Source organism: Erwinia psychrophila, assembly GCF_039023475.1.
In the GTDB taxonomy this organism is placed as follows: domain Bacteria; phylum Pseudomonadota; class Gammaproteobacteria; order Enterobacterales; family Enterobacteriaceae; genus Erwinia.
On record NZ_JBCHVB010000001.1, the window covers coordinates 400,351 to 515,693 of the forward strand.

The 115,343-nt window shown below is 55.5% G+C and carries 96 protein-coding genes (1 of these 96 running past the window's edge); 47 read left to right on the forward strand and 49 right to left on the reverse strand.

Annotation, left to right across the window (positions count from 1 at the left end; translation table 11 throughout):
• Positions 1 to 10 precede the first annotated feature (10 nt).
• Positions 11 to 1,174 carry an efflux RND transporter periplasmic adaptor subunit gene (locus AAH446_RS01860; RefSeq protein WP_342905031.1) on the reverse strand — a complete coding sequence of 388 codons (1,164 nt, stop codon included), beginning with the start codon at positions 1,172 to 1,174 and terminating at the stop codon, positions 11 to 13.
• A 349-nt stretch (positions 1,175 to 1,523) separates the two neighbouring features.
• Between AAH446_RS01860 and AAH446_RS01865 the strand changes: the two genes are divergently transcribed.
• The 5 genes from AAH446_RS01865 to AAH446_RS01885 all read left to right on the forward strand — a co-directional run bounded on the left by AAH446_RS01865 (position 1,524) and on the right by AAH446_RS01885 (position 4,821).
• Complete coding sequence (locus AAH446_RS01865; protein ID WP_024968102.1) at positions 1,524 to 1,865, forward strand: helix-turn-helix domain-containing protein; 342 nt, start codon at positions 1,524 to 1,526, stop codon at positions 1,863 to 1,865.
• 100 nt (positions 1,866 to 1,965) lie between these two features.
• A complete protein-coding gene (locus tag AAH446_RS01870) occupies positions 1,966 to 2,985 on the forward strand; it encodes an AI-2E family transporter (RefSeq protein WP_342905032.1) in 1,020 nt (339 codons plus the stop codon).
• 97 nt (positions 2,986 to 3,082) lie between these two features.
• Positions 3,083 to 4,045 (forward strand): AEC family transporter, encoded by a 963-nt coding sequence (locus tag AAH446_RS01875; protein WP_342905033.1) that lies wholly within the window; start codon positions 3,083 to 3,085, stop codon positions 4,043 to 4,045.
• 55 nt (positions 4,046 to 4,100) lie between these two features.
• Complete coding sequence (locus AAH446_RS01880; protein WP_342905034.1) at positions 4,101 to 4,550, forward strand: ribonuclease domain-containing protein; 450 nt, start codon at positions 4,101 to 4,103, stop codon at positions 4,548 to 4,550.
• Position 4,551: 1 nt separating this feature from the next.
• Positions 4,552 to 4,821, forward strand: a complete 270-nt coding sequence (locus AAH446_RS01885) for a barstar family protein (protein ID WP_342905035.1) — start codon at positions 4,552 to 4,554, stop codon at positions 4,819 to 4,821.
• Between the two features lie 54 nt (positions 4,822 to 4,875).
• Here the strand turns inward: AAH446_RS01885 and AAH446_RS01890 are convergent, their stop codons facing one another.
• From AAH446_RS01890 to AAH446_RS01900, 3 genes are read right to left on the reverse strand one after another with little or no spacing between them, the layout of a single operon-like run.
• Positions 4,876 to 7,269, reverse strand: a complete 2,394-nt coding sequence (locus AAH446_RS01890; protein ID WP_342905036.1) for a virulence factor SrfC family protein — start codon at positions 7,267 to 7,269, stop codon at positions 4,876 to 4,878.
• Positions 7,266 to 10,250: a virulence factor SrfB gene (locus AAH446_RS01895; RefSeq protein WP_342905785.1), complete on the reverse strand. Its 2,985-nt coding sequence runs from the start codon at positions 10,248 to 10,250 to the stop codon at positions 7,266 to 7,268. Before AAH446_RS01895 ends, AAH446_RS01890 begins: the two co-directional genes overlap by 4 nt.
• Before the next feature lie 2 nt (positions 10,251 to 10,252).
• Positions 10,253 to 11,707 (reverse strand): SrfA family protein, encoded by a 1,455-nt coding sequence (locus tag AAH446_RS01900; RefSeq protein WP_342905037.1) that lies wholly within the window; start codon positions 11,705 to 11,707, stop codon positions 10,253 to 10,255.
• A gap of 492 nt (positions 11,708 to 12,199) precedes the next feature.
• Here AAH446_RS01900 and AAH446_RS01905 point away from each other — a divergent pair, with 492 nt between their 5' ends.
• The 4 genes from AAH446_RS01905 to AAH446_RS01920 all read left to right on the forward strand — a co-directional run bounded on the left by AAH446_RS01905 (position 12,200) and on the right by AAH446_RS01920 (position 15,601).
• Positions 12,200 to 13,519, forward strand: a complete 1,320-nt coding sequence (locus tag AAH446_RS01905; protein ID WP_342905038.1) for a methyl-accepting chemotaxis protein — start codon at positions 12,200 to 12,202, stop codon at positions 13,517 to 13,519.
• A gap of 134 nt (positions 13,520 to 13,653) precedes the next feature.
• Positions 13,654 to 14,667: an NADPH-dependent aldehyde reductase Ahr gene (gene ahr, locus AAH446_RS01910; RefSeq protein WP_342905039.1), complete on the forward strand. Its 1,014-nt coding sequence runs from the start codon at positions 13,654 to 13,656 to the stop codon at positions 14,665 to 14,667.
• Positions 14,668 to 14,856: 189 nt separating this feature from the next.
• On the forward strand, positions 14,857 to 15,144 hold the full coding sequence (locus AAH446_RS01915; protein WP_342905040.1) for a VF530 family protein: 288 nt from the start codon (positions 14,857 to 14,859) through the stop codon (positions 15,142 to 15,144).
• 28 nt (positions 15,145 to 15,172) lie between these two features.
• Complete coding sequence (locus AAH446_RS01920; RefSeq protein WP_342905041.1) at positions 15,173 to 15,601, forward strand: ASCH domain-containing protein; 429 nt, start codon at positions 15,173 to 15,175, stop codon at positions 15,599 to 15,601.
• Between the two features lie 266 nt (positions 15,602 to 15,867).
• Here AAH446_RS01920 and bla read toward each other — a convergent pair whose 3' ends face one another.
• A complete protein-coding gene (gene bla, locus AAH446_RS01925; protein WP_342905042.1) occupies positions 15,868 to 16,722 on the reverse strand; it encodes a class A beta-lactamase in 855 nt (284 codons plus the stop codon).
• A gap of 382 nt (positions 16,723 to 17,104) precedes the next feature.
• On the opposite strand from bla, the gene AAH446_RS01930 reads away from it, so the two are divergent.
• The 6 genes from AAH446_RS01930 to AAH446_RS01955 are packed head-to-tail and all read left to right on the forward strand — an operon-like array spanning position 17,105 to position 23,425.
• A complete protein-coding gene (locus tag AAH446_RS01930; protein ID WP_342905043.1) occupies positions 17,105 to 18,085 on the forward strand; it encodes a sugar phosphate isomerase/epimerase family protein in 981 nt (326 codons plus the stop codon).
• Positions 18,086 to 18,138: 53 nt separating this feature from the next.
• Positions 18,139 to 19,179, forward strand: a complete 1,041-nt coding sequence (locus tag AAH446_RS01935; protein WP_342905044.1) for a sugar ABC transporter substrate-binding protein — start codon at positions 18,139 to 18,141, stop codon at positions 19,177 to 19,179.
• Positions 19,180 to 19,195: 16 nt separating this feature from the next.
• Positions 19,196 to 20,695: a sugar ABC transporter ATP-binding protein gene (locus tag AAH446_RS01940; protein WP_342905045.1), complete on the forward strand. Its 1,500-nt coding sequence runs from the start codon at positions 19,196 to 19,198 to the stop codon at positions 20,693 to 20,695.
• A 35-nt stretch (positions 20,696 to 20,730) separates the two neighbouring features.
• Positions 20,731 to 21,702 carry an ABC transporter permease gene (locus tag AAH446_RS01945; protein ID WP_342905046.1) on the forward strand — a complete coding sequence of 324 codons (972 nt, stop codon included), beginning with the start codon at positions 20,731 to 20,733 and terminating at the stop codon, positions 21,700 to 21,702.
• The gene (locus AAH446_RS01950) at positions 21,702 to 22,559 is read left to right on the forward strand and encodes a MurR/RpiR family transcriptional regulator (RefSeq protein ID WP_342905047.1); all 858 of its coding nucleotides are present in this window, start codon (positions 21,702 to 21,704) and stop codon (positions 22,557 to 22,559) included. The genes AAH446_RS01945 and AAH446_RS01950 overlap by 1 nt, the downstream gene beginning before the upstream one ends.
• Positions 22,560 to 22,561: 2 nt before the next feature.
• Positions 22,562 to 23,425, forward strand: coding sequence for a PfkB family carbohydrate kinase (locus AAH446_RS01955; RefSeq protein ID WP_342905048.1), 864 nt, complete (start codon positions 22,562 to 22,564; stop codon positions 23,423 to 23,425).
• 156 nt (positions 23,426 to 23,581) lie between these two features.
• Here the strand turns inward: AAH446_RS01955 and AAH446_RS01960 are convergent, their stop codons facing one another.
• From AAH446_RS01960 to AAH446_RS01970, 3 genes are all read right to left on the reverse strand, one after another.
• Positions 23,582 to 24,244: a Fe2+-dependent dioxygenase gene (locus AAH446_RS01960; RefSeq protein WP_342905049.1), complete on the reverse strand. Its 663-nt coding sequence runs from the start codon at positions 24,242 to 24,244 to the stop codon at positions 23,582 to 23,584.
• A gap of 76 nt (positions 24,245 to 24,320) precedes the next feature.
• Entirely contained in the window at positions 24,321 to 24,590 is a 270-nt protein-coding gene (locus tag AAH446_RS01965; RefSeq protein ID WP_342905050.1) for a hypothetical protein, read from the reverse strand.
• Positions 24,591 to 24,713: 123 nt separating this feature from the next.
• Entirely contained in the window at positions 24,714 to 25,577 is an 864-nt protein-coding gene (locus AAH446_RS01970) for a glucose 1-dehydrogenase (RefSeq protein WP_342905051.1), read from the reverse strand.
• Positions 25,578 to 25,824: 247 nt separating this feature from the next.
• On the opposite strand from AAH446_RS01970, the gene AAH446_RS01975 reads away from it, so the two are divergent.
• Entirely contained in the window at positions 25,825 to 26,169 is a 345-nt protein-coding gene (locus AAH446_RS01975) for a hypothetical protein (protein WP_342905052.1), read from the forward strand.
• 265 nt (positions 26,170 to 26,434) lie between these two features.
• Positions 26,435 to 26,989, forward strand: a complete 555-nt coding sequence (gene pagP, locus AAH446_RS01980) for a lipid IV(A) palmitoyltransferase PagP (RefSeq protein WP_342905053.1) — start codon at positions 26,435 to 26,437, stop codon at positions 26,987 to 26,989.
• Positions 26,990 to 27,312: 323 nt separating this feature from the next.
• Here pagP and AAH446_RS01985 read toward each other — a convergent pair whose 3' ends face one another.
• Positions 27,313 to 28,026 (reverse strand): YnfC family lipoprotein, encoded by a 714-nt coding sequence (locus AAH446_RS01985; protein WP_342905054.1) that lies wholly within the window; start codon positions 28,024 to 28,026, stop codon positions 27,313 to 27,315.
• Positions 28,027 to 28,635: 609 nt separating this feature from the next.
• On the opposite strand from AAH446_RS01985, the gene AAH446_RS01990 reads away from it, so the two are divergent.
• Positions 28,636 to 29,922, forward strand: coding sequence for a methyl-accepting chemotaxis protein (locus AAH446_RS01990; protein ID WP_342905055.1), 1,287 nt, complete (start codon positions 28,636 to 28,638; stop codon positions 29,920 to 29,922).
• A 241-nt stretch (positions 29,923 to 30,163) separates the two neighbouring features.
• On the opposite strand, the gene AAH446_RS01995 is transcribed toward AAH446_RS01990, so the two are convergent.
• Positions 30,164 to 31,423, reverse strand: a complete 1,260-nt coding sequence (locus AAH446_RS01995; RefSeq protein WP_342905056.1) for an alpha/beta fold hydrolase — start codon at positions 31,421 to 31,423, stop codon at positions 30,164 to 30,166.
• A gap of 127 nt (positions 31,424 to 31,550) precedes the next feature.
• Here AAH446_RS01995 and AAH446_RS02000 point away from each other — a divergent pair, with 127 nt between their 5' ends.
• From AAH446_RS02000 to AAH446_RS02010, 3 genes are all read left to right on the forward strand, one after another.
• Complete coding sequence (locus AAH446_RS02000; RefSeq protein WP_342905057.1) at positions 31,551 to 32,441, forward strand: LysR family transcriptional regulator; 891 nt, start codon at positions 31,551 to 31,553, stop codon at positions 32,439 to 32,441.
• Positions 32,442 to 32,805: 364 nt separating this feature from the next.
• Positions 32,806 to 34,050, forward strand: coding sequence for a DUF1214 domain-containing protein (locus tag AAH446_RS02005; RefSeq protein ID WP_342905058.1), 1,245 nt, complete (start codon positions 32,806 to 32,808; stop codon positions 34,048 to 34,050).
• A gap of 71 nt (positions 34,051 to 34,121) precedes the next feature.
• Positions 34,122 to 35,531 (forward strand): DUF1254 domain-containing protein, encoded by a 1,410-nt coding sequence (locus AAH446_RS02010; RefSeq protein ID WP_342905059.1) that lies wholly within the window; start codon positions 34,122 to 34,124, stop codon positions 35,529 to 35,531.
• A 222-nt stretch (positions 35,532 to 35,753) separates the two neighbouring features.
• Here AAH446_RS02010 and mqo read toward each other — a convergent pair whose 3' ends face one another.
• Positions 35,754 to 37,403 carry a malate dehydrogenase (quinone) gene (mqo, locus tag AAH446_RS02015; protein WP_342905060.1) on the reverse strand — a complete coding sequence of 550 codons (1,650 nt, stop codon included), beginning with the start codon at positions 37,401 to 37,403 and terminating at the stop codon, positions 35,754 to 35,756.
• Between the two features lie 266 nt (positions 37,404 to 37,669).
• Here mqo and AAH446_RS02020 point away from each other — a divergent pair, with 266 nt between their 5' ends.
• From AAH446_RS02020 to tyrP, 3 genes are all read left to right on the forward strand, one after another.
• Positions 37,670 to 39,298 (forward strand): sensor histidine kinase, encoded by a 1,629-nt coding sequence (locus AAH446_RS02020; RefSeq protein WP_463322758.1) that lies wholly within the window; start codon positions 37,670 to 37,672, stop codon positions 39,296 to 39,298.
• Positions 39,298 to 40,014, forward strand: coding sequence for a two-component system response regulator DcuR (gene dcuR / locus AAH446_RS02025; protein ID WP_342905061.1), 717 nt, complete (start codon positions 39,298 to 39,300; stop codon positions 40,012 to 40,014). Before AAH446_RS02020 ends, dcuR begins: the two co-directional genes overlap by 1 nt.
• Before the next feature lie 263 nt (positions 40,015 to 40,277).
• On the forward strand, positions 40,278 to 41,429 hold the full coding sequence (tyrP, locus tag AAH446_RS02030) for a tyrosine transporter TyrP (RefSeq protein ID WP_463322759.1): 1,152 nt from the start codon (positions 40,278 to 40,280) through the stop codon (positions 41,427 to 41,429).
• A 130-nt stretch (positions 41,430 to 41,559) separates the two neighbouring features.
• On the opposite strand, the gene AAH446_RS02035 is transcribed toward tyrP, so the two are convergent.
• The 4 genes from AAH446_RS02035 to treZ all read right to left on the reverse strand — a co-directional run bounded on the left by AAH446_RS02035 (position 41,560) and on the right by treZ (position 48,563).
• The gene (locus tag AAH446_RS02035) at positions 41,560 to 41,955 is read right to left on the reverse strand and encodes a VOC family protein (protein ID WP_342905063.1); all 396 of its coding nucleotides are present in this window, start codon (positions 41,953 to 41,955) and stop codon (positions 41,560 to 41,562) included.
• A 152-nt stretch (positions 41,956 to 42,107) separates the two neighbouring features.
• Positions 42,108 to 44,183 carry a glycogen debranching protein GlgX gene (gene glgX, locus AAH446_RS02040; protein WP_342905064.1) on the reverse strand — a complete coding sequence of 692 codons (2,076 nt, stop codon included), beginning with the start codon at positions 44,181 to 44,183 and terminating at the stop codon, positions 42,108 to 42,110.
• 64 nt (positions 44,184 to 44,247) lie between these two features.
• A complete protein-coding gene (gene treY / locus AAH446_RS02045) occupies positions 44,248 to 46,779 on the reverse strand; it encodes a malto-oligosyltrehalose synthase (RefSeq protein WP_342905065.1) in 2,532 nt (843 codons plus the stop codon).
• Positions 46,776 to 48,563: a malto-oligosyltrehalose trehalohydrolase gene (treZ, locus tag AAH446_RS02050; RefSeq protein ID WP_342905066.1), complete on the reverse strand. Its 1,788-nt coding sequence runs from the start codon at positions 48,561 to 48,563 to the stop codon at positions 46,776 to 46,778. Before treZ ends, treY begins: the two co-directional genes overlap by 4 nt.
• A gap of 318 nt (positions 48,564 to 48,881) precedes the next feature.
• Here treZ and yddG point away from each other — a divergent pair, with 318 nt between their 5' ends.
• Together yddG and AAH446_RS02060 are read left to right on the forward strand one after the other, a co-directional pair.
• A complete protein-coding gene (yddG, locus tag AAH446_RS02055; RefSeq protein ID WP_342905067.1) occupies positions 48,882 to 49,763 on the forward strand; it encodes an aromatic amino acid DMT transporter YddG in 882 nt (293 codons plus the stop codon).
• A gap of 131 nt (positions 49,764 to 49,894) precedes the next feature.
• Positions 49,895 to 50,293, forward strand: coding sequence for a hypothetical protein (locus AAH446_RS02060; protein WP_342905068.1), 399 nt, complete (start codon positions 49,895 to 49,897; stop codon positions 50,291 to 50,293).
• A gap of 105 nt (positions 50,294 to 50,398) precedes the next feature.
• On the opposite strand, the gene AAH446_RS02065 is transcribed toward AAH446_RS02060, so the two are convergent.
• From AAH446_RS02065 to AAH446_RS02080, 4 genes are all read right to left on the reverse strand, one after another.
• Complete coding sequence (locus tag AAH446_RS02065) at positions 50,399 to 51,427, reverse strand: LLM class flavin-dependent oxidoreductase (protein ID WP_342905069.1); 1,029 nt, start codon at positions 51,425 to 51,427, stop codon at positions 50,399 to 50,401.
• A 206-nt stretch (positions 51,428 to 51,633) separates the two neighbouring features.
• On the reverse strand, positions 51,634 to 52,917 hold the full coding sequence (locus AAH446_RS02070; protein WP_342905070.1) for a cytosine permease: 1,284 nt from the start codon (positions 52,915 to 52,917) through the stop codon (positions 51,634 to 51,636).
• Between the two features lie 11 nt (positions 52,918 to 52,928).
• On the reverse strand, positions 52,929 to 53,612 hold the full coding sequence (locus AAH446_RS02075; protein WP_342905071.1) for a helix-turn-helix transcriptional regulator: 684 nt from the start codon (positions 53,610 to 53,612) through the stop codon (positions 52,929 to 52,931).
• On the reverse strand, positions 53,609 to 54,049 hold the full coding sequence (locus AAH446_RS02080; protein WP_463322775.1) for a GNAT family N-acetyltransferase: 441 nt from the start codon (positions 54,047 to 54,049) through the stop codon (positions 53,609 to 53,611). Before AAH446_RS02080 ends, AAH446_RS02075 begins: the two co-directional genes overlap by 4 nt.
• A gap of 518 nt (positions 54,050 to 54,567) precedes the next feature.
• On the opposite strand from AAH446_RS02080, the gene AAH446_RS02085 reads away from it, so the two are divergent.
• The 4 genes from AAH446_RS02085 to AAH446_RS02100 all read left to right on the forward strand — a co-directional run bounded on the left by AAH446_RS02085 (position 54,568) and on the right by AAH446_RS02100 (position 57,794).
• The gene (locus AAH446_RS02085) at positions 54,568 to 55,116 is read left to right on the forward strand and encodes a hypothetical protein (protein WP_342905073.1); all 549 of its coding nucleotides are present in this window, start codon (positions 54,568 to 54,570) and stop codon (positions 55,114 to 55,116) included.
• A gap of 326 nt (positions 55,117 to 55,442) precedes the next feature.
• Positions 55,443 to 56,249, forward strand: coding sequence for an MBL fold metallo-hydrolase (locus AAH446_RS02090; RefSeq protein WP_342905074.1), 807 nt, complete (start codon positions 55,443 to 55,445; stop codon positions 56,247 to 56,249).
• A 364-nt stretch (positions 56,250 to 56,613) separates the two neighbouring features.
• The gene (locus AAH446_RS02095) at positions 56,614 to 57,105 is read left to right on the forward strand and encodes a CinA family protein (protein WP_342905075.1); all 492 of its coding nucleotides are present in this window, start codon (positions 56,614 to 56,616) and stop codon (positions 57,103 to 57,105) included.
• 281 nt (positions 57,106 to 57,386) lie between these two features.
• Complete coding sequence (locus AAH446_RS02100; protein WP_342905076.1) at positions 57,387 to 57,794, forward strand: hypothetical protein; 408 nt, start codon at positions 57,387 to 57,389, stop codon at positions 57,792 to 57,794.
• Positions 57,795 to 58,049: 255 nt separating this feature from the next.
• Here AAH446_RS02100 and AAH446_RS02105 read toward each other — a convergent pair whose 3' ends face one another.
• Positions 58,050 to 58,436 (reverse strand): YgiW/YdeI family stress tolerance OB fold protein, encoded by a 387-nt coding sequence (locus tag AAH446_RS02105; protein ID WP_342905077.1) that lies wholly within the window; start codon positions 58,434 to 58,436, stop codon positions 58,050 to 58,052.
• 161 nt (positions 58,437 to 58,597) lie between these two features.
• Positions 58,598 to 62,389, reverse strand: a complete 3,792-nt coding sequence (locus AAH446_RS02110) for an NAD(P)-binding protein (RefSeq protein WP_342905078.1) — start codon at positions 62,387 to 62,389, stop codon at positions 58,598 to 58,600.
• A 798-nt stretch (positions 62,390 to 63,187) separates the two neighbouring features.
• Between AAH446_RS02110 and AAH446_RS02115 the strand changes: the two genes are divergently transcribed.
• The 3 genes from AAH446_RS02115 to AAH446_RS02125 all read left to right on the forward strand — a co-directional run bounded on the left by AAH446_RS02115 (position 63,188) and on the right by AAH446_RS02125 (position 67,830).
• Positions 63,188 to 64,735: a methyl-accepting chemotaxis protein gene (locus tag AAH446_RS02115; RefSeq protein ID WP_342905079.1), complete on the forward strand. Its 1,548-nt coding sequence runs from the start codon at positions 63,188 to 63,190 to the stop codon at positions 64,733 to 64,735.
• Between the two features lie 268 nt (positions 64,736 to 65,003).
• Positions 65,004 to 65,897 carry an SDR family oxidoreductase gene (locus AAH446_RS02120; RefSeq protein ID WP_342905080.1) on the forward strand — a complete coding sequence of 298 codons (894 nt, stop codon included), beginning with the start codon at positions 65,004 to 65,006 and terminating at the stop codon, positions 65,895 to 65,897.
• A gap of 112 nt (positions 65,898 to 66,009) precedes the next feature.
• Positions 66,010 to 67,830: a glycoside hydrolase family 15 protein gene (locus tag AAH446_RS02125; RefSeq protein ID WP_342905787.1), complete on the forward strand. Its 1,821-nt coding sequence runs from the start codon at positions 66,010 to 66,012 to the stop codon at positions 67,828 to 67,830.
• 297 nt (positions 67,831 to 68,127) lie between these two features.
• Here the strand turns inward: AAH446_RS02125 and AAH446_RS02130 are convergent, their stop codons facing one another.
• The 9 genes from AAH446_RS02130 to AAH446_RS02170 all read right to left on the reverse strand — a co-directional run bounded on the left by AAH446_RS02130 (position 68,128) and on the right by AAH446_RS02170 (position 79,110).
• Positions 68,128 to 70,530, reverse strand: coding sequence for a membrane-bound PQQ-dependent dehydrogenase, glucose/quinate/shikimate family (locus AAH446_RS02130; protein ID WP_342905081.1), 2,403 nt, complete (start codon positions 70,528 to 70,530; stop codon positions 68,128 to 68,130).
• Between the two features lie 575 nt (positions 70,531 to 71,105).
• Complete coding sequence (locus AAH446_RS02135) at positions 71,106 to 72,389, reverse strand: globin domain-containing protein (RefSeq protein ID WP_342905082.1); 1,284 nt, start codon at positions 72,387 to 72,389, stop codon at positions 71,106 to 71,108.
• A gap of 303 nt (positions 72,390 to 72,692) precedes the next feature.
• Positions 72,693 to 73,232: a PadR family transcriptional regulator gene (locus AAH446_RS02140; protein WP_342905083.1), complete on the reverse strand. Its 540-nt coding sequence runs from the start codon at positions 73,230 to 73,232 to the stop codon at positions 72,693 to 72,695.
• A 72-nt stretch (positions 73,233 to 73,304) separates the two neighbouring features.
• The gene (locus AAH446_RS02145) at positions 73,305 to 74,093 is read right to left on the reverse strand and encodes a siderophore-interacting protein (RefSeq protein WP_342905084.1); all 789 of its coding nucleotides are present in this window, start codon (positions 74,091 to 74,093) and stop codon (positions 73,305 to 73,307) included.
• A gap of 276 nt (positions 74,094 to 74,369) precedes the next feature.
• Entirely contained in the window at positions 74,370 to 75,689 is a 1,320-nt protein-coding gene (locus AAH446_RS02150; RefSeq protein WP_342905085.1) for a PQQ-dependent sugar dehydrogenase, read from the reverse strand.
• Positions 75,690 to 75,701: 12 nt separating this feature from the next.
• A complete protein-coding gene (locus tag AAH446_RS02155) occupies positions 75,702 to 76,127 on the reverse strand; it encodes a DUF2231 domain-containing protein (protein ID WP_342905086.1) in 426 nt (141 codons plus the stop codon).
• A gap of 182 nt (positions 76,128 to 76,309) precedes the next feature.
• Positions 76,310 to 77,044: a GNAT family N-acetyltransferase gene (locus AAH446_RS02160; protein ID WP_342905087.1), complete on the reverse strand. Its 735-nt coding sequence runs from the start codon at positions 77,042 to 77,044 to the stop codon at positions 76,310 to 76,312.
• A 95-nt stretch (positions 77,045 to 77,139) separates the two neighbouring features.
• A complete protein-coding gene (locus AAH446_RS02165; RefSeq protein ID WP_342905088.1) occupies positions 77,140 to 77,598 on the reverse strand; it encodes a thiol-disulfide oxidoreductase DCC family protein in 459 nt (152 codons plus the stop codon).
• Between the two features lie 144 nt (positions 77,599 to 77,742).
• Positions 77,743 to 79,110 carry an NAD-dependent succinate-semialdehyde dehydrogenase gene (locus AAH446_RS02170; RefSeq protein WP_342905089.1) on the reverse strand — a complete coding sequence of 456 codons (1,368 nt, stop codon included), beginning with the start codon at positions 79,108 to 79,110 and terminating at the stop codon, positions 77,743 to 77,745.
• 129 nt (positions 79,111 to 79,239) lie between these two features.
• Between AAH446_RS02170 and ptrR the strand changes: the two genes are divergently transcribed.
• The gene (gene ptrR, locus AAH446_RS02175) at positions 79,240 to 80,106 is read left to right on the forward strand and encodes a putrescine utilization regulator PtrR (RefSeq protein WP_342905090.1); all 867 of its coding nucleotides are present in this window, start codon (positions 79,240 to 79,242) and stop codon (positions 80,104 to 80,106) included.
• Positions 80,107 to 80,145: 39 nt separating this feature from the next.
• Complete coding sequence (locus AAH446_RS02180; RefSeq protein ID WP_342905091.1) at positions 80,146 to 80,958, forward strand: arylamine N-acetyltransferase family protein; 813 nt, start codon at positions 80,146 to 80,148, stop codon at positions 80,956 to 80,958.
• A gap of 123 nt (positions 80,959 to 81,081) precedes the next feature.
• Here AAH446_RS02180 and fabV read toward each other — a convergent pair whose 3' ends face one another.
• The 3 genes from fabV to dsdA form a co-directional block, all read right to left on the reverse strand.
• Entirely contained in the window at positions 81,082 to 82,278 is a 1,197-nt protein-coding gene (gene fabV, locus AAH446_RS02185; protein WP_342905092.1) for an enoyl-ACP reductase FabV, read from the reverse strand.
• A gap of 164 nt (positions 82,279 to 82,442) precedes the next feature.
• Positions 82,443 to 84,101 carry a kdo(2)-lipid A phosphoethanolamine 7''-transferase gene (gene eptB, locus AAH446_RS02190; RefSeq protein WP_342905093.1) on the reverse strand — a complete coding sequence of 553 codons (1,659 nt, stop codon included), beginning with the start codon at positions 84,099 to 84,101 and terminating at the stop codon, positions 82,443 to 82,445.
• A 204-nt stretch (positions 84,102 to 84,305) separates the two neighbouring features.
• Positions 84,306 to 85,637, reverse strand: a complete 1,332-nt coding sequence (gene dsdA / locus AAH446_RS02195; protein WP_342905094.1) for a D-serine ammonia-lyase — start codon at positions 85,635 to 85,637, stop codon at positions 84,306 to 84,308.
• A 315-nt stretch (positions 85,638 to 85,952) separates the two neighbouring features.
• Here dsdA and AAH446_RS02200 point away from each other — a divergent pair, with 315 nt between their 5' ends.
• Positions 85,953 to 87,227: a Glu/Leu/Phe/Val family dehydrogenase gene (locus AAH446_RS02200; RefSeq protein WP_342905095.1), complete on the forward strand. Its 1,275-nt coding sequence runs from the start codon at positions 85,953 to 85,955 to the stop codon at positions 87,225 to 87,227.
• A gap of 79 nt (positions 87,228 to 87,306) precedes the next feature.
• Here AAH446_RS02200 and AAH446_RS02205 read toward each other — a convergent pair whose 3' ends face one another.
• From AAH446_RS02205 to AAH446_RS02215, 3 genes are all read right to left on the reverse strand, one after another.
• Complete coding sequence (locus tag AAH446_RS02205; RefSeq protein WP_342905096.1) at positions 87,307 to 87,729, reverse strand: hypothetical protein; 423 nt, start codon at positions 87,727 to 87,729, stop codon at positions 87,307 to 87,309.
• Between the two features lie 95 nt (positions 87,730 to 87,824).
• Positions 87,825 to 88,271, reverse strand: a complete 447-nt coding sequence (locus AAH446_RS02210; RefSeq protein ID WP_342905097.1) for a DUF441 domain-containing protein — start codon at positions 88,269 to 88,271, stop codon at positions 87,825 to 87,827.
• 91 nt (positions 88,272 to 88,362) lie between these two features.
• A complete protein-coding gene (locus AAH446_RS02215; protein WP_342905098.1) occupies positions 88,363 to 88,998 on the reverse strand; it encodes a hypothetical protein in 636 nt (211 codons plus the stop codon).
• Between the two features lie 248 nt (positions 88,999 to 89,246).
• Here AAH446_RS02215 and hpxO point away from each other — a divergent pair, with 248 nt between their 5' ends.
• The gene (hpxO, locus tag AAH446_RS02220) at positions 89,247 to 90,404 is read left to right on the forward strand and encodes an FAD-dependent urate hydroxylase HpxO (protein WP_342905099.1); all 1,158 of its coding nucleotides are present in this window, start codon (positions 89,247 to 89,249) and stop codon (positions 90,402 to 90,404) included.
• A gap of 30 nt (positions 90,405 to 90,434) precedes the next feature.
• Here the strand turns inward: hpxO and dcp are convergent, their stop codons facing one another.
• Genes dcp through guaD form a run of 5 tightly spaced genes read right to left on the reverse strand, consistent with a single transcriptional unit; the run spans position 90,435 to position 98,435 of the window.
• Positions 90,435 to 92,486 carry a peptidyl-dipeptidase Dcp gene (gene dcp / locus AAH446_RS02225; protein WP_342905100.1) on the reverse strand — a complete coding sequence of 684 codons (2,052 nt, stop codon included), beginning with the start codon at positions 92,484 to 92,486 and terminating at the stop codon, positions 90,435 to 90,437.
• A gap of 47 nt (positions 92,487 to 92,533) precedes the next feature.
• Positions 92,534 to 93,316, reverse strand: a complete 783-nt coding sequence (gene xdhC, locus AAH446_RS02230; RefSeq protein ID WP_342905101.1) for a xanthine dehydrogenase accessory protein XdhC — start codon at positions 93,314 to 93,316, stop codon at positions 92,534 to 92,536.
• On the reverse strand, positions 93,306 to 95,672 hold the full coding sequence (xdhB, locus tag AAH446_RS02235) for a xanthine dehydrogenase molybdopterin binding subunit (RefSeq protein WP_342905102.1): 2,367 nt from the start codon (positions 95,670 to 95,672) through the stop codon (positions 93,306 to 93,308). The genes xdhC and xdhB overlap by 11 nt, the downstream gene beginning before the upstream one ends.
• Complete coding sequence (xdhA, locus tag AAH446_RS02240) at positions 95,662 to 97,107, reverse strand: xanthine dehydrogenase small subunit (protein WP_342905103.1); 1,446 nt, start codon at positions 97,105 to 97,107, stop codon at positions 95,662 to 95,664. The genes xdhB and xdhA overlap by 11 nt, the downstream gene beginning before the upstream one ends.
• Positions 97,104 to 98,435: a guanine deaminase gene (gene guaD, locus AAH446_RS02245; RefSeq protein WP_342905104.1), complete on the reverse strand. Its 1,332-nt coding sequence runs from the start codon at positions 98,433 to 98,435 to the stop codon at positions 97,104 to 97,106. The genes xdhA and guaD overlap by 4 nt, the downstream gene beginning before the upstream one ends.
• 401 nt (positions 98,436 to 98,836) lie before the next feature.
• On the opposite strand from guaD, the gene ydfG reads away from it, so the two are divergent.
• Positions 98,837 to 99,583 (forward strand): bifunctional NADP-dependent 3-hydroxy acid dehydrogenase/3-hydroxypropionate dehydrogenase YdfG, encoded by a 747-nt coding sequence (gene ydfG, locus AAH446_RS02250; protein WP_342905105.1) that lies wholly within the window; start codon positions 98,837 to 98,839, stop codon positions 99,581 to 99,583.
• A 66-nt stretch (positions 99,584 to 99,649) separates the two neighbouring features.
• Here ydfG and AAH446_RS02255 read toward each other — a convergent pair whose 3' ends face one another.
• Positions 99,650 to 99,976 carry a YnfA family protein gene (locus AAH446_RS02255; RefSeq protein ID WP_342905788.1) on the reverse strand — a complete coding sequence of 109 codons (327 nt, stop codon included), beginning with the start codon at positions 99,974 to 99,976 and terminating at the stop codon, positions 99,650 to 99,652.
• Positions 99,977 to 100,117: 141 nt separating this feature from the next.
• Here AAH446_RS02255 and AAH446_RS02260 point away from each other — a divergent pair, with 141 nt between their 5' ends.
• Together AAH446_RS02260 and AAH446_RS02265 are read left to right on the forward strand one after the other, a co-directional pair.
• A complete protein-coding gene (locus AAH446_RS02260; protein ID WP_342905789.1) occupies positions 100,118 to 100,465 on the forward strand; it encodes a DUF1283 family protein in 348 nt (115 codons plus the stop codon).
• 48 nt (positions 100,466 to 100,513) lie between these two features.
• The gene (locus AAH446_RS02265) at positions 100,514 to 100,813 is read left to right on the forward strand and encodes a DUF1161 domain-containing protein (protein WP_342905106.1); all 300 of its coding nucleotides are present in this window, start codon (positions 100,514 to 100,516) and stop codon (positions 100,811 to 100,813) included.
• A gap of 168 nt (positions 100,814 to 100,981) precedes the next feature.
• Here the strand turns inward: AAH446_RS02265 and AAH446_RS02270 are convergent, their stop codons facing one another.
• Positions 100,982 to 102,448 (reverse strand): MDR family MFS transporter, encoded by a 1,467-nt coding sequence (locus AAH446_RS02270; RefSeq protein ID WP_342905107.1) that lies wholly within the window; start codon positions 102,446 to 102,448, stop codon positions 100,982 to 100,984.
• Positions 102,449 to 102,866: 418 nt separating this feature from the next.
• On the opposite strand from AAH446_RS02270, the gene osmY reads away from it, so the two are divergent.
• Genes osmY through osmV form a run of 4 tightly spaced genes read left to right on the forward strand, consistent with a single transcriptional unit; the run spans position 102,867 to position 106,315 of the window.
• Positions 102,867 to 103,583, forward strand: coding sequence for an osmoprotectant ABC transporter permease OsmY (osmY, locus tag AAH446_RS02275; RefSeq protein WP_342905108.1), 717 nt, complete (start codon positions 102,867 to 102,869; stop codon positions 103,581 to 103,583).
• Positions 103,584 to 103,601: 18 nt separating this feature from the next.
• Positions 103,602 to 104,522: a glycine betaine ABC transporter substrate-binding protein gene (locus AAH446_RS02280; protein WP_342905109.1), complete on the forward strand. Its 921-nt coding sequence runs from the start codon at positions 103,602 to 103,604 to the stop codon at positions 104,520 to 104,522.
• A 9-nt stretch (positions 104,523 to 104,531) separates the two neighbouring features.
• Complete coding sequence (gene osmW / locus AAH446_RS02285; RefSeq protein ID WP_342905110.1) at positions 104,532 to 105,179, forward strand: osmoprotectant ABC transporter permease OsmW; 648 nt, start codon at positions 104,532 to 104,534, stop codon at positions 105,177 to 105,179.
• Positions 105,179 to 106,315 carry an osmoprotectant ABC transporter ATP-binding protein OsmV gene (osmV, locus tag AAH446_RS02290; protein WP_342905111.1) on the forward strand — a complete coding sequence of 379 codons (1,137 nt, stop codon included), beginning with the start codon at positions 105,179 to 105,181 and terminating at the stop codon, positions 106,313 to 106,315. Before osmW ends, osmV begins: the two co-directional genes overlap by 1 nt.
• Before the next feature lie 130 nt (positions 106,316 to 106,445).
• On the opposite strand, the gene bioD is transcribed toward osmV, so the two are convergent.
• From bioD to AAH446_RS02305, 3 genes are all read right to left on the reverse strand, one after another.
• Positions 106,446 to 107,123 carry a dethiobiotin synthase gene (gene bioD / locus AAH446_RS02295; protein WP_342905112.1) on the reverse strand — a complete coding sequence of 226 codons (678 nt, stop codon included), beginning with the start codon at positions 107,121 to 107,123 and terminating at the stop codon, positions 106,446 to 106,448.
• Positions 107,124 to 107,269: 146 nt separating this feature from the next.
• Positions 107,270 to 108,487, reverse strand: coding sequence for a sugar metabolism global transcriptional regulator Mlc (gene mlc / locus AAH446_RS02300; RefSeq protein ID WP_342905113.1), 1,218 nt, complete (start codon positions 108,485 to 108,487; stop codon positions 107,270 to 107,272).
• 136 nt (positions 108,488 to 108,623) lie between these two features.
• A complete protein-coding gene (locus AAH446_RS02305; RefSeq protein ID WP_342905114.1) occupies positions 108,624 to 109,517 on the reverse strand; it encodes a LysR family transcriptional regulator in 894 nt (297 codons plus the stop codon).
• Positions 109,518 to 109,668: 151 nt separating this feature from the next.
• Here AAH446_RS02305 and AAH446_RS02310 point away from each other — a divergent pair, with 151 nt between their 5' ends.
• Positions 109,669 to 110,871: an MFS transporter gene (locus AAH446_RS02310; RefSeq protein WP_463322776.1), complete on the forward strand. Its 1,203-nt coding sequence runs from the start codon at positions 109,669 to 109,671 to the stop codon at positions 110,869 to 110,871.
• A 126-nt stretch (positions 110,872 to 110,997) separates the two neighbouring features.
• On the opposite strand, the gene msrA is transcribed toward AAH446_RS02310, so the two are convergent.
• Entirely contained in the window at positions 110,998 to 111,528 is a 531-nt protein-coding gene (gene msrA / locus AAH446_RS02315; protein ID WP_342905115.1) for a peptide-methionine (S)-S-oxide reductase MsrA, read from the reverse strand.
• Positions 111,529 to 111,539: 11 nt separating this feature from the next.
• Positions 111,540 to 112,202, reverse strand: coding sequence for a TetR/AcrR family transcriptional regulator (locus AAH446_RS02320; RefSeq protein WP_342905116.1), 663 nt, complete (start codon positions 112,200 to 112,202; stop codon positions 111,540 to 111,542).
• Positions 112,203 to 112,494: 292 nt separating this feature from the next.
• On the opposite strand from AAH446_RS02320, the gene bhsA reads away from it, so the two are divergent.
• Both bhsA and AAH446_RS02330 read left to right on the forward strand, forming a co-directional pair.
• The gene (gene bhsA, locus AAH446_RS02325) at positions 112,495 to 112,752 is read left to right on the forward strand and encodes a multiple stress resistance protein BhsA (protein ID WP_342905117.1); all 258 of its coding nucleotides are present in this window, start codon (positions 112,495 to 112,497) and stop codon (positions 112,750 to 112,752) included.
• A gap of 437 nt (positions 112,753 to 113,189) precedes the next feature.
• On the forward strand, positions 113,190 to 115,229 hold the full coding sequence (locus tag AAH446_RS02330) for a choline transporter (RefSeq protein ID WP_463322760.1): 2,040 nt from the start codon (positions 113,190 to 113,192) through the stop codon (positions 115,227 to 115,229).
• Positions 115,230 to 115,322: 93 nt separating this feature from the next.
• On the opposite strand, the gene AAH446_RS02335 is transcribed toward AAH446_RS02330, so the two are convergent.
• Positions 115,323 to 115,343 carry the 3' end of an AbrB family transcriptional regulator gene (locus AAH446_RS02335; RefSeq protein WP_342905119.1) on the reverse strand. The gene runs 1,059 nt beyond the window's last position, so only the last 21 of its 1,080 coding nucleotides appear in the window; its start codon lies off the right edge, out of view; it ends in the stop codon at positions 115,323 to 115,325.

Below are 115,343 nucleotides of genomic sequence, written 5' to 3' on the forward strand. Positions count from 1 at the left end.
GCAGCTTAAATTAAAGGGAGGCTGGCGCCATGGGCACCGTTTTGGCATTTACCGGCATCCCCGGCATAAACACTTTCTGGACGCCATCCACAATCACCCGATCGCCAGAGTGCAAACCTTGCTGGACGATACGCAGTCCGTTAGCAATCTGACCCGGCTGGATATCACGACGCTGTGCTTTGTTCTGGGCATCGATCACCCAGACATACTTACGATCCTGATCGGTGAGCACCGCTTTGTCATTGACCAGCAGGGCAGGGAAGTCAGCACGCCCCGGCAGCTGAACGCGGGCAAACAAGCCGGGGGTATAGAGACGCTGGCTGTTATCCAGCAACGCACGCATCCTGATAGTACCGGTGCTGGCAGTCAGCTGGTTATCGGTAAAATCGACCCTGCCTGCATGCGGGTAGCCTTGTTCACCGACCAGACCGATTCTCACCGGCAGGGCATGATGCGCATTCGCAGCACCCTCGCCCTGACGGCTTATTTGCTGATAACGCAGGAAGGTGGCTTCATCAACGTCGAAGTAAACGTAAACGGTATTCAGGGAAACGAGGGTGGTAAGAACACTGCTGCTGTCTCCGGCGGTCACCAGATTGCCTGAAGTGATCATTGCCCGACTGGCGCGGCCATCGATAGGCGCGGTAACCTGAGTAAAATCCAGGTTCAGCCGGGCCATATCTACAGCCGCCTGTGCTGCCAGCACGCTGGCCTGCGCCCGTGCAGAGGTGGCACGACGCTGCTCCCAGACCTCACGGGAAATAGCCTGGCTGCCAATCAGTTTCTCCGTCCTGCCCGATTCGCTACGCGCCAGCTGAGCCTGAGTGCGTGCGCTGGCGAGATCGGCCTGCGCACGTTCAAGTTCCGCCCGGTAAGTTCTGTCATCAATGGTGAACAGCACGTCGCCTTTTTTAACTTCCTGGCCTTCTGTGTAGTTCACTTTGTCGATATAACCCGTTACACGGGGTCGGAGCTGTACGCTCTGAACCGCCTCAATCCGCCCGTTGAAGTTATCCCACTGGCTGACCGTTTGTTGCTGCACCTTTGCCACACTGACCTCAGGTGCAGGTGGCGCGCTTTGTTCGGCCCCTTTGGAATCACATCCCATCAGCCAGAAAGCGGAGAGGAGCGGGAGCGCTAACGTGCGCAGGCGCAGAGCGGTGAATGATCTCATGTTGATGAATCCCTGTTACAGATGCTGGACGACGTGAAAGTGCACGGCATAACGCATAAAATGCAACTATGTTAATTGCATTAAGCAGGGGGAGTTTATGAAGGGTAAAAATAAACGGCAAGTATAATTGTTGCCTTTAGCATTTTATTGTCAGTAAACGTAGCAAAATGTGAGCAAAGGCGAGGAGGGCGGCAGCAAGAATGTCAGTAAGGCGCATTTAATGCAACAATTAAACTTGCATTAACGGGGCGGGTGCTTTAGCGTATATGCATTCATTAAAGTTACCTTTTACCCTGCCGTGGGCAAGAGGTCAAGCCAGGCTAATAACAAAAGCGCAAAGGGGATAGTAATGAGCCATGATGATTTTATTAACGATCTCGTGAAGTGGATCGATACCCACATTGAAGGAAAAATGGATCTGGACACCGTGGCGGATCGCGCCGGTTACTCCAAATGGCACCTGCAGCGGATGTTCAAGCAGCATACCGGCTATGCGCTGGGTGAATACATCCGCGCGCGCCGTCTGAAAAAGTCGGCAGAACGCCTGGCAAAAGGCGGGGAGCCGATTCTGGACGTGGCTATCTCCTTTGGTTTCGATTCCCAGCAGTCCTTTAACCGCAGCTTTAAACGTCAGTTCGGCCAGTCTCCGGGTGCCTGGCGTCGTCAGGTTCAGGTCAGCGCCAGAGCCTGATTTGCCCGGCAGCAGGCTCTGTTAAAGTGCGCCAAAGTTGCCGCTGGCGTTGTATACTCTCTGAAATGTATTAGGTTTTCACTTTCAGACAGGATTTTGCATGGAGATGCGGCAACTGAACAAACAGGGCTGGTGCGAAGCCGCCAGCTATGCGCTGGTGTTTATCGCGCTGTTTATGATTTTTCCTCTGCGGCTGCTTCCCTGCTTTCTGGCAGGGTTCATCGTTTATGAAACCATTCTTGCGCTGACCCCCTGGGTAGAGCGGCTGGTGAAAGGCCCGCTGGCCCGCTGGATCATCATCTTTTTCCTGACCGTGATTATCGTGCTGTCGCTGGTACTGGGGATTACCAAGCTGATCGGCTTCCTGCTGCATGACTTCCGGAATCCCGCCGCGTTTCACGTCGCGGCCAGCAAACTGCTGGAAGATGCGCAAAATACGCTGTCGCCTGTAGTCACGCGCTATCTGCCTGCGGATATTGACGAGTTACAGCATCAGGTCATCACCTGGCTACGTGAACACCTGGTTGTGGTGCAGTCTCTGGGGCGGATCGCCGCGCATACCTTTGCCACTATGCTGATTGGCATGCTGCTTGGTGCAATTATCTCGTTGCGGATAAGCAGCAACGATCACGCCCATGCGCCGCTAAGACAATCGTTACTTCAGCGGCTGACCCTGCTTGCCGAATCTTTTCACAACGTGGTCTTCGCCCAGATTAAAGTCTCGCTGGTGAATACGGTGCTGACCTGCGGCTTTCTGTTCGGCGTGCTGCCGCTGTTTGGCCTCCATTTCCCCTTTGCCAAAACCGTCGTGGTGCTGACGTTTATCGCCGGGCTGCTGCCGATTATTGGCAACCTGATTTCCAATACCGTGATTGTCCTGATCGGCCTCTCTATTTCGCTGGAGGCGGCGGTTATTGCGCTGATATTCCTTATTCTCGTGCATAAGCTTGAGTACTTCATTAATGCGCAGATATTTGGTACCCGCATTAACGCGAAAACCTGGGAGATCCTGCTGGCGATGCTGGTCTTCGAATCTGCCTTCGGGCTGGCCGGGGTGGTGGCGGCCCCGGTTTACTATGCCTACCTGAAAAGCGAACTGCGTCACGCCAGGCTGATTTAAGCGGTTATGGCCGGCGCTCCGTCGTCGGCAAACGGGATGCTCAGGCCGGGCTCATCCGGCCTTTTTACTGCCTTCATTAGCTGAGAATAAGCCACTCATGTCTTCATTGCTGGATACGTTACTGCATCAAATCCTGCTTTCCCTGCCGCTGTTCAGTCTGATTGCCGTCGGCTGGCTGCTGGTACGCTGGCGAAAGTGGCCGGACAGCGTCAGTGAATCCCTGAACCGTCTGGTGTTTAACATTGCACTGCCCGCCATGCTGTTCCGCCTGATGAGCAACTTCAGTAAAAGCCCGCCGGTGGATGCGCGGCTGCTGATCGCGTTCTTTGGCGGCTGCCTTATTGTATTTATCATTGGGCGCCTCATTGCCGCTCACGTTTTCAAGCTTGATGGCGTGGCGGGTTCGGTATTCGCGCTGGGGGGCATTTTTTCAAATAATGTGATGATCGGGCTGCCTTTGGCGACCGTGATGCTGGGCGAGGAGGCGATTCCCGCCGTGGCGCTGGTGCTGGTTTTTAACGGGCTGATCCTCTGGACGCTGGCCACCGTTTCGGTGGAATGGGCCAGGCACGGCGCGTTCAATCTGAAGGGCTTTGGTAAGACGGCGGCGGGGGTGCTGCGAAATCCGCTGATTATTGCCATTCTGACAGGTACGCTGTTCAGCCTCTCCGGACTCTCTCTGCCGCGCATGATTGACGATCCCCTGACGATGCTGGGGCAAATCGCCGTCCCGCTGGCGCTGCTGACGCTGGGGATGTCTCTGGCCGCCTATAAGATGAAAGAGGGAATGAAGGAAAGCTATGCGATCTGCCTTCTTAAGCTGATTGTACAGCCGCTGGTGGTCTGGGGGCTGGCGTGGCTGCTCGGCCTGCCGCCGCTGGAAAGCAAAGTGGTGGTGCTGCTGGCATCAATGTCGATCGGCATCAATGTCTATCTGATGTCCCGTCAGTTTAATGCGCTGACCGGCCCGACGGCATCCAGTATGCTGCTCTCCACGGTATTCTCGGCGCTTACCACGCCGCTGCTGATGCTGGTGATGAATCTGGCATTAAAGGGATAAGAGCATCCGCGGGCGTCTTAAGCCTGAGATGTCCGCCTGCGCGAGTAATATATTTATGAACAAGAAACTGATTATCGCGGTCATTTTTGCCGTTGTGGCCACCTATACGGGCCTGCGTCAGACCGATCGGCAGACGCTGCCGCATAACAATACCGCTACAGAGCGTGAGAGTATCAGCGAGCTGACCCGACAGGAGCGTGTGACCCGTTATCTGCAACAGCACCGACAGCTGCCGCCTTACTATCTCAGAAAACAGGAGGCGAGGCGGCAGGGATGGCAGCCCGAAAAGGGAAACCTTTGCGATATCCTGCCCGGTAAAGCGATCGGCGGCGACCGCTTCCATGACCGGGAAGCGCATCTGCCTGCCAGCCAGGGACGGAAATGGTTTGAAGCGGACGTAAACTACCGTTGCGGACGGCGCGGCAGCGAACGCCTGCTTTATTCCAGCGATGGGCTTATCTATCTCACCCGCGATCATTATCGCCACGTTGAGCAGGTGGAATAAGATGAAATGCGTCACGATTGACTTCCGTCAGGTAGAAAACGTTGAGGATTTTTACGCTCAGTTTGCGCGGAAGTTTGCGATAGAGAGGGAGTTTGGCGCTAATCTGGATGCCCTCTGGGATGCGCTGACCGGGATGATTGCCTTGCCGGCGCGCCTTACGCTACGCCATCTTGACGACCATGAAGATGCGGCACAGTTTGCTGATGCGATCCTCGTCATGCGTGAGGCGGAAACGGCGCTGGACGGCCTTTTTCAGCTGCATGTAGATTAAAAAAATAGCGGCACCTTGCCGCTAATGTTATATCCGTTCCGCTTCTGCTGGTGGTTAGCGAAACTGCTTCAGGATCGCGGCCAGCTGCTCGCGGTATTCGCTATCTATCTCCCGAGCGGCGGAATATCCTGCGTTCAGCAGAATCATCTCGTTCAGCCCGACCAGCCAGTCATAGATGTAATAGGCGGCGTGATTGTTGGGCTTCAGCGCCAGTCGGGTCAGGCGCTGGCCCGGGCCCAGGCTGGCGGTCTGGGTTTCCGGCTTCGCGAAAATTTTCTGACCGCGGTTGATCTTACTCTCCGGGCGTTGCGCTTCCGGCAGATGCTGGAAGCCCAGCCAGGCGACGAAATCGCCCAGTACGCTGAGGGCGCGGGAAACCTGACGGTCGGCAATCATTTCCGCCGGGACGCCGCCCGATTCGGGATCGCTCAGCATGTTCACCAGCGCACCTTCAATATCGAGTCGGATACTGGCGGTCACCAGCTCTTCGGTCAGCATTTCCAGCGTCGGCTTGCTGATGCCCAGCAGCTCCAGCAGCGGGCCGTTGTCCGGCAGCAGACGAAGAATGTTGATCCAGTGGCGATACACCTGCTGCGCAAATTCAGCCTCAAGCTCTTCGCTGGCCGGGACGTGCTCCTCCGGCGTGAGCAGGCCGGAAAGTGGCTCATCGCTCAGCAGGTCGATGCTCACCCCGATGCCGAAAGGATCGTCCTCGCTCAGGGCAAACTCTTCGGTCAGGGGACGATCGCCCTTATGCTTGCGCTGCAAAAACAGGTGACGCAGCGTTTCGCGTGAGGGCAGCAGGCGCTCAAGCAGTTCGCCGTGAACGCCGGTGCGCGACTGCAACGCCTTCAGCAGGCTTTCCGCAATGTGCAGCCGGGCCGCCGGATCTTCCTGCTCGGAAGCGAGATACCAGCGGCCAAGCAGGTTATCGCTCAGTTCGCGGCGCATTTCGTCCAGCTGTTCCTGAAGGCGTGCCAGCTTGCTCTCACGCTGGACCTCCGTCATCAGCCAGCTTGCCATACGGCTCACGCCCTTATCATCCATCGTCAGCATCAGTCCCCAGGCGTCACCGGGATTACCGACGTAGCGCTGTACGGCAGCATCATAATTATGGCCCAGGGTGACGCGCTGATCGTACGGCGTCAGCGCCCAGATCAGGCCGGGCTTGCGGCGGCTGCGGACCTGGCTGTTTTCTCCCTGCGTTTGCTTAACCCAGCCGTCAAGCACGCGGCCAACTGCCCGCGTATCGTGACGCGTACCGGCTGCGCTGCACACCATCAGGCGATCAACATCCTGATGCTCGGCGGCGCGGGTCAGCAGCAGAGGGCGCTTGGCGGTAAGAAACGCGAGCGCCATTTCATGCTGCAAATCGTCGGGTAACAGCGCAGGTTGTTCAAAGCCGGGATAGTCGAGCAGGTCAACCTGCTCGAACATGGTTTCACGTGGGGCGCTGTAAAGCGGCAGCTGCACTTCACGTCCCAGAAGCGTCAGCTCGCTCAGCGCCAGGTTAACTGGCTTCAGGGAACGTCCATTATGCTGAGGAACGACCTGAATAACCCGATCGGCGGACGCGTTAAAGTAACGCAGGCCATTGTCGTTAAGGATGCTCAGCGAAGCGTCATCCAGCACTGCCAGAGGCGCAAGCAGCGTGGCGGCGCCCGAAACGTGATGCAGCACGTGGGCAAGCTGGCGATAGATTGCGCTCAGCTCACGCTCTTCGCCCCAGAGCATGGAGAACAGCCGCGCGCGGTCGTCCACGCTCAGCGACGGAGCCAGGTCAATCGCGCGTGGCCAGAAGTGGGAATCCAGCGCTTTAGCATTGGGCAACTGCAGGGCGCTAATCCGGTCCCACAGCGTCACCACATCATTGCATCCCATGCCGTCCATCTCTTCAGGCAGACGATACATCGAGATATTTTTCAGGCGTTCGGTGAGCTGCTGCTCGTCCAGCAGCGGCGGGTTTTCGCCGGTGCGGGAGCGCCAGACGCCAGCAAGGATAGCCACCAAATCTGACTCGTTTAACAGCGACAGTCTGACCGGCCAGTCGTTATCCACCCGCACCTGCTGGCCGGTGAAACGCATCACCATAGTGGCCGTCTGCTGCTGCGGATTCAGCTGACCGTAATCGAAAGTCGCCGCGCCCAGCGCAATCTCCAGCCGGCCTTTATCGCTGGCGGCCAGCGCGTTAATCAGCCACGACTTTCCCGACTGGGAAAGCCCGAAGAAGCCAATCGCCGGCTCTTTTCCGGCGGCCTCAGCGAGATGCGCGGCCCGGTTGCGCTGACGCCGCAGCCTGACGCTGAGCCGGTCAGCTTCCAGATCGAGACGAGGTGAGGTTTCCCGTGCGCCGTCGAGCCATTCGACCGACCGATCGATCCCTTTTACTACGGCATCCAGTTTTTTGCCGATCTGTCCCGACAACTGTTTAGGCGTTAACGGTTTCATTTCTTGTATACGCTCCCACTGTCGATCCAGTAATGCGTTAATCCTGACCCGCTGCTGGCGAGCGTATTAAGTTTCAGCTTCAGCTGCTCCAGCGGCACACGAGTGCCGTCATCGAGAGAGGCTTCAGCGATTTCGAAACGCTCAGGCCCGAATCCACCCTGTGCCTTCGCCACCGCCAGTTTTATTTTCAATACTTTATCACCGGCCACGCTGCGCGCCAGCATCGGATCGGCAATCGACAGCGTGTAGAGCGGTGAGGCTGGCCAGCGGTCGTTATCAAGCTGACGGAAGCCGAGCGTCAGTGCGCCGCGCACCTGAAAGCGCGCCCTGGCATCCAGGCTGAAGCTGTCCGCATCCAGATCGATGTCCTCATACCAGACGTTTTCCCCGCTGAGCGCGCCATTGCTGTCCAGCATGCCCAGGTAGCGAATGGTGGAATAGGGCTGAAAATCACCAGCCTTAAACCAGAAGTTGGCGAGGCGCAGATCCAGCGACAGCAGACAGAGCATCGCGCCTACCGCCGCCGTCGATTTTGGATTCTCGATCCGGCCCTGCTTATTAAAAGGATACCAGTCGTTAGTATGATAGCCATCCAGTGACAGTATACGGCTCACCGGCAGCGGCTGAAGGTGGCGGAACAGCGCCTGCACGCCCGGGAAGCGGGAAGGGCGTCCGGTAAGCAGCAGCACGTCACAATCATACACGGCGACGACCTCTGACATTGAACGCAGGCTGTGGGTGATATTCATGCGCGGAGAGAGAAACTCCGCATGCAGCTTACTCAGTTTTACCACCAGCGGCACGCGCAGGATATCAAAGGCTTCCGCTTCCCCCGGCAGCTCGCGCTGAATTTCCCGGTTGATGTAATCGAGCAGTTTCTGGGTAGGCTTCTGCGCCACCAGTTCTCCGAAACGGCCATCCACTTCCGCGTTCAGCTCCAGCGGATCAAAACCTTCGTAAGCTTCAAGAATAGCCTGGCCGACAGGAATAAAAATCTGCAATGTCACCTGCTGGCGCAGGGTTGAATGGCCGTCAAGCCGCCCCTCGTGACCAAACAGGCGGGTCATCACGCCTTCCGGGTTCGCAATGCCGGCCTGCTTAAACGCCGCCTGAAGCGCAGGCAGAACGTAAAGCTGGATCACATCAAGCAGGATGTCGTCCCCGGCCTGTTTAAAACCTTCGCGGAACAGCAGGCGGGGCATAATTTTTACATTGTTGCCCACGCCATCATCCAGACGGTACTGGGTGATCGCCAGATCGGTCGTGCCGCCGCCGATATCAATAGAAGCAATACGCAGCGTTTTGCCGGGCTGCTCATCTGCGGCACGGGCGCGATCGGGCCGGGCCATACTGATAAAGAAGTCTTCAGCACGACCGCCGAAGTTAACCTGCGTTTCGTTATAGAGATAGACCATCTGTCCACAGGTCGCTTCATCCCACTCCATCTGCACTTCCGGCACCGGCACCAGGCTCTTAGCCTTGTCTTTCTCACTGCTGAAGTCATCATCAGCGGGGTGCCAGCCCATCGCTTTCCAGACCAGCGCGATCGCCTCCTGCATCCGGCGACGGAAAATTTCGCGCTCAGGCTTCGGCATGGCAGAAGGCAGCGTCAGGATGATATTGCGCAGCTGGCGAGGGGCGCTGCTGTGCAGCATCTTCTGGCGCTGGACCAGGCTGTTCATCTGCATCAGCGCCTGCGCCAGCAGTTCGGAGAGCATGAAACTCATCACAGAACTGCGGCTGTACTGCGGCGCGAAAACCGGCAGACGCTCCTCCAGCGGCTGGCTGTAGAGCGGCTCGCCCTCATCATTCACCAGATTCATCAGCGGGCGCGCAATGGCCAGCGGCTCCACCGCAGCGTTACCCGCCGTGCGGCTGAAGCGCCAGCCGGGCGTATAGCTCTCTTCATCCCACAGATAGCGGCGCGGGCTTGAGATACCGGTCGCGCCCTCGGTCCCCAGACGCTGTAAGGCCAGCTGGCTCGCCTCACGTCCCACTCGGGTCACTGATGGCCAGATAAAGGCATCATCACGCCCGCTCTCAACCGAGAAGTTCTGCTTGCCGAAGCTGGCCTGCGCAAATTCAACGCGGCTTTCAAAAAGCTCGTTATAAAGCTGATGCGGCGCGCTGAGGTTGCGCAGATGCAGTTCATAGGTATGTTTCAGGCCGTGGTGGTCGTCAACATGATCTTCCACCATGATCCCGCAGGTATGAGAGTTGCCAACGTCCAGGATCAGATCGACCGGAATGGCGGGTTCCTGGAGCGTGGCACCGCTGATCTTTAATTCCGGCAGGGCAAGCTGATCCCCCAGCAGATGCAGGATATTCAGGTAGTGTGCCTGATATTCGAACTCACGCAGCGCGCTGCGGACATTGACCTGCGGACGCTGCTCAACCAGCGCCACCTGCTGGCTGAAGACTTCTCTCAGCCAGCCGTCAATCCAGGTATGGTCCAGGAACTCACCCAGCTCTTCGCTGCCGTGCGCCAGCGCAAAGCTGACGCCGTTTTTCACGTCGTTCTCATTCAGCGCCAGCGTTTCATCTTCGCCTTCCGGCCAGACACGCGTTTCAAAGGCCAGGCAGATGCGGTGCGTTTTGCCGTTAGGATCGGGCTTATCAAGGGCGATAATCTGCACGCGCGCCCAGTTATCGGGACCGCCGGTGAACGTGCGCGGGGGATTAAACCGGAAAAAGGGCAGCGGCAGCCAGACGCCGTTAAGCAGACGGAGCGACTGTTCAAGCGGGAAGCTGAACTCCGGCTTGACCACTTCCGGCAGACTGCCCGCGGTGACAGGCAGAAGATACTTGCCGCTCTGGGCGTTAAAATGCAGGCGCAGCAGCGGGCCGTTCGCCGTCTGGCGGACAAATTTCCCTGGCATGTCGGCGTCCAGACGGGGCGTCAGAGCAAAATCAAGGAACTGTATGCCGCTATTCTGGATCAGCGTCATATTGGGTTTAAAATCAGCGATAGTCGCCAGCATCATCATTTACTCTCGCGCTTCATCGTCATCGGTATCACCGTATCGGCATTATAAACGCCGTTACACTCTGCCGGGCCACTGGCCCCTTGTGAGCAAACCAGTTCTGGCAACTTGTAACGCGATCCGTCGCTGCATTTTGCCGTTGTGCGGCTGTTGATCACCAGGTTGCCCGATTGCATCAGTCCAGCATAGACCGTCACGCGGCACTCACTGCCATTCCCCTGCGTCATTCTTGCCACCCCTTTGCCGTTTTTGAACTGATAGCGCAGGCTTGGCGGCTTGCCGGTCAGCGAATTTTTTATGTGGACAATGACGCGCCATTTACCATCCAGGAATTTGGTGGTGCCCAGTTTGACTGAGAGTGAAGGCATAACGAGATCGTCTGCGGCCACCGGTTTGTCAGGCACTGCTTCTGCGGGTTTAGCTTCTTCTGCGGCGGGTTCCGCCACGGTGGCTTCTTCTTTCACCGGGGCTACCTGAGCGGGCGCAACAGGCAGGGCCGCGACAGGGGCTGTTACCGGATCGGCAGGTGGTGTCACTTCAGGCGTGACAGGTGTCTTCTCTGCCTCAACGGGTTTCGTTTCAACAGGCGCAGCGGGTTTTTCCACCGGCGCGGCTGGGGCTGCAACAGGCTTGCTGGTTTGCGTCGCGGACGGCGTCGCATCCTCCTGTGGCGTACAGCCTTTTAACTGAATGCCAAAGGTAATGAGCAGAGCGGCCGCCGGCAGTGCCCAGCCATAGCGGAGCAGGGCCGTCTTGATCGGTTTTGCGGCTACAGCAGGCTCTGAGACCACAGGTTTGGCGTGTTCTGTCGCAGGCTGCAGTTCAGGTTCAGGTTGGGCAAGCGGGATTGCTTCTGCTGCCACCGGTGCGGCGGCCGCCACGACAGCAACAGCAGGCGTGACCGGGACGGGCGCCGGAACCAGCGGTTCATCGGGCCCGGCAAGTTTCGATAACGTCAGCGGCGGTTCGACAGCCAGCGTCTCACGCAGAGAGTCGAGCGCATCGGCATGTTTTTTCTCAAGGCTGACAAAGCCCCAGAAGGTGATAACCGGCTTGCCGCCGACCAGATAGACGAAATTCCGGTCAGGGAACTGTATCGCTTTTGCCAGCAGCGCGCCGAACAGCTTCTGGCTCGGTTTTTCAGCCCGCTCCGCTCGCTGACATATCTCGGCTACCGCCTGCTGACAGGCTTCCAGCTGACTGAGCGCATGGCTGCGGACGCTTTCATCGGCGGCGGCCCAGGAGGTGACTTTGCCGGAAACGGGAGCGTACCAGTCCAGGCGATCGCCTGCGTCATTCGGCTGTGGGATCGCCAGGCAGTCAGCAATCTGCTGCTGTTTTCTCAGGCGCAGCGTTTCGCGCAACTGGAGAGCTGACAGAAAAACAGGCTGTCCGTTCACGCCAAGAGCGAGAACAGCATCCAGACTTCCGCTGCGTAAAAATGTTTTAGCCACGCAAAAAGACCTTTTTAGTCAGGGATCCGGGGTCGGTAAAAAGTAAATATCCGGGTTCATCACTACTTTAGGCGATTTGACTTAAAATCAAATGCGGAAATAAAGGGTTAAACCGGCGGCTCCTTTGCCAATGAGCGCGCGCCGTTTTGTAAACGAAAAACGCGGTGAGACAGAGCAGCGTACAGCCTTGTCAGCCCTACAGATAAGTGCGCGTTTATTAATTAAACCATAAGCGGTGAAAAAATACGCGCGTTATGGGCTTTTATCTTTATAAATCAACTGCTAATCACAGTTCAAGCGTAAATCAGGTGGGTTTAACACCATGGCTATCGTTACCGCGGTTGCGCCAGCTTCGTCATCCTTCTCGCATTACACCCACAAATAAATAGCGCGACCTTATTTTGCGCGCTATTTAGATCTGAATCTTTTGCGCTGACTGCCGATAACCGTGTTGTGACGAATACCATAAATATGACTAATAAAGGTTACAGCATGATCGGTACGATTAAATCTGGCGTTTTATCACGCTTCACCGCCACGTCTTCCCGGCATTCCAGGAAGACGCTGAACTCATTAAGCGAAGCGATTGCGATGATCGAATTTTCGCCAGAGGGGATTATCCTCTCGGCTAACGCGCTTTTTCTCGAAAAAATGGGCTATACGGCTGGGGAGGTAATCGGTCAGCATCACCGGATCTTCTGCCCGGACGCGCTGATAAATTCTCCGGAATATACCCAGTTCTGGATGCGGCTTCGCCGGGGGGAGAGTTTTAGCAACAAATTTCTCCGCCTGGCCCGGCATAGCCGTCCTGTCTGGCTGGAAGCCAACTACGTACCGGTTCAGGATCGAAGCGGACGGGTAATAAAAATTGTTAAACTGGCAACGGATATTACCGAGCGCATCCTTGATGCCCAGGAGCTGCGCGCCATGACCAATGCCATCGATCGCTCAATGGCCGTTATCGCCTTTAACCCTCAGGGTGAAGTGCAGCGCGCCAATGAGAACTTCCTTAAAACGATGGGCTACCGCCGTGAGGAAGTTATCGGTAAGCACCACCGCCTGTTCTGCTCGCCGGAGCTGAGCAGGAGCGCGGAATATGCGGATTTCTGGCGCAAATTGCGCCACGGGGACTTTATCTCCGGTCAGTTCCAGCGGATAGACAAGCAGGGCAAAACCCGTTGGCTACGGGCAACCTACAATCCTGTTTTCGATGAAAACAATAAGCTGTATGAGGTGGTGAAATTCGCCACTGACGTGACCGTCCAGGTGGAGAAGAATCAGCGGGAACGGGAAGCGGCAGCCCATGCGTATAACGCCGCTCTGGAAACCAGCGAAAATACCCGTGTTGGCGTCACCGTTATCGAAAACAGCGTGCAGAAGATGAATGAAATCGCCAGCGACCTGCGCAAGGTGTCGGAGGATATTAATGGCCTGAGCAGCCAGTCTTCCCAGATTGGGGTCCTTGTGAATACGATACGCAGCATCGCTAATCAAACCAACCTGCTGGCGCTTAACGCCGCCGTGGAAGCGGCGAGGGCGGGCGTTCATGGCCGCAGCTTTGCAGTTGTCGCCAATGAGGTGCGTAGCCTGGCCGCTAATATCAACAGCGCCAGCAAAGAGATTGCTGACGTGGTGGACGATAATAAAACTCTGGCCGGCGAGGCACAGAAACACATTACGACCAACCTGGTCAGAGCAGACCAGGGCGTGACTTTGGTCAAAGAGGCAGGAGATGTGATAATGGATATTCAGACCAACTCAGCTCAGGTTGTGGAAGCGATAGGGCATGTTACCCATCAGCTGGGCGACTGAGCCTGAAAAAAGCTAAAAACTCATTTTTTGTTCGTTCAGAAGAGGTTATTACGCTGATGACTCGTTTTGGCCCATGGACGGAGGAACGTTTTGCTACACTCCACTCCGACGACTCACCGTATTTGAGGTAATGAATGAAAATTAAAAGCTACGCGGCAATGAAGCCCGGTCAGGCGCTGGAACTGTATGAGTATGACGCGGGGGAACTGGGGCCTGAGGAAGTCGAGGTCGAGGTTGAATATTGCGGCGTCTGCCATTCCGACCTGTCGATGATCGACAATGAGTGGGGCATCTCCAGCTATCCTACTATCGCCGGGCATGAAGTTGTTGGCCGCGTTTCGGCGCTGGGCGAAGCCGCTAAAGCGAAGGGCCTCAAGCCGGGTCAGCGCGTGGGCATTGGCTGGACGGCGAAAAGCTGCCAGCACTGTGATGCCTGCATCAACGGCGAACAGGTTAACTGCGAGCAGGGCACAACGCCGACCATCCTGAATCACGGTGGCTTTGCCGAGAAGCTGCGTGCTGACTGGCAGTGGGTTATTCCGCTGCCGGAAAATCTGGATGTTGAGAGCGCAGGCCCACTGCTATGCGGCGGTATCACCGTCTTTAAGCCGCTGCTGATGAGCAATATCACCGCGACCAGCCGGGTCGGCGTGATTGGTATTGGCGGCCTTGGCCATATTGCGATCAAAATTTTGCGGGCGATGGGCGCGGAAGTTGTTGCGTTCAGCTCAACGCCAGATAAAAAGCAGTCCATTCTGGATATGGGCGCCGACGAAGTGGTCAACAGCCGCGATCCGGAAGCACTGAAGAGCGCAGGGCGTTTTGACCTGATCCTGAGCACCGTGGCCGTTGATCTTGACTGGCAACCCTACTTTGACGCGCTGGCCCCGCAGGGCAAGTTCCACACGGTTGGCGCCGTGATGAAACCGTTCCAGGTGAAGGCTTTTGACCTGATTATGGGTGATAAGTCCGTCACCGGTTCCTCAACCGGTTCGCCAGGCCAGCTTCGCTCCCTGTTGAAACTGGCATCGCGTGCGAATATTGCTCCGAAAGTGGAGTTCTTCCCGATGTCCAAAATCAACGACGCGCTGGATCACGTCCGCGCCGGTAAGGCTAACTACCGCGTGGTGCTGAAAGCCGATTTCTAATCGGACGGCATGACAGCTCCCTGAAGCCAGTGCAGCAATGCGCTGGCTTTTTCTTTTCTGGCAAAGGAAGTAGAGACTTATTAAGTGACCCTGTCACTTAACAGTGAGGCAGTTCATACTGCTGATAAGTTTTGCACCTGCCGTAGGGAGTCAGTATGGTGTACCCCATTGCTTTTATGAGGAAAACAGATGAACGCTCACGTTTCAAAAGATCCCTTACACGGCGTTACGCTGGAAGCCATTATTAACGCGCTTGTCACCCGCTACGGCTGGGAAGAGATGGCCAGCCGCATCAAGATTAACTGTTTTAAAAGCGACCCCAGCGTCAAGTCGAGCCTGAAGTTCCTGCGCCGTACGCCTTGGGCGCGCGCAGAAGTGGAAGCACTCTATATCGAGTCGCTGACCGATAAAGCTGTTTCGGAAAATGCCCCGGCAGAGGAAGATCCCTGGGCGAACTGGAAGAAAAAAAGCGACTGAAGCTTTGTCAATTAAACCGGAGTAGGCGATGACCCTGATTAACCAATTGCAGGCCAAATACCCCCACGCGCTGGCATGGGCCATAGGCGATAATCCGCAGATGGCGGATGAACTGGCGGCGCTTGTGGTAGCGGGGCAGAAGACCGCATCCTGCGGTTCGCTGGCCTCTTTTATGTCGGAAAGCCCAGCGCCGCAGGTGGGAAGCTACCATATTATTCTTAACGGCCAGCAGGAACCCGTATGCGTTATCAGAATGGTTTCCATGCGGCTGGTGAAATTCTGCGACATCACGGAAGCGTTCGCGAGAAAAGAGGGCGAAGGGGACTTAAGCCTTGCCTACTGGCGCAAAGAACATCAGGCATTTTTCACACGGGAAGGGACTTTCTCAGAGGAAATGGAGCTGATAGCGGAAGAGTTTCAGCTTATTGAAGTCATTCAAACCAACGATTTGCCGTAACAGGTTAATGCCAGATATGCATACAGAGTAGTGTCGCCAGGGTCTGTGGCATCCCACCGGGCAGAAATAAAGGGAGTCTGATCTACTTTAATAGTTACAACATACAATGCTTGCTTAAACTAAAACGGTAAACAACTTCACCCGCAATATCGTCTGTTATGGCTTATCAGCATAAAGAAAGCTGCATGAAAAAGGTGCCTCAGGGGGCCTTATTCAGCTCCGGGGTTGATAGCAGATTCTGGTTCATGCGCGGCGTGAGGTTATCGTTACCAGTATTTAATCAGTGAAGCGCCTATCTCCGCGATCTGCTTATTTCGCTCAGCCATTGTTGCCTGAGTCTCCGTTAAGTAGATGACGACGAGACGGGAAGGTTTGTCATCGGGTCCCAGTATCGCAACGATCCCCCGGGAACCACGCTCGCCTGCGCCCGATTTATCGGCAATAAACCAGCCCGCAGGAAGTACCGATCGTAACAGGGGGCCAGCCACTTTATCCGCCTCCATCCAGTCCGTTAACTGCCGGCGCGAAGCCGCCGAAAGTATCCTGCCGTTCAATAACTGGTGAAGCGTTCGCGCCATCATCTCAGGTGAGGTTGTATCACGCTTGTCACCAGGCAGGGCTTCGTTCAGCTCCGGTTCCCAGCGATCGAGACGGGTAAAAGGGTCGCCCGCTTGACGTAAAAACGCGGTTAAACCCTGCGGTCCGCCAATCACAGACAGCAGCAGGTTAGCCGCCGTGTTGTCGCTCATTGTAATGGCGGCCTGGCATAATGCGGCTACGGTCATTCCCCCGGTAATATGTTCTTCAGTTACGGGTGAGTACTCAACCAGATCGCGCTCGTAAAAATGAATGCGGCGCCCGAGCTGCTCCTTTCCTGCATCAACACGTGATAATACTGCGCCGCACAGCAGAACTTTAAAGGTACTCATCATGGGAAAGCGCTCTTCAGAACGATAGCTTTCCAGTATCTGTCCGCTGGCAAGATCCAGCTCTGCGTAGCCCACCCGGGCACCGAGCTGCGCTTCAGCTTCCTTTACTGTATTCAGGGTTGCCGGATGGGCCAGCACAGAGAGGCTGAATGCAGCAAGCAGGGGAAAAAGGGCCAGACGAACAGGGCGCATATCAATAGGTCTTCCAGAGGTTAATTTTGTGATAGCAGGCAAGCCTGTCAGAGAGAGTAGCTTACTAATCTCATAAGGTTTTTTCATTAAAATATTGCCAGGCGTTAATCGGAGATCCTGACTGGCGCTTGTGTTTTTGCTGCGCTTTAAGCAAAACCAGCACCCTCTAATTCTTCAACGTCAAACCTCACGCCTGCCAGTAGCGACCCGGCCCTCAGCACCTTTTTACATTTCACTCCCTTTCGTGAGCCTCATCCCAAAACCGAGGATTAGCGATTATGCCCCCTTGTTTATTATTTCAGATGGGGCCTATGATAAACAACTTCACAACATATCGTGAACATGAAAAGTACATCACAACTTAATTTGAAGGGCTTTCCTCATGTCGGAACTGAAATTTGCTACGCGTCTGAATTCCTTTGCCTCAGGGGCACACCGCTACTGGCCTGACTTGCAGGGCAAACCATCAGTACTCCAGATGATTGCCCGCGCGGGTAAAGTGAAGGGTCTGACGCATCTGGATCTGAACTATCCACAACACATGACCAGCGACATTGCCACGATGCGTCAGGCGATCGCTGATGCTGGTCTTGCCGTCAACGGTATGCAGATGCGTTGGGATGCCCCGCAGTTCAAAATTGGCGCTTACACTAATCCGGACCCGAAGATCCGCCGGGAAGCGATTGAGCTGACCAAGCGCGGGATTGATGCCGGTCGTGAGTTTGGTTCATCGCTGATGACGCTGTGGATGGGGCAGGATGGTTTCGATTACTGTTTCCAGGCCGACTATAAAAAAATGTGGGAAGACGCGGTCAGCGCCGTGCGCGAAGTGGCCGAATACGCGCCCGATGTGGACGTCAGCATTGAATACAAACCGAATGAACCCCGCGCCTACAGTATTTTCCCGAACGCACCGACTTGCCTGTTAGCCGTGGAAGAAGCGGGCAGCCCGAACCTGGGCATCACGCTCGATTTCGCCCACGTGCTATTTGCCAATGAAATTCCCGCTTATGCCGCGGCGATGGTCGCCCGTCGCTCCCGTCTGTTAGGCCTGGATCTGAATGATGGCTGGGGCAAGCGCGATGACGGCCTGATGGCAGGATCGGTCAACCCCCGCGCCACGCTGGAATTCCTCTGGCAGATGCAGCGTGACGGCTATAAAGGCGCCTATTACTTCGACACCTTCCCTGATGCCAGCGGCCTCGACCCCATCCGCGAAGCTGAAGCCAATATCGAAACCGTCACACGTCTGTTGAAGCTGTGCGACAAACTGCACGACAACGCAGCGTTGTCCGACGCGATTAGCCGTCAGGATGCCGTGGCATCCCAGCTGATCGTTAACGACATTATGCTGGCCAGATAACGATAAAACCACGCGGGCGTCTCTGACGCAAAACGCTTAAAAGGTTATAAAACATGAAAAAACTCTTACTCTCTGCACTCTTATCCTCACTGTTAACGACCACCGTTTATGCTGCTGAACTGGCTCCGCTGAAATCGGATACCGAACCGGATCGCACCGACTGGACCCAGCTCGAAAGTAAATATGGTCCGATGCCTGCTGCCAATACAAAGCTGAGGATCGGCGGCGTATCGAAAACGCTGACCAATGAATACTGGCGTTCGCTTGGCAAGGGATATCAGAACGTTGCCGACAAAAAAGGCTTTAACGTCTCTTACCTGGCCGCGGCGAATGAAGACGATCAGTTAGGCCAGCTGTCGATTGCCGAAACCATGATTGCCCAGGGTTTTGATGGCCTGCTGGTTTCCCCACAAACCGATATCAACCTGGAGCCGGCGCTGGAGACCGCCAACAGCAAAAACATTCCGGTGGTTAACGTTAACGATGCCGTAATGCCTAACGTGCAGTACTACGTCGGCAACGTACAGAAAGATAACGGCGTACGCGTGGCGGAATGGTTCATTACTCACCATCCGAAGGGCGGAAAAGTCGCCGTCATCGAAGGTCAGCCTGGCGTGTACGCCGCAGGCCAGCGTACGGCAGGCTTCAAAGAAACGCTCCAGGCGAACGGCAAATTCAATATCGTCGCCAGCGTTCCCGCTAACTGGAGCCGTGAGAAGGCTTTCAATGATGCCTCGACCATTCTGCAACAGCACCCCGACCTGATTGGCTTCTATGCCAACAACGATACGATGGCGCTCGGCGTGGTAGAAGCTGTGCGTTCGCAGAATAAATCTGAACAGACCGCCGTATTCGGTACGGATGGCATCTCGGATGCGTATGCCTCTATCAAACGCGGCGAGCTGACCGGCACGGTAGACAGCTTTCCCGTGCTGACCGGGGAAGTGGCCATGGAAGTGATGCTGCGCCTGATCGACGGACAGAAACTTTCACGCGTCATTTCAACCCCACAGGCGCTGATCACCAAAGAGAACGCTGACGCTTTCTCAACTAAAGATGAAGCTAAGCTGCGTCAGCTGCTGGTCCAACAATAAGTCAGGTGGAGAGCGTATGGAACAGTATCGCCTAATGATGCGCGGCATCAATAAGACCTACGGCAGCGCCGTCGCTTTACAGGATGTGGATTTTTTTGTGAAGCCCGGCGAGGTTCATGCCCTGATTGGTGAGAATGGCGCCGGTAAATCCACGCTGCTCAACATCCTCTCCGGCGTCCGTGCTGCCGATAACGGTGAGATTAGCGTTAACGGCCAGCAGGTGCAGATGAAAAGTCCGCTCAGTGCCCGCCATGCCGGCATTGCGATGATTCATCAGGAGTTACAGCACGTTCCGGAGCTCTCCGTTGCACAGAATATGTTTCTTGGCCGTCCGCTGACCAAAGTTAAAGGGTGTTGGGTAGACAAGCAGGGTCAGGTTGAGCGGGCAAAGCTGATTCTTAAGCAGCTCGATCCCACTATCGATCCTAATGAGCCGATCAAAAACCTGAAGGTTTCCCAGCAGCAGATCGTCGAGATTGCCCGTGCCATGCTGGATGACGCCAAAATCATCGCCATGGATGAACCGACTTCCAGCCTGACGCCGACGGAATTCGATCGTCTGGCTGAACTGATTGCGGATCTGAAATCGATGGGCGTTTCACTGATCTACGTTTCGCACAAAATGAATGAGATTTTCAGGGTGTGCGATCGCGCCACCATTATGCGTGATGGCCGGCAGGTTGGCGTGGTGAACATCGCCGATGAGGACGAAGAAAGTATTGTCGCCAAAATGGTGGGCAGGAAAATCGAGAAGCTGGAGCACAACGCTTACGTCACCGATCGCGAAGTGCTACGGGTGGAAAACCTCGCGCGTGGCAGCCACGTCCTGCCAGCCAGCTTTACCGTACGGGCAGGGGAAGTGCTTGGCATCGCGGGCCTGGTTGGCGCAGGCCGTACGGAGTTGCTGAAACTGATCGCCGGTATTGATAAACGCAGCAGCGGCACGGTTCAGGTAAACGGCAGTGCGGTACCTAATCACAATGTCAGTGCGGCCATTCGTGCCGGTATTGGTCTGGTGCCGGAAGATCGTAAGAAAGAGGGCATCATTAAAGAGCGCGCCGTGAAGCTGAATATGGCGCTGCCATCAATGCGCAACTTCACGCTGGGCGGGTTGATTAAAAAAGAGAAGCTCAACCGCGTGGCGCACGAAGTGATGAGTGAACTTAACCTCCGCCCGCTCGATATTGAAAAGACCATCGGCACTCTCAGCGGCGGTAACCAGCAGAAGGTGATTATCGGTCGCTGGGTCGCCGCAGATGCTCAGGTATTTCTGTTTGATGAACCCACCAGAGGCATCGATATTGGCGCCAAGTCTGAGATTTATAACCTGATAGAAAAGTTAGCCAGGGCAGGCAAAGCCATAGTGGTTGTTTCCTCCGAAATGACCGAGATCATGCGTATCTCCGACCGCGTTCTGGTTATGAGAGAGGGCAAGATCACTAAAGAGCTCACCGGCAGTGCCATCACTGAAGAGAACATTGCCCGTTATGCGATTAAAGATTCAGAGACCGCTTAACGCTTTCACCTGTTATTTATTTAAAGGCCATAACCATGACGACACAAACTACTGCCCGGCCGGTCTCCCATACGCCGGCGATGTTTAAATTTAATTTACGCGACGCCGGTACGCTGATTGGCTTGCTGATTATCGTTGTAACGTTCTCATTTTTGTCGCCGGTATTTTTCACCGTGCCGAATATGCTGAATATTTTGCAGCAGTCCTCTATCAATGCCTTAATTGCGCTTGGCATGACGCTGGTCATTATCTCGGGCGGTATCGATCTGTCAGTCGGCCCAACGGCGGCGCTGTCGGCGGTGCTGGGCGCCACGCTGATGGTGTCGGGCGTGCCTGTGCCGCTGGCCGTGCTGGCGACGCTTGGCATTGGCGCGATGTGCGGAATTTTCAGCGGCTCCCTGATTGCATATGCCGGACTGCAACCTTTCATCGTAACGCTCGGTGGGCTTTCGCTGTTCCGCGCTCTTGCGCTGATCTATACCGGCGGTAGTCCTGTTTTCGGCATTCCGATGGAGTTTCGTAGCCTGATCAACAGCGCGCTGTTCGGCATTCCTACCCCGATAATCATTGTCGCCGTCATCGCGCTGGTACTCTGGACGGTAATGAATAAAACACCGCTCGGCGAATACATTCTGGCGATCGGCGGTAATGAAGAGGCGGCGCGGGTAGCGGGCGTTCCGGTTAAACGAACCAAAGTCACGGTATATGTTATCTCCGGTGCGTTAGCCTCGTTAGCCTCACTGATCCTGATTGGTCGTCTTGGCGCGGCGGAACCAACGATTGGTAATCTCTGGGAGCTGGATGCGATCGCGGCAGCGGCTATTGGTGGCGCTTCGCTGATGGGCGGTAAGGGCAGCATTTTCGGTACGCTGATTGGGGTGATTATCCTGGGCGCGTTACGTAATGGTTTGACGCTTATGAATATCCAGGCGTTTTACCAATTGCTCGCTACTGGCCTTATTATTATCATTGCCATGTTGATTGACAGAGCGACCCGAGGCAAGTAATGAAGCAAGATCCGCGAGCCATTGGCGCTCAAATCCGCATGCGTTTGCCCCAGCTAACGCCGTTAGAACGCCGCGTCATTGAGGCCGTGACGGCCAGAGACGACATCACTGAGCAAACCTCCCTAAAAGAGATTGCGCAGGAAAATAACGTCTCTGAAGCAATGATTGTGAAAATCACCAAGAAGCTTAACTTCACGGGGTTCAGAAACTTCAGAAGCAGCCTGGTCTATTACAAACAGTCCGAAGTGGCGGGGCTGCATGCGGAAATTGAGCCCGATGACTCATCGGAGCAATTGCTGTCAAAAGTGTTCAGAACGTCAATTCAGGCCATCGAAGAAACCCTGTCGATTCTGGACGTTTCTGAATTCAACCGGGCAGCTGACATTATGTATAAAGCGCGCCATATCGATCTCTATGCCGTTGGCGGCTCCGCAACGGTCGCCCGCGACCTGTCGCATAAGCTGCTGAAAATCGGCATCAAATCGACGACTTACGATGACGCGCACATCATGCTGATGTCGGCGGCGGTGCTCTCTGACGATGACGTTGTCATCGCCATCAGTCACTCGGGCACCACGCGTGCGGTAAACGACCCCGTCAAACTGGCGGTGCGCAACGGTGCCAAAGTGATTGCAATTACTAATTACGCCGAGTCGCCGATTGCGTGCAACGCGCATGTCGTGCTCAATTCAACATCTCAGGGATCGCATCTGTTAGGGGAAAACGCCGCGTCACGCATTGCCCAGCTCAATATTCTGGACGCACTGTTTGTGGCCATCGCCAAGAAAGATCTGAAGCGAGCGGAAAGAAACCTGATGAAAACGCAGCATGCGGTCCAGGATCTTAGGGAATTCTAGCCATGAGCAAGATCGCAGTAACCGGCAGCCTGCATTACGATATTATGCTGGATGCCCACCATCGTCCGGAAAAAGGCGAAACGGTAATGGGCTCAGCGTGCAGTTATAAATTTGGGGGAAAGGGCGGTAACCAGGCGATTGCGGCGGCCTCAGCCGGTGCCAGCGTGCTCTTTGCCGGCGCCGTCGGCGCTGATGAACAGGGGAAATTTCTGCTTAATCAGCTTCAGCGTGCCGGGGTGAATACGGATGCCGTTGAGGTTATTGCAGAGATCCCCTCCGGCATGAGCGTCGCCATTACTGATGCTGAGGGGGATTACGGCGCGGTAGTGGTATCCAATGCCAATCAGCATATTGCGCTGGAAACCTTTTCTCGGGAAAGCTTCTGGCACGACGTCAGGCTGCTGATTTTACAGAATGAAGTGCCCGACAGGGTCAATCAGCAGGCGGCGGCAGCGGCAAAGCAGCGCGGGATACAGGTTTGCATCAATGCTGCGCCAGCACGTCTTTTAAGCCCTGAACTTCAGGCGAATATCGATCTGCTGATCGTGAATGCCATTGAGGCACGAGACATGAGTGCGGTGCCGGTCAACGACTTAGCCTCCGCGAAAAAAGCGGCCGAAACCCTGGCGCAACAGTTTCCGCAGGTTGTAGTCACCGCCGGTGAACATGGCGTGGCGTATTGTAAAACGGGCAGGGAAAGCCTGAGTATCGCGGCGAAAAAGATTGAGCTGATCAGCACGCATGGGGCTGGCGACTGCTTCACGGGCGTACTCTGTTCCGCGCTAAGTAAGGGCCAGACGCTGGCTGAAGCCGTCACGCTCGCTAACGACGCCGCGGCGGAGCATGTTTCCCGCAAACCCGGTTAATTCCAGGTTTTACGCTTAGAAAAGCGGCCGCAACGGTGAATGTTGCGGCCGCTTTTTTTTGCGGTAAAGTCCACCAGTGGTACCCGGTAAAAACGTAGGGCAGGGAAAGGGTCAGAGATATGCCGGGGTTTCAGGGCAACATGTTTTCAACTTACCTTAATCCTCGACCCAACGCCGAAGCAGGTTTGACTGAGTCTTTGCCAGCAGGTCCATCTCTGGTGTCTTTCCTAACATCTTGAAGAGCCGGTGGCGGGCAGTATCCAGATCGAAAAGCGTTTCCCGATCGGCGGCATTCCGCACAAAACTGCGAATCCAGGTGACCGCAGCTAACCGCTCGCCAGACACTACTGGAGCAACACGATGCAGGGACGTTGTAGGATAGGTTACGGCAGAACCGGCCGGTAGCTTCACCTCGTGTTCACCGGCAGGGGAATCTATAACCAACTGGCCGCCTTCATATTGGTCAGGATCTGAAAGAAAGATGGTCACTGAAACGTCCGTACGCACCCCTCTCATGATCGAGTTGTCAACGTGATTCCCATATTCCATGCCTTTTTCATAGCGGCTGAACATGGGGGGGAGTACGATTTTTGGCCGCGTAGCCATACGGAACAAGTCATTGCCCATCAGGCGATCTGTGATGAGTTTCTGCATATCTGCCAACTGTGGATCGGTACGATCAACTTGTTTGTTCCGTTTTACCGGCCGCGCCTCTCGTCCAGCGGTAACGCGACCATCGACATAACTAACATGACCCATCTTCTCGCAGAGCAGGCTAACTTCGTCTGAATTAAGTAAATCACTTATCATTACTAACATGTATAATCCTTTATCTAAATCGATCCTTAAGATTGATTATTCTACCACTGAAGGAACAGTAAATATGCGTATAAAATTATGGATTGGCGTAGGTATTTTTGTCATGGCTCAATCGGGGCAGGCCGCTTTTGCTGCTGTTCAGGATAGTCGAACCAGTGTCCTCTCGATAAGCGACCAGCATGGTGAGCATGAAGGTGGTGAGCACGAAGGCGGCGAGTACGAAGGCGGTGAGCACGAAGGCGGTGAGCACGAAGGCGGTGAGCACGAAGGCGGTGAGCACGAAGGCTAATGAAAAGGGCGTCTGTAGCTCTTCTTTGGGCTTCCGACTCCCAATTTCGATATCCAAACGGGTTCTAAAAAAATAGCCTCAGAGCAGGCTACTTTGTTAAGGCAGGATCTGATCTGAAAGGCTGGATTTCCCCAGCCTTTGTCTCTCCATTCAGAGGCTCAACGCGCTTCTTTTTTGGAATCAAATAACAGCAACGCCGCCCGTAACGGCAATATTGGCACCGGAAATATAGCTGGCTTCATCGCTGGCGAGCATAACGTATGCCGCAGCTAATTCAGCAGGCTGACCAGTGCGCTGCATGGGAACCACGCTGCCAAAATCTTCGACCTGATCTGCGGGCATGGTCGAAGGGATAAGCGGGGTCCAGATGGGGCCAGGCGCGACAGAGTTAGAACGAATGCCTTTCTCAGCAAGCAGCGCCGCAAGGCTGCCGGAGAAATTAATGATGGCCGCTTTGGTCGCAGAATAGGCAATAAGCTTCGGCTTAGGACTGTCCGCATTGACCGACGCCGTACTGATTATTGAGCCGCCCGCCGGCATATGGGGCACAGCGGCTTTACAGATATAGAACATGGCATAAAGATTTGTCTTCATGGTCCGATCAAACTGTTCATCGCCGATCTCATCCAGCGAATCGCGCGACATCTGATAAGCCGCATTATTTACCACGATATTGATTTCACCAAAAGCCTCAACGGCCTGCTGCACGATAGCGTTACAGTGTGCGGATTCAGTGATATCACCGGGAACCAGCACCGCTTTACGCCCGGCCTCTTCAACCAGACGCGCGGTCTCTTTTGCATCTTCATGTTCATCAAGATAGGAGATGAGAACATCCGCGCCTTCCCGCGCATAGGCGATGGCGACCGCACGGCCAATGCCCGAGTCACCGCCGGTAATAATCGCTTTTTTGCCGGTCAGACGTCCCGAACCTTTATAGCTTTGTTCACCATGATCGGGCAGCGGCTGCATATTACGGGTGCTGCCGGGCCATTGCTGCTGCTGAGCAGGAATGGAAGGTTGTGTGCGGGATGAATTTGACATGTAGGCTCCTGTATCAAGTCTCTTATCACTCAGTGCCAGTACCAGGTTACCCGGCATGACTTGAACTTAATTGAGGATAAACAGTGGGTTGAAGTGTTAATTTTTCTTCATCAGGCATTAAGTGTAGTACAAAATTCCGGAGATATTTCGATTCGCCGTCTCGGGCGACGCCGGGAGATTTTCTCCGGCAAGGCCCAAAAACGCTGACTATGCTGAAAGGGAATGATTTATCCGAACCGGAGGAACAATGTCAGCTAACAATCAGGATCTCATGCCTTACCATCTTTTCTTTATTCAGGATCGCCTGCTGGTTCAGAATATAGATGGCCACCTTGTGGATATCGGTGGCGCTACTGAGCAGGCGGGTCGCTATCACTGGCAGCTTGATGGCAATGAAGAGCAGGGCGACAGTGATTCCGTTGAGGGGATGCTGCGTGACGTGGAGCAGCATCTGAGCTTTCTGTTTCTTGACGGCCAGTTCACCAGCCTGGAAGATCTTAGCGAACGCTATGCCGGGGAGCTGGAAAGTGCGCCTTCCCGCCAGATTGCGCTGCATGAACTGAGCGAACGCGATCAAAAGGATGTGCGATAAGCGCGGGAGTTTACTTGTTGCCGGCTATAGTTACGGAGGCCGGCAGTAACTTTACCAGGGTTTCAGACATTCTGGCGGGCCCCTTTATCAGCAGTAAAAGAGCAGGGCGGCGAAGAATGCTTTCGCCGTTATCAACAAGAGATATTATCCAGCGTTATTCCTTCAAATCAGTGAGCCTTCATCAAGCCGGCGGATTAATACTTACCAGTGGCTGCAGGACTTTTAAATCACGTTGTGAATAAGACAATTTCACAGAGGAAAACCCATGCATACTATTCTTGTTGCTCTGTTTATGTCCGCGGCACTGACATTTTCTGCCTTTGCAAGTAACAGCATAGAGGATGGCTGGGAATGGTTTAAAAACGATGTCTCGCAGACATGGCAACAGCCTGACTATCACGACCTTTATTTACCTTTCATCAGCTGGCACGCCCGGTTTGCCTACGATAAAGATAAGACTGACAGATACAATGAAACGCCATGGGGCGGCGGCTATGGTTTATCGCGTTATAGCGCTGAGGGCAACTGGAGCGCACTGTATGCCATGGCTTTTAAGGATTCCCATAATGAATGGCAGCCTATGGTGGGTTATGGCTGGGAAAAGGGTTTTTATCTGGATGAGCAGCGAAATTTCCGGCTGGGTTTAGGATTAGCTGCTGGAATAACCGCGCGCGAAGACTTTGCAAATTATGTTCCGCTACCTATCGTTCTTCCTCTTTTCTCCGCCGGATATAAACGCTTCAACGTGCAGTTCACTTACATTCCTGGCTCGCGGAATAATGGCAACGTTCTTTTCGCCTGGCTGCGTTATGGCTTCTGAGCTTACAGCGTTAGCGTCATAAGATTCCGCCAACAGTAACGAGATCTATTTCTGCCTGCTGGCAGAAACTGATGCTCAAGGCCAGGGAAAGCGGCTCGTTTTAACGCATCAGCGTTTAAGGAGTGACAGGCAATAAACAGACAAAATCTACACAGGCTAACCTTGGTGCGCATAATGTATATTATGTTAAATTAGATGAATACCTTCATCTGCTAACGAATCAGATGCTTACCTGCCTACTTCCCTACTTCCCTGATGATAAACCCAGATTGCTCTGGGCTGTCCTCTACCTTAGGTATGCGGATGAAACCGCGCTTTCCACTTCAGTAATATGTCACCTGATGATTTGAAAACATCATCACTGCACCCTCGCGGTAGTTCTCATCGTCCGCCGTAACGATTGAACAAAGCCCACCGTTACCGTCAGTTTGATAGCTGCAGCTCTGCTTTAACCAAGTTGTGTTGTCCCCGGTTTTTAACGATGACTGGAAATCAAGGAACTGCGGACTCCCGGCAGGATAAGAGAAAATACTATCCGTGTGATTTTCATAATTTCGAACCCGTACCGGAAACTGACCATAGCGATATTCATAGCGCGCGATGACTTTACCGGTATCCAGACTGGTCATTGTCTGCAGAAGCCCTTGGGAATTGTAGCTTAAACGGTATTTACCGCTCTCATTTTCCAGCTCCGTAAGCTGACAAGCCTGATTAACCTTACCCGCGATAAACTGACCTTTGTGAGAGATAATCCCGCCATCCTTATTTTCGAGATGAAACTCGGTGCCATTAATTTTATCAACCATATTCACCCGCGTGAAACAGCCCTCATGGTCATACCAGACGTCTGTCATCACCCGTAATTCCCCTGCACTATTTCTTATCCATTGCAGGCTATGTTTTACGTTGCCAACGCTCGGATCGTGATTGAATAAGAGCGCGGCATTCAGCACGGCAGGTTTAAACTGCGTGGGTGAAGCGGCATGCGCAGGGAGCGCCATAAACAATACGGTTAAAAACAGAAAATCCACTTTCATATTCATCCCTTTAAAATTTAATAGCTGAAAATAGCTGACTGATGATAGAGCCAGAAATCGTGTAAAAGTCACGTAATGAACTGACATGCCATGCACCGGCTTCATAACGACATTATTATGTCAGTAAGCGGCATCTGATAACAAACAGCGTTTCCTTCAGAATGAGATAACCTCCTGAAGCCTGACAGGCTGCGATAAAGAACCGGCGCAAGCCCTGACAAAACTGTTTTACATCGTGCAATATCGCCACGCCCTGCCCTTTATCACCTCATACCCAGAAACCTTTTTAGCATGCAGTACTTCTCATCATCTGCAAAAACTTCTCAAATTTCCGGCCTCCCTGCCGATACCTTTTGTAGGACAAACCCAGGTCGGTTTGTCATTTTATTTTTTTGATTACATCAGGCAAGTCACAAAAAAGGTCCCGGCATCCGCGCTTCACTGCGTTAAGAGATACGCTCTTTCACCGCGTCCAGGCGAATGATGAAGTATCCCGTTGGGAAAAGGCGGCTCAGGTGGCCGTACGGGATTTTTTTGCCCCGGTGGTGACACAGGCTTACCCGCCGGCAAAGGGATCGTCAAAATAATGATAACTTCCTGGGATTAAATATGTTTGGTGTAAAAAAAGCGGGTTTTTCTCTGTCCTTATCCAAAGGCAGCAGCATCGTGAAGGACATCGATGCGATTAAACAACACGTGGCGTGGATCGAGTTCCTGCCCGATGGAGAAATACTCAGCGCCAATCAGCAGTTTCTTAACCTTAGCGGCTATGCTCTGGGTGAGATTCAGGGTCAGCATCACCGGATTTTCTGCCATCCGGATTACTGTCGCTCAACGGGTTACAGTACGTTCTGGCAAACGCTGGCGGCGGGTGAATCGATTACGGGCATATTTGAGCGCTTCAGCAAAACGCATCAGCGTGTCTATCTCAGCGCGACCTATTTTCCCGTCAGCGATGACAAAGGCAACGTCTATAAAGTCATCAAAGTTGCTTCAGATATCACCGCACGCCACCAGGAGCTGGAGCATAAAGAAGCGGTGATTACCGCACTCGATCGATCTATGGCGGTGATTGAATTTACCACTGACGGCAAAATTATCACTGCCAACAGCAACTTCCTCACCCATATGGGCTATACGCTGGATGATCTTGCGGGCCAGCACCACCGTATTTTTTGCTATGACAGCTTTTACCGGGAAAACCCTGACTTCTGGAAAAAGATTGGCAAAGGCCAGCACTTCGTGGGACGTTTTGAGCGTAAAACCGCCGGCGGCGAGCGCATCTGGCTTGAAGCCAGTTACAATCCGGTGTATGACGTCGACGGCAAAGTATGTAAAGTGATCAAAATCGCGTCGGATATTACTACCCGGGTTGAGGCAGCGAAACGCGTGGCGGATATTGCTGTCACTACCTCGGAAGAGACCTCGCAGATTACCCACAACGCGAACGAAGTACTGGAAGATACGGTGCGCAATTCCGGACTGGTTGCTGATAAGGTCAATGCAGCCACGGCGATCGGTGAAAAGCTGAATGCCTCCGCTAAAAATATTCGCGATGTTGTTGATAGCATTAACCTTATTGCCTCTCAAACCAATATTCTGGCGCTAAACGCCGCAATAGAATCGGCCCGCGCAGGCGAAGCCGGCCGGGGCTTTAGCGTGGTTGCGGCTGAAGTTCGCCGCCTTGCGGCCTCGACCGCCAGTGCCACCCAAAAGATCACTTCCGTGGTGGAGCTGAACACCCAGCTGATCCAGCAGATGCATCAACAGCTGGATACGGTGAAAGAGTTTATGGTTACCGAACAGGATAAGATCAGCGAACTGTCACGCAGCCTGCGGGAGATCAATAGCGGCGTACATGAGTTTGTGAACGTTATTCACCGGCTGGATGTTTAAGTCTAACCTATGGGAAGCAAGGCGGTTCACATAGGTTCAGCCAGTAACGCAGAGCGGTCAGCGTTCTTTCGTTAATAAACTCCACTTAAATAGTTGAAAAATATAATTAATATTTTACCGATCGCGCTACGTAAAATATGTAGCGTTGGCAACCCTCCAGCCCTGCATTTTTCACGTAGCAACGTCACGTTTCGCTGGCCTTCAATCCACCTTCCGGAGAGTATCTGGCCCGTGAGTATTATTACCGCGGAGGTAGCTTAGCTCTGGAAAGCAGAAAATCCCCGATCGCCCTGGTGACCTGTTGGGCGGCATCCACCACGGGATGATGGCCAGCGCCGGTTAAGACGATCAGTTTTGTGTCAGGAATTACATCAGCGATTTCACGGCTTAGCCCGACCGGCGTTGCCCTGTCCGCATCTCCGCAAATGACTAACGCCGGAATACGAATAGAGGGAAGCAATGCCCGTATATCATCACGATTAAAAACGGCGGCATCCATCGCCAGCGCCAGGCCGGAGCGTGGCAGCGTCATCATCAGGTTTCTTTCGTGCGTAATAAAACTGGCATGCCTGCGTAATCCTTCTTCGCCATAAATCTCACGCTGAATCGCCGTAAACATCGTATCAAGCTCCGGGCGACTCCCATTTAACATAATATCTCGCCGCCTTTGCCAGCTATCCTCTCTTTCCGGATACTCGGCCCGGGCGCTGGTTCCAATAAGGATCAGTCCGGACAATAAATCTGGAAAGCTGGCTGCCAGCCTGAGGCCAACCATTCCACCCTGACTCTGGCCAATAAAGGTCACTTCCCGCAGCGAGAGTTCCTGAATCATCAGTGCAAAATCCCGGCTGATATCATCCAGCGTCCAGCCATCGGGATTGAAACCGCTCTGCCCATGACCGGGCATATCCATGACGATGCAGCGAAAGGATTGACTCAGCACGTTAATCTGGTCGTTAAAAATTTCACCATCAACAAACAGACCGTGAGCAAAAAAAAGCGTTGGTCCCTCACCCTGCTCCCGGTAATGGTAAAGCGTACCGTTGATCTTAATTTGGTGCTGTTGCCATGTATCCTGCGAATTAAAGGCCCGGCTCAGCAGAGCTGAATCTTCAAATATCTGATAGCGGGATATTTTGCTTTGTGAGACTTTAAAATGGATGACCATATCACTACCTACTCTGTTTCCCGTCTCCGTAATAAGATGCCGGAAACGGCCCAGTACCAGAACGTTTTCATCCTGCTCAATGAATTCAGCAAGGGTAAAATCGAGTGGTTCAAAATGACTGGGGAAACGCTCCAGCCACTTTCTGACCTGCACGGGACCCCGCAGCAGCCCTACCGTCGGCACGTTCGCATCGCCATCAACATGCCAGATGACCTCTTCATGCAGCAGCGCAATCGCCTTACCCCAATCCTTTTGAGCAAATGCCGCTAAATAGGCTTTCACCACTTCAGTGGGATTCATAACCGGTGCATTTTGCTTATTTAAATTCGCCATAATATAACTCCAGCTGAGAAAGCCCGATAACGTCAGGCCTCGTAACGTTTGCAGGAGTTTATTTCTATGAGCTACTTAAAAATAGCGATAAAATAGAATAATCATTTTCCATAAACAGAAAACAAAAATGTCTGCGACTAAAATGGACTGGAACGATTTACGGTTTTTCCTCACCGTTGCCCGGACCCAGAGCCTGACAAAAACGGCCGAAGCGTTTCGCGTGAGTCAGTCAACCGTATCCAGACGGATCGGTATGATAGAGACGGCGCTGAGATCCCGCCTTTTCGTACACCATCAGACCGGCTATTTCCTGACGGATGCAGGACGGGATCTTATTCGCTATGCGGAGGAGGTCGAAGAGAAAGTTTTGCTGCTTGAAAGCAAAATTGCAGGATGCGATCTTCGTCCTGCCGGCACGGTTCGTCTGGCTACCGCCGCGACGCTGGCAAGCCATCTGATTATTCCTGCCCTGCCTCGCTTCGCCGACCGTTTTCCTGATATCAGGCTGGAAATCATTACCGGCATAAATTCCGTTTCGGTCACGCGTCACGATGCCGATCTGGCGCTTCGCCTGATCCGCCCTGAACAGAACTCGCTAAAGATTCGCAAAGCGGGACGCCTGCAATCAGCGGTCTATGGTTCTGAAGATTATCTCTCTCAGCATTCTGCCCCCGATGCCCGGCCTCTGGAGGGCAGACGCATGATCGGCTGGGACAGTGCGTATGCACATCTGCCCGCCGCAAAATGGCTGAGCGAAACCTATCCCTACAGTCGATCCGCGTTAGTGGTCAGCAGTCTTGATTCACAAATCGCTGCGGTGAGAGCCGGTCTTGGGCTGGCAGTATTACCCTGTTTTATCGCCGCGCATTACTGCGAAATGGTTGAAGTATTACCGGCCAAAAACGTCTTTTCGGAAGATCTCTGGCTGGTCAGCCATGCGGATTTATCCGCCTCGACGCGCGTCCGGGCCGTCAGCGAATTTTTGCTGGAGATCCTCTCCGAGGGCGGTCTCACCTGAGCAGGTAAACCGGTGTGATGCCAGTCCAGAGTTATCCGCATAAATAATAACTTCGCTAACACTATCTGACTGTATTGACTATTATTTTTACAGGTCATCACATTAGTGAGCGTAAGCCATGATACTCAGCCTTAGAAAGTCCATTGCCTTTGTGCTGTATTGTTCCTCTACTGCTGCATTTGCAGCAGCGCCCCTTAGTCTGGATAAGGCAACATTACAGGGCGATGAAACCATTGCCACGCCGCAGGGTGACATAACTCTTACTGATAATTTCATTACTGAAGGTCAGAAGAGTCTCTATGATGCGATGGATTTTCAACGCGCAACCCAGGCGTATATCTGGTCGATCCCTGCAGTTTCCTATATGAAATGGAAAACGGCTCAGGAAGAGACTTTTGATGCAAAAAATCTGGGTGACTTTGTTGTTTACAGCTCGCTGAAGGAAAAGCGGGGCATTGTCACCGCCAACCTCACTACACCCTATGTCATCAACTTTATCAGTCTGAAGGATGGGCCGGTAAAAGTGGAGGTTCCGACAGGCGCGGTGGCGGGGATTTTACAGGATTTATGGCAGAAACCGGTCAGTGATATCGGTCAAACCGGTCCTGACAAGGGGAAAGGCGGTTCATATATCATTGTCGGGCCAGAGGCAAAACTGGCCGGATACAAAAGTCAGGCTGATTATGTATTCCAGTCGCAAACAAATAATATTTTCATTGGCTTACGCCTGCTCGACCCTTCGGCTGAATTTGAAAAACGCATCCAGAATGAAATGAAAGTGGCTCGCGTTGGTGAACCCATGCAGTCGATTCATTTCATCAAGGGCGTCGATAAAGAATGGTCCGCCACGCCGCCACGGGGAATGGAATACTGGCAGCTTCTGAGTGACATTTTTCAACAGGAACCGACCCGTGAGCAGGACAAAATAATGGCGGCGATGCTGGAACCGCTGGGTATTGCCAAAGGTGCCAGCTTTAAACCCGACGACAGGCAGACAAAAATTCTGGCGCAGGCCGTAACCTACGGCGAACTAATGCTGCGTAATATGCAGACCAATCCACGCTTTACCTCGCCTTACTGGCAGGGAACACAGTGGTTCAAGAGCTTCGATTTCCACACCCCGCAGGAGACAAACAATAAAGTTGAGCTGGATGAGCGCGCAGTCTGGTTCTATGAGGCGGTCACCTCCTCTGAAGGCATGGTGAACCCGACGCCGGGCCTGGGTCAGGTCTATATGACCACCAAGCGGGACAGCGAGGGGGAACTATTTCGGGCCGATCGGTTATATAAACTCCACATTCCTGAAGACGTTCCGGTGAAGCAATTCTGGTCGCTGACTTTATACAGTGAAAATACCCGCCGTAACTATGACAACGGCGGAACGGCCATTGCCGACAGCAGCCTTGGTTCGAAATCCAGCGAGCTCAAACGCAACGATGACGGTTCCGTTGATATTTATATCGGACCAACAGCGCCTGAAGGGAAAGAGGTCAACTTCCTGAAAACAGTGGGAGATGATGGCTGGTTTGTTTATTTCCGTCTGTATGCGCCAGAAAAACCATTTTTTGATAAAAGTTTTAAATTACCTGATTTTGAAAAAGTGAAGTAACGCCATCAGCACATATCCGGCAGGTCGGTTTATATTCAGTTAAATATTCATCTTTTTCATAAGGAATTATCATGACGATTAAATTCACAACGCTTGCCGTGGCTGTTGCGGCATCGCTCACCGTGACGGCACTCCCCGTTTTCGCCCAGAGTTCAGCTACTTCCGCTCCTCATGGCTCCGCTACCGCAGCATCTCATCTGCCGCAGCAACAAATGAATGAACTGGCAAAAAATGCCTATATTTTTACCTATCCCCTGGTGATGAACTACAGAACGATGTACGCGCAGGCTATAAAATCCGGCAATTTCGGAAAATGGCTTCACCTGGGCGTTTCCAGCCCTGACGATACTGATATCGTCACCCCTAACGTTGACTCTCCCTACTCTTACGTCTGGCTTGATGTCAGAAGTGAGCCGTGGGTTCTGACTATGCCGAAGATAGAAAAAAACCGTTTTTATACCAGCCAGTGGGACGATATGTGGGGCTTCGTGCTGGGGAACCCAGGCTCGGTCAATGACGGCAATGAGGGTGTTCGCGTGCTTCTGGCCGGTCCTGACTGGCAGGGGGAAAAACCCAAAGGCATCAAACGCATTATCCAGGGTGAAAGTGATTTCCTCGGTTCACTTACCCGCACTCAACTTCTGGGGGATAAGAATGACCTGCAAAACGTGAAGAAAATTCAGCAGGAATACACGCTCCAGCCGCTGAGTGAATATCTGGGTACCGCAAAACCTGCCCCTGCCCCGGAGCTGACATTCCCGGCATGGAAAGAAGGGGCAGAAATGACGCCGGAGTACTGGGACTATGTGGCCTTCCTTATTCAGCACGTGAAGCATAATCCTGCGGACAGGGAAATGTACGATGCCCTGAAGGTGCTGGGTATCAGCGATGACGGTAAAGCGGGAACACCAACGCTGAGCTCAGCGCAAAAAACTGCGCAGGCTCAGGGGATTATTCTGGCGCAGAAAGAGATGAAACAGGTCGGAGATAAAACCAGAGATGCCAGTAAGCTTTTTAATACCCGCGAAAAGCTGAAAGAGGATTATCTGACGCGTGCGATGGGTGTTTATCTGGGCATTTTCGGTAATACAACCGACCAGTCATTCTATTTCTCCCTGGTGAAAGATAACCAGGGTCAGATGCTGGATGCTTCAAAGCACGATTACGTCATTAATATGCCTGAGGCGGACTTACCCCCGGTGAAATACTTCTGGTCCCTGACGATGTATAGTCTTCCGCACCGCTGGCTGGTCGACAACAGCGAGAATCGCTATTCCTTCAGTAGTACCACGCCGGATCTTATCAAAGGCAGTGATGGTTCCGTCACGTTCTACCTTTCCGTTCAAAAACCTGCGGATAAAACGGTGAACTGGCTTCCGGCGCCCGACGGACCATTCTGGACAGTGCTACGCACCTATGGTCCCGACGAAGCCATTCTGAAAGGTTCGTGGAAGGTACCTGAAGTCAGGGTGGCAAAATAAGCATTGCCTGGTCCGGTTGAGCCGACTGGCCTTCCTCAATTTCTTTTACTGCCGGTATCGATGTGATATTTACCCCTGCCAGCTTCAGCGCCCCGGAAGTAATCACTGAAAAGAGGAAGGGACAATTACCGCCAATAAAAAAGGCTGGTCAGTGACCAGCCTTTCGCTTTGCGTACTCAATTATCGCTACTGCTATAAAAAAATCCGATTGTTAACTCCGCCTTACAGCGCCATATCGTGCTGTGGCTCCGCCGCTTTCTGCGGTTGTGCCGCTGGCGCTTCTGCGGTTTTGCCCGTCATATCAATCACAGGCGGTTTAGTCAGCTGCAGCGTGGCGGCAGTGTCATCCCAGACTTTCTGTGCCAGCTCAGCATCATCATTCAGCTTCTTGCCGTAGCTCGGCACGAAGTGATGGATCTTTTCCTGCCATTCCGCAGATTTAAACTGCTCCGGAAACAGCTCTTTGACCACATTCAGCGCAATCGGTGCTGCGGTTGATGCGCCCGGCGAGGCACCCAGCAAGGCCGCAACGGTTTTATGCCGATCGGTCACAATTTCGGTTCCCAGCTTCAGCACGCCGCCCTTCTCTGCGTCTTTCTTGATAATCTGTACGCGCTGTCCTGCCTGGATCAGCTTCCAGTCTTCAGCCTTCGCGGCTGGATAGTACTCTCTGAGTGAGGCCAGGCGATCCTCATCATCCAGCATTACCTGACCAATCAGATACTTAACCAGATCGAAGTTATCAATACCGACATCCGTCATCGCCCCCACGTTATTAAAGGTGGTGGAGCTTAACAGATCAAACAGCGAACCGTTTTTCAGGAATTTGGTGGAGAAAGTCGCGAATGGCCCAAACAGAATAACCTGTTTGCCATCCAGATAACGGGAATCCAGGTGCGGCACGGACATCGGCGGAGCACCTACGGATGCCTGACCATACACTTTCTCTCTGTGACGATCGGCCAGCGCCGGGTTTTCCGTCACCAGGAAAGAACCGCCGACCGGGAAGCCCGCATAGTTATCCGCTTCAGGAATGCCGGTCTCCTGCAGCAGCTTCAGAGCACCGCCGCCCGCGCCGATAAAGACATATTTGGCATCAACCGCGCGCATCTCGCCGCTTTTGGCATCTTTGATGCTGACATGCCAGGAGTTATCGCTGTTGCGTTCAAAACCGGTCACTTCAGACGAGGTTTCCAGCGTGAAGTTATCATTCTTCTTCAGGCTGCCAATCAGCTGGCGCGTGATTTCACCATAGTTAACATCGGTGCCGACCGGCGTCCAGGTAGCGGCGACTTTCTGCTGCGGATCGCGGCCTTCCATGATCAGCGGCGACCACTGGGCAATCTGCTTATGGTCGGTAGAGAATTTCATGCCCTGGAACAGCACGGTCTTTTGCAGCGCCTTATAGCGGCGGTCCAGATAATCGATATTCTTATCGCCCCAGACAAAGCTCATATGCGCCGTGGAGTTAATGAAAGAGTGTGGGTTATTGAGCACGCCACGCTTAACCTGCTCCGTCCAGAACTGACGGGAGATCATAAAGGCTTCATTAATTTCCAGCGCCTTGGTCACGTTGATTGAACCGTCTTCACGCTCTGGCGTGTAGTTCAGTTCCATGTTCGCGGAGTGACCGGTACCCGCATTGTTCCAGCCATTGGAAGATTCCAGCGCGACACCGTCGAGGCGCTCAACCATGATCTGTTTCCAGTCAGGCTGCAGCTCTTCAAGAAATGTCCCTAATGAAGCGCTCATAATGCCGCCGCCGATCAGCAGAACATCGGTTTTCTCAGGAGCGGTTTCAGCGTGGGCAGCGGAAGTCACTAACAGTGCCAAAAGGGAAAGTGAAGGCAGTACTTTTGTTGATTTAATCATGCTTAATCTTCAATCTGTTGCGGTGATGGTTAAGAAAAGTCTGATGATTTTAAAATATTGTTACCGAATAGTTGATTTATTTTTAGTTTTTTAATTAAAAAAACAGAGCCGCAAATGACTTTAGTTACAAAACGGGCATTTCTGGCGCGTCGGGCTTTCTGACAAGGAACATTCTGCCCACAAGCGTCCTTAACTGTACTGCTCAGGCTATTTAACGTCTGTTTCACTTGTTACAATCAACGCTCCCCTTTCTTTGAAGCAGCCTGATGAACCCAGCAACGCAGTCCAAAATCACGCGTAAGCGCCCAATGAAACTCAGCACGCTGGCGACGTTAATGATGGTCGCGGTCATAGTGACCGTATTGCTTAGCGTTCACCTTCTCTACTTCATTCAGATCGATAATTTTACCCATGCCCACGTGAAGGATAAGGCGCTGGCCGTCGCGCGCACTCTGGCAGAAGATCCTGAGATTCAGCGTAGTCTCGCCCTGCCCGCCAGTGAGGGGCTTATCCCACCCATCGCTCTCGCGGTGCAAAAGCGGAACAACTTATTGTTCGTCACGGTGACCGATATGAAAGGCATCCGTTATTCCCATCCAAACAGCAGCCTGATCAATAAACGTTTTCAGGGCGATGACCTGTTACCTGCGCTATCCGGTCATGAAAATATCGCCTATAACCGGGGAACGCTGGTCAAAGCGTTGCGCGTCTTTACGCCCGTTTTTAACGTACAGCATCAGCAGATCGGCGTGGTAGCGATTGGTATTTCACTGAGCGATGTCACGGCGCAGATCCATAAAAGCCGCTGGAATGTTTTCTGGACCATTTTGCTGGGCGGCTCGGTAGGCTTACTGGGCGTACTGATTCTGGTGCGGCGCCTGAAAAGGATCCTGCTCGGTCTGGAACCGCATGAGATTTCAAGCCTGTTTGAGCAGCGGCAGGCCATTCTGGATTCCATCAAAGAGGGCGTTATCGCCGTAGATGCCGACGCGCGCGTCACGCTTATCAATCAGGCCGCGCAGCAGCTGCTGCATCAAAGCGCGATTGAAGCCCCCCTCAGCGGCGACCGCATCCCGGAGGATTCGCTGATGCTGAGCCATCTGCGGGAAGCGCTGCATGATGGTAAAGCCCGGCACGATGAAGAACTCAACGTGCGGGAGCGGATTATGATCAGTAATACGGTACCGGTACGCAGCCGGGGACGCGTTATTGGCGCGGTCTGTACCTTCCGTGATAAGACTGAAATCAGCCAGCTGATGCAGCGTCTGGACGGCATGGTAAACTATGTCGATGCCTTGCGGGAACACTCCCATGAATTTATGAATAAGCTGCATGTGATTCTCGGCCTGCTGCATATGAAAAATTATGCCCAGATGGAAACCTATATTTTAAAAACCGCGAATAATTATCAGACGGAAATTGGCTCTCTGCTGCAGCGTGTTAAATCGCCGGTTATTGCCGGATTTTTACTGAGTAAAATCAACCGGGCCTCTGACAAGGGCCATCGTTTACTCCTCAGCGATGACTGCTACCTGCCTGACTGCGGTAGTGAACAGCAGGTGACGGCGCTGGTTCTGGTGTTAGGAAATCTGATAGAGAATGCGCTGGAAGCGCTGGAACAGCAGCAGGAAGGCGAGATTCATCTCCTGCTGCACTACCAGAACGGCTGGCTCTCTTGTGAAGTCAGTGATGATGGCCCCGGCATTCCGCCTGAGCTGGAAACCGCTATCTTTGACAAAGGGTTCTCTTCAAAAGGCAACGATCGCGGTATGGGGCTGTTTCTGGTTAAACAGCAGACCGAAACGCTTGGCGGCAATCTCAGCGTTGAATCAGAGCCAGGCGTCTACACCCAGTTCTTTGTACAACTTCCGTGGGTTAAAGGAAATAAAGCGTAATGATGAATGTGTTAGTGGTTGATGATGACGCCATGGTTGCAGAACTTAACCGCTGTTATATCGGTCAGATTTCAGGGCTTACCTGCTGTGGTACTGCGTCCTCCCTGCAACAGGCAAAAGAGCGGTTGCTGCAAACCGACTCGCCGGTTGATCTTATCCTGCTGGATATCTATATGCAGCAGGAGAACGGCCTGGATCTCCTCGCGGAACTGCGAAATGCTCACCATCATGTAGACGTTATCATTATCTCTTCCGCTGCCGATGCGGCCAGCATCAAAACCTCGCTTAACTACGGCGTGGCCGATTATCTGATCAAACCCTTCCAGTTTTCACGTTTCGAAGAGGCGCTGACCCACTGGCAGCAAAAGCGATCGCAGATGGATAATCAGCAGTACTATCAGCAGGCGGAGCTTGATCGGTTGATTCACGGCAATACATCAGCAGGCAGTAACCAGAAAAGATTACCTAAAGGATTAACGCCGCAAACCCTACGCACGCTGTGTCAGTGGATTGATGCGCATCCCGACAGCGAATTTTCCACCGATGAATTAGCCAGCGAAGTGAATATCTCTCGCGTGTCCTGCCGTAAGTATCTTATCTGGCTGGCCGAAATAGATATTCTGTTCACCACTATTCAGTATGGTGCCACCGGCAGGCCGGTGTATCGTTACCGTTTGCAGGCGGAATATCATGCCCTGCTCAGACATTACTGTTAATTTGCCGGTAAGCCTCAACCCTGCCAGCAAAGCCAGTGCCGCTCTAAAGCCCGCCGTCCTGCCCGCATCGTTTTCGCTTGCCCGAGCCTGAACGGGGGGAAAAACAGCCGCGTCGGTTATCTGTAATGAATATTTGACGCCCTGTAACGCTTCACTTACCCTGCGTACACTTTTTGCAGGCAGAATGACATTCAGAGGAAGGCGTGAAGAACCGCACCCTGGGCAGTATTTTTATTGTTGCCGGTACCACTATTGGCGCCGGCATGCTGGCAATGCCGTTAGCCGCAGCGGGCGTTGGGCCCGCCATAACGGTGCTGCTCCTGATTGGGCTGTGGGCGCTGATGTGCTACACCGCGCTGCTGATGGTGGAAGTTTATCAGCATGCACCGGCAGATACCGGGCTGGGAACGCTGACGCGTCGCTATCTTGGCCGGCCTGGCCAGTGGCTTACGGGCCTGGGTATGCTGTTTTTAATGTATGCCTTAACTGCTGCCTATATCAGCGGCGCAGGCGAGCTGCTGGCGGCCAGCCTGAGCCAGTGGTTCTCTGTCACCGTTACCTCCGGTAGCGGCGTACTGCTGTTTACGCTGGTTGCCGGGGGGATTGTCTCTATTGGTACGCATATGGTGGATATGTTTAACCGCGTACTGTTCTGCGCCAAGATTGTTTTGCTGGTGATGTTACTGGGGCTGATGATGCCGCATATCCATCAGACCAACCTGCTGACGCTGCCGCTGGAAAAGGGCCTGGTGCTTTCCGCTATCCCGGTTATCTTCACCTCTTTCGGCTTTCACGGCAGCGTTCCCAGCATCGTCAGCTATCTGAATGGCGATCTGCGTAAGCTGCGCTGGGTGTTTATTACCGGCAGCGCCATTCCGCTGGTGGCTTATATCCTCTGGCAGCTGGCGACGCTTGGCGCGATTGAACAAAATGCCTTCAGCGCCCTGCTCGCCAGCCATGCCGGTCTGAACGGCCTGTTACAGGCGATACGCGAGATTGTTGCTTCCCCTCACGTTGAGCTGGCGATACATCTGTTTGCCGCGCTGGCGCTGGCGACCTCTTTCCTGGGCGTATCGCTGGGGCTGTTCGATTACCTGACCGATCTCTGTAAGCGTAACGCCAGCGTTACAGGCCGGATGCAGAGCGGGCTGATGACCTTCCTGCCGCCGCTGCTGTTTGCGCTGTTTTATCCGCAAGGCTTTATATTAGCGCTCGGCTACGCGGGTGTTGCCCTGGCCGTGCTGGCGCTGATTATTCCGTCATTGCTCGCATGGCGTAGCCGCCAGCAGCACGGTTCAGCGGCTTACCGGGTTGCGGGCGGTGCACCTTTACTACTACTGATCTTTCTTTGCGGTATCGGCGTAATTGCCATTCAACTCTTCATCGTACTGGGCTGGCTCCCGGAAGTGGGATGATTTCCCACCGCCTGCTTTTACCAGCCGTTGCGGCCCATGGCTGGGTAGCCAGAAAAGTTGCACGTTGTTGTCTGCTTAGCCTGGTTTTACTCTGCGCCGGAAGATGGGAGCTACGTCCCGTCTGACAACCTCAGGAGGGGTCCCAGCGCATCTTCTGTATCACTGTCCGGTAACCGTCAGCATCTTCAAACGTTGCCCCTTTGTTATCCCAGTATGGATTAAACGCGGTGATCTGGATAAAACCGGCCTTTACCATTCGGGCACAGGCTTCCTGCCACTGCTGTAGTTCCGGGATATACAGCACCAGAAGATCTTCCGGAGAGGAAGATGGTGGTACAGGATGCTGGTTGCAGATCGTGAATTCAAGATGCCAGCTCAGTGCCGTACTGCCTAACATGCATCCGCTGAAACCGGCATGATCGGTAAACTCCCCTAACTTGCTAAGCCCCAAACCCGCGCAGTACATTTCGCAGCTTCTCACCAGATCCTTAACCGGACGCGCAATTCTTAAATGTTGAAATGCCATGTTTTTCTCTGAGGGTTATGTTGCAGTTTTATCCTGATAGTAACGCGGTGCGGTTTTTGGCGGGGTTAAACATTTCAGCTAAACATCGAGCCAGGCACTGATAAATTCACCAGTGCCTGTTAAACGCTTAATGCCAAAAGGGTGAGTGAAAACTAGGGGCGTCTGAACAGCACAATACTGCGCCCTTCAAGATCAAAGTTCTTTTCTTTGGTGATCACGAGGCCATGCTGATCGTTGTCAGAAGTGGACAGTTCCAGCACCCAGCCGCCCTCTCCGGACTGCGGGATCATGAACGGCACATTCCCTTCGAACGGATTGAACAACATCAGCACTTCGTGCCAGGTGCCCTCTTCATCCTGCAAATCCGGACGGCTGATATAGAGACCCAGCGTCGAGCCTTCGTCCCACTGCTCGGACTGCTGATAACCGCCGCCGGCATTAAACCATTCGATCACCATACCGTCACGCCAGCTTTCACGGCGAAGCAGCGGCTGTTCGGCCCGCAGCCTGATAATGTGGCGGGTAAACTCACGCAATGCCTCACAGGTTTCCGGCAGATCGTCCCAGTGGACCCAGGAGATCTCGCTGTCCTGACAATAACCGTTATTGTTACCCATCTGGCTGCGGCCAAACTCATCGCCTGCCAGTAGCATCGGCGTGCCGTGCGAGAAGATCATCGTGGCCAGGAAGTTGCGCTTCTGCCGTTCACGAACGGCATTGATGTCCGCATCCTCAGTGGGCCCTTCGGCACCGTAATTCCAGGATCGGTTATCATTATGCCCGTCGTTATTCTCCTCGCCGTTCGCTTCATTATGCTTGTCGTTATAGGAGACCAGATCGTTGAGCGTAAAGCCGTCGTGGGCGGTTACAAAGTTAACGCTGGACCACGGACGCCGGCCACGCTGATCGTAGAGGTCGCCCGATCCAAGCAGGCGGGCGGCAAAATCGGTGGAGACATTATTTCCCTGCCAGTATTCCCGGACCGTGTCGCGGTATTTATCGTTCCACTCTGCCCATCCCGGCGGGAAGCCGCCAACCTGATAGCCGCCGGGTCCGATGTCCCAGGGCTCACCTATTAGCTTCAGTTTCGACAGCACCGGGTCCTGCATCATGGCATCAAAGAAGCCGCCGCGTTCGTTGAACCCTTCCGGCTCGCGCCCGAGGATGGTGCCCAGATCGAAACGAAAACCGTCGATATGCATCGATTCCGCCCAGTAACGCAGCGAATCCATCACCATCTGTAACACGCGGGGGTGCGAGGTATTGACGGTATTACCGGTGCCGGTATCGTTGATGTAATAACGGTGCTGATCGGGCATGGTGCGGTAATAGGAAAAGTTATCGATGCCCTTAAGCGAGAGCGTTGGGCCAAGCTCATTCCCTTCCGCCGTGTGGTTGTAAACAACGTCGAGGATCACCTCGATTCCCGCATCGTGGAAGGCGCGCACCATATCGCGGAAGCCCTGAATCCCCTTAGGCCCGTAGTAGCGTGATGCGGGCGCAAAGAAGCCGAGGGTGTTATAGCCCCAGAAGTTTTTCAGATCGCGATCCAGCAGGTGCTGGTCATCCGGAAACCAGTGAACGGGCATCAGTTCTACTGAAGTAATGCCCAGGCTTTTGATGTAGTCGACGGAGGCTTTATGCCCCATGCCTTCGAAATTGCCGCGCAGTTCGGGCGGAATAGCAGAGTTAAGCTGCGTGAAGCCTTTCACATGGGTCTCATAAATTACCGCATTCGGCCAGGCGATTTCCGGCCGGTTTTTATCCTGCCAGTCAAACTCGTTAGGGTCGACCACGCGGCATTTGGGCATATAGGGCGCGCTGTCGCGCGTGTCGAAGGTAAGATCCTTATCTTCATGAAGCAAATCATAGGCATAGTGTGATTCGTTCCAGTCAACATCACCAACCAGCTCGCGGGCGTAGGGATCGATCAGCAGCTTGTTGGGATTGAAGCGGTGTCCGTTCTCCGGATCGTAAGGCCCATGAACACGAAAGCCGTAAAGCGCGCCGGGTTTCAGGCCGGGCACATAACCATGCCAGATTTCATGCGTATATTCCGGCAGCGTCAGCTTCGCAATCTCATGTTGACCGCTCGGATCGTACAGACAGAGTTCCACACGCTCCGCATGCGCTGAGAAGATAGCGAAGTTAACGCCTTCGCCATCGTAGTTGGCGCCCAGATGATGCCCAGACCCTGATGTAATTTCAAAATTTGTATCGTTAGACATTCATTCCTCTCCTTCGAATGTTGCGTTTTACTCGCACAGGCGATTCATTTTTATTTTCACAAACTTATATCGCTACCAGAATTACAGGCGAACCGCTTACGGCAGCATCCAGCCGTATCAGATCGGTTACCTCAGTTTCCTCTCCACTCAGAATGTCACGATAGCGTCGGTTGGCCAGGGAAGCAGGCAGGCGGATCTCCGTCTGTGCCCAGCCCTGGTCAGAAGTAGTGTCAGGGTTTTCCTCAGATTCGCTGAAGACAAGACGGGGCGCGATCACAATGAGTGCCGTAGGGTTATCCTCCCGGGCAAAAGTAATGACGTTTTCCGCATGAGCCCCTGTGGCGGTAAGAGGCAGATAAGCGCCCTGGCGGAACAGTTGAGGCTGCTGCTGACGGAAATGCAGCAATCTGGCGATAAGCTGCTGCTTCAGTGCGCCATTCAGCCATCCTGCTGGCGTGAAGGCTTGATCTCCCTCAGCGGACAACATCTGTTCAAGGCTGGCAAAATCTGGCTCGCGGCGGTTATCGGGATCGACGAGGCTGAAATTCAGCGCTTCGCTGCCCTGATAGATATCCGGCACGCCCGGCGCGGTGAGTTTAATCGCCGTCTGGGTCAGCCCGTTAACCAGGCCAGCCCGGATAAACGGCTGGAGCGTGTCGCAAAAATCCTGCAAGAAGGCGTGGTTATCAGGTGATAACAGGTGGCTGGCATAATCGAGCACTGCTTTCTCATAGGCTTCGTTACTGTCGGCCCAGTCGGTACGCAGTTTCGCCTCCCGCAGCGCTTTTTCGACGAAGGCCAGAAAGCGCGTTTCGAGACTTGCCAGCTCTGCGGTCCGATCGGGCCGAAGCGTGACGGGCCAGACTCCGGCGAGCGCCTGAAAGAGCATCCAGGCGACGGCCGGTTTCGGTGCCGGGCCATCCTCAAGGTTAATCACCTGAGACTGGTTCATCTCACGCCAGCGGGCAACGCTTTCGGCCCAGCGCTGTGGCGCTTCGGTCAGCGTATAGAGCCTTGCCCGCGCATCCTCGCCGCGTTTGGTATCGTGGGTCGAGGTGCCGGAAAGCGCATCGGGCTGCCGTTCGAGCCGCGTTTTCATCTCTGCATGGAAGCGCTCAAGAGAGAACGCGCGCGGCATCGGCTCCGCGCCAACTTCATTCAGCGCCAGGTCCATGTTCTGGCGGAAGAAAAGCGTGTCCTCAACCGATTTGGCCATCAGCGGGCCGGTAAGCTGCTGGAAGCGGGTGCGGAAGTGTGCCGCCTCACCGGCAGCACGGTCAGAAACATCGCCCGCCAGAAGCGCGACGATAAAGTCGAGCGCGGCGCCATCGGGTGCGATGTCACTTGTTCTCACCTTATCGGCAACGTGTTTCAGCAGATCGGCGCTGGCTGGTGGCAGCCCGGCCGGCGTGCCGTAGGTGCGGTAAACCGGAAAGGCAACCAGCAGTTCGCGTAGCGCTGCGCGCAGGGCATCTTCGTGCTGCGTCACGCCCTCGTCTCCGGCGATGGAGAGCGCCAGCTGCAGAAGCGTGTTAAATTCACCGGCAAAATTGCGGTCCGCCATCAGAAGCTTCGCCGCGCGGAGTTCGGCCTTCATGTCTACGGGCTTGCCGACCACTGCATTCCAGGCCTTGCGGAGATCGCTGATTTTCTCATCATCAACCAGTACGTCAGAGAGCGACGCGATAAATTCATAACCGGTCGTGCCTGAGACCGGCCAGTCGGCAGGAAGATGTTCCCCTTTACCGAGAATTTTTTCGACGGTGATATAGCACTCCGCGCCGGCCTGCTGTCTCAGCCGTTCAAGGTAGGCTTGCGGATCGGCCAGCCCATCCACATGATCCACTCTCAGCCCGTCGACGGCTCCGGAATGGACAAGTTCAAGGATTAGCTGATGCGTATCATCAAAGACCCGATCGTCTTCCACCCGGACGCCCGCGAGACCGGTGATCTCAAAGAAACGACGGTAGGAAAGATCGTGCGGCGCATCCCGCCATGACATCAGCCGCCAGGGCTGGCGGTCATGCAGTTCGCTAAGCTCAGCCTTATCGGTAATGGCCAGCACTTCAGCTTCACGCCCCTGCCAGCTTTCCGGCACGAGCGGGTAATAATTATCAAAATAGGCCAGCGCGGGCTTACCTGTTTTTGGATCGGGTTTGACGCTTATCTCACCGTTTTCCAGCACGTTTTCGAAGGTATCACCCAGAAAAGGCAACGTCAGGCGGCGCGACCAGTTGATATCAAAGTGACGCGCGTAGCGGCTTTTGCTGCCGTGTTCGATAACATCACGCCACCAGGCGTTGTCCAGCGAGGCGGCCATATGATTAGGCACGATATCAACGATCAGCCCGAGACCCGCTTTTTTCAGCGAGCTTACCATGCGATCGAAGCCCTCCCGCCCACCGAGCGAAGGGTCAATCTCATTGGCGTTAGTGATGTCGTAACCGTGCGTTGAGTCTGGCGTGGCGGTAAAGATCGGCGAAGCGTAGAGATGGCTGATGCCGAGCCGCTTCAGATAAGGGATCAGACCCGTGACGCGATCGAAGGTCATGCCGTTACGGAACTGAATACGGTAAGTCGAGGTTGGTATCTTCACGCTGATTCTCCTGTGGCAAGGCGAACCAGTACGGCGTCCGGTGGCAGGTCGTTCTGGTTTTCAGGCCAGCTAAAAAGGGTATCGCCAGGCAGATCGGGCAGCGGCTGGGCAGATTCGCCCACGTTAAGCGCGATTGAGAGCGTTCCCGCAGGAAACGCCCATGACACGGCGAGAAAACCTTCCGCTGTTGCCACTACCTTACCGCTGTTACCTTTGGCAGTAGCCAGCAGCGGGACAATATGCTGCTGGCGCAGGGCCAGCAGATGCCGGGTCAGCGTCAGCCAGGCTTTCCCTTCCCCGCTCTCCTGTTTATCCCAGTCCAGCTTGGACATGGCAAAGGTTTGCGCGTCGTTCGGATCGGGCACGCTTTCGCCTTCATGGCCGCTATGCCCTTCGAATTCCCGTGCCCGTCCTTCGCGCACCGCTTTAGCAAGATCGCCATGGAAGTCGGTGAAGAACAGAAAAGGCTGGGTCTCGCCATACTCTTCACCCATAAAAATTAGCGGGATGTGCGGCGATAACAGCAGCGTGGCGAGCAGCGCTTTGGTTCGTCCGGCACCAGCCAGCGTAATCAGCCTTTCCCCCCTGGCGCGGTTGCCGACCTGATCGTGATTCTGAATAAAGTCGACAAACGCGACGGGCGGCTGTCCGGCACTCGGCACCCCCCTTTTTTCACCCGACTGCGGCGAAACTTCGCCCTGGTAAGCGAAGCCTTCCGTGAGGATCTTCGCGACAAGCTTTTCAGGTTCATGGGCAAAGTCATTGTAGTAGGCGTGCGTTTCGCCGGTAGCAAGGACGTGGACGGCATTATGAAAATCATCATTCCATTCCCCGGTGAAGAGCGGCGCGGAACCATCCTCTTCATAAGGGTGCAGGAAGATCACATTGCGACAGTCTTCCGTTGTCATATGAACCGGACGGTCAACGATTCTTTCGCGGATCAGTGCGGCGATTTCGGTCAGCACATGCTCGTCAGAACTGTCTTCGATTTGATCAATTGCGTCGAAGCGCAGGCCGTCAAGATGGTACTCCTCCAGCCAGAAGAGCGGCGCTTCAAGAATATAACGCCTGGCCGCATCAACATCATAAGCAATCCCGGCGCCCCAGGGCGTCACGCGCTCCTTATGGAAGAAATCGGGAGAGAGCAGCGGCAGGTAATTGCCTTCCGGGCCAAAGTGATTAAGCACAATATCCAGCACGACAGAGATGCCATGCCCGTGCGCCGCATCGACAAAGGCTTTGAAATCGTCCGGGGAGCCATAGGCAGCATGCGGCGCGTAGAGCAGCACGCCGTCATAGCCCCAGCCGCGGTTGCCACCGAACTGGGAGAGCGGCATCACCTCAATCATGGTAATGCCGAGTGCCGCAAGATAAGGGAGTTTTTCAATCGCGGCGCGGAATGTGCCTTCAGGTGTGAACGTCCCCATATGCATCTCGTAAACCACCGTTTCGATCCACGGACGGCCATGCCAGTCCGCGTTCTTCCAGTGATAACGGCCAGGGTCGGTCACAAGTGATGGTCCGTTAACATCCGCTTTCTGCGCCCGTGACGCAGGATCCGGGACCACCATGCCGTCGGCAAGGACGAAATTATATTCTGCACCCGGTGAAACGCCGGGAACCCGCAGTTCGAACCAGCCATCAGCGGCCGGTTCCATCTCACGGTCTTCACCGGAAAGCCGCAGCGTTACGCGCTTCTGACCAGATGCCCAGAGCCGGAAACGCACCTCGTCCTCAGCCACATAATCGGCCCCCCAACTTCCAGGAAATGATTTGGACTCCATTCGATTGCCTCGTTATGACTGATAGTGAACATTGAAGGTCAAGCGTATGAAATCAATCATAGTCGAATCTGCAAAAACCGAACTGTCATGCCGACAGGCTTCTGTTTTAATCCGTTAAGGTAACCCTGAGTGGCGTGAAAAATTGCTTTTCTGACGCAACGGCTGGGAGAAACTCAGAGGTCAATGCCGCATGGCGCGCGCTAAAACTTTACAGGCTGTCCGCATAAATGTTATTTATTTCATCTGGTTATAACGCCCCTTTCCCCTTCGTCGCCCGCCTGGCGTCGCCTGGACGATTTTTACTGAGGTTTCACCTTAATGACGCAGCAAAGAGCCACTTTTGTCGGGCTGACCGCGATCCTGCTCTGGAGTACTATCGTCGGCCTGATCCGCAGCGTCAGCGAGGGGCTTGGGCCGGTGGGCGGCGCGGCGATGATCTATACGCTGAGCGCCGTGTTGCTGATTTTTACGGTCGGCTTCCCGAGGCTAAGCACTTTTCCCCGACGCTATCTCCTTGTGGGGACACTGCTTTTTGTCAGCTATGAGATCTGTCTTTCGCTGTCGCTCGGCTTTGCCGCCACGCCTACGCAGGCGATTGAGGTCGGCATGGTTAACTATCTCTGGCCCGGCATGACGATCCTGCTGACCGCCTGCGTCAGCCGGCAAAAAATCCGGCCTCTGCTGATCCCTGGCCTGCTGCTCGCCCTGGCCGGCATATGCCGCGTGCTGGGCGGCAGTGAAGGCTTTTCATTTATGCAGATTGGCAACAGCCTTTACAGCAACCCGCTAAGCTTTGGTCTGGCTTTTAGCGGTGCCATCATCTGGGCGGTCTACTGCGTGGTGACAAAGCAGATCGCCCGCGGCAGTAACGGCATCACGCTGTTCTTTATGCTTACCGCCCTGGCGCTGTGGGTGAAGTTCTTTGCCTCACCGCAGCCGGAGATGCAATTGAACACCCGGGTTATGGTTAGCCTGCTTCTAACCGCCGCCGCAATGGGCTTCGGCTATGCCGCATGGAACACAGGGATCCTGCATGGCAACGTCACCGTTCTGGCTACGGCGTCCTATTTCATTCCCGTTTTTTCCGCACTGCTGGCGGCGTTTATCCTCGATGCCGATCTCTCGCTGCCTTTCTGGCAGGGAGCGGCGATGGTCAGCCTGGGTTCGCTGGTCTGCTGGTGGTCAACGCGCAACAAGTGACATTGTCACCTATAACAGCGCAAAACGGTTAACTGCGTTTTGAGACAATACTGAACGGGTTCAGGCTGTTAACAAGCGCGGGATAGCGCTAAAATAGCCGCTTCTGATGTTGCAGAGGTAAGCGAGGTATAATGATTTTTCGTTTCGCCCTGGCCGCAGTGACGGCCGCCATGTTGCTGACCGGGTGTGCTCCCAAGCAGACCACCCAGGTTTCACCCGAATTTTTTAACGGGCCAACGCGGGTTAATATTTCGCATCTGGTAACGCAGGCCGATGATGGCTCAGCCGTCATGCTGACGGTAGATGGTAACGAGGCTGGCGCACTCACCCGTGGTGAGAGCACCGAGCTACGTCTTCCCCCCGGAGAACACAAAGTGGGCGGCTACGTGCCAACGCTGTTTGGACGCGTGACAATTCAGCCGGTTGAAATTACAACGACGCCGACAGAAGTCACCCATATTGCTTATTCAGTTACGCGGGACAAGCCCGTTTTTGAAAAACGCGCGGCCTCTCAGGACGAGAGAAGTTAATTGCTTTTATGCTGCCGGAGGCGAAAATAGCCTCCGGTACGCATCCTCTTACGGAACAGAGCGCGAACAGGCCGTCAGACCTCAGCCCGCTGCTGAACCACCACCTCATTCATCACGCCAGCCCAGCGCCGGAGCCACCTGAGTCAAAAACGCTTCCATCACGTGCGCGCAGTACGCCACGCCCAGCTGATTTGGCAGCGTCAGTAACAGCGTATCGGCCTCGGCGATAGCTTCGTCGCGCGCCAGCTGTTCAATCAGCTTCTCAGGCTCTGCGGCATAGCTGCGCCCAAAAATGGCCCGGATTTTTTCATCAAGATAGCCTACCTGATCGCCGCCCTCCCCGCTGCTGCCAAACCAGGCGCGATCCTGAGCGTTGGTCAGTGGGAAGATACTGCGGCTGACCGAAACGCGTGGCGTACGGGCGTGGCCAGCTTCCTGCCACGCCGCGCGATAAGCACGTATCTGCTTCGCCTGCTGGACATGGAAAGGCTCGCCGGTTTCATCATCCTTCAGCGTTGAGCTTTGCAGATTCATACCCAGCTTCGCCGCCCAGATTGCGGTGGCGTCAGAACCCGATCCCCACCAGATGCGCTCACGCAGCCCTTCAGAATAGGGTTCAGGCCGCAGCAATCCAGGCGGATTAGGAAACATCGGTTGCGGTTCAGGTGTGGCAAAGCCTTCTCCGCGCAGCACCTCAAGCAATTTTTCAGTGTGGCGGCGGCCCATATCCGCAGCGTTTTCCCCGGCTTCAGGCTGATAGCCAAAGTAGCGCCATCCTTCCACAACCTGCTCCGGCGATCCGCGGCTGATGCCCAGCTGGAGACGTCCACCGCTGATCAGATCGGCAATCCCCGCCTCTTCCGCCATATAAAGCGGATTTTCGTAGCGCATATCGATCACGCCGGTGCCGATCTCAATACGTTTCGTTCTGGCGGCAACCGCTGCCAGTAAAGGAAAAGGGGCGCTGAGCTGGCGGGCAAAATGGTGGACGCGGAAATAGGCACCGTCTGCGCCTAACTCTTCAGCGGCAACGGCCAGGTCAATCGACTGAAGCAGCGCGTCAGCAGCGGTTCGCGTTGCCGACTGCGCTGAGGGCGTCCAGTGACCAAAGGATAAAAACCCGATTTTTTTCATTCGTTGACAGCCTTATGTTCAGGGGAAATACGCTACCCGGATTTTCAGGGGCTGAACAGAGGCCGGGTGTTACGACGCGGTTACAGCACGCTGACCCGCATTCTGACACGTCAGACCGGAGGCAGGTTTACCGGATTGTGTTACCTGGGCCGTTTGGGAAATGGCTATCGCAACAGGGGGTGCCCTGTTGCGATAGTGCTATCCGTTTAAAAACTTTTCTTACCGTACAATATTGCCCTTCTTGCGAACGTGAGCAAACAGTATGCCAGGCTACCAGCAATAAGTGACGTCAGGGCCGGCACTCCCTCAGTGATCAGATAGCCCGCTGCGCCGCCGGCCAGCGAGGCCACAACGGCATTAACGCCGTAGCGGGGTGTTTCAGCAGGTATGTCACCGTCCGCACGCGTTCGGTTAAGTTCTCCCCGGTGAGTTTTAAAAAGATAATAGTCGGTCAGCATTACGCCGATGACCGGCGGGAAGAAGATGCCCAGCAGCGTGAGGAAGTCGACGAACCGATCCAGAATCCCCATTACGGAGAGCGTGGTGCTGGCCACTCCCGCGAACAGCACCAGCACCAGATAAGAGACCTTACGCCCGGTCAGGACTTCGATGAAGTTCGCCACGCCCAGGGACGAAGAGTAGAGGTTGAGATCGTTGATCCGCAGCGTGGAAAAAATCACCACCAGAAATCCCATCCCTGCGGAAGCCTGTGACATTATTGTTACCACATCCGAGGTGTTCAGCTTCAGCGCAAGCCAGACCGCCAGCCCGTTCACCAGATACTCTCCCAAAAAAATCGTCAGCATGACCATCCAGAAGACTGAAGTGCCGCTCCGGCTGTAGCGGGTGATATCTGGCGTGATCAGGCTGGCCACGATGGCGCCGCCCACGACCAGCGTTATACCGGCGCTGACGGTCAGCGGCGACGATGGTTCAGCCGGAGGCAGATGTCCATCGCCGCTGAAAATGCTCCAGGAAATGTATATCACGTTGAGTAAAAACAGAGGAACGGCAATTCGCGCCGTATACTTCAGCGCACCAATGCCGAAGGCAACAAGGACTGTCAGCGTCAAACCTGATAAGGCCGCCGCCGTTTTAAACCCCATAACCCCGCCGGTAAAAAAATCCAGCGAGCGGGCGAATACTGCATTCTGCACGCCAAACCAGCCCATCAGGCTGACGGCGATCAGCAGACCGACCAGAGCGGAGCCTGCGCGGCCAAACCCGCACCAACGGGAAAGCATGCTGCCGGACAGCCCCTCTTTCATGCCCGCATACCCCAGGCCGAAGGTGGCGATGAAAAATATCATGCTGCCGCCCGTGATGGCCAGAAAGGCGTCTTTCACGGACATGGAATGCCCCAGCACGGCACCGAGCATGAACTGATCCAGCGCGGTCAGCATACCCATATGAATGAGCGCAAGACTGAAGAAAGCCATGCGATGAGTGCCGGGTACCCGGCTGACAGTGAAATTATCCAGAGTGTTCATTAAGGTTTCCTTTACCTGACTAAAAAAAGTCCTTTTCTCAGAAGATGCGGGGGCAAATAATCAGCAAATCCCTGCGTCCTGCAGAACTCTTCCAGTTGCCTCTGGGAGTGGACGTTTGCCTTCTGAAAGATTATCTGTATGCGATTGCTGACCGTTTTCAATGAGATACCGTTAATCTGGGCAATTTCTTTTGCAGAGATCCCCTGCAGGAGGTAAAAAAGCGTCTCGCTTTCTGACTGGGTGAAAAGGTTATTGTTTATGGAGGTACTGATGACCCCGGGCTGTCTGTTATCAATGACAATCAGAGGATTAACAATCATGACCGGACGCGCATTCCAGAGGATCGCCACGCATTGTCCGTTGTCGTCAAAAACCGGGAATTTTTCACTGAGGTAAGGCCGCAGATCCTCATCGCCGTACCAGTGATGCGTTTCTATCACCAGCGATGACGTACCGGAATTGCTGGCCTGATGATCGTGTGCAATCAAATCATCCTCAAGCTCGGCCCAGGCGGCAGGAAACTCACTGTCCCTGCGGCCTTCCGGATTAAATTCAGCGGGTGTACAGGTAAAACGTCTCGCCTCATCATTCATATAAATATGCCGTGAGTCGGGAGCCTTGAGTCCCCAGGGATCGCTGAAGGCACGGATCATCGTGATAAGGTGACTGATATAGTCAGAGGGGGGCGTTATCATGGCTGTAAAGCCCCCCTGGTTTCCGGCAGGCAGAGATTTTTACTCATATAGTGCCGTGTATACCTGCCGGCATAACCCGACAGTGCGCCATATTCCTCATAACCCAGTTTTTTATAAAACAGGGGTGCCTGGCAGGAGAATGTGTCTACCGTTGCCAGGTGGCATTCGTGCTTCAGGGCTTCCAGCTCAGCCATCAGCATCAGCTTTTTGCCCGTACCTTTTCCCCGGAACGGCTCTGCCACCCACAAATACTGGATATCAAGAACCCCCCACCACATTCTGGCCACCAGACCGGCTACGGTTTCTCCCTGACAGACGGCTGAAAGGAGAAAAGGAGCTATATGCACCGGTGCATACTGCTCATTGTGTTTCCAGAGATTATCTATTATCAGCTCTGTTGCGCTGTCTGAGGGGGAGCGGGTAATCTGAATATTAATGTCGCCTATCATAGTTAGCATCACCTCAACAAGGGGTAATTTATCCTGTTAACAATTAAAAATCCCTGAACTATATTGGCTGGAGCAAATGATTTATAACCTGGGAAAGAGAAAACCACAAGATGAAAAGGTTATAGTCATCTGATAAATATATAAATTATAAATAACAGCGCCTTCACCAGGGGCCCGTAAACAAAAGAATAAATGGATAGTAACCGGCGAAAGGAATCGCCATAAAACCGGATTGTTCCGGTTAGTTTTCTCTACCCGTACACATAGCATTTAAATCTGTGTATTCCTCAAGCCTGACGATCGTTTTTATGCGCGCCAGCGCTGGAGAACGCCGTTATCCGCTGATGTCGGTGACGTGGCACAGCCTCCCTGTACTGATCCAACGCCCTGCCCTGGAAGCCCCGGCACACTGACACCGGGAGCAGCCCGGACATGCGCATCACCTGGCTGCCTGATCAACTCCCGGTCTGGTAGACTGCCAGGGTCTGACAACAGGATAAAGGCTGATGGATAATATGAAGAGGATGGCGCACGGGTTTTACGTTGCGGTCATTTTTGCCGGCGCGACTTCCGGAGCCGGGGCGGCCACTTATGAGGAGATGCAGCGTCTTGATGCAGCTTACCCACCCGGCAGCGTAGTTGTCTGTCGTTCTGATATGCAGGCAGACGCAATGCTGCCGGGGCGCACGACTGTGGTAACCCGGGGAAAGGTGATCGCCCGTCATAATAACCTTACGGATTTCGACGTGACGATCGCGTGGCTGAATGAATACGTAGCCGGCCAGGCAATGACCCTGACATTCCGGTCAACCGAGCGTGCCGAGCGCGCTGGCGTGTATCTTCGTATCGACCCGGACAGCATGGCATTATCCGTGCCTGGCGCCCGACCCGAAACCGTAAAACAAGTCCTGAACGGATTTAAAACCGGGCTGGCCGGAGCGGAGCATTACAGCCCCTACTCAGAGTCTGATATCACGGATTTTCCGTCCTATGTCACACACAAACCGGGCGAACCGCCGGCTCTGTGCAGCAAGGAAGAATCTGCTCATAAGTGACGGAAGGGACATAATGGCTTTGCCAGCTCTTATGAACAGCAGTCCGCCGTCCAGCTCCCGCTCGGCATCAATTATCCGGCCGCGCTGACGTTGCGACCCTGGCCGATGACCTGCCATTGGTAATAAATCAAAATATTCATTGCTGGTAGAATCTTTTTAATGCTGTGAATTTGCACGACAGCCAGGGTGTTGATGATAAAATAGATTAGCATGTTGTAACTAATACTGCTGCCACCAGGACCTGTATACCTTTTATCCTTCCAGCACAACGCTGACCCGTCGGCTACATTGTTAATTTACTCAGCCTCTTCTGCTAAGGAGAAAGCATGATCAAAATTTGCGTCACCTGCGGCACCTCTTATGACGCTCCCGAAGCGACTCAGAATAACTGTGTAATCTGTGAAGAGGAGCGGCAGTATGTGCCCGTTGATGGACAGAAATGGACGAATATCGCGGATTTACACGCCCACCACGCCAATAAATGGACCCAGCATGAGGCGGGCCTGCTCAGCCTGAAAACCGTCCCCGCCTTTGCCATTAACCAACGTGCTTTTCTGCTACAGACGCCGGAAGGCAACCTGCTCTGGGACTGCATCGCCCACCTTGATGAAGCCACACTGCGTATTATCGAGGCGCTGGGCGGCCTTACCGGCATTGCTATTTCTCACCCCCACTACTACACCCGGATGCAGGACTGGGCTGCGGCCTTTAATGCCCCTGTCTGGCTCCATGCTGATGACAGAGAGTGGATACAGCGCGACAGCCCGGCCATTCAGCTCTGGCAGGGAGACTCACTGCAACTCACGCCAGAGGTCAATCTGATCAGGATGGGAGGTCACTTTGCGGGAGGAACGGTGCTTCACTGGCATAAAGGCGATGGCGTTTTACTGGCTGGCGATATTATTCAGGTTACGCCGGGTGCCGACCAGGTCTCTTTTATGTGGAGCTATCCTAACATGTTGCCATTACCGGCTGCGGAAGTGGCCCGCATGGCGGATAAAGCAAAGCAGCTTACATTCGACCGCCTGTATGGCGCTTTTGAAGGGCAGGATATTGGCGCGCAGGCGGGTGAGATTGTCACTCGTTCAGCCGGGAAATATATCGCCTGCCTTTCAGGGACGCCGTCCCCCTAAAGCTTCGCGCTTATGACGTACCAGCCTCTGGAATTTCTGGCCCTGCTGCCGGCCCTGAGGCTGCCGTTCCCCCTGCCCGCTTCAGCCTGAGCAGTTTTTGAAATAGATCACATTTTTACCGGCATATTTTTCTCTCCCTGGCGGATAGCCTACACTTCCTGACACTCAGGCAGCATTTAGTGGATGTATGTCACAAAACTGGCCGGGATCGCCACCAGCACAGCCAGATGTGGTTCTGACTGAGGCGTAAATAATCCGCCCATAGCGCAATCCCTGTGAAAGCGGCGTGAAGCATTGCCGACAACGAGGCATGACGCAGGCTAAAGGCGCAATAGTAATCTTTCCTCATCAACAGGAGACGGCAATGAATAAAGCATTACAGGAAGCGGCCCAGGCTCTGGGTGAGGTGCTTAAGGCAAAAGGCATAAAGGTCGTGACGGCAGAGTCCTGTACGGCCGGACTGATCGGCACGGCGCTTGGCGCAGCAAGCGGCAGCGGAGCGTTTTTTACCACCGCCCTTGTCACCTACACCGATAAGGCCAAGCATCGCGTATTGCAGGTTAGCGAAACTACGCTGCGTGAACAGAGTGCTGTCAGCGAAGCCGCGGTCAGGGAGATGGTGGCGGGCGCGAAAGCGTTGACCGGCGAAGCTGTCTGCCTGGCTATCAGCGGCTATGCCGGCCCCGACGGAGGTGAAGACGGTACGCCAGCCGGCACTATCTGGTTCGGCTGGGGCTTACCTGACAGGGTGGAAAGCCTGGTGCGTCATTTCGAAGGTGACAGTGAGACGGTGATTAATGACGCAGCTCTTTTCTCGCTCAGACACTGTACTGAGCTTTTGACACAGTCCCGATAACCGCTTTTAACGTGGCGGAAAGCCAGGGAGGGCATTTTCCAGAAGTATCCATATTATTTCCAGGTGCATTCCGAAAGAGCAGGCATTACTGATTTAAAATTGGACTTAAGGGACGCCTTTTTTTACCTTTTTACCTCACCCGCCTGACGGGGAAGTTCAATAAAAGCAGTTTACTTATGCCGGACATTACCGGTGGCTTATATCAGGGATCACACCTCGTTGTGGCGACAGTTTCAGACTGCTTCGCTACGGGTTTACGATTGCGTTGATGTGGAGCGCCCATGGCCAGACTGCGTTTATATTCCCTGCTCAACAAATGGTCCCAGATTCGTTTCAGCCTGATAAAAGTTGTTCCGGTACCGATCGGCCCGCCAGAAGAGCCGGTAATGGAACTTTATCTCTGCGACGGACGCGAACCGGCCGCCTGGCTTTTTATCTGCCGACTGAATAACGTCAGCGACAGGCAGGCGACAGTAGCGCGCTATATGCGCTGGCTGGAGGCCTATTATCAGCCGCAGAGCGAAAAAGATAACGGCCTTTTTTCTCAGCAGGATGAGCCAGTGGTTAACACCTCCACGTCGTTTACTCAACCCTACCCTGAGCATAATAGTGCGGCAATGAGTGGCTGGCAGAAACGTCCGGAAAGGCGAAGCGGCTCCAGGGCTACGCTGCCGCCGGGAAGATATTGATCGAGTAAGGTGGCTTAGTGAGTGCCGATGCGTTTGCTATCAGGCGCATCGAGCCTTTTATGTCAGGCCACCAGCGTCCGGAGTTTTACTGATATCCACCGTTTCCCAGTCTTGAAAAAAGCTTGTCAGTTGCCGCCTGTAAATATGGCTATTTTATAAAGGTGACTACAGCGGTTTTTTAAAGCAGACAGGATGATAAATCGAAAGTGGAATATGAGGGCCGGACAGCCCTCAGCGCAGTTTTACCGGCATAGCTTAGGGTTTTTCAACCCGTTCAACGTTCAGTTTGGTTTGCTCACCCGTCCCCTTAACGTAGCCGCTCAGGCGAACCATATCATCGGCGTTAAACTCTTTCCCATCCCAGACAGCATGGGGGATATTGACATCCAGCGTTCCCGTTTCATCGCGGAATGTATAGGATTCATCCGCCGTCTTTTTGAGAATATGCCCTTCCAGCGTAACCCATGCGTTTTTACGCATGTCACGGATCTGGTCGATTTTGCTCTCACCTGTATCCTCGGTGCCTTTAGAGCCCGCATCTTTTTGCTGCGGTGGTGGCTCTCCGCCTTTAAATCCGCCTTCCTGAGCAAATCCGGAAAAGCTACAAGCAAGCAGCACCGCGAGTGCGAGGGTCTTTTTCATTCTCTTTCTCCTTATAAGATGATCGGTTCCTGTAACAATAACCTTCCCCTTAAGCATGGCAGAGAGTCAGCCTGGCTGCACATGCTTCCGGAAAAATCTTGCATCCGGAGGACAACTCATGCGCTTTCCGCCTCCGGATGCTGACGAACTCCAGATAACGCTTATGAAACGGCGCCACGCGAAGCTGGATGCGCAGTCAGTCTTTCTGCCGCTTTTTTACCCGCAAGGAAAGCGTGATCGGAATTGTAGTACTCCCACTCGCTGTAGCGCCCGGCCAGCGTGATGTCGTACTTAAGCAGCCATTCACGGATCAGCGTAACGTTACGCAGCCTGTTGTGATCGTAAATAACATAGGCGCAGGGTATATCCGTTTGCGTGGCCGTGATAACCGGATCGCTTTCCGTAAATAGCCCGACGCTGATGCAATCTTCGATACAGCGCTGATTCAGGGCTTCCCCTTCCAGCGGAAGAGGTTGTTGATCCGTGTAGGTGATTTCGCATATCAGCCCAAAGCCGTTTTCAGGATTACAGTGCGGGCTGGCGTTACCCTGAAGAAAGACGCGGTGAAATATCGTGCTGCCGGGATAGTAGATCCAGTGCTTCCCGGAAAGATTAGCGCGCCCTATTCCCAGATTGACGCAGCGGACAGAAGTGTGACGCAGTCCGGCGGCGGCCGCCTGAATTTCCGCAGGCGCCTGAGTGCCCAGCATGGCGATCAGGGCCGGTAGCGGAACCGTACTGATAAGCTGTTCATACTGATAATGCCGCCCGTCTGCCAGTACGGCGATATGCTGCTGCGGGAAGAGTTGTACGATATCGGCGCCGGTTTCGAGCGTCCCCTTCAGCAGCGGCAGAAAGCCGCGCATCAGCGCCTGAAAGCCGCCCCGTAGCGGATAGCCGAAACGGGCATTGGGTCCCACGGGTTTGCTGACCGGCTCCAGCGCACCGTCGATGATTTGTGCCAGATCGGGCAGCGGAACCCGCCCACCCAGCCAGGATGTCTCCATTTCGTTCAGGGGAACCTTCCACAGCTTCTGATTGTATGGCACGGCAAAGTGGCGTGCGATACCGCGCCCCCAGGTCTGATAGATGAACTGCTCAAAATTCTCAGGGGCCTGGTTCCGGCTTTTGGTAACGCTGGCGGCCTGTTCCCCTACGCTGCCATCCGCACAACAGTCCCGGATAACCGGGCCACCCGCCGACAGCCCCTCATTCTCACCGTAACGCGCCTCAATCGCTCCCAGCACGCATTCCCTGATCACCGCCGGCGGCAGCCCGTAGAGCGCGCCCTGGAACGGATAGCGGGTATGAACGCCTTCGGTATAGACCCAGGCTTCCCGCATCTGCCAGTGCAGGTTATCGCCCAGCAGCAGCTTATACATCTCCAGAACATAAGGCTCGTTGGAGAACATAATGTGGCCCGCATAATCAAACACGAATCCCGCCTCCTCAACCGAGCGGCACCAGCCCCCCACCTCAGTATTGCGCTCCAGCAGGACCGCATCCTCTCCCAGATGCAGGGCGGCGCTCAGCCCCGTTGGCCCGGCGCCCAGGATAAGATGCCGCGCTTTCAGGAGGCTGCTTAAGCGGGAATTATTCACGCTGGCAACGGAGTGAGACGGCGCTGTTGTCTGTCCTGCCTCCTGCGTTTTCTCCAGCGCGGTGGTGATAAGCGAACTTATCGCATCAACCGTATTCGTCCAGGAGGTCTTGCCGACCACTGCTTTCATTCGCTGTGCCAGCAATGTCCGTTCGCGCTCGCTCAGGTTCAGTGCCGTTGCGCAGTGCCGCACAAAATCCGCACCGTCTTCCGCAATCAGCACCAGGTCGCCATAGGGCTGTGCCACATCCCGGATTTTCGTACTGACCACCGGGCGTTCCGCCGCCATATACTCCAGCACTTTGGTCGGACTGATAAACTGCGTGGAGGCATTGAGGGCGAACGGCATCAGGCAGACGTCCCAACCGGCCAGAAACTGCGGCAGCGCCTGATAAGGCTGCATGCCGAAATAGTGAATATTGTCGCGAACGGGCAGCGATGCCGGATCGATTTTTACCACCGGCCCCACATAGATGAACTGCCACTGAGGATAACTGTCCGCCAGCAGCGCGATCAGGTCAGTATCGATTCGTTCATCTATCACGCCGTAGTAACCGAGACGGGGATGGGGAAGGTCCGCCTGAAGAGGATGTTCATTACTGCGGTCAAGAGACTGCTCAAAATGAGCCACGTCCACGCTGCTTGGAAAACAGTGTACGGCGGGATGCTTTGCACGCCTGGCTTCATAGAGGCTGGGGCCGCCGGTAAAGACCAGATCGGCCCGCTTAAGCAGCGCGGATTCACGCTGCAACAGCTGGCGGGGCGCATTATCAAAGGCGGCCAGCTCATCCATACAGTCGTAGACCACCAGCGAGGGGGAGAGATCGCTGAGTAAGGGCAGCGCCATTGGCGTATAGAACCAGACAACGGGCCGCGTTTCCGGCGGGCAGAGCTGTGCCAGCAAGGGTTGCAGGCGGGCAATCTGATCGTCATGAAACCCCGGCTGCGGCACGTTTGTATGGGGACGAGCGACGGTGATATTCGCATAAGGCGATGAAAGGTGTAGCCCCGCCTCCCCTTCTTCGTAAACCGGTTCCTCGATAAAGATCACGCGATAGTCTCTGGCGAGACGGGTGAGGATCTGCTGTGGGCGCTGAAAAACAAAGTCCCAGCGCAGATGGCTGAAAACGATCGCTGTATTAACCTTCATGACACTCTCCTTACTCATCGAGCCGTGGGCCCATCTGGACTGAAACTGGTCGAGCATTTTTTGCGCCTCAAGCAGCGCTTTGGCATAGGGGATCGCTTTTTTCCGCCGAAACGGCGCATCCGCGTCGCTGACCACATCCCAGAGTCCGCTGTGATGCCACCTGGCGGGATCATCCCAGTCGGGACGATCGATTACCGGGTAGAGACAGAGTCCCAGCAGCTCAGCGCCCCGGCTCATAGCCTGGGCGGCTTCGGCCGCAATATGCTGGATCCAGGCACCTCTGCCGCTGCCAACATGGCTGGTTTCGGCAATGAGCACGGGCCGCTGATAGCGCCGGTTCAGGGTATGCAGCATTTCATGAAAGGGGATCCGCCCGGCATCACCGAGATGCCAGAAGAGCCGGCGGTTGCTGCCGTACTCCCACTGATTGTCGTGGTAATAGTTGGCCCCGATAAGATCAAGGTAACGCGGTGCGCCGCCCAGTTCCGGCTCCCGGGCGCCGCAAAGCATGTCCCAGGCATGAAACTGCGCATCATTCTCTTCCCTGACGATATCGCTCAGGCCGGGATCGTCACCGGCAGCCGCGATATGGATCAGCGGATCGCAATGCATAATTCTTGCGCGGGGATCGGCCTGCCAGATTGCATCGCAGGCGGCCAGCGTCGCCCGCACCAGCTGCTGTCGCGCAAGCAGACCTGTTTTATGTCCGGGTCCAATGGATGAGGGAAAAAAACCTACTGACATAGCCCAACTGGTAAAGGAGATTTCATTCACCGGAGAATAGACGGGCGGATGGGAATAAAAAGGCGCCAGCGTGCCGGCCAGCGCGCCACAGAAGCGGGCAAAGCGGGAGATAAAGGCCGGATGAAACGGATCGATGCCGGCGGGCCAGCCGTAATGGCACAGGGTCCAGCAGACCTGAACGCCCGCTTCACTGGCCGCCTGCATACGCGCATGAACGCGGCTGAAGTCATATCCCTGAGCATTTTCGCATAACCGCCAGCCGACGCTCTCCCGCACGGTACGGATATTCATTGCGGTCAGCGCATGATAATCGGCGGCAGCCTGCTGCAAATGACCGTTGGATTCGGTCATCGACAAAGGAATGCCCTGCCGCGTAATGTGATCAGCGCCCTCGAATCCTCCCTGCCAGAAAGAGACGTAGGGCGAGCTGGCAAGATTTGTCTGCCCGCTGGCCGTCATGCCTTACCCCCGATGGTGTAAAAAATCAGCGTCCGTCAGGATCGCGGATCCCGTCCCTACAGAGACAAACAGGATCAAAAAAGAGAGCGCAGGGTCAGCCTTCTGTTGAAGTCAGTTTTACGCCGTTACAGAGCTTAGAGTTGTAATAATGACCGGAGCATTGAGTGCCGCATTTGCCACGCAACAGGCTAACGTCACGGGACTATGAGTCTGTAAAGATTATAGCTGCTCAATAATTGCGCGAGCGGAGCAAAGATTTATTGCGCTATTACTGGTACTGATAGCCATCTTATTTGCTGCCTCTGTACAGCCCGTATCAGAAAGGGTCAGCAAAAACCCCAGCAAATGCGCAGAGATAGCGTGGCTTAAAGTGGAACTGGCCCGCCGTAAGATATTTTGTAAAAACCAGACATAGTTCAGGTAAATGGCGCTTTTCTGGCAATCTTTTTACCTTGCCAGTCAACCATTCTCCACTTTGTACCCTGCGGAGCATCATAAACCTGATGAAGGCGCAGTGATGGCAGGCAGTGAAAGCCTGATAACCTCAGGCTGACGTTCCCCGTCTGTTTACCGGCCCCATTGAAGTGACTCATGCCCTGCCAGCGGCGGTTGCCGGACTGCGGGTCACGGCGCTGCGCCGGAAGAGAGGGTAACGGTGGAATCTGCTTTTAAAACTTTATTATTCAATAACATTCACTTTTTTAAGGCGATCTGACAGCTATTCCGGGCGGGATGACGCTAATTTTTCCGGCAGTCTGGCCGATATTACTGACTTCACGTACCGTTAAGGAAGTCCTGATGTCGCTCAAAAAGTCATCCCTGCTCGCGCTTTTGCTGCTGTTTATTCTCTTTTTTACCAGCATCTTTTCCAATCTCTGGCTGCTGACGCGCAGCAACGACTCGCTGGACGACGTGAATCAGGAAATTCACGTTGTCCTCTCCATCATCGATCCTATTAACCACAGCCGTACGCTGCGGGTAAGGCTGATGGAATATATGAAAATGCTGGAGGAGAGCAACCTTCAGTCCACCCGGCCAACGCTCGACGGGGTTAATGAGGTACTGAAGAAAGCCGATGCGGCTTTTCAGTCCTATGTTGATGCCCCCAAACGCCCCGGCGAACAGGCGCTTGCCGATCAATACAGCAGCGCCTGGACGACCTATCGTCAGCAGGGACTGCTGCCCCTGCTTAAGGCGGCAGAAGTAAACGATCGCCGCGCCTTTGACGGGCAGATAGCGAACGTCATCCGCCTCGACAGGCAGTATGAGATCGTGCTGGATAACGTGCTGGCGCTGCATGAGCAGTATGCAAAACGCCTTAACAGTGATGCCAAAAGCCATTTCGTTTCTGGCCTCGGTCTTATCGCCGCCTTTGGAATACTGTTCCTGATTGTTATCGCCGCCGTGCTGATGATGCTCCGTCGTCATGTTATCGCTCCGCTGTTAGCGGCGCGGGATCACTGTCGTCAGATTGCAGAGGGCATACTGGATAACCCTGTGCCGGTAAAACCTTCTTCACGTAATGAAATTCAGACGCTGATGTCTTCGATGGAGCAGATGCGCCAGGCGCTGACCGAGATCATTCTTCAGGTGCGTGACTCAACGCACACGGTTTCCAGCGCCTCTCAGGAGATCGCCGCCGGGAATATCGATCTGGCATCGCGGACTGAACAACAGGCCGCCGCGCTGACCGAGACGGCAGCCAGTATGGAAGAGCTGGGCGCGACGGTGAAACAGAATACCGAGAACGTCCATGAGGCAAGCCGCCTGACTCAGGAAGCGGTGAAAAATGCCCAGTCTGGCGAAAAAGTTTCGCGTGAGGTGATTGTCACCATGGGGCTTATCAACAGCAGTTCGAAGAAGATCGAAGATATTATTAACGTCATCAACGGCATCGCCTTTCAGACCAATATTCTGGCGCTGAACGCCGCAGTAGAAGCGGCCAGAGCAGGTGAACAGGGTCGCGGCTTTGCCGTGGTGGCCGGGGAAGTCCGTTCTCTGGCCCAGCGCAGCGCGCTGGCGGCGAAAGAGATTGAGGGACTGATCTCCGAATCGGTGGCCAATATCAAGGCGGGTTCCGATCAGGTGAGTAAAACCGGCGACGCCATCAACGCTATCATCGCCTCGGTTACCCAGGTTGACGTGCTGATGGAGCATATCTCCACCGCTTCAGAAGAGCAGAGCCGCGGGATTGGCCAGATTGAGCAGGCGGTTACGGAGATGGACAGCGTAACGCAGCAGAACTCCTCGCTGGTTCAGGAGTCCGCTTCCGCCTCCGCTTCGCTTGAAGAGCAGGTGCGCTCGCTTACCCAGTCCGTTTCCGCATTTCGTCTCGCCGCTGAATAATGGCGCTCGCGGTATCCCTGCACATTCACTCTGTGCGGGGATACCTCCCGACGATTCCCGTTTATCTCAACTCAGAATGACCTGAAAAACCGCCCTGCCCGTGATCTTCAAAAAAACCCACCTTCAGCCGTAATTCCGCGTCAAAACAGCAGACTACATCACCTCACCTCGCCATTTTTTTGCCCGCCGTTTCCCAACCAGACGTGACAATGCTCACATCTCTACTACGCTTATTGCAGTGAAATCATTGAGAAGAAGGAGCTAAAGAATGAGCGAACAGTCTAAAAAATCCCTGCTGACCATTGAATATCCCACCCCACCTTTTCCCGAACAGCCGCAGCAAGCCCCCGGTCTGGCTAGCAAAATGACGCCTGTTCCCGATCACGGTGAGAAGAGCTACCGCGGTTCCGGTCGCCTGGCGGGCAGAAAAGCGCTGATCACCGGGGGTGATTCAGGGATTGGCCGCGCCGTCGCCATCGCCTATGCCCGTGAAGGGGCCGATGTGGCCATCGGCTATCTGCCCGAGGAGGAGTCTGATGCCGCAGAGGTGATCAAGCTTATTGAGGCAGAAGGCCGCAAAGCCGTGGCGCTGCCGGGCGATATCCGCTCCGAAGAATTTTGTCACAAGCTGGTCAGCGACGCGGTCAGCCAGCTGGGCGGCCTCGATATTCTGGTGAATAACGCCGGACGTCAGCAGTTCAATGAATCTATCCGCACCCTGAGCACGGAAGATTTTGACGCGACCTTTAAAACCAACGTTTACGCCATGTTCTGGATCACCAAGGCAGCGCTGGAGCATCTGCCGCGCGGCGCCGCTATCATCAATACCTCGTCCGTGCAGGCCTATATTCCAAGCCCGATCCTGCTTGACTATGCGCAGACCAAAGCCTCTATCGTGGCCTTTACCAAGGCGCTGGCTAAGCAGCTGGGCGGTGACGGCATCCGCGTTAACGCGGTCGCTCCCGGACCTTACTGGACCCCGCTCCAGTCCAGCGGCGGCCAGCCGCAGGAAAAAGTCCAGGAGTTTGGTGCGACTGCTCCGCTGGGCCGCCCCGGTCAGCCCGCGGAAATCGCCCCGCTCTACGTCACCATGGCCTCTACCGAGAGCAGCTTCACCTCCGGTCAGGTCTGGTGCTCTGATGGCGGCACCGGCACGCTGTAAATCTGGGTAGCGCGATTGTCACCCCCTGTGGCCGCCAACTGGCGGCCACATTTGATTTTGCCGGGCCTGGCCCGGAAACCGATCCACCTCCGGTACAACTCAGGAAATAATGATGAAAAATGCCGTTTATCGCCAGCCCACCAGGCGCGACGGATTTGCCGATCCCGGTGATTATGCTGCTATCGGTGAAGGACGATCCGTGGCGTTGATTGCGCCGGACGGTGCCATCGACTGGTGGTGCTCACCCAACCTTGATTCTCCCCCCCTGTTTGACCGCCTGCTGGACAGCAAGATCGGCGGATTTTTCCAGATAGAACCTGATGAGCCTTATAGCGTAAGTCGCTGCTATCGCGAAGACAGTAACGTGCTGGAAACCCGCTTTAAAACGGAGAATGGTACGGTGCTGCTGACCGAGTCGATCAACAGCACCCTGGCAGGCCGTCTGCCATGGAGCGAAATTGCCCGCCGTGTTGACGGCGTGAAAGGCAACGTCACCCTTAAGATCACCCTGAAGCTGGGCACCATGGCGGAAACGCGCAGCCCCTGGCTGAACGAGACGCAGCACGGCCCGGTGTTTCACGTTGGCGACCTGCTGATTATGCTCAGGCACTCTGAAGATGTGCTGAAGATTGAGGAGCACGACGCAGGCTTTTATGGCACGCTGCGCACCTCGCCGGACTCGTCCTCCCTGATCGCCCTGCTGGCCACGGAGAAAGAGCCGCTGGCCGTCCCGACGCTGGACTCGATCGATCAGCGCATCGAAACCAGCCACCTCGCCTGGCAGGACTGGATCAAGAGCCTGAGCTACGAGGGGGCCTTTCTGCCGCACGTTCGTCGCTCCGCGCTGGCGCTGAAATTTCTCTGGTACTCCCCGACCGGTGCGCTGGCCGCCGCCGCCACCACCTCGGTGCCTGAGGGGATTGGCGGCAGCAAGAATTATGATTACCGCTACGCCTGGGTGCGCGACGCCTGTCTGATCATCAAGTCCTTTGTCTATCTTGGCGCGCTTGAGGACTGTAAAGCTGCCTTTTCCTGGCTTTCCGCCACGATCCTCAAGCACGGTTGCCCGCTGCAGACCTGCTATACGCTTGAGGGTGAGACGGTACCCGAAGAGCGTTTTCTGCCGCTGGAGGGGTATCAGGGCTCCCAGCCGGTGCGCGTGGGCAATAACGCCAGAGATCAGACCCAGCTGAGCATGTACGGCGATATGCTGGCGACCGCCCAGCTCTTTATCGAAGCGGGCCACGTGCTGGATCTCACCACGTCCCGCCTGCTCGGACAGCTCGCCAATCACTGCGCTGACAGCTGGCGCCAGAAAGACTCGGGGATCTGGGAACTGCCGGAGGAGCAGCACTACACCCATTCGAAAATGGCCTGCTGGATAGCGCTTGACCGGGCAGTGAAGCTGGCCGAAAGCACGCATATTGAACCGACATGGCTTAAACGATGGCAGCGGGAGCGCGACCGGATCCGCGACTGGGTGGAGGAACACTGCTGGTCGGAGAAGCGCCAGGCCTATACGTTTTACGCTGGAAGCGATTCACTGGATGCTGCGATTGCGCTGACGCATGACTATGGCCGCGCGGTTTCTCCCGAACGGATGCTGGCCACCTTTGACGCTGTCCATCAGGAGCTGGGACACAATGGCCCGATGGTATACCGTTATTCAGGCGTGGAGAGCGAAGAAAGCACCTTTGTCGCCTGCTCGTTCTGGCTGGCGGAGGCCTGGGCGGCGATGGGTAAAAAGGCGCAGGCGGAAGAGACTATGCAGGCTATTCTCGCGGTCATCTGTCAAGAGGGCAACGTTGAAACCTTTAATGAAATGTTCGATGTCCGCACAAACAGCTGGCGGGGTAACCTTCCTCAGGGGCTGAGCCATCTGGCCCTGATTTGTGCCGCCCATGCGATCTCCTCTCCGGAAGAGAACGCCTGAGTCTGGTCGCATCACTACGGCTGATTCTCTCTTCAGACGGCAATAAAAAAAGGGGCAGCGAACGTTTGCTGACAAAGGTAAAGCTCGGGGAACAGGGACTAGGAGTAAAGCGTCCCGCGCCATGGACGGCGCGGGCCGAGCTATCAGGGACGATGCTTTTTGCGTCTTTACGAGCAGGCCCTGTTCTCCGAGCCGGCACTTTATCAATAATCTCAGGGGCAGCCAACGCTGCCCCTTTTGGTTAATAACAGAGTTCCCGTTCAGAAAAATGGCCTGAAGAGCAGTCGCGATCGACGCTTATTTCAGACGGTAAGCCACCACGGCGTCACCTTCTTTGGTGCCCAGCGAGCCGTGACCGCCTGCGGCAATCACCACATACTGTTTCTTGTCAGCGCCCATATAGGTGGAAGGCGTGGCCTGTCCCCCTGCCGGAAGCTCGGTTTGCCATAACAGCTCACCGGTATTGATGTCGTAGGCGCGGAAGAAGTTATCCGCCGTTGCGCCATGGAAAACCAGATCGCCTGCGGTCGTCAGCGGACCGCCGTGCGCCACCATCCCCATCGGGAAGCCAATCGGGAAGCGGCCCGGCAGGAAAGAGGTTTTCAGGTTTTTGGTGGTGCCCACACGGCGCAGCCATTCAGTTTTACCGGTAGTCAGATCCACACCCACCATACGGCCCCACGGCGGCGCAATACAAGGAATGCCCAGGCTTGAGGAGAGCTGCTGGATATGAATCGCGTAGTCACCCTGGAAGTTTTCGTTCCAGTACGGGGTGTTTTCCGCCGTGAACATACGTTTGTCTGCGGTTTCAGCGTTACGTTTGATCAGGGTGTACTTGTAAGCCAGGCGAACCGGCGCAGCAATCAGGATCTGACGCTCCGGATCGACAGAGACCGAGCCCCAGTTAAACACACCAATGTTGCCCGGGAAGACAATAGAGCCCTTCTCGGTCGCTGGCGTCCACGGATTACCGTCATAGCGCAGAGATTTGTAGTCAATCCGGCACGCCATCTGATCGAACGGCGTGACGCCCCACATCGATTTTTCACTGAGCGGATCGGGGATAAAGTTCAGCGCGGAAACCGGCTGGGTAGGCGAATAATTTTCACCGTTGATGCCTTTCGTCGACACATCAACCTGATTAACAGGATAGACGGGCTGGCCGGTCAGTCGGTTCAGAACGAACAGGTTACCGGTCTTCGTCGGCATCACCACCACGGGCTGCTTCTTGCCCTGATAATCGATATCAAGCAGTGAAGGCTGTGACGGAATATCGCGATCCCACAAATCGTGTTTCGAGGTCTGGAACAGCCACTTGAATGCACCGGTTTTCAGATCCAGCGCTACCAGCGCGTCACGGAATTTCTCGGTGTTGCTGTTCGGATCGCGGTTAAGACCCACTTCATCCGGTGAAGCGTTGCCAAAAGGCACGTAGACCAGGCCGTTTTTCAGGTCGGCGCTCAGGGTTGCCCAGGCGATCGGCGTATCCTGAGGATAGATACCCTCGGCCGCGATGGGATCGGTGCTTTCCGGGTTCGCCGGGTCGAAGTTCCAGACCAGTTTACCGGTAATCACGTCATAGGCGCGGATCACACCGGATGGGTTACCGGCATTAAAGCCGTTATCCATTACGGAGTCACCAACGATAACCAGGTTGCCGGCCACCAGCGGTGCGGAGGTTTCCATCAGCGCATGAGGGCGGATTTTGCCCATGTTATCGCTGAGGTCGACAATGCCGTTATTACCGAAATCGGTGCAAAGCTTCCCGGTATCAGCATCCAGCGCCAGCAGTTTGGCATCGTTGGCGGCGTTGAAAATACGCTTACGGCAGGTTGCCGGTGCGGTGGCCTGCGCAACGGCTGCGGCTGGCTGGGCAGGCTGAGCTGCATTCTCGTCAGTCGCTGGCGCGTAGTAGCTTACGCCACGACAGGTCTGGTGCTGTTGCAGATAAGAACGATCTTTTTCCGGCTGGTATTTCCACTTCATTTCACCCGTTTCAGGGTTCAGGGCGTGGACTTCGTTATGCGCCGTACAGAAATAGAGCGTGTTATTAACCTTCAGCGGCGTCGCTTCAAAGGTATATTCGGTCGCATCCTTCTCTGCATTACGCAGATCGCCAGTGTGGTACGTCCATGCCACTTCCAGGTTATCAACGTTCTCTTTGGTGATCTGCTTCAGACCAGAGAAGCGCTGACCGCTGTTAGTGCCGCCGTAAGCCACCCAGTCGTTCTGAGCGACATTGCTGTCGGACGGAATACGCTTGGTGGTAATATTGCCTTCCTGCGGGTACGGGTCATAAAACATCATGCCGATGACCAGCGCAACGATAACAATGACGGTCGTGCCCAGGAAAGGATGAAAACCGCGGGTATCCGCAGGATTCTTAGCGCGGTTAAGCGGGCGAACAATCCACGGCATGGCCAGCCAGAGGCCAAACAGACCAATCAGATCGCCGCGTGGGATCCACTGCCATTTATCAAAGCCAACCTCATAAATCATCCATGCCAGCACAATCCACATCAGGACGGCATAGACAGAAAGGGCAATTTTTTTATTTTTGAACAGCGCAACGGCGGTGATGAGCAGCCCGATGGCCATCACCACGTAAAAAGGCGATCCCCCGATAAGCAGCAACTTGCCGCCCATATAAAGCATCGCGATTGCCACAATCGCGATAATAATACTGGTTAACTTAAGCATTTTGATCTCTCAGCATATACATTTGAACAACCATTACCCTTACACTCCATTACAAAAGGATAATGTAAATTTAACTAAAAACAGATTGATTGAATAATCTGTTTAATTTATGAATCATGCGTGACAGTTTCGCCAGGGTGATAATTTATTTTTTTCCGCAGGCTGACCCGACGTGCACAGGTAGTGCGCCATTAAAGCTTATAAATCAGCACGCTGAAGAATTTCGGGACTATTTCTCAGGAGGCGCGGGATAGGTGATAGCGGTTATTTTTAGCATAAAATGTCTCGGGCGGAGATCGGCAGCTAGCTCCACCGTTAATTCATGCCATTCTGGCTTTAGCAATTTGTGTGTTTTACTGCGCCCTGTTATCCGGCGATGCCGCTGCATGACCGCGATTACCGGCTGCTAACGGCATTTTATTAAAAAATGCATACCGTAGCGGGTAGAGATTGAAGCGCTTACTCTTTTTCTTACGGACATGCGTTAGTACAGATAAATCCTGAACTTTTCCGGGAGCCGGCCAGACCGACTCCCATTATCCCGGCGATGAGTGACAACGTCACTGAAAGCTGAACTACAGATGCAGCCCGCCGGTGCTGAACGCCTCACTGAAAATCCTGTCAGCCGGAATACCTGCGTCAGTCAGGGCGCGATACTGCGCCTGCATAAACGGAGCCGGGCCACACAGATAATAATCCGCCTCTGCGGGAAGATATTCAGCGGGCAGTTCTTTTATGTTCAGCCTGCCCTGTGCCTGATAATCTCTGCCGGCGACTTCATCCTCTTTAACGTCTTCATAGGTGATAAAGAGATGAAGATTATTATTTGCTCCGGCTAAATTTTTCAGCTCTTCCCGTAAGGCGTGTACGTCGGAATTACGGGCGGCATGAATAAAATAGATCGCTTTCTTCTCCTCTGCGCTGAGTTCCGCATCGCTGTTCACGCCCTCGCGGGTGGCGGGATGGGAATGGGGATCGGCATGGGTCGCCAGCAGATGATTGACCATGGAGATCATCGGCGTCAGGCCGACGCCGGCGCTGATCAGCACATTTGTGGCGTCGGGGTTCATCAGATAGAAATTCCCGGTCGGCGCGCTCAGCTCCACCCTGTCGCCTTTGCCAACGGAAGTATGCAAAGTTGATGAGACATAGCCGGGATCCTGCCCTTCCGAGCGGGGATCTTCACGCTTCACCGAGATACGCAGATAACTATCCGTTGGACTGTTAGATAAACTGTACTGCCGGGGCTGTTTAATGCCCAGAGCGGGAACCTGTAACCGTAAGGTAATATACTGCCCCGGCTTCCAGTCCGGCAGCGCCTGTCCATCTTCCGGTATTAGATAGAAAGAGGTAATTTCCGTACTCTCTTTCACTTTCCTGTCCACGATAAAGTTACGCCAGCCCACCCAGCTGCCCCGGCTATTTTTATGTTCTTCGTAGAGCCGGTTTTCGGTGGCGATAAAAATATCAGCCAGCTGCTGATAAGCGGCGCCCCACGCCGTAATCAGTTCATCCTCCATCGGGATGCTGAGGACTTCGCTTATCGAATGAAGCAGATTTTCACCGACGATATCATAATCGGGTGTCTGTATATTCAGGCTGACGTGTTTATGACAGATAAGCTCGATAACCGGCGTCAGTACGCCCGGATTATCGATATTTTCGGCATAGGCCAGCACAGCGCCAGCCAGCGCTTTCGCCTGAGCGCCGCTGCGCTGATGCCCCATATTAAAGGTTTCTTTAAGCTCGGGATGATTATTCAGCATCCGCTTGTAGAAATAATCCGTTAACGCCACCCCGTTTTCTTTTAATACGGGAACGGTTGCCTTCACTGATTCTTTCTGCTTTTCACTTAACATAATCCGTTTATCCTCAGCGTAAGATCAGAATTACAGCCAGCCTGCCAGAGCGTGATAAAAAGTTGCGCGGCCAAACTTGCCATAGCCCGTTTCCCCCACAGTTTAGCAGGTTACTCAGGCGTTGCCGGGTTGAGTACATGGCGCCGGTCAGACGGCAGGCTGCGGTGCAGTGCGGAAATTGAGTGCACGGCGCCAGCCAGACGGCAAACTGCGGTGCAGTGTGAAAATTGAGGCGGTGGGCGGGATCGGCAGAATGCGTTCATAAGCGGACGATAAAGAGAAAGGGCTGTCGCGAAACGCCATTCAGCTGCGCTCGATTTTTCGGGTAGCCTCATCGAGCGCGTCGATAATGCCGTGGAGCGTCTGCGTGGAGAGCGTGGCGCCGGAGAGGCGGCTGTTCAGCGCGCTTTTCATATTATTGATCGCCCTTTCTACCTCAGGCCGGCTGCGGTTAGTGACCAGTACCGCCAGCGAGCCCAGGCGTTCCAGTATCGCTTCCAGCGCCGCGTTGCCCTGGGTCAGCTGCTGCTGCCCCTTCGCTTCCAGACGGTACGCTTTGCGTGTCGCCTGCGGTTCCGTCACGCTGATGCATTCCATCTCTTCGAGCAGAGTCAGATTAGGATAGATCAGGCCCGGGCTTGGGGTGTACTCCCCTTTAGAAAGATCCTCGATCGATTTAATCAGCTCGTAGCCGTGCGCGGCGCCCTGAGAGATAAAATAGAGGATCAGCAGGCGGATATCCCCCGCATCCAGCATTTTTTCCCGGCGTTTCCGGCGTCTGGCGCTGCCGTCCGGCCCGCTGTCACTCTGGTCGTCAGTACGGTGATGATGAGGTTCTTTCATTCTCAGCCCGGCGTCAGTTAAAGGGGAGAAAGCGTACTCTGCCCCCGGTAAAAACTCAATATGAACGGCAGGTTACTTCAGGTGCCAGTAGGCGACCGCACGAACCCTTTCCGCGTCCCTTTCCCGCTGAGTAATGAAGTAGTCTCTGAGCGTCTTCACCGCAGTTCCTTCACCGGTCAGCCAGATGAAGTAATCCTCATCCGGCAGCGCTAACTCGTCGAAGCGGGTTATGAGCTTCGCCACCGCCGCCTCGTTCATCTCTCCGCTGCCCAGCCAGGTGACCTCAATATTGCCGGGGTCGCCAAGATAGGCCTGGCCCACCGCCTCATCGGCCCAGGCGAAGAGACGCAGGCTTTGCCCGGAGATCGTCTGCTGACGGCGGCGGAACGCAGGCAGGCCTGTTTCATCACAGACATAGAGCTGAAAAGCATAATCCTCTGGCACCACCAGCGATCCGCGCGGGCCGCCAACCGCCAGCTTATCACCAGGGGTTGCCTGCGTGACCCAGTCGCTGGCCAGCCCGGCCTCATGCAGATAGAAGTCGAGCGTCAGCAGCCCTTTTTCGGGATCGAAGCTGAGCGGCGTATAGTCACGCGCGGCGGGCCTGACCCCCTCTGGCCACTCAATCCCTTCCGGGGTAACCGCCGGCAGCGGCAGCTCGCCGCTCACCGCATCAGGGAAAAAGAGTTTAACGTGGTCGTCAAACCCCGCCGAGGCGAAGCCCTGAAGCGCCTCCCCACCCACCTCAATCCGGTAAAACTGACCGGCGATGAGCCGCTTGCTCACCACGGTGACCGGGCGTATACGGAGTTCGTTTCTGACCCGCTGCGGCAGGCGGGAACCAGGTTGAGTTTCCGGCATGTTTAATCTCCAGGCAAAGCATATAAAAGGCAAGAATCTTAGGGAATGATTCTCATTTAAGATGCAAAATATATCTATGATATATCTTAACTGCAAGCGAAGATGGCAGCGTGATGTGGGAATTTGTGCGGTATACCGTTGGCGTAGCCTGACGCTGGAAACAGTGAAGAGCGCACATAAAAAAGGACCCACAGAGGATCCTTTTAGGTTGGATGTACGCTTTCAGCATTCTGAAAACCGGAAACGGCGTAAAAGTTATCGACGTTTCCGGCTACGTCAGGGCGCGCTGGCGTTGGTGACGCGCCAGACCACATTGGCAGCATCATCGGCAATCATCAGGCCGCCAAGGTTATCCATCGTCAGACCGACCGGTAAGCCCCGCACCTGTTCATGATCGTCAGTCAGGAATCCCGTCACCACCGGCTGAGGATCGCCGACCGGTTTGCCGTCCTCAAACGCCACCCAGCTGACCCGATAGCCGTTCAGCGGGTCACGGTTCCAGCTGCCGTGCTCGCTGATAAACGCGCCGCCGCGGTATTTCTCCGGCAGATTGGTGCCGGTGTAGAACCACAGGCCCAGCGGCGCGACGTGAGAGCCCAGCGCGTAGTCCGGCTTGATCGCTTTTTCCACCAAATCGGGGCGTTCGGGCTTAACCCGGGGATCCAGATGCTGGCCAAAATAGCTGTAGGGCCAGCCGTAGAAGCCGTTTTCCTCGACGGCGGTCATATAATCCGGCACCAGGTTCGCCCCAATCTCATCGCGTTCGTTGACGATGGCCCAGAGCCTGCCGGTCTGCGGCTCCCACTGAAGCCCGGTTGGGTTACGCAGGCCGCTGGCGTAGATGCGGCTGGCGCCTGACTCAGCGTCCACCTCAAGGATTGCCGCGCGGCGGTACTCAATGCCGATGCCGTTTTCGGTGATATTACTGTTGGAACCGACGCCTACATAGAGCTTGCTTCCGTCCGGGCTGGCAAGCAGCGACTTGGTCCAGTGATGGTTAATCCCTGCGGGCAGCTCGGTCAGCACGGTGCCGGGATCGGTAATGCGGGTCGCGCCAGGCGTGTAGGGATATGTCACCAGGCTGTCCGCATTGGCCACATACAGCGTATTCCCTACCAGCTGTACCCCAAAAGGCGAGCTCAGGTTTTCCAGAAAAATATGCCTTCCCCAGGTTTTCCCGTCGCCGCTGGTGTTGCGCAGCAGCGTGATACGGTTACCGCCCGCGCCGCCCTTCCCGGAGGCGCTTTTCACCAGCCCGGTCGCCAGCTGTTTGGGCATGGCGATCGGGGTTTTAGGCCCGGCGGCTTCGACCACCAGCACGTCGCCGTTAGGCAGCGTATAGAGCTGACGGGGATGTTTGAAATCACCCGCCACTCTCTCGATTTTCAGCCCTTCCGCCACTTTTGGCGTTTCGCCTTCCTTCCACTGCGCGGCGGAAGGAACCTTCATCGGCGGCACCAGGAATGATTTTGCGGGGGGAAGTTCAGGATTGGGTCCGGTCTGGTGTGGCACATCACCATCAGCGCTATCGTCACAGCCGGCAAGCACCAACGCGACAGAGATGGCAAGCAGGGATAGCAGATTCATGTTTTTCATCAGGTCTCCTCCTTAAGCAGTACGATCGCGCAGGGCGAGTTGCACGTTGGCGAACAGCATCAGCACCACCACCAGCGTGGAGAGGATTACGCCCGCAGGCACAACGCCGTACGCATCGCGGGTATGGATCAGGGCATTAAAAATCGCCAGCACAATGGCAACCAGATAGGCCCAAAAGTGCACTTTTACCGCCGAACCCTGTGGCCAGGAGGCGCCGATCCAGACCTGAACCAGATTGATCAGTCGCGGAATAATGGAGAGCACCAGCCCTATCGTTATCAGCCAGCTCGCACCCCGCGTCCAGCTGATTTCAGTGCTGTAGACGTAAATAATGTCAAATATCCAGCCCGCGACAAAAAAGCCTAACGGAACCGGATTGAGCAGGGAGTAAACGGCCACAGCAAAAGCAGAATGCCGGGGGTTAACTTGGGCAGTCATTCATAAGCTCCTTAAACAGGTGTGAGAGGTCAGCAAAACGTCGGCAACCGTCACGCGGTCCTGTAAAAGGTTAGTTAATCTGGTGACATTGTGTGGAATAATGTGAATAAAAATGAATGGTTAGCTGTTGTGGACCCGGTTGAGGCAGGAACAGCGCATGCCGCTGTCCCTCTTCAGACAGGTCATTTTCCGTCGCGCAGCGAGGCCAGATTGCGTAGCTGATTTCCCTGAGAGTCAAAGTTATCTGCCGCCAGCCAGCGTTCCAGCGCGCCGCGCACGGTGGGCCACTCAGCATCAATAATCGAGAACCACGCCGTATCCCGCGTACGTCCCTTGTACACCGCCGCCTGGCGAAATACACCTTCATGACGAAAGCCAAGCCGTTCGGCTGCCCGCCATGACGGCCCGTTCAGGCTGTCGCATTTCCATTCGTAGCGACGGTAGCCAAGCTGATCAAAGGCGTATTTCATCAGCAGAAAATGCGCTTCTGTCGACAGCGGGCTGCGCCTGAGCGCCGGTGAAAACGTGACGTAACCTACTTCCATCGCGCCCTGCGCGGGATCGATACGCATCAGCGCCAGCGTGCCGATAGCGCGGTGGCTGACGGGATCGATAACCGCATAATGCAGCGCATCGCTGCTCCCCGCCGCCGCATTCAGGTGCTGGCGAAACGCTACCGCATCCTCAAAGGGGCCAACGGGCATATAGGTCCAGTCCCGGCCATCCTCAGCCTGCTGCCAGGCTTCCCAGAGATCTTCCCCATGCGCAGCGCCATCCAGGGCCTCAAGACGGCAATAGCGTCCCTGCATGGTGGCGCGTTCTGGCCAGGGACGGACGCACCACCCGGACAGCGCTTCGCCAACGGGCTGTTGATATTCATTGACCGGCAAGGAAACCTCCACTGTCGTTATTATCATGTAAACGTCTGGATTGAGTACGCACTGTAACAGTCCTGACGCACGCTGAACAATTCCGCGTCACGGCAAGCCGTCGATGGATTGCAGAACGCCGCTCAGGAACCGCGCAGTCCCTCCCGCTCAGGCTCCTGCTCAAGAAAACGTCCGGGATGGTCCGCTTCGGGTTGCTGCTGCTCATCGTAGCGGCCAAACAGACGGTAGCGGTGGCTGGCGATAAGATCGTAGCAGCGGTTGCCGATCGCTTTGGGGAACCAGCGCAGCACGCTGAACAGGCGCCAGGGCCAGGGAAGCCGGTCCATGACCCGGAAAATCGCCTCAGCGCGAAACCAGGTCCTGTCCCCTTCCATCAGCACAATGGTATTCACGTTATCAGGCGACATGCCCACCTTTTTCAGCAGCTCAGCGCCCGTTGCCGTCTGTACCGCAGCCAGACGCACGGTATGGTCGCGATCGTGGCGGATCAGAAAACGGACCCAGCCGTTACACAATTTGCAGACGCCGTCATAGAGCACGATGCGTTCCACGCCGGAAGATGAGGGAGAAACAGAAGACATATAATCACCAGAGAGTCAGAACGGTGGGTAATCCCACCTTTAACATACAGTCACTCTGGTTATTTTAGCCTGGCGTGGCAATCCGGGATGGCAGGGTTCAAAGCCGGACAGCGAAACAGAGGACGCTGCCCGGCCAGCACAGGCTTACGCCTTCCAGACGGTCTGAGCGTTGGTGAACTCCCGGATACCGAAGTGGGACAGCTCGCGACCATATCCACTCTGTTTAACGCCGCCGATCGGCACGCGCGGATCGGAAAAGCTGGGCGAATTGATAAACACGCCGCCGGTTTCCAGGCGGGCGGCGAGCGCCGCGGCTTTTTCCACGTCATGGCTCCACAGGCTGCCGCCCAGTCCGAAGTCAGAATCGTTGGCCATCGCGATGGCGTCCTCAGCATCCTCTGCCCGGATCAGCGAGGCAACCGGACCAAACAGCTCCTGGCGGAAGCTGGTCATTCCCGGCCTGACGTTGCTCAGGACGGTGGGCGCATAGAAATTCCCCTCGCCCGGCAGCGCATGACCGCCTGTCAGACATTCAGCCCCTTCGGCCAGGGTCGCCTGGACCTGAGCATCCAGCTCATCTCGCAGATCGTAACGCGCCATCGGGCCGATAAAAGTCGAGGCTTCGCGCGGGTCGCCCAGCGTCATTGCGTTAACCGCCGCCACAAATTTGCTGCTGAACTCGTCAAAGACCGCCGACTCAACGATGATCCGCTTGGCGGCGATACAGATCTGGCCCCCGTTCATAAAGCGGCCTGATACAGCCCCCTGCACCGCCGCGTCGATGTCCGCATCGGCCAGCACAATAAAGGCATCAGCACCGCCTAATTCCAGCACGCTTTTTTTGATCGCGGCACCGGCAAGCGCGGCGATGGCCGCACCGGCGCGCACGCTGCCGGTCAGCGTAACGGCGGCGATACGACGATCCTGGATCATAGCGGCCACCGAGGCGTTATCTGCATTCAGCACGCTGAAAACGCCCTCCGGCACGCCAGCCTTTCTCAGCACCGCTGCCAGCAACAGCGAACTGCCCATCACATTAGGCGCAGGCTTCAGCAGATAGCTGTTGCCGGCCAGCATGATGGGGACTGCACCGCGCAATACCTGCCAGACAGGAAAATTCCACGGCATCACCGCCAGCACCGGGCCCAGGGGCAGATACTGCACCCAGGCGTTACCACCTGCCACCATCGCCGGTTCCGGCGCCAGAAAAGCAGGCCCGTGCTGCGCATACCAGTCACATAAGTGCGCGCTTTTCTCCACTTCCGCCAGGCCCTGAGTGACGGGCTTGCCCATTTCATCCGCCATCATCTCCGCCAGTTCGCGGGCGTGGCTGCGCAGCGCACCGGCAACCGAGCGCAGCAGCTCGCTGCGGTCGCTGATATCGCTGTTGCGCCACTGACTGAAGCCGTTGCTGCTTTCGGTTAACGCGGTTTCAACCTCTGCGGCAGAGGCAAAAGGGGTATGGCGAATTTCCACACCGGTAAAAGGATTACGGGAAACGGCACCTGACATAATAACTCCTGTTAGCGGGAAGACTTGCCCTGCAAAAATCGGTTTCGGTGAATAAGCGTTAGCATAGGCTTGTCATCCCTTCCTGAAAAATGAATAATTATGAAGACAATTATCATGAAATGAGAATGTATGGACCTGACCCAGCTGGAAGTGTTTCGCGCCATTGCGCAGGAAGGCAGCGTCACCGCCGCCGCAGGCAAGCTCCATCGCGTCCCTTCAAATATTTCCACCCGCCTGCGCCAGCTTGAAGATGAACTGGGCGTCGAGCTGTTCCGGCGCGAGAAGCTCCGTCTGCATATCACCGATGCGGGCAGAACATTACTCGACTACGCCACCCGCCTGCTCACCCTCGCCGAAGAGGCAAAAGAGCGGGTGTCCGGACAGCATCCCGCCGGCGTCTTTACCCTGGGCGCTATAGAGAGTACCGCCGCCGTCAGGCTGCCGCCGCTGATTGCCCGTTATCATCAGACGTGGCCTGCCGTGGAACTCGATCTCTCAACCGGTCCCTCTGGAGAGATGATTGAAGGGCTGCTGGAGGGGAAGTTCAGCGCGATATTTGTCGACGGGCCGCCGAGGCACCCTCAGCTGGAGGGCGTTGCAGCCTTCAGCGAGGAGCTGGTGCTTATCTCTTCACTTAATCATTCGCCGGTCACGCAGGCAGCGCAGATTTCCGGCGCAACGATTTATGCCTTCCGCGCAAACTGCGCCTACCGGCGTCGTTTTGAAAACTGGTTTGCCCGGGAAGATGCCGCGCCGGGTAAAATTTTTGAGATGGAGTCCTATCACGGTATTCTGGCCTGCGTCAGCGCCGGTGCCGGGCTGGCGATGATCCCCAGAAGTATGCTTGAGACGATGCCCGGCCGGGAAAGCGTGCAGGCCTGGCCACTGGCGGACGGAAAGGGAAAGCTGGCTATCTGGCTGATCTGGCGGAAAAATGGCGAAACGGCTAATCTGCGGGCTATGGTCAGCCTGCTGGATGCACAGCCAGGGCGTTAACCGGCGCGTCATTTCTTCTCTGCAAAAAGGAGACTTCCAGTGAATAAAACCAGTGAGGCGTTAGATCCCGGGCTGACTGAAAGCGTGCTTGAAAAGCTGGGTATGACAACAGGCCCGGCGCTTAGCGAAGCCGGTCTGGCCAGCCTGTACCAGGCCTGGTGCCAGTCCGTCCCCTTCGATAACATCAGGAAGCGCATCGCCAGCCCGGCTCACGCCGCGCAGCCACTGCCCGGCGCCACCCCGGAAGATTTTTTTTCTCACTGGTTAGCCTTTGGTACCGGGGGGACATGCTGGGCATCGCATGGTGCGCTCAGGGCGCTGTTGAAGCAGCTGGGCTTCTCCATACGCTACGGCATCTCAACCATGCTTTCGCAACGCCCCGTCAGCGGTGACTCACCGGGGCACGGCACCCTGGTTGTCAGGGTGGATGAAACAACTTTTGTGATTGATGCAACTATGCTGCACGGCGTACCGCTGCCGCTGGCTGAGCAACAGCATGAACATCCCGTGTGGGGGACACATGTTCATCACAGCGAGGGCCACTGGTGCATTAACTGGAAGCCGTTGGGCAGACCAGCCCTGGACTGTCGCCTGCTCGATTTTGATGCGCCATGGTGTGAGTATGCCCGCCGTCATGAAGCCAGCCGTCATAACAGCCGGTTTGATGGTGCGCTGCTGATTCGCCGCGCCGGGCAGGAGAGCATCACCGGTATTGTGAAGGGGAAATGCGTGACCCGCCATCTGGACGGTTCAGAAACGTTTTCAGCACTCACGCATAAAGCGCAGCAGAAGCTGCTTATCGAGCACTTTGGTATCGCTGAGGAGATCGTTGTCAGGCTGCCTGAAGCGTAACCGCCAGCGCAAAGCTTACAGTTGCTGCAAAGCGGGCATAAAAAACTGCACCTTACTTGGCGGGAATCTCCGCCTTTGGGGTGCAGCATTAAGCCTGACGCCTGTCAGGCTACCGGCAGCGTATTACATCTGAACCAGGTTTTTGATTTTCACGTCCGGGTTAACGTCAGCCTCGTAGTCCACGCCGTCCAGGCCGAAGCCGAACAGGTGCATGAACTCGCGCTTGTAACCGGCAAAATCTGTGATTTCATTCAGATTTTCATTGGTCACCGTTGGCCACAGCTTAACCACTTCATCCTGAACTTCCGGCGACAGCTCTTTATAGTCCGCGCGCAGACGACCGGTATCGTCCAGGATCGGTGATGCGCCGTAAAGGCTATCTTTGAACAGGCCGTAAACCTGCTCAATGCAGCCTTCGTGCGTGCCTTTTTCCTTCATCACTTTAAACAGCAGTGACAGATAGAGCGGCATAACCGGAATAGCGGAACTCGCCTGAGTCACCACGGCTTTCAGCACGGAAACGCGGGCATCGCCGCCCTGCTCTGCCAGCGTGTCGCGGATGGTCAGGACACGCTTGTCCAGATCCTTTTTCGCTTCGCCAATCGAGCCGTTCCAGTAGATATCGTGCGTGATCTGCTCGCCAAGGTAGGTGAACGCGGTGGTTTTTGCACCGTCAGCCAGCACGCCGGCCGCCTTGAGATCGTCAATCCACATCTGCCAGTCTTCGCCGCCCATCACCGCCACGGTGCCGTCGATCTCTTCCTGAGATGCTGGCTCAAGGGTAATGTCGGTGATGGTTTCTTTATCGGTGTTCAGACCACGGGTAGTCAGAGATTTACCGACCGGCTTCAGCGTGGAGTTAAACACTTCACCTGTTTTAGGATGAACGCGGCGCGGCGCGGCCAGGCTGTAGACGACCAGGTCAACCTGACCCAGATCTTCTTTGATCAGCTCAATGGTTTTCTGCTTTACTGCGTCAGAGTACGCGTCGCCGTTGATGCTTTTCGCATAGAGGCCCTTCGCTTCCGCCAGCTCTTCAAAGGCGGCTGAGTTGTACCAGCCTGCGGTGGCCGGTTTGGTCTCTTCACCCGGACGTTCAAAGAAGACGCCCAGGGTGTCGGCATCGCAGCCGAAGGCCGCAGAGATGCGGGCAGCCAGGCCATAACCGGTGGATGCGCCGATCACCAGCACTTTTTTCGGACCGTTGGCGATTTTGCCGTGGCTGGTGACAAACTCAATCTGTTTTTCAACGTTAGCTTTGCAACCCGCCGGATGGGCAGTAACACAGATAAAGCCACGAATGCGTGGTTTAATAATCATGTTGACCTCAATAGAAACTGTCTGAGTAAATACGGGCAGTAGGATACCTGCTTGTGGCGATTCAGGCAAAGCCGACGGCAGCTTATCGCTTCCGCCGACGCCTCCGCTGCCCCTTTTGTTCATTCTTCGCCCGAATAATGCCTGAGGCGTCGCCGCTCACATTATCAGGAACTTACATGACACCAGTTGCGCAGTTCATTAATGCCGCCGTCCGGTGAGGTAAAGCCTGCGCAGCCCAGGATGCTGTCATACAGCTTCTCATGAAAGACCGGTGTTTTTGCCTTTTGCAGTTTTTTTAGCTGGGCAAAGGCTGCCGCATGGTCAGGCTTTTGCAGAAACTTGTCCGACGCCCAGACCATAACTGGAATGGTGCGCTGGGCCATCGGCGCAATGTTGCGCGGCGTGCCGTGGAAATGCATATTCTCAGAAATCGACTCGCCGTGATCGGAAGCGTAGAACACGAGGGCATTACGGTTTCTTAACTGGTCAAAGACCGACTTCAGCACATGATCGGTATAGAGCAGGCTGTTGTCGTAAGAGTTGACCATCTCCTGCGTCGAGCATTGATCGTCAATGCCCAGACATTCGGGCTGGTAGCGGGCCCAGGCGCGCGGATAACGCTCGGTATAAAGATAGTGCGAGCCTTTCGTATGCAGGATGACGAGATGTTTGCCATCCGGGTGACGGTCGACAGAATCTCTCAGCTCGCTGACCAGCGCCATATCGTCGATAGGCTTGCCCACGTTGCGCTTCTCAGACTGAATGGTTTCACGCAGGGCGTAATAATCTGCCATCGTCTTATTATAGAACCACGCTTCGCTCTGCATGGAGAAAAGCTCCGAGGAGAAGCCCTGCTTTTTCAGCACGGAAAAGACGTTCATCTCTTTCAGAGTGCGTTCAGGGGATTCCGATGCCCCGCCTTCACGCACGAACATACAGCGCAGCGAGAGCTTGGTGGCGGTATCGCATGAATATCCCTGTAGCACCGCAAGATTTTTTTCCTTATCCAGGTTCGGCGTGTTGTCACGATCGTAGCCGTAAATCCCCATATGATCGCGGCGGGCGCTCTCGCCAATCACAAACACAATATAGAGATCATTAACATCCTTTGGCGGCGTATAGGTGAAATGCTCCGCGGGATCGAACAGGTTGCGGTTATCTTCTGCTTCGCTCCAGCTGCTGTAGGCCAGTAGCCCCATTCCTGACAGCCAGTTAGAAGGAGAATAGCTGCCCGCCACCACGCCGCCGTAGCTGGCCATCATGCGGTTGTTAATGCGATCCTGCTCATCCTGATGATCGCCCATCACTTTCAGAGGCACCCAGCAGCAGAGGCCTGCCGCCATCATCACGCCGCTGCGGCGTAAAAAGGCCCATCCGTTGCGGCGGCGCAGCGCCGCTTCCGGCATCGGGGCGAGCCAGAGCATCAGCACCGGCAGCAGGCTGACCAGTACCAGCCAGGTGGAAAAGTGCCAGCCAACGGACTCACGGGAGAGATCGAGGCTGTCCGTCGCCATTGCGGCGGCCACGATGCCGTAGCCGATGGTGACGTTAAAGAAAATCATGTAATAGCTGGCGGCCACCGAGAACACCACCAGCAGCGTGGTGAGGATGCGGAACAGCAGGCGCCCCGCCAGCGAGGCGAGCAGCGTGGTAAAAAGCACCAGGGCAAAAGCGGCCAGCACCTCAATGCCGGTTGAGAGCGCCGCGTCAGCATGTAGCTGATGAAAGCGGCGAAGAAAAATGGGCAGATTAAGCAGAACGCCAATATAGAAGGCGATGAAGCAGCAGACCCGGCTCTGGGTCAGAAAGTGCAGTTTTTTCATTTATTATGTCGTTATTGCGGATGGATGGCGGGCCAGAAACAGAGATTCCGTCTGTAAAAGGCCTGATAGTTATCGTGCGGAGTTTCTGACAGGGAAAGGCTTCATGAGTTTAACGCAGCGGCAGAAAACACGATGTTATAATGTAACAAAAAATGTATATGGCGGCAAATGATGCCGCCCGGTGAGCGCTGTGGATTCAGACGACTAAGGCGTGGAGGCTGAGAGGTATTTTTCCCACTCGTCGTCCGGCACCATTCCGCCGCCCGTGGCCCAGACCACATGCGTACCGTTATTCAGCATCTCCCCGCTGATGCCCTGCGCCGCCAGCGCCCCGGCATGCTGACGAAGACGCCAGGGGCCGGGCAGCCCGGCCAGCGCGGAAGGCTCAAGCAGCAGCTGCTCTTCCCTCGCCATCAATCCCAGCAGGTCATACATCTCCTGGTCGCTCAGGGTAAAGAAGCCGCACAGCAGCCGCATCATCGCCCGTCCGACAAAGCCTGAAGGGCGCCCCACCGCCAGCCCGTCGGCGGCAGTCTGGTTATCAATCCCCAGATCCTGCACGGCGATCCGATCGTGCAGGCCGGTATATACCCCGAGCAGCATAGAGGGCGAATGCGTCGGTTCGGCAAAAAACAGATGCACGTTATCGCCAAACGCCAGCTTCAGTCCGAACGCCACCCCGCCAGGCGCGCCGCCCACGCCGCAAGGAAGATAGACAAACAGCGGATGCGCCTTATCGACGCGGATCTGCTGCCGGGCCAGCTGCTGCTTCAGCCGGTCGCCCGCCACGGCGTAGCCCAGAAACAGCGTGCGGGAATTTTCATCATCAATAAAAAAGCAGTCCGGATCGCTGGCGGCTTCCTGCCGGCCCTGTTCGACCGCCATACCATAGTCCTGCGCATATTCGATCACGCTGACGCCATGCTCACGCAGTTTCTGTTTTTTCCACGCGCGGGCGTCCGCAGACATATGTACGCTGACTGAAAACCCCAGCCTGGCGCTGACGATACCTATGGAGAGTCCCAGATTGCCGGTCGAGCCAACGGCGATGCGGTAACGGGAGAAAAAGGTGCGGAATGCATCAGAGTCAAGTTTGCCGTAGTCGTCGCTTTCCTGAAGCAGCCCGGCCTGCATCGCCAGCGTTTCCGCATGAGCCAGCACTTCATAAATGCCGCCCCGCGCCTTGATGGAGCCCGCGATGGGAAGGTGGCTGTCTTTTTTCAGCAGCAGGCGTCCTCCCGCTTCAGCGCCGTAGCGGGCGTCAAGCACCCGCCCTATCCGCGTCAGCGCCACCAGCTCTGACTCAATGATACCGCCCGCAGGCGCGGTTTCGGGAAACGCCCTGGCCAGCCAGGGGGCAAAACGCTGTAGTCGTGCCGCAGCATCCTCAACCTGCGCCGCGCTCAGCCCGACATGCGTCAGCCCTTCTGCTGCCTGCGTGGCCGAGGTGTTGATCCAGGTGACCGGCTCCAGCTTACAAAGCGCGCTGACCAGGGGAAAAGCCGCTTTTAATCGCAGCCGCTCGTTCTCATCCATCCGTTTTTCTCCTCAAGCGCCTGACCGTCTCCGGCAAAGTATGATCGCATTCAAAGATCTGAAAAATAACATCAAAAAGGCTGATATGCACTTTGGCTGCATAATTATGGCTATTTCACCTCCCTTCCTGTTCAGGGCTGGGGAAGAAGTAATTATTTATTCGGCCACCCCCGACAAAAACATGCACGTAACATTTTTCACATAAATTTAAAAAATTCAGCGAGAGGATTTAGTGATAAATTTAGCCCCGCATAGGTGATATGCACTAACTACTTCCCGGTTTCGCAGCACATATAACTAATTTAAAGGTTTGTTATGGATAAGCTCTCTTACGTATCTGAAGGCAGCACAACGGCCTGGTCAACCTATCTGCAGCAGATCGACCGCGTGGCCCCCTATCTGGGCGATCTCACTCGCTGGATCGATACCCTTCGCCATCCGAAGCGCGCGCTGATTGTTGATATTCCGTTGCAGATGGATGACGGCTCAATTCGCCACTTCGAAGGCTTCCGCGTGCAGCACAACCTGTCGCGCGGCCCCGGCAAAGGCGGCATCCGCTATCATCCTGACGTTGACCTTAATGAAGTTATGGCGCTTTCGGCATGGATGACCATCAAGTGTGCGGCGGTAAATCTGCCTTATGGCGGCGCCAAAGGCGGCATTCGCGTCGATCCCTTCAAACTCTCCGAAGGCGAACTTGAGCGTCTGACCCGCCGCTACACCAGCGAAATTGGCCTGATCATCGGTCCGCAAAAAGATATCCCCGCGCCGGACGTCGGCACCAACGCCAGAGTGATGGCGTGGATGATGGATACCTATTCGATGAATCACGGCACCACCATTACCGGCGTGGTAACCGGCAAGCCGATTCACCTTGGCGGTTCGCTGGGGCGTGAAAAAGCGACCGGGCGTGGGGTCTTTATTACCGGTCGTGAAGTCGCCCGCCGTTCAGGCATCGAAATCGAAGGCGCGAAAATCGCTATTCAGGGTTTCGGTAACGTCGGCAGCGAAGCCGCCCGCCTCTTTGTGGCGGCAGGCGCACGTGCCGTGGTGATCCAGGACCATTCGGCCACCTTATTCAACGCCAGTGGCATCGATCTGAGTGCGCTGGCCGAGTGGCAGAGCAGTAATAAAAACATCGCCGGTTTCCCTGGCGCAGAAGAGATCGAGAGCGAAGCCTTCTGGTCCGTGGAGATGGATATTCTGATCCCGGCGGCCCTGGAAGGACAGATCACCCGCGAACGCGCCGAACTCCTCAGCTGTAAGCTGGTGCTGGAAGGCGCTAATGGCCCGACCTATCCCGACGCCGACGACGTGCTCGCCTCACGCGGCGTCACCGTAGTGCCGGACGTGGTCTGTAATGCCGGCGGCGTAACGGTCAGCTACTTCGAGTGGGTGCAGGATATGGCCAGCTTCTTCTGGAGCGAGAGTGAGATTAACGATCGCATGGATAAGCTGATGACCGAAGCGATGGTCCACGTCTGGGAGAAGGCGAAAGAGAAATCGTGCAGCCTGCGCACCGCCGCCTACATCGTGGCCTGCGAACGCATTCTGATGGCCCGTAAAGATCGTGGTATTTACCCGGGCTGACGCCCGATGGCCGCCCGCCACGGGCGGCCAGATCGCCACCCCTTCCCGCCAGTTCTTTTTTTCTGTACGACGCCCCTGGTTATACCGGACTGATGCCGGTCGCTTCCGCTTCCCGTAAGGCCGCTTTAAAGATTTCGTTTTCCTCAGTCAGACGGATAGCCGCTTCGAGCATCTCATTCTGCATCAGTGAGACAGAACCGCCGCTGGTGCGCCAGTGGATATAAAGCACGCAGAGGGCCGCGACCTGCAGCTGGTCATTTTCACGGTTGTCCGCACCGAAGCCATACTCAGCCGCAGCCCAGCGGTAAATAGCCGCAACAAAGGGCATGGCGCCCTCATCATCCAGCGCAGGAAGCGTGGCGAACAGCGCCAGCATTTCCGGCGTGGCCACATAGCTCTGGCGGCCTTCGGCATCAAGCTGACGCCCACGGGCACGGGCGTTATTGGCCTGCCTGGCCTTGAGTTTGGCTCGTTTGCTTCGTTTATCCTGTTTACTGCTCACCGCGACGCTCCCCTTTAAAAAAGAGCGCAATCATAGCAGAGCCGGCGCGGAAAGACAGGCTGGGGTTAGCTGACGCGGCGCACTCCGCTCCGTGGCTACATTTTGCCGATAAAGAGAGAGACCAGCCCTGCGGCGATCAGCGGCCCGACCGGCACGCCGCGGAACAGCGAAACCCCAATCAGCGTGCCAATCAGCAGCCCGCCCACGATGGTCGGCTGACCGCTCATCAGCGTGACGCCCCGGCCTCCCACCCAGGAGACAAATATGCCCACCGCGATGGCCAGCAGCGATTTCCAGCTCATAAAAGCGTGCATCAGCGTGCTGGTAGGGAGGGCGCCGCTGGCAATGGGCGCCATCACGCCGACAGTGAGGATAATGATGCCGACCGTCACGCCCTGTTTTTCAATCCACGGGAAGAAGGCGTTAAGCGGCGTCACCTTCACCAGGATTAGCACCAGCAGCGCAAGCGCAACGGTGATGTTGTGACTGAAGTAGCTCAGCCCCGCCAGTACAACCAGGATAAAAAGCGTGATATCAAACATTGGGTTTCCTGAAAAGAGTGTCGCGCTAAGTGACTGTGAGGACAGAGTAAAACGCTTTGCCGCTCCGCTCCACCTTTTTAGATCTCACCGGTCAGTAGAGCGCCTCAATCGCGCCCTGGAGCGCGACGCCGGGACCGCTCAGCACGGCCAGCGTGCTGTTGATATATTTTTCCGCCCCGGCCATCGAAGCCTGCGCCAGCACGATGCAGCCCAGCGGACATTCGGGCCGCTGCTGGATGTAATGGGCAATTTCCCGGAGATAGCCTTCGGTATCTCCGGCATTAAACAGCGCCCAGGCTCGCGGGATAAGCTCGACCGCGAGCCGGTCGCCCGGAATAAAGGCCTCAAACAGATGGGTCGTTGATGGCAGCGTGGAATGCGCGGTGCAGAGCACCAGAATGGAGCCATGGTAACGGGACGCCGCTTTCGCCAGCATCGCATCCACCCTGAATACCGGACGGCTGAAGGCATTCGCCTCCCATGCCACCACGCCTAATGTGGTACAGGTGACGATCACCGCATCGGCATGCTGACAGAGTTCTTCGATGGCCTGGCGGGTCGCCCCGGCGATCTCCGGCGTCACCTCGCTGGCCTCGATGGCGCTGGCCAGCAGGCCCTCTTCAACGCGGTGCAGCAGCTCAATATCCTCATAGTCCAGCGCACGCAGCGCCTCTTCAAAAACGGCAATGTTGCTTCGTGCGGCATGAAGACAGGCAATAATGGCCATCGGTGGCATCTCCTTGTGGTTTCCCCCACTGTGACAAATATCGCCGTCGCTGCCAACATGCCGCAGACCTAACGCGAAAGTTTCCTGGTGCCGTCACCATAAGCGTGCATTGCCCCAGAGCAGTGCCTCAGCATAGTGAAACTCTGTTTTGAACCCCTGCCCGCCTGCCGCCAACGCCTGCTTAGCCGCAGCCCGGCCACCTGGTACACATCTTGCTTTATTCCTTTACTGTCACAGAGGAGAGACGGATGAAAGCGATTGTGATCGGCGCCGGGATCGGCGGAATGTGTACGGCGATAGCCCTGAAGCGTATTGGTATTAACACGACCGTGTTCGAAGCGGTGAAAAGGATCCGCCCCGCGGGCGCGGCGATTTCAATCTGGCCTAACGGCGTAAAGTGCCTGAATCTTCTGGGGCTGAAGGCGCCTTTGCGCGCGCTGGGCGGCGATATGCGAACCATAGCGTATAAAACGCATCAGACTGGCGCGACCCTGACCGAGTTCAGTCTCGATCCGCTGGTGGCGGACGTGGGTGAACGTCCTTATCCCGTTGCCCGCGCTGAGCTTCAGGCGATGCTGCTGGATCACTATGGCCGTGAACAGGTGCAGTTTGGCAAGCGCGTTGTGCGTGTTGAACAGGATGCGCAGGGTGTGACCGCCTGGTTCGACGATGGTAGCAGCGACCAGGGCGACATGCTGATCGCCTGCGATGGCGCCCATTCGGTCGTGCGTCCCTACGTGCTGGGAAAACGCACCGAACGCCGCTATGCGGGCTACGTTAACTGGAACGGGCTGGTTGAGATGGATGCGTCTCTCGCGCCGCTCACCCAGTGGACCACCTTTGTTGGCGAGGGCAAGCGCGTCTCGCTGATGCCGGTGGCGGGCAATCGCTTCTACTTCTTCTTCGACGTCCCGCTGCCGGCGGGCCTGGCGGAAGATCGCCAGACGCTGCGCGCTGACCTGAAGCGTTATTTCAGCGGCTGGGCGCCGCCGGTGCAGAAACTGATCGACCAAATCAACCCGGAAACGACCAACCGTATCGAAATTCATGACATCGACCCCTTCAGCCAGCTGGTCAAAGGGCGGGTGGCGCTGCTGGGCGATGCCGCTCACAGCACCACGCCCGATATCGGTCAGGGTGGCTGTGCCGCGATGGAAGATGCGGTAGTGCTGGCTGAAGTACTGCAGGCTAACGCATCAGGCATCGGGCAGGCTCTGCTGCATTATCAGGAGAAGCGCGCGGATCGGGTCAAAGATTTGGTGCTTAAGGCGCGTAAACGCTGCGACGTCACGCACGGTAAAGAGATGGCCGTTACCCGACAGTGGTATGAGGAGCTGGAAAGCGAAACCGGCGAGCGCATTATTCGTGGCCTGTGTGACACCATTCAGGGTGGCCCGCTGGCCTGAAACCAGGGGCCGCTGCGGCCCCTGCTGCTTTTACTCTTCGCCGTCTCCGGTGAGGCCACGGTTGATTAACATCGGCTCAATCACCGGATCCCTGCCCCGCCATTTGCGGTAAAGCTCGCCCAGCTCTTCGCTGTTTCCCCGGGAAAGTATCGCCTCACGAAAGCGATCCCCGTTCTCGCGGGTCAGGCCGCCGCGTTCGGTAAACCAGGCGTAACCGTCATCGGCCAGCATCTGCGTCCAGATATAAGCGTAGTAGCCCGCCGCATACCCTCCGCCCCAGATATGCTGGAAGTAGCTGGAACGATAGCGAGGCGGCACCGCGTCCAGATCCGCTTTTTCCGATCTGAGCGCGGCCTGTTCAAAACCCGCAACGTCCTGCAAAGACGCCTCTGCCGGAAGCGCATGCCAGTGCTGGTCGAGCAGCGCCGCAGCCAGCAGTTCCGTCATCTCATAGCCTTTATTAAAACGGCTGGAGCGGATAAGTTTTTCACGCAGCGAGGCGGGCATCGCTTCTCCGGTCTGGTAATGGGTGGCGTAGTGCTCAAATACCCGGTCGTGGCTGGCCCAGTGCTCGTTGCACTGCGAGGGAAACTCGACGAAATCGCGCGGCGTTTCGGTGCCGGAAAGCCCCGGATAGCGCTGGGTGGCGAAGAGGCCATGCAGCGTGTGGCCAAATTCATGGAACAGCGTGATAACCTCATCCCAGGAGATCAGCGCAGGCTGACCGGCAGCCGGTTTGGTGTAATTGCAGACGTTGTAGATCACAGGCTGGCTTTCCAGCAGGGTCGACTGCCCGACAAAATTCCCCATCCAGGCGCCGCCGCTTTTGTTATCGCGCTTGAAAAGATCGGCGTAAAAGAGCGCCATCGCCTCGCCGTCACGGTCGTAGATTTCATAAACGCGGACGTCCGGATGATAAACCGGGAAGGTGGTTTTCTCCGTAAAGCTCAGCCCAAACAGTTCGCTGGCCGCAAAGAAAACTCCCTTTTCCAGCACGTTCCAGACCTCAAAGTAGGGATTGGTTTCACCTTCATCAAGATCATATTGCTCACGACGCACCCGGCTCGCATATCGCAGCCAGTCCCAGGGCGCCAGGGTAAAACCGCCACCCTCGCGGTCAATCATAGCCTGGATCGCTTCCGCCTCGCGTCTGGCTCTGGCGGTGGCCGCAGGCACGATTTTGCGCATAAACCCGAGCGCGGCTTCCGGCGTTCTGGCCATCTGATCCTGAAGCTTCCAGGCCGCATAGCTGGCGTGGCCCAGCAGCGCAGCCTGGGCTGCCCGGAGCTGGGCCAGCCGGGCGACCAGCCCCCGGGTATCATTGTTATCCCCTTTTTCGGCACGATCCCGTGCGGCAGTAAAGAGCGCCCGCCGGGTTTCGCGGTTGCTGAGATGTTGCAGCGCGGGCTGCTGCGTGGTGTTCTGTAACGTCAGTAACCAGCCCTCCACGCCGCGTTCGCGGGCGGCCAGCGCCGCCGCCGCAAGCCCGGCCTCGCTCAGGCCAGCCAGCAGCGATTTATCGGTCACTACCGGACCACCGGCTTTGGCCGCAGCGAGAAGCTGATTGCCGAAGCGGGTGCTCAGCATAGCCGCTTCCTGGTTAAGGGCTTTAAGCTGCGCTTTTTGCTGTTCGCCGAGGCTCGCGCCGGCCAGCTGGAAAGCCTGCCACGTTACCTCAACCAGCCGCAGCGATTCGGGACTCAGGTCGAGGAGATGACGCTGCTGGTAGACCGCATCCAGTCGTGAGAAGAGCCGGGGATTAAGTTTGATATCGTCTTCCAGCGCGGTAAGCGCGGGGGACATCTCTTCATCAAGCGCCTGCAGGAAGTCGCTGGTGTTGGCAGAGGTCATGGCGCTGAAGACATTTTCCACCCGCCGCAGCATCTGACCCGCTTCTTCCAGCGCTTCAAAGGTATTGGCAAACGTCGGCTCAGCGGGATTGTCAGCGATGCGCCGGATCTCTTCACGTTTTTGCCGCATCCCTTCCTCCAGCGCGGGACGATAGTGTTCATCCGCTATCCTGTCGAACGGCGGCGCCTGATAGGGCAGCGTGGAAGGCTGGCTGAAAGGGTTGTTTTGCATAACGCCGTTTCCTTATCGTAAAACTTCAGCATAGGCTGTGAACGGCCTCAGGCCAATACCTTCGGCACGCTGTAGGTGGCGATAATGTCGCCCGCGATCGCCACCGCGATCTCAGCCGGCAGTTTACCCTTCACGTCGGGCAGGCCGACCGGGCAGCGCATCGTCTCAAGCTGCGCCGCAGTAAAGCCTTTTCCGGCCAGCCGGTAATCAAAGCGCTGCCGCTTGGTCTTTGAGCCTATTACGCCAAAATAGCGGGCATCACCACGCTTAAGTATCGCTTCGCAGAGCGTCAAATCGCGGGGATGATGATGAGTCATCACCACAAAATAACTGTCCGGGGGCATCCGCTCCACCTGCTCTGTGGGATCGTCCAGCGGACAGATCGTCACGCCTGGCGGCACCGACATAAACTGTTCGGGCCGCTCATCAACCCAGAATACGTGACAGGGTAACGTTGCCAGAATCGCGACCAGCGCCTGGCCGACATGCCCGGCACCAAAGACGACTATCTGTGGCTGAGGCTGAACCAGCGGCTCAAACAGGACCGTTGTCATACCGCCGCAGCACTGCCCGAGCGAGGCTCCGAGGTTAAAGCGCCTGATATCGGGGTGAGCCTGCGGCGTACTGAGCAGTTCTCTGGCCGCGGCGACGCACTGAAACTCCAGATTGCCGCCGCCGATGGTCAGCCAGGTTTGTGACAGGGTCACAACCATTTTACTCCCGCTATCCCGCGGCACTGAGCCTTTCTCCTCAAGCACCGTCAGCAGGACGCAGGGCTCGCGCTTTTCGTTCAGCGTGGCGAGGATGGGTATCCATTCATCAGGGCGCATATCCCCCCTCCCGCTTCAGTTTTTCCGCACCCAGCAGCACCCGCTCCGGGGTGGCGGGCGTATCAAGGCCGGGATGCTGCTGATAATCACTGACGCTGGAGACTGCGTCCTGTAATGCGCACCAGGCCGCAATGCCCAGCATAAAAGGCGGCTCGCCAACGGCCTTGGAGTGAAAAACGGTCTCTTTAGGGTTTTTGCGGTTCTCCAGCAGCGTGACGCGGAGGTCAGCCGGGACGTCGCCGATGGCCGGGATTTTGTAGCTCGCAGGGCCGTCCGTCATCAGTTTGCCCTCCGCGTTCCAGACCAGTTCTTCACAGGTCAGCCAGCCCACGCCCTGAACAAAGCCACCTTCGACCTGGCCGATATCAATGGCCGGATTGAGGGAAGCGCCCACATCGTGCAGGATATCGGCCCGCAGCAGGCGGTATTCGCCGGTCAGCATATCGGCAATCACCTCAACGCAGGCCGCCCCAAAAGCATAATAGTAAAAAGGCGTGCCGCGACCGGCCTGACGATCGTAGTGAATACCGGGCACTTTATAATAGCCGGTGGCCGAAAGCGGCACCTGATTCAGCCAGGCCATCTGAGCAACGTCCGCAAAGGCGAAATGCTGCTCTTTAACCTTAACGATACCGTTACTGAAGCTGACTTCATCCACCGTGCAGTTATGCAACCGACAGAGCATCTCCGTCAGCCGGTCGCGCAGAATTTCCGCCGCATTCTGCGCCGCTTTGCCGTTCAGATCGGTGCCGCTTGAGGCGGCGGTCGGCGACGTGTTCGGGACTTTTCCCGTATCGGTGGCGGTGATCGCTATCTGGTCCACTTCAATCTGCAACACTTCCGCCACGATCTGCGCCACTTTCGTGTTCAGCCCCTGGCCCATTTCCGTGCCGCCGTGGTTGAGCTGAACCGTGCCGTCCGTGTAGATCAGGATCAGCGCACCGGCCTGGTTCAGAAAGCTGGAGGTAAAAGAGATGCCAAATTTTACCGGCGTCAGCGCCAGACCGCGCTTCAGCCAGGGGCTGCTGCGGTTAAACGCCACAATCTCCGCCCGACGCTGCGCATAGGAGGCGCTCTCCTCCAGCTTCGCGGTGATCTCGTGGAGCAAATTATCCTCCACCTGCTGGTGATAATGCGTGATATTACGTTCATGTTTGCCGTAGTAATTCCGCTTACGCACTTCCAGCGGATCAAGATGCAGTTCGCGGGCGATGTGATCCATAATCTGCTCAATCGCCACCATGCCCTGCGGTCCGCCAAAGCCGCGATAGGCGGTATTGGAAGCGATATTTGTCCGGCAGCGATAGCCGGTGATCAGCGCATCGCCGAGATAGTAGGCGTTGTCAGCATGGAACATCGCACGATCGACAATGGAACCGGAGAGATCGAGCGAGTAGCCGCAGTTCCCCGCAAGGTCAATTTTAACGCCGCTGAAGCGCCCTTCGTCATCCACACCCACGTCATAGCGCACAAAAAAGGGATGGCGTTTGCCGGTGATGCGCATGTCATCCCGCCGTGAGAGGCGCATTTTTGCCGGCCTGTTTGTCAGCCGGGCCGCTACCGCACACAGGCAGGCTACGCCCGCCGCCTGGGTCTCCTTGCCGCCAAACCCGCCGCCCATCCGCCGCATGTCGATGGTGACTTTATTCATGCTGATGCCCATTACTGACGCCACCAGCTTTTGCACTTCGGTCGGGTTCTGGGTGGAGGAGTAAACCAGTAGCGCGCGATCTTCACCAGGGATCACCATCGCCACCTGCGTTTCCAGATAAAAGTGCTCCTGCCCGCCAATATGAAACTCGCCCTGAAGCCGATGTTGCGCTTTTTCCAGCGCCGCCCCGGCATCCCCGCGCTGGTGAACGTGGGGAGCCTGAACAAAGTGCTGCTTCTCCAGCGCTTCCCTGACGTCAAGCACCGGCGTCAGCGGCTGGTATTCAATGATGGCGGCCTCTGCGCCAAGGCGCGCCGCCGCGGGGGTTTCGGCAGCCACCACCAGCACGATCTGTCCGGCATACTCCACCCGATCTTTCGCCAGCAGCGGATCGCCGGGCTCAAGAGGACCGATATCCAGCTCCCCCGGCACGTTCTGCCAGCTGATGACGCTGATAACGCCAGGAATGGCGTAGCAAGGAGTGGTATCAAGGCGGGTGATTAGCGCGTGGGCGTGCTCGCTGAGGCGTGGCACGAGGTGCAGCATGCCGGGAAGTTCCGGCCGGTCATCAATATAGAGAGCTTCACCGGAAACGTGCCCGGCGGCGCTTTCATGTTTATGACTGCTGCCCACGCCGCTTTGCACGCCTTCACGATACTGCTCAGCGATAACCTCTTCTGCTCTGACAGGACGATTATGAGACATAGTCGGATACCTCCAGCAGGTTAAGTTCCCCGGTAAACGAAGCGTGATAGCGCCGCAGTAAATTTTTTGCCACCAGCAGCCGATAACCGGCACTGGCGCGGAAATCGCTCACGGGCGCAAATTCCTGTTCCAGCATGGCACAGGCCCGTTCCAGGTTTTCCGTTGTAAAAGGCTTGCCGGTGAGCAGCTGTTCGCAGCGCACTGCCCGCATGGGGATCGCGGCCATGCCGCCAAAGGCCAGTCGCGCCCGACGGATGTTTCCTGCCTCATCCGTTTCGATCATAAATGCGCCCAGCACCGCGGAAATATCATCTTCGCCCCGTTTTGCCACTTTCCAGGCGCGAAAGAATTGTGACCCTGTCACTTCCGGCACCCTCACGGCGCGGATGAACTCCCCCTCGCGGAGGGCCGTTTTGCGGTAGGAGAGAAAAAAATCGGCCAGCGGCAGGCGGCGAATGCGCCCTTCCTGTTGCAGCATCAGCGAAGCGTCCAGCGCCAGCAGCATCGGCGGCGTATCGCCCACGGGCGACGCGTTGCCAATGTTGCCGCCCAGCGTCCCCTGATTACGTATCTGCTGTGAGGCAAAACGCGTCAGCATCTGTGCGAAGTTGGGAATGCGGGCGGCGAGCACCTCATAACAGCGGCTCAGCGACGCGCCCGCTCCCAGCACAATTTCATCATCCTGCTGATAACAGCGCTTCAGCTCCGCTATCCGGTCGAGCGCAATCGTCAGCGGCAATACTTCCGCCTGCTGCGTCACCCTGAGCGCCAGATCGGTGCCGCCCGCCAGCAGCCGGGCCTGCGGATTAGCCGCATACAACGCCGCCAGTTGCTCCGTGGTTATGGGCAGCAGACAGCGATTGCCGTTAGCCGAGATTTCCTCATCTCCCCTCTCTTTCAACGCATCAAGACGGCTTACCGTAGTGACCTCCTGACGACGGAAGCTGTCCTCCTCCTGCTGTTCACAGGCCTGCCGTGCGGCAGCCACTATCGGCCGGTAGCCGGTACAGCGGCAGAGGTTTCCCGCCAGCGCCTGTTCTGCCTGTTTGTGCTGCCAGGCACCCATGTTCTTTTGCAGCGTGAACAGCGACATCACAAAACCCGGCGTACAGAATCCGCACTGCGATGCATGGCAGTCGACCATCGCCTGCTGCACGGAATGCAGGCGGTCATTCTCTTTCAAATCTTCCACTGTTATCAGCTGTTTACCTTGCAGGGCGCTGACAAAGGTTATGCAGCTGTTGACCGTTTCATAAACCATCCTGCCCTGTTCCGTCCGTCCAAGCGTGACGGTACAGGCGCCGCAGTCTCCTGAGGCACAGCCCTCTTTGGTGCCGCTGCGGCGCTGATTGCGGCGCAGATAATTAAGCACGGTCAGATTAGGATCGATATTTTCTTCGCTCACCAGCGTCTGGTTCAGTAAAAACTGGATCATACGACGTTCTCCACGCTGTTATGTTGCCAGACGCACTGACCGTTAACCCAGGTAAACGCAATATTGCGATCGTCACCGAGCGTCATCAGTACAAAGAGTTTTTCCCAGATATCGCGGCTGTTCGCCTGACGCATCTTCTGTAGCGCCGACACGGCAGGATCGAGCACCACAAAGTCAGCCTCCTTGCCCGGCAGGAAATTGCCGATACGATCGTCCAGATCCAGCGCCCGGGCGCCGCCGAGGGTGGCGTGATAAAACGCCTCACCGGCGGCCAGCCGGTATTGCTGTAGCTGCCCTACCTTGTAAGCTTCGCCAAGGGTTTGCAGCATGTTAAAGGTGGTACCTGCGCCAACATCTGTGCCGATGCCCATCCTGACGCCCTTTTCACAGCAGTTTTTCAGACTGAACAGGCCGCTGCCGAGAAACAAATTTGAGGTGGGGCAGAAAGCGATCGAGGAATCGGTCCGCTGCAGGCACGCCCACTCCTCCTCTTCAAGATGGATACAGTGCGCGAAAACGCTGCGTTTGCCGGTCAGCCGGGAGTGATGATAGACGTCCAGGTAACCGCTGCGTTCCGGGAAAAGCGTTTTTACCCAGGCTACCTCCTGGGAGTTCTCGCTGAGATGCGTATGCAGCCAGGTATCGGGAAACTCCTCCCGCAGTTGCGCCACTTTCGCCAGCAGCGCCGGCGAGGATGTGGGGGCGAAACGGGGCGTCAGGGCATAGCTGAGGCGTCCCCGGTTATGCCAGCGCTCAATCAGCTCCCGGGTCTGCCGGTAGCTCTGCTCCGGCGTTTCCAGCAGGCAATCAGGGGCGTTGCGATCCATCATTACCTTTCCGGCAATCAGGCGCATATCCAGCCGGTCGGCGGCGCTGAACAGCGCATCCACCGATTGCGGATGCACGGTGCCGAAGACCAGCGCGGTGGTGGTGCCATTACTAAGGAGCTGGTGGAGGAAAAAGGCTGACATCTCAGCGGAGTGCGCCTCGCTGTGATACTGGCTTTCAACCGGAAAGGTGTACTGCTGGAGCCACTCCAGTAGCTGTTCACCAAAGGCGCCAATCATTTCCGTTTGCGGGTAATGAATGTGGCAGTCCACAAAACCCGGCACGATAAGCTTACCGCGATAGTCCGTGAATTCGCACTCATCGGGCAGCTGATGGCGTCCCTCTTCCCAGCTTTGCAGCGCGACGATCGCTCCGCCGTTCAGCAGCAGTAACCCATCTTCAATATAACGGGCGTGATCGGCGGCCTTCTGCGGGTTAATCGCCGCAGTGGTGATATCAAAAAAGCTTCCACGAATAGCCCGGGTTACGCACTCTGTCATAATGGTTCCTTCTGAAAAAAGTTCGGCCTTCTCTCCCGGTATTGCAGGGGCGACCTGCATAACAGGTTGCAATTGTTATGCCATGTGACAAATATGATATTTTGTTTTATTTATCAGTTAATTAAGTGTCATGGCAACGTTAAGTTCCGCTATTCAGCATCTAAGCGCACACGCAACCGGTTGCTTTTCTCCGCAATCGTTTACTTCTGATATTTCTGCACGCATGTTTATGAAGGATATCCTGCTGGCAGAAATACCACGCACTATAGCGAGGCGTGATGCCCCCGTTTTGCACCCTTTATGTGCATTTTTTTCCTGCCTTCGGGTAGCGATGACGGCTTATCACGTCGGGCCTGAAGTGCTATGGTGACATAAACCCAAATGTGTTGAGGAACAGTGAGATGATTGTATTTGTTACTGGTGCCACCGCTGGCTTTGGCGAAAGTATTACCCGCCGCTTTATCGCTGAGGGCCATAAGGTTATTGCTACTGGCCGCCGACAGGAGCGTCTGCAAACCCTGAAAGAAGAGCTGGGCGACAGCCTCTATACGCTACAGCTTGACGTCCGCAACCGGGCGGCAATCGAAGAGGCGCTGGGCACCCTGCCCGCTGAATGGCGGAATATCGATGTGCTGGTCAATAATGCGGGCCTGGCGCTGGGCGTTGAGCCGGCTCATAAGGCCAGCATTGATGACTGGGAAGATATGATTGATACGAACAACAAGGGGCTGGTCTATATGACCCGCGCCCTGTTGCCCGCTATGGTTGAACGCAACGTCGGCCATATTATCAATATGGGCTCGATCGCCGGCAGCTGGCCTTATGCGGGCGGCAACGTCTATGGCGCGACCAAGGCGTTTGTCCGCCAGTTCAGCCTTAATCTGCGCACCGACCTGCACGGTACCGCGCTCCGCGTAACGGATATTGAGCCGGGGCTGGTGGGCGGCACCGAGTTTTCAAACGTGCGCTTTAAGGGCGACGATGCCAAAGCGGATAGCGTCTATGACGGTGCGGAGCCGCTGACCGCTGAAGATGTTACCGAGGCGGTTTTCTGGGTAACCACGCTGCCAAAACATGTGAATATCAATACGCTGGAAATGATGCCGGTCGGCCAGACGCTGGCGGGACTTCAGGTACATAAAGGCTGAGCCAGCGCGTTTTCTTCAGCCCCGGCAGTGAGCTATTCCCAGGCGGCAGCAATGCCGCTTAATCCGCTAAGCCCGTCCCCAGCCCGCCACGATAATCAACATCCCGCCGAGCGCCAGCGCGGCACCCAGCCAGTCATACTGGCTCAGCTTCACGCCATCCACCAGGCGCAGCCACATTAGCGCAGTCACCACGTAGACGCCGCCGTAGGCAGCATAGACACGTCCGCTGGCCGCGGGATGAAGCGTTAACAGCCAGACAAAGAGCGCGAGGCTGGCTGCCGCAGGGAGCAGGAGCAGCGCCGGGCCGCCCTTTTTCAGCCAGAGCCAGGGAAGAAAACAGCCGACGATTTCGGCCAGCGCGGTCAGAAAAAACAGCAGTGAAGTTTTTAACAGCATGAAATAGTCTCTGAATGCTAAACGGACGGGTGGTCGCTGGTGAGCCCTTTTGTACTGATGATATACTGTATAGAGCGTTTATCGCAGCCGCTCCGGTTACGATTTCTTGCCATAAAGGAACCCAAGATGAAAATGACCATGAAAAACTGGCAGGCACCGCTGGCCAGGATGGCTCTGCCGCTGGTGCTTTTTAGCGCCCTCTTCAGCATACAGCACGCAGCCCAGGCCAGAACCGACCGGCTGATCATTCAGGATGGGAATAACGCCCTGACCACTGAAGAAGCCCGACAGCAAAAAGAGCAGTGGGATGAAACGAATCGTCTGCGTAGCAAGGTGAATACCCGCGTTGAAAAAGAGTTCGACAAAACCGATCGTGCTTTTGATACCCGCGACAGCTGCGAGCAAAGCCTGAACGTCAACCTGTACTGGGAACCGAATACGCTGCGCTGTCTCGATCGCCGTACCGGACGTCCTGCCATGCCCTGATTCGCTCAGGACTGCTATAGTTATCACGAGCTCATTACACAGGATAAGATGATGAAAGGTTTAAAGTGGATTTTCCCCGCACTGCTGGTTGCTGCACCGCTGGCTGCTCAGGCATCTTGCGAATCAGTAAAGGCAGATATCAGCCAGAAAATTATCAATAACGGCGTGCCTGAGTCTGGTTTTACGTTGGAGATTGTGCCCAACGATCAGGCTGACCAGGCGGGCGGACAGGTTGTCGGCCACTGTGAGAATGACTCTCACAAAATCGTCTATAAGCGTGGCGGTATGGAAGGTGATACCACCGCTCCGGCAGCGGCCGGTTCCTCCGAAGATACCCCCGCTGCATAATGGCAAAGGGCCGCTGATGCGGCCCTTTCTTTGTCTGTCAACAGACGGAATACCCTACAGAGAGCGTAGTAAAATCAATCTATACCCACAGATACGACCCGAATTAATCCGGATATCCTCTGAACTCCGGTTTTTAGCTCCCTTCTCCTTCTTTCCACCTTAGCTGCATTATGCCTCCCGGCGGGCGGGCTTCTGCGCCGGTATCATCCGGGCGATCAGCAGGCTGCAAACGGCAATGCCTACCGATACCGCAAAGACCCAGTGCAGCGAGGCGGCGATTTCCGTCACCATCTGCCCCAGGCTGCCTGAGTTCAGCGCCTCACGCTGCGTATGCGACATCAGCTGCTGAACCGGATCGCTGTGTTCCGGCAGGCGGACCATCAGGTTGTAATTAAGCACTGCGCCCATTACAGCCGTACCCAGCGCGGAACCCAGCATGCGGCTGAACATGATGGAGGCGGTGCAGATGCCGCCGATATGAAATTCCGCGCTGTTCTGGACCGCAATAAGGAAGGTGGTGCTGGTCATACCCATCCCCGTCCCAATCACAAAGGCGGAAAAGCCTGCATGCAGAATACCGCTGTTGCTGTTCAGCGTCAGCAGCAGTGCGGTGCCGGCAATCAGCAGCAGCGAGCCAAGCTGCGCGGTAAAACGATAGGATGTCCGGAGCATCAGCCTGCCGCTAAGCGTGCTGGCGAGCGGCCAGCCTATCGACATCATTGCCAGCGCGCTGCCTGCCTGTAGCGGCGTACCGCCATTCACGCCCTGAATCCAGGTGGGCAGAAAGGCGCTGATCCCCATCATCGCGGCCCCGATAACCAGGTTTCCGGCATTGCCCGCCACTATGGTGCGGCTCTGCCAGATCGCCAGCGGGAAAAGCGGTTCAGCCGATTTTTTCTCATGCCGTAAAAGCGCGGCGCCGGCCATTAAGGCGAGCGCGAGCAGACCGATGATCCAGTAGCCCAGCGATTCTGCCTGCAGCAGCGCCGCCAGCAGCGCGGTGACGGTCAGCATTAACAGGCCGCTGCCAGCCAGATTCAGTTTCTGACCCTGTTCGTTACGCGATTCCGGAAACCAGCGGGCCAGCATCAGCATGGAAATAATGCCGATCGGGACGTTCACCCAGAAGATCAGCGCCCAGTTAAAATGTTGCACAATCCAGGCACCGCTGAGCGGACCGACGATCGCAGAGATCCCCCAGACGCTGGAGAGCCAGCCCTGTATGCCTGCCCGCTCTTCGGGCTCATAGACATCAGCAATAATGGTCGCCGTAAGCGGCATAATCGCGCCCGCACCAAGCCCCTGAAACGCACGAAACAGGATCAGCCATGCCATGCTGGTTGCGAAGCCGCAGAGCACCGAGCCCACCAGAAAGAGCGTGGTGCCGATAAAAAAGACGCGTTTACGTCCCCACAAATCGGCCAGCCTGCCATAAATAGGCACGCTTACGGCCTGAGTCAGCAGGTAAATAGAGAAGACCCAACCGAACTGCGAAAATCCACCCAGTTCAGCCACAATGGTCGGCATGGCCGTGGCCACGATGGTGACCTCAATGGCCGCCATAAACATCGCCAGCATGGCGGCAATCAGTATCCAGTGACGATGCGCCACCTGAGTTGTACTCGTTTCAGTCATCGCTTTCCTTCCTCTGCTTCCTTCATCCTGGCCTGATTTTCAGGAGGAAGTTTCCGAATTGTGCTGTTCTCAATGTGACGTTGTCACCTAAAGGGCCGCTATTTTCTGATGATGGCATAAGGCCTGTTACCGCAACGGCTTAAGAAGAATATGTGTAAAAACTATCCTGCTGATTTTCCGCCAGAAACTGGCAACTGGCGGTGCAGGCTGCTATAGATTTTAAGGCACTTTTGCCTTCCCGCTGATGGGAGGTGTCAAAAAGTGAAATTTTTCTGTAAGAAACTGCGATACCGGGTTTGAGAGGCGCTGCCGTTTTCAGTCTCTCTTTGGTTTCGCGATAACGCATAACAAGGGCGTTTTGTGACCCTCCTGTCGCAGAAGGCACCTGATAATTTGATCATCTGGGAGAATCTACTCAATGCAAAACGCAACGCTTCTCCGGCGTGCCGCGCTTGCCATCCTGTTTATCGCAGCGGTGCTGGGCCTGCTGGTTTATGGACTGGGGCTGGAAACCATCAAAGCCCGGCAGGTCGATCTGATTTACCTGGGCCGGCAACATATGCTGTTAGTCTTCTGGTCGATGCTGTTTGCGCTACTGGTCGGCATTCCGAGCGGCATTATCCTCAGTCGCCCTGCCGCGCGTCGCTGGGCAGAATATGTGATGCAAATCTTTAACGTGGGCAACACCCTGCCGCCGCTGGCCGTTCTTGCGCTGGCAATGGTCATTATCGGCATCGGCGACCGCCCGGCGATCATTGCGCTGTTTCTCGCCTCCCTGCTCCCCATTGTCCGTAACACCTATGCCGGCCTCTCCTCTGTTCCCGCTTCGCTGATTGAGGCGGCTAACGGCATCGGCATGACCAAAATGCAGCGGTTATGGCAGGTTGAACTCCCTGACGCCTGGCCAGTGATGCTTTCCGGCATTCGTATCGCGACGGCAATCAACGTCGGTACGGCGCCGCTGGCCTTCCTGATTGGTGCCAGCAGCTATGGCGAGCTGATTTTTCCTGGCATCTACCTTAATGATTTTCCCACGCTTATCCTTGGCGCGGCCGCCACGGCTCTCTTTGCGCTGATTCTGGATTTGCTGCTGGCAGGTTTAGGCCGCCTCTTAAGCCCGCATGCGGCGGTCTGAACAGAACAGGAGCTACTTATGAAAAGCCGTCTAATCCGCTGGCTATCCCTCACTGCCCTGGCGCTGAGCGCCACGCTGGCCCTGAGCAGTCCCGCTTTTGCTGCCGAACCTATTGTTTTTGCCACTAAAAGTTTTACCGAGCAGCACATTCTTTCGGCCATGACCACGCAATATCTGCGTAAAAAAGGGTTCACCGTCGAACCCCGTACCAATATCGCCGCCATTATCGGCCGTAACGCGATGGTTAACCGGCAGGTGGATCTCACCTGGGAATATACCGGCACCTCGCTGATCATTTATAACCACATTAAAAAGCCCATGTCGGCAGATGAAGCCTATCAGACGGTGAAAAAGCTTGATGCCAAACTGGGTCTGGTCTGGCTTGATCCGGCGCCGATGAACAACACCTATGCTTTCGCCATGCAGCGGGAACGGGCCGAAAAGGAGCATATCGAAACGATTTCTCAGCTGGTGGCAAAGATGGACGAGGTCCGTGAAAACGATCCTGATAACAACTGGATGCTGGGACTCGATCTGGAGTTTGCAGGGCGTTCTGATGGTATGAAACCGTTGCAGAAGACCTACAACATGAAACTTGATCGTCCCCAAATCCGTCAGATGGACCCGGGGCTGGTCTACAACGCTATTCGTGACGGCTTTGTGGAGGCCGGTCTGATTTATACCACCGACGGCCGGATCAATGGCTTCGATCTTAAGGTGCTGAAGGACGATAAGGGCTTCTTCCCCAGCTATGCCGCCACGCCGGTAGCCACTCAGGAGACGCTGGATGCCAACCCAGGCCTGGCCGAGGCGCTGAATGCGCTGACGCCGTTAATCACTAATGAGGCGATTACCGAAATGAACAAACGCGTGGATATTGATCATCAGTCGCCACGAAAAGTGGCCAGCGATTTCCTGAAATCCCATGGTTTGCTCTGAGGAGGCGGTATGGAAACAATTAATTTTATGATGGATAACTGGAGCTATATTGCAGCGCTGACCTTTCATCATCTCTGGCTGGTCGGCGTGGCGGTTGGCCTGGCGATCGTCATTGGCGTACCGCTGGGCATTTTGATTGTGCGTGCCAAATGGCTGGCGACGCCGGTACTCGGTATTGCCACTATTGTGCTGACCATTCCGTCAATTGCCCTGTTTGGGCTGATGATCCCGCTGTTTTCAATGATAGGTCAGGGGATCGGCGTGGTACCGGCGGTCTCCGCCGTCTTTCTTTACTCGCTGCTGCCTGTCGTGCGCAATACCCACACGGCGCTTGAAAACCTGCCGGGCGGCCTGCGCGAAGCGGGACGCGGTATCGGCATGACCTTCTGGCAGCGGCTGCGCTGGGTTGAGATCCCGATGGCGCTGCCGGTTATCTTTGGCGGTATCCGCACCGCCGTGGTGATGAATGTCGGCGTGATGGCGATCGCCGCCGTGATTGGCGCCGGAGGGCTTGGCCTGCTGTTATTAGACGGCATCAGCGGCAGCGACATCCGTAAGCTGATTGCAGGCGCAGTCATGATTTGTCTGCTGGCGATAATTCTCGACTGGCTGCTGCACCGCCTGCAGCTGGCGCTGACTCCTAAGGGGATTCGATAATGATAAAACTGGAAAACCTCACCAAAACCTTTACTCAAAAAGGGACGGCCTTTAACGCGGTGGATAACGTCAGCCTTAACGTGCCCGAAGGGGAAATGTGCGTCCTGCTCGGCCCTTCCGGCTGCGGGAAAACCACCACGCTGAAGATGATCAATCGCCTTATTCCCGCGACCAGCGGCAAAATACTGATTAACGGGGAAGATACCAGCGGCCTGGATACGGTGACGCTGCGCCGCAATATTGGCTATGTTATTCAGCAAATCGGGCTGTTCCCCAATATGACCATTGAAGAAAATATTACGGTCGTGCCGAGAATGCTGGGCTGGGATAAAAAACGCTGCCGTGAGCGCGCCACTGAGCTGATGAGCATGGTGGCGCTGGACCCGACCAAATTTCTGCACCGCTACCCCCGCGAAATGTCCGGCGGCCAGCAGCAGCGTATCGGAGTGATTCGCGCGCTGGCGGCGGATCCACCGGTGCTGTTAATGGATGAGCCTTTTGGCGCGGTTGACCCCATTAACCGGGAAGTGATCCAGAATGAATTTCTGGATATGCAGCGCCAGCTGAAAAAAACCGTCATGCTGGTCAGTCATGATATCGATGAAGCGCTTAAGCTGGGCGATCGCATCGCCGTGTTCGGCCAGGGGAAAATCGTCCAGTGCGCCAGCCCGGATGAGCTGCTGGCCAAACCGACCAATGAGTTCGTTGGCTCTTTCGTGGGTCAGGACCGCACGCTCAAGCGACTTTTGCTAGTACAGGCAGGCGATGTGACCGATCAGCAGCCCACCCTTACGGTGCGGAAGTCCACCCCGCTCGCCGAAGCGTTTGGCACCATGGACGACAACGATCTGCGCTTTATTACGGTTGTGGACGATGACGGCAAACCGCTGGGCTTTGTGAAACGCCGCGAGGCGCGGGGAGCTGCCGGTCCCTGTTCCGATATGCTGAATAAGTTTACCGTTACCGCCCGCGCCGAAGAGAATCTCCGCGTCGTGCTTTCCAAACTCTACGAGCATAACCTTGTCTGGATGCCGATAGTCGATGAAGAAGGCCGCTACAGCGGGGAAATTTCGCAGGATTACATCGCAGGCTACCTGAGTTCCGGCCGCACCCGCCGCGCATTAAATCAGGGCTGATGAATCCTTGTCACCCGACTCTGTCCGGTAAAGAAGGCAGTTAAATGAGAAAAGCGCCCACAGGGCGCTTTTTTTACATGGTGATAAGACAGATAAGCTGATGCCATGCGTTTTGAAATGATGGCGGACACTATGTCCGTTCCTGCTGCGCGCTGTTGAGATCGATATATTTTGCCAGGTCCCGTCCTTCCGCCCTGGGAAGATAGGGAAGCTCCCCAAGCAGCGGCGCCTCAATCTTCTGGCTGAGAACCGCAATGATCTCCGCGTAGTGTGCCAGTCCCGGATTGATGCGGTTGGCGACCCAGCCAAGCAGCGGCAGGCCGTCCTGCTGAATGGCCTGTGCCGTTAACAGCGCATGGCTGATACAGCCCAGTTTAATGCCGACGACCAGCACGACCGGCAGCCGCTCTTCTACCGCCCATTCTGAAAGGGGGCGCAGATCGTTCATCAGGCTGCGCCAGCCCCCGGTGCCTTCTACCACAACGTGATCCGCCTGCGCATGCAGCGAGGCCAGCCCCTGGCTCAGCAAGCGGTAATCGACCGGCATATCCTGGCTGGTGCTGATCTCATCCTCTATCAGCGTAACGGGATTGATGGCGGAATAAGGCAGCTCCAGAGAGGAAGATGCCTGTAAAATGAGCGCATCTTTATTTCGCAAGCCCTGCGCTGTTTGCTGGCTGCCCTTAGCGACGGGCTTGTAGCCTGCCGTGCGTTTATTCCCTTCAGCCAGTTTCTGTAATAACGCCCGGCTGACTACCGTTTTCCCGACCTCAGTATCGGTGCCTGTGACAAATAAACGCTTTAACATGCTCCACCCCAGGCCTGCTTTGACCATAAATGATAAACACTGGTTAACATTACAAGCGGGAAATGTTAGGTCAGGCCGTCGCGAAGCAGCTTGCGTTAGCGCAATATTTTGTCACAAATTACGATTTTGCGTTGGGAAGCGGACATTTATCCCTGAAGCAGTCTGACCAGCAGCGTACCGTTATACAGGGCGTCCTTAACCAGCGCCGCGCCGGGCATAGTACCAAGATTATAGAAATGGGTAGAGGCCACCTCGATATCATTGCTGTAGGCGGGAAGCGACTGACGGCGGATAGCGTCGGCAATGGCGGGATGGAGGATTTCCTTTGCCCGGTTAAGCGGAGAACCTATCAAAATTTTTTGTGGGTTGAACAGGTTGACCATAATGGCCAGCACGCGCCCCACGCTCTGTCCGACGCCGGTAATGATCTCATTCGCCAGTCGGTCGCCGTTCATCGCCGCATCGCACAAGGTGTCCAGGCTCAGCGGATAGTTGTGCAGGCTCGTTTCTGAGGAGGAGTGCATGCGCTGTGCGGCCAGCTCAAGCAGGTTTTCAGTACTGGCGACGGTTTCCAGACAGCCATGATTGCCGCAGTAGCACTGTTTGCCGTTCGGATCGACCTGCGTATGGCCTATCTCCACCAGCGTACTGCTGCCGCTGTGCAACAACCTGCCGCCGGTGATAACACCCGCTCCCACATTGTGATCGATCACCACCTGAATCACGTCCCTGACATCTTTAGAAGCCCCAAACAGCGCCTCCGCCATGGTCCAGGCGCAGATATCGTGCTGGATGTAAACCGGCAGGCCGGTGCGCTTTTCCAGTTCGGGCCCCAGCGGCATATCTTTCACGTCATAAAACGGCATGCGGTGAACGATGCCTTTATCCGTGTTAAGAATGCCCGGCAGGGTGATGGCAATGGCGGTCAGGCGCTCCAGTTTCTGCTGATGGCGGATAAAAAATGCGTCAATCCCGGCAACAATACGGGCGAGCAGCGGTTCATCATCCTCTACCGGCAGCGGGCAAAGTTCTTCCACCACCAGCGCGCTGCTCAGATCCCGCAGCGCATAAGTGATTTCACCATTGCCGATGCGGGCCGATAAATAGTGCCAGGCGACGGTATCCAGGATCAGACCCACCGCCGGACGACCCCGGCTGCCCGCATCCTGAAACTCGGTCTCCTGCACCAGGTGAGCTTCCAGCATTTCACGCACGATTTTGGTGATGCTGGCAGGAGCGAGCTGGGCTTTTTTGGACAGGTCGATGCGCGAGATCGGGCCAAACCGATCGATAAGCCGGTAGACTGCGCCGGCATTTGTCTGTTTGATCTGGTCAATATGGCCAGGCTGACCGTCCGTTATCACACCCCTGCTCCCACTTATTTTCGCGCTTCAAAATAAACCATTCTGTCATGGTGAAACACTTCGCTACACGGCGTCAAATATTTGATTCGGAATGTGATTAGCCGCACATAAAATCGTGGTAATGCCCGAAAAAACGTCAGGCATCCGCCTGTAAAAGTAAGCTTTTCATCCGTTGCATGACCGCCCGCATCTCCCGTCGTGCTGACCAGACCAGCCAGACTTCAGACCAGGCGTCCTCCTCCAGCAGCGGGATCCAGCAGAGATCTTGCAGCCGGACGCGCCGGAAGGAGTCCGGCAATATGGAAACGCCCAGCCCGGTCGCCACCAGCCCCAGAATCGTCATCGCTTCGCCTACCTCCTGGGCGATGTCCGGCACGATCTGATAGCGTGCAAGCAGCGCCAGGGTGTCACTGTAAAGCGCCGTGCCCACGCTGGGATCGAAGAAAACGAAAGGTTCACTCGCCAGGTCGGTCACAGAGATCGATGCTTTTCCCGCCAGCCGGTGCGCCCGGTGCACTACCGCAAACAGCGGTTCCCTCAGGATTAGCTGGTGCTGCAATGTTGCGGGCAGCGCCGTGTTGCGCATGACGCCCAAATCCAGGCGCCCCTCATTCAGCGGCTCAAGCTGCTGACGGGTATTGATCTCCTGCATCTGAATATGCACCGACGGGTGGCGCTGCCGGAAGGTGAAAAGCGCATCGGAAACCACAGAGATAAAGGGTGCTGAAGAGGTAAAGCCGATCCTGAGTTCGCCCTCATCGCCGCGGTGCAGCCGCGAGGCTTTATCTGCTGCCAGCGTCACGCTGTGCAGAATCTGGCGGGCATCCACCAGAAAGGCCTGACCGGCCACAGTGAGCTGCACGCTGCGATTCGTTCTGGCAAACAGTCTGGCGCCAACCTGCTGTTCAAGCGTCTGGATCTGCTGGCTGAGGGGCGGTTGTGAGATGTTCAGCCGCTGGGCGGCATGACCAAAATGCAGCTCCTCGGCAACGGCAATGAAGTAGCGCAGATGGCGCAGCTCAATATTCATATTTTAAACATATCATTTAAGAGTATTAATATATTAGACAGCATATTCACCGCTTATTACAGTGATCTGACACTTTCTCCCTTCTGTCAGGAAACCGGATGTGAATCGCTTTGCTCAGTTGACCGGGCTGAAACAGAGCCGCGACCGTGCCGTGCGGCCAGATGTTTCAGGCAGTGAACATATTAAACGCGGGACGCGCGACTACCTCCTTGCCACGCTGGCGCTGTTCTCCGCCGGGCTTGCCACCTTCGCGCTTCTCTATTGCGTGCAGCCACTGATGCCCGCGCTTTCTGAAGAGTTTGGCGTTTCACCAGCCGCCAGCAGTCTCTCTCTGTCGGTTTCGACTGGCCTGCTCGCCCTGGGCTTGCTGATTACCGGCCCGCTGTCAGACGCCGTTGGCCGCAAGTCGGTGATGGTAACCGCCCTGCTGATGGCTGCGGTGTTCACGCTGATCTCTGCCGGCATGAGCAGCTGGCACGGCGTGCTGGCGATGCGGGCGCTAACCGGGCTGGCACTGAGCGGCGTGGCGGCGGTTGGCATGACCTGGCTGAGCGAAGAGGTACATCCCTCTGCCCTTGCCTTTTCCATGGGGCTCTATATCAGCGGAAACTCCATCGGCGGCATGAGTGGCAGGTTGCTGAGCGGTATTATTGCCGATTTCAGCTCATGGCGGATCGCCGTTAGCGTGACGGGCTGTTTCGCGCTGGCCGCTGCGCTGCTGTTCTGGAAAATTTTGCCCCCTTCCCGACACTTCCGGCCTGCGTCGCTGAAGCCGCGGAGCCTGATGATCGGCTTCCGCCTGCACTGGCGCGATCCGGGCCTGCCGCTGCTGTTTGCCGAAGGTTTTCTGCTGATGGGCGCCTTTGTGACGCTGTTTAACTATATTGGCTACCGCCTGATGGCGCCGCCCTGGTCACTGAGTCAGGCGGTAGTGGGTCTGCTGTCGGTTGTTTATCTGACGGGCTCCTGGAGCTCTCCCCGGGCGGGCGCATTGACCGCCCGATATGGCCGCGCGCCGGTATTACTCCTCGCCACAGCGGTAATGTTAGCCGGGGCGTTGCTGACGTTAAGCAGCCACCTGCCGGGAATACTGGCGGGTATGATGCTCTTCACCGCCGGATTTTTTGCCGCCCATGCCGTCGCCAGCGGCTGGATAGGCCCACGGGCTCGCCGGGCGCGGGGCCAGGCTTCATCCCTCTACCTGTTCAGCTACTACCTCGGTTCCAGCCTGGCCGGGACGCCGGGCGGCATTTTCTGGACGCATTTTGGCTGGGGTGGCATCACGGCCTTTATCGCTTCGCTGCTTGGAGTGGCGCTGCTGGTCGGGCTGAGATTAAGCAGGAAGCAGGTTTAGCGGCAGGAGCAGCATAATATCCGGGTAAGATGAACGGACGTTCGGAAGGGGAAATGCACGTATTCGGCTTAAGGTAAGCGCGCCAGCAGCTTCGGAAAGGTGCTGGCGTCTGAGAAAGCTCAGGGTTTACTTCGTTTTATCTGCGTAACGCTTATGCAGTTTTTGCAGCTTCGGTGGGATCACCGCCATGCAGTAGCGATTCTCCTGTCCTTCGCCCTCCCAGTAGTTCTGGTGATAATCTTCGGCAGGATACCATTCCGCTGCCTTTTCAATGGTCGTCACGACAGGGTCGCTGTGATCGGCCTGAGCACGGGCAATCGCGGCTTTGGCTTCGATGGCCTGTGCTTCGCTGGCCGGAAAAATGGCTGAACGGTACTGCGTGCCGATATCGTTACCCTGGCGGTTAAGCTGAGTAGGATCGTGGGTGGCAAAGCTGATATCCAGCAGCTCCCCGTAGCTAATTTTCTCGGGATCGAAACCCAGACGAATCGCTTCGGCGTGGCCGGTGTCGCCGTCACATACCTGTCGGTAAGTAGGATTGACTACCTCTCCGCCCGTATAGCCGCTTTCAACGGTTTCGACACCGTTAATCTGTTTGAAAACCGCTTCGGTACACCAGAAGCAGCCTCCGGCGATGGTTGCATATTCTAAGGTCATAAAGACTCCTGTTATAAACTTACGGCTTCGGTTACATCAGCGCCCAGCCGGCTAAGCGTAGGCCATTGCTGCATCAATGTCGTGATAATCTCATCCAGATCTTCACGGGTCGCACCTTCGCGCGCCCGGACTGACATTCCCTGTAACAGGCAGACCAGATAGCCTGCCAGTCCGTCAATATTGGTCCCTGCCCCCAGCTCCCCCTTCTGCTGACGTTCAAGAAGAAACGTTTTCAGTTCATTTTCCTGATTGCGATGGCGGTCACGGAGCATATCGGCAACGCCTGCTGAGTCAGCAGAGAGGGCCGTGGAGGTACAGATAAAAAAGCAGCCCGCCGGGTTGTTGCCGTCGGTAAAACAGAGCGCCGTAGAACGAAAATAGCGCTCAACGCCCTCCATCACGCTGATGTCGGGACAGCAGAGGGCCGTTTTTCGCTGACCGGAAAATCTTTCCGTATAGCGCTCAACGGCCGCGCGAAACAGCCCCTCTTTATTGGTAAATTCTGCATAAAGCGTCGGGGCTTTGGCTCCCGTCGCTTCCACCAGGTCAGAGAGCGAAGTCCCTTCATAGCCATGGCGCCAGAAAAGCTCAAGCGCTTTGTCTAATGCAGCCTCCCGGTTAAAGGTTTTTGGCCGTCCCCGGTTTTTAGGCAAATTACTCGGGCGGTCAGTCATACATCCTCACTTAGCTGATGCGCTACTGAAATAAATTACCGATCATTATAAAAATTTTACCGACGGCTGTCGAGGTTTCTCTTTTTAACGGATCTGTCCTGCAAAATGCGGGCTTTAATCGTCTTTTTTAAAAATTTATCAGATTAAAGATCAACGGGTTGACCTTTAATTTAACGATCGATAATAAAATGTCATTGACCCGCGGCGTCAGGAGGCATAGCATTTAATTAACGATTGCTAGTAAATAGCAAAAACGAAACAAACCTCACCTGAATTGAAGAGAGATCGCATCATGAAAAACCTGAAAATGACCCTGGCCGCCCTTGCACTCACCTCTATGTCTTTCACCAGCGTTGCTGCCGAATTGGTTGACAGCACGCCGGTTGACCAGCAGAAAGCCGGCGTGATCAGCGCTACGGCAAGTTCCAATTTAACCTCGCTTGAAGCGCAGCTGGCGGAGAAAGCTGAAGTTGCAGGCGCAAAGTCTTTCCGCATTACTTCGACCTCTGGTCAGAACAACCTGCATGGCACCGCCGTCATCTATAAATAACAGCCGCCACCACGCCGTTAGCGTTCCACCGCTGATGGCGTGGTGGCTGTTTCTTCCCATCCGATTTATTATCTGTAATTCCGCTCAGCCCCTCCTCCAGTAAAAGCCAGCAATCCCTTTCACCTCCTGTCTCAGAAGCAAATTAACCTGTAATAACAACATTCTTTCAGTGGTTTAAATTTAGCCGTGTCTCAATCTTTTGATTATTTTTAATTGAATGCTCAATCAATAAAACCTATCCTTGTCGTTAAATATTTTCTGCTAAAGGGTAAGGAGGCGGTTAAATCTAATAATTAAAATAGTTAAAACAACAGGTTAAATTCCATTCTGAGTGCTTCCTCAGTGTAGTTAGCGGATATGCGGCGGGTTTCCCAGTATGCGCTAAGGCACGCTTTGTGAAGGTCAGGACAATTCTTCTGCACGTTATTGGAGAACGTATGCCCGTGACTGTTATTCAAGAAACACCCCAAAAGGACCGCATTAATCCTGTGGTTTTCTACTCTTCCGCATTACTGATCCTGCTGTTTTCATTCACCACGATCTTTTTTACTGATTTCGCCGATCGCGGAATCGATCGCGTGCTGGAATGGGTATCAAATACGTTTGGCTGGTATTATCTGCTCGCCGCAACCCTTTATATTGTCTTTGTCGTCTTTATTGCCGCTTCCCGCTTTGGTTCCATCAAGCTTGGGCCTGAACAGTCAAAGCCGGAGTTCAGCCTGCTGAGCTGGACTGCCATGCTCTTTGCCGCCGGTATCGGCATCGACCTGATGTTTTTCTCCGTGGCAGAGCCGGTGACGCAGTATATGATGCCGCCGGAAGGCCAGGGCCAGACGATGGAAGCCGCGCGTCAGGCAATGGTCTGGACCCTGTTTCACTACGGACTGACCGGCTGGGCGATGTATGCCCTGATGGGGATCGCGCTGGGTTACTTCAGTTACCGCTACGGTCTGCCTCTGACCATCCGCTCCGCTTTGTACCCTATTTTCGGCAAGCGTATTAATGGACCTATCGGCCATTCGGTGGATATTGCCGCCGTTATCGGCACTATATTTGGTATCGCCACCACCTTGGGTATCGGTGTGGTCCAGCTGAACTATGGCCTGAATGTCCTTTTTGATGTACCCGAGGGACTCACCGCGCAGGCAGCCCTGATCGCGCTTTCGGTGATTATGGCGACCATTTCCGTCACCTCCGGCGTAAATAAAGGGATACGTCTCCTTTCAGAACTGAATGTGCTGCTGTCGCTGGGCCTGATTCTGTTCGTTCTGTTTATGGGCGACACGAGTTTTCTGCTTAATGCGCTGGTGCTGAACGTTGGTGACTACATCAACCGCTTTATGGGTATGACCCTCAACAGTTTTGCCTTTGACCGCCCAACCGAGTGGATGAACAACTGGACGCTGTTTTTCTGGGCATGGTGGGTTGCCTGGTCACCGTTTGTGGGACTGTTTCTGGCCCGTATTTCCCGAGGCAGAACCATCCGCCAGTTTGTGGTCGGCACGCTGACCATTCCGTTTATCTTCACCCTGCTGTGGCTGTCGATATTCGGTAACAGCGCATTGCATGAAATTATCCATGGCAATCTTGCGCTGGCCCAGGAAACCGTGGCGCACCCGGAACGTGGCTTCTATAGCCTGCTGGCTCAATACCCCGCTTTTACCTTCAGCGCCTCGGTTGCCACCATTACGGGACTGCTGTTTTATGTGACCTCGGCGGATTCAGGGTCGCTTGTGCTGGGCAACTTCACCTCTCGCCTTGCCGATATTAATAACGATGCGCCAAACTGGCTGCGTATTTTCTGGTCGCTGGCGATCGGTTTGCTGACGCTGGGAATGCTGATGGTTAACGGCATCACTGCGCTACAGAAAACCACGGTGATCATGGGGCTTCCCTTCAGTTTTGTGATGTTCTTTGTGATGGCCGGGCTTTATAAATCGCTTAAGGTCGAGGACCACCGCCGGGCAAGCTGTACGGTGAGTACGCCACCGATTCCGGTGACGCGTGAAGATCGCCTGAACTGGAAGCAGCGCATTTCCCGCGTTATGCACTATCCAGGCAGCACGCATACGAAGAAAATGCTCGATACCGTCTGCCGTCCCGCCATGGAAGAAGTGGCGATGGAGCTGGAGCGCCGTGGTGCGAAAGTCCAGGTCAGTGAACGGCCACCGCTTGAGGATGAGCGCCTCAATCACCTGGAGATGCTGGTGAACCTGGGGGAAGAGCAGAGCTTCCTCTACCAGATCTGGCCTCAGCGTTATTCCGTACCCGGGTTTACCTATCGGGCGCGCAGCGGTAAATCGGATTATTTCCGTCTGGAGACTTTCCTGTTAGAGGGCACCCAGGGGAATGACCTGATGGACTTCACCCGCGAGCAGATCATTAATGACATTCTGGATCAATATGAACGGCATTTAACCTTCCTGCATATTCACCGGGAAGCGCCGGGCAGTACCATGCCTTTCCCCGAAACCTGATCGGTATATTTAAAGGCCACTCTGGAGAGTGGCCTTTCTCTCCTCTGTCCCGATCGGCGCCCTTCTGCGGCCGAACGCCTTTACCGGCCACCTTCAGGGGGGATTATCTTTTTC

What these genes read in the sequence shown, in the direction of transcription:
- AAH446_RS02120 (WP_342905080.1), top strand. Translation starts at nt 65,004, where the DNA reads ATGAGCGAACAGTCTAAAAAATCCCTGCTGACCATTGAATATCCCACC.
- AAH446_RS02005 (WP_342905058.1), top strand. Translation starts at nt 32,806, where the DNA reads ATGAAATGGAAAACGGCTCAGGAAGAGACTTTTGATGCAAAAAATCTG.
- AAH446_RS02155 (WP_342905086.1), bottom strand. Translation starts at nt 76,127, where the DNA reads ATGACTGCCCAAGTTAACCCCCGGCATTCTGCTTTTGCTGTGGCCGTT.
- guaD (WP_342905104.1), bottom strand. Translation starts at nt 98,435, where the DNA reads ATGACAGAGTGCGTAACCCGGGCTATTCGTGGAAGCTTTTTTGATATC.
- AAH446_RS02090 (WP_342905074.1), top strand. Translation starts at nt 55,443, where the DNA reads ATGATCAAAATTTGCGTCACCTGCGGCACCTCTTATGACGCTCCCGAA.
- AAH446_RS02110 (WP_342905078.1), bottom strand. Translation starts at nt 62,389, where the DNA reads ATGACGGCCAGCGGGCAGACAAATCTTGCCAGCTCGCCCTACGTCTCT.
- AAH446_RS01895 (WP_342905785.1), bottom strand. Translation starts at nt 10,250, where the DNA reads ATGCTGGCGACTATCGCTGATTTTAAACCCAATATGACGCTGATCCAG.
- AAH446_RS02270 (WP_342905107.1), bottom strand. Translation starts at nt 102,448, where the DNA reads ATGACTGAAACGAGTACAACTCAGGTGGCGCATCGTCACTGGATACTG.
- dcp (WP_342905100.1), bottom strand. Translation starts at nt 92,486, where the DNA reads ATGCAAAACAACCCTTTCAGCCAGCCTTCCACGCTGCCCTATCAGGCG.
- AAH446_RS01865 (WP_024968102.1), top strand. Translation starts at nt 1,524, where the DNA reads ATGAGCCATGATGATTTTATTAACGATCTCGTGAAGTGGATCGATACC.
- AAH446_RS02095 (WP_342905075.1), top strand. Translation starts at nt 56,614, where the DNA reads ATGAATAAAGCATTACAGGAAGCGGCCCAGGCTCTGGGTGAGGTGCTT.
- AAH446_RS02115 (WP_342905079.1), top strand. Translation starts at nt 63,188, where the DNA reads ATGTCGCTCAAAAAGTCATCCCTGCTCGCGCTTTTGCTGCTGTTTATT.
- AAH446_RS01885 (WP_342905035.1), top strand. Translation starts at nt 4,552, where the DNA reads ATGAAATGCGTCACGATTGACTTCCGTCAGGTAGAAAACGTTGAGGAT.
- ydfG (WP_342905105.1), top strand. Translation starts at nt 98,837, where the DNA reads ATGATTGTATTTGTTACTGGTGCCACCGCTGGCTTTGGCGAAAGTATT.
- AAH446_RS02200 (WP_342905095.1), top strand. Translation starts at nt 85,953, where the DNA reads ATGGATAAGCTCTCTTACGTATCTGAAGGCAGCACAACGGCCTGGTCA.
- xdhB (WP_342905102.1), bottom strand. Translation starts at nt 95,672, where the DNA reads ATGTCTCATAATCGTCCTGTCAGAGCAGAAGAGGTTATCGCTGAGCAG.
- AAH446_RS01975 (WP_342905052.1), top strand. Translation starts at nt 25,825, where the DNA reads ATGTCAGCTAACAATCAGGATCTCATGCCTTACCATCTTTTCTTTATT.
- AAH446_RS01950 (WP_342905047.1), top strand. Translation starts at nt 21,702, where the DNA reads ATGAAGCAAGATCCGCGAGCCATTGGCGCTCAAATCCGCATGCGTTTG.
- AAH446_RS02260 (WP_342905789.1), top strand. Translation starts at nt 100,118, where the DNA reads ATGAAAAACTGGCAGGCACCGCTGGCCAGGATGGCTCTGCCGCTGGTG.
- eptB (WP_342905093.1), bottom strand. Translation starts at nt 84,101, where the DNA reads ATGAAAAAACTGCACTTTCTGACCCAGAGCCGGGTCTGCTGCTTCATC.
- AAH446_RS01970 (WP_342905051.1), bottom strand. Translation starts at nt 25,577, where the DNA reads ATGTCAAATTCATCCCGCACACAACCTTCCATTCCTGCTCAGCAGCAG.
- AAH446_RS02125 (WP_342905787.1), top strand. Translation starts at nt 66,010, where the DNA reads ATGAAAAATGCCGTTTATCGCCAGCCCACCAGGCGCGACGGATTTGCC.
- AAH446_RS01860 (WP_342905031.1), bottom strand. Translation starts at nt 1,174, where the DNA reads ATGAGATCATTCACCGCTCTGCGCCTGCGCACGTTAGCGCTCCCGCTC.
- AAH446_RS02210 (WP_342905097.1), bottom strand. Translation starts at nt 88,271, where the DNA reads ATGTTTGATATCACGCTTTTTATCCTGGTTGTACTGGCGGGGCTGAGC.
- AAH446_RS02265 (WP_342905106.1), top strand. Translation starts at nt 100,514, where the DNA reads ATGATGAAAGGTTTAAAGTGGATTTTCCCCGCACTGCTGGTTGCTGCA.
- AAH446_RS02070 (WP_342905070.1), bottom strand. Translation starts at nt 52,917, where the DNA reads ATGAACACTCTGGATAATTTCACTGTCAGCCGGGTACCCGGCACTCAT.
- AAH446_RS02140 (WP_342905083.1), bottom strand. Translation starts at nt 73,232, where the DNA reads ATGAAAGAACCTCATCATCACCGTACTGACGACCAGAGTGACAGCGGG.
- bhsA (WP_342905117.1), top strand. Translation starts at nt 112,495, where the DNA reads ATGAAAAACCTGAAAATGACCCTGGCCGCCCTTGCACTCACCTCTATG.
- AAH446_RS02085 (WP_342905073.1), top strand. Translation starts at nt 54,568, where the DNA reads ATGGATAATATGAAGAGGATGGCGCACGGGTTTTACGTTGCGGTCATT.
- AAH446_RS02280 (WP_342905109.1), top strand. Translation starts at nt 103,602, where the DNA reads ATGAAAAGCCGTCTAATCCGCTGGCTATCCCTCACTGCCCTGGCGCTG.
- AAH446_RS02150 (WP_342905085.1), bottom strand. Translation starts at nt 75,689, where the DNA reads ATGAAAAACATGAATCTGCTATCCCTGCTTGCCATCTCTGTCGCGTTG.
- AAH446_RS02160 (WP_342905087.1), bottom strand. Translation starts at nt 77,044, where the DNA reads ATGATAATAACGACAGTGGAGGTTTCCTTGCCGGTCAATGAATATCAA.
- AAH446_RS01890 (WP_342905036.1), bottom strand. Translation starts at nt 7,269, where the DNA reads ATGAAACCGTTAACGCCTAAACAGTTGTCGGGACAGATCGGCAAAAAA.
- hpxO (WP_342905099.1), top strand. Translation starts at nt 89,247, where the DNA reads ATGAAAGCGATTGTGATCGGCGCCGGGATCGGCGGAATGTGTACGGCG.
- dsdA (WP_342905094.1), bottom strand. Translation starts at nt 85,637, where the DNA reads ATGGATGAGAACGAGCGGCTGCGATTAAAAGCGGCTTTTCCCCTGGTC.
- AAH446_RS02065 (WP_342905069.1), bottom strand. Translation starts at nt 51,427, where the DNA reads ATGAAAAAAATCGGGTTTTTATCCTTTGGTCACTGGACGCCCTCAGCG.
- AAH446_RS02130 (WP_342905081.1), bottom strand. Translation starts at nt 70,530, where the DNA reads ATGCTTAAGTTAACCAGTATTATTATCGCGATTGTGGCAATCGCGATG.
- AAH446_RS01930 (WP_342905043.1), top strand. Translation starts at nt 17,105, where the DNA reads ATGTCGGAACTGAAATTTGCTACGCGTCTGAATTCCTTTGCCTCAGGG.
- pagP (WP_342905053.1), top strand. Translation starts at nt 26,435, where the DNA reads ATGCATACTATTCTTGTTGCTCTGTTTATGTCCGCGGCACTGACATTT.
- AAH446_RS02305 (WP_342905114.1), bottom strand. Translation starts at nt 109,517, where the DNA reads ATGAATATTGAGCTGCGCCATCTGCGCTACTTCATTGCCGTTGCCGAG.
- AAH446_RS01990 (WP_342905055.1), top strand. Translation starts at nt 28,636, where the DNA reads ATGTTTGGTGTAAAAAAAGCGGGTTTTTCTCTGTCCTTATCCAAAGGC.
- AAH446_RS02170 (WP_342905089.1), bottom strand. Translation starts at nt 79,110, where the DNA reads ATGTCAGGTGCCGTTTCCCGTAATCCTTTTACCGGTGTGGAAATTCGC.
- bioD (WP_342905112.1), bottom strand. Translation starts at nt 107,123, where the DNA reads ATGTTAAAGCGTTTATTTGTCACAGGCACCGATACTGAGGTCGGGAAA.
- AAH446_RS02035 (WP_342905063.1), bottom strand. Translation starts at nt 41,955, where the DNA reads ATGGCATTTCAACATTTAAGAATTGCGCGTCCGGTTAAGGATCTGGTG.
- AAH446_RS02215 (WP_342905098.1), bottom strand. Translation starts at nt 88,998, where the DNA reads ATGGCCATTATTGCCTGTCTTCATGCCGCACGAAGCAACATTGCCGTT.
- AAH446_RS01985 (WP_342905054.1), bottom strand. Translation starts at nt 28,026, where the DNA reads ATGAAAGTGGATTTTCTGTTTTTAACCGTATTGTTTATGGCGCTCCCT.
- AAH446_RS02330 (WP_463322760.1), top strand. Translation starts at nt 113,190, where the DNA reads ATGCCCGTGACTGTTATTCAAGAAACACCCCAAAAGGACCGCATTAAT.
- ahr (WP_342905039.1), top strand. Translation starts at nt 13,654, where the DNA reads ATGAAAATTAAAAGCTACGCGGCAATGAAGCCCGGTCAGGCGCTGGAA.
- AAH446_RS01870 (WP_342905032.1), top strand. Translation starts at nt 1,966, where the DNA reads ATGGAGATGCGGCAACTGAACAAACAGGGCTGGTGCGAAGCCGCCAGC.
- AAH446_RS02165 (WP_342905088.1), bottom strand. Translation starts at nt 77,598, where the DNA reads ATGTCTTCTGTTTCTCCCTCATCTTCCGGCGTGGAACGCATCGTGCTC.
- AAH446_RS01995 (WP_342905056.1), bottom strand. Translation starts at nt 31,423, where the DNA reads ATGGCGAATTTAAATAAGCAAAATGCACCGGTTATGAATCCCACTGAA.
- AAH446_RS01915 (WP_342905040.1), top strand. Translation starts at nt 14,857, where the DNA reads ATGAACGCTCACGTTTCAAAAGATCCCTTACACGGCGTTACGCTGGAA.
- AAH446_RS02135 (WP_342905082.1), bottom strand. Translation starts at nt 72,389, where the DNA reads ATGTTAAGTGAAAAGCAGAAAGAATCAGTGAAGGCAACCGTTCCCGTA.
- yddG (WP_342905067.1), top strand. Translation starts at nt 48,882, where the DNA reads ATGACGCAGCAAAGAGCCACTTTTGTCGGGCTGACCGCGATCCTGCTC.
- xdhA (WP_342905103.1), bottom strand. Translation starts at nt 97,107, where the DNA reads ATGATCCAGTTTTTACTGAACCAGACGCTGGTGAGCGAAGAAAATATC.
- AAH446_RS01940 (WP_342905045.1), top strand. Translation starts at nt 19,196, where the DNA reads ATGGAACAGTATCGCCTAATGATGCGCGGCATCAATAAGACCTACGGC.
- ptrR (WP_342905090.1), top strand. Translation starts at nt 79,240, where the DNA reads ATGGACCTGACCCAGCTGGAAGTGTTTCGCGCCATTGCGCAGGAAGGC.
- AAH446_RS01880 (WP_342905034.1), top strand. Translation starts at nt 4,101, where the DNA reads ATGAACAAGAAACTGATTATCGCGGTCATTTTTGCCGTTGTGGCCACC.
- AAH446_RS01945 (WP_342905046.1), top strand. Translation starts at nt 20,731, where the DNA reads ATGACGACACAAACTACTGCCCGGCCGGTCTCCCATACGCCGGCGATG.
- xdhC (WP_342905101.1), bottom strand. Translation starts at nt 93,316, where the DNA reads ATGCGCCCTGATGAATGGATACCCATCCTCGCCACGCTGAACGAAAAG.
- osmW (WP_342905110.1), top strand. Translation starts at nt 104,532, where the DNA reads ATGGAAACAATTAATTTTATGATGGATAACTGGAGCTATATTGCAGCG.
- AAH446_RS01955 (WP_342905048.1), top strand. Translation starts at nt 22,562, where the DNA reads ATGAGCAAGATCGCAGTAACCGGCAGCCTGCATTACGATATTATGCTG.
- AAH446_RS01920 (WP_342905041.1), top strand. Translation starts at nt 15,173, where the DNA reads ATGACCCTGATTAACCAATTGCAGGCCAAATACCCCCACGCGCTGGCA.
- AAH446_RS02145 (WP_342905084.1), bottom strand. Translation starts at nt 74,093, where the DNA reads ATGCCGGAAACTCAACCTGGTTCCCGCCTGCCGCAGCGGGTCAGAAAC.
- AAH446_RS02105 (WP_342905077.1), bottom strand. Translation starts at nt 58,436, where the DNA reads ATGAAAAAGACCCTCGCACTCGCGGTGCTGCTTGCTTGTAGCTTTTCC.
- AAH446_RS02075 (WP_342905071.1), bottom strand. Translation starts at nt 53,612, where the DNA reads ATGATAACGCCCCCCTCTGACTATATCAGTCACCTTATCACGATGATC.
- mqo (WP_342905060.1), bottom strand. Translation starts at nt 37,403, where the DNA reads ATGATTAAATCAACAAAAGTACTGCCTTCACTTTCCCTTTTGGCACTG.
- AAH446_RS02060 (WP_342905068.1), top strand. Translation starts at nt 49,895, where the DNA reads ATGATTTTTCGTTTCGCCCTGGCCGCAGTGACGGCCGCCATGTTGCTG.
- AAH446_RS01960 (WP_342905049.1), bottom strand. Translation starts at nt 24,244, where the DNA reads ATGTTAGTAATGATAAGTGATTTACTTAATTCAGACGAAGTTAGCCTG.
- AAH446_RS01875 (WP_342905033.1), top strand. Translation starts at nt 3,083, where the DNA reads ATGTCTTCATTGCTGGATACGTTACTGCATCAAATCCTGCTTTCCCTG.
- AAH446_RS02320 (WP_342905116.1), bottom strand. Translation starts at nt 112,202, where the DNA reads ATGACTGACCGCCCGAGTAATTTGCCTAAAAACCGGGGACGGCCAAAA.
- msrA (WP_342905115.1), bottom strand. Translation starts at nt 111,528, where the DNA reads ATGACCTTAGAATATGCAACCATCGCCGGAGGCTGCTTCTGGTGTACC.
- fabV (WP_342905092.1), bottom strand. Translation starts at nt 82,278, where the DNA reads ATGATTATTAAACCACGCATTCGTGGCTTTATCTGTGTTACTGCCCAT.
- AAH446_RS02020 (WP_463322758.1), top strand. Translation starts at nt 37,670, where the DNA reads ATGAACCCAGCAACGCAGTCCAAAATCACGCGTAAGCGCCCAATGAAA.
- AAH446_RS02100 (WP_342905076.1), top strand. Translation starts at nt 57,387, where the DNA reads ATGGCCAGACTGCGTTTATATTCCCTGCTCAACAAATGGTCCCAGATT.
- AAH446_RS01905 (WP_342905038.1), top strand. Translation starts at nt 12,200, where the DNA reads ATGATCGGTACGATTAAATCTGGCGTTTTATCACGCTTCACCGCCACG.
- AAH446_RS02010 (WP_342905059.1), top strand. Translation starts at nt 34,122, where the DNA reads ATGACGATTAAATTCACAACGCTTGCCGTGGCTGTTGCGGCATCGCTC.
- osmY (WP_342905108.1), top strand. Translation starts at nt 102,867, where the DNA reads ATGCAAAACGCAACGCTTCTCCGGCGTGCCGCGCTTGCCATCCTGTTT.
- bla (WP_342905042.1), bottom strand. Translation starts at nt 16,722, where the DNA reads ATGCGCCCTGTTCGTCTGGCCCTTTTTCCCCTGCTTGCTGCATTCAGC.
- tyrP (WP_463322759.1), top strand. Translation starts at nt 40,278, where the DNA reads ATGCTGGCAATGCCGTTAGCCGCAGCGGGCGTTGGGCCCGCCATAACG.
- AAH446_RS02000 (WP_342905057.1), top strand. Translation starts at nt 31,551, where the DNA reads ATGTCTGCGACTAAAATGGACTGGAACGATTTACGGTTTTTCCTCACC.
- glgX (WP_342905064.1), bottom strand. Translation starts at nt 44,183, where the DNA reads ATGTCTAACGATACAAATTTTGAAATTACATCAGGGTCTGGGCATCAT.
- dcuR (WP_342905061.1), top strand. Translation starts at nt 39,298, where the DNA reads ATGATGAATGTGTTAGTGGTTGATGATGACGCCATGGTTGCAGAACTT.
- treZ (WP_342905066.1), bottom strand. Translation starts at nt 48,563, where the DNA reads ATGGAGTCCAAATCATTTCCTGGAAGTTGGGGGGCCGATTATGTGGCT.
- osmV (WP_342905111.1), top strand. Translation starts at nt 105,179, where the DNA reads ATGATAAAACTGGAAAACCTCACCAAAACCTTTACTCAAAAAGGGACG.
- AAH446_RS01935 (WP_342905044.1), top strand. Translation starts at nt 18,139, where the DNA reads ATGAAAAAACTCTTACTCTCTGCACTCTTATCCTCACTGTTAACGACC.